The 108492-nt window shown below is 63.1% G+C and carries 96 protein-coding genes, 1 other RNA gene and 1 pseudogene; 26 read left to right on the top strand and 72 right to left on the bottom strand.

Features of this window, described 5'->3' with window-relative positions:
- Nucleotides 1–119: 119 nt before the first annotated feature.
- The 21 genes from NKI73_RS17245 to mraZ all read right to left on the bottom strand — a co-directional run bounded on the left by NKI73_RS17245 (nucleotide 120) and on the right by mraZ (nucleotide 26373).
- On the bottom strand, nucleotides 120–824 hold the full coding sequence (locus NKI73_RS17245; RefSeq protein ID WP_352631687.1) for a DUF2461 domain-containing protein: 705 nt from the start codon (nucleotides 822–824) through the stop codon (nucleotides 120–122).
- On the bottom strand, nucleotides 821–3025 hold the full coding sequence (ligA, locus tag NKI73_RS17240) for an NAD-dependent DNA ligase LigA (protein ID WP_352631686.1): 2205 nt from the start codon (nucleotides 3023–3025) through the stop codon (nucleotides 821–823). The genes NKI73_RS17245 and ligA overlap by 4 nt, the downstream gene beginning before the upstream one ends.
- A gap of 169 nt (nucleotides 3026–3194) precedes the next feature.
- The gene (gene recN, locus NKI73_RS17235) at nucleotides 3195–4868 is read right to left on the bottom strand and encodes a DNA repair protein RecN (protein ID WP_352631685.1); all 1674 of its coding nucleotides are present in this window, start codon (nucleotides 4866–4868) and stop codon (nucleotides 3195–3197) included.
- A 223-nt stretch (nucleotides 4869–5091) separates the two neighbouring features.
- Nucleotides 5092–5961, bottom strand: coding sequence for an outer membrane protein assembly factor BamD (locus NKI73_RS17230; protein ID WP_023757017.1), 870 nt, complete (start codon nucleotides 5959–5961; stop codon nucleotides 5092–5094).
- Nucleotides 5962–6224: 263 nt separating this feature from the next.
- Nucleotides 6225–7175, bottom strand: coding sequence for a UDP-3-O-acyl-N-acetylglucosamine deacetylase (lpxC, locus tag NKI73_RS17225; protein ID WP_352631683.1), 951 nt, complete (start codon nucleotides 7173–7175; stop codon nucleotides 6225–6227).
- A gap of 281 nt (nucleotides 7176–7456) precedes the next feature.
- Entirely contained in the window at nucleotides 7457–9136 is a 1680-nt protein-coding gene (ftsZ, locus tag NKI73_RS17220) for a cell division protein FtsZ (RefSeq protein ID WP_352631681.1), read from the bottom strand.
- 66 nt (nucleotides 9137–9202) lie between these two features.
- The gene (gene ftsA / locus NKI73_RS17215; RefSeq protein WP_352631679.1) at nucleotides 9203–10510 is read right to left on the bottom strand and encodes a cell division protein FtsA; all 1308 of its coding nucleotides are present in this window, start codon (nucleotides 10508–10510) and stop codon (nucleotides 9203–9205) included.
- The gene (locus NKI73_RS17210; RefSeq protein ID WP_352631678.1) at nucleotides 10507–11448 is read right to left on the bottom strand and encodes a cell division protein FtsQ/DivIB; all 942 of its coding nucleotides are present in this window, start codon (nucleotides 11446–11448) and stop codon (nucleotides 10507–10509) included. The genes ftsA and NKI73_RS17210 overlap by 4 nt, the downstream gene beginning before the upstream one ends.
- A complete protein-coding gene (locus NKI73_RS17205) occupies nucleotides 11436–12362 on the bottom strand; it encodes a D-alanine--D-alanine ligase (protein ID WP_352631677.1) in 927 nt (308 codons plus the stop codon). Before NKI73_RS17205 ends, NKI73_RS17210 begins: the two co-directional genes overlap by 13 nt.
- A 300-nt stretch (nucleotides 12363–12662) precedes the next feature.
- Nucleotides 12663–13628, bottom strand: a complete 966-nt coding sequence (gene murB / locus NKI73_RS17200) for a UDP-N-acetylmuramate dehydrogenase (RefSeq protein WP_352631676.1) — start codon at nucleotides 13626–13628, stop codon at nucleotides 12663–12665.
- Entirely contained in the window at nucleotides 13625–15031 is a 1407-nt protein-coding gene (gene murC, locus NKI73_RS17195) for a UDP-N-acetylmuramate--L-alanine ligase (protein WP_352631674.1), read from the bottom strand. The genes murB and murC overlap by 4 nt, the downstream gene beginning before the upstream one ends.
- A complete protein-coding gene (gene murG / locus NKI73_RS17190) occupies nucleotides 15028–16155 on the bottom strand; it encodes an undecaprenyldiphospho-muramoylpentapeptide beta-N-acetylglucosaminyltransferase (protein ID WP_352631672.1) in 1128 nt (375 codons plus the stop codon). The genes murC and murG overlap by 4 nt, the downstream gene beginning before the upstream one ends.
- 1 nt (nucleotide 16156) lies before the next feature.
- Nucleotides 16157–17308, bottom strand: a complete 1152-nt coding sequence (ftsW, locus tag NKI73_RS17185) for a putative lipid II flippase FtsW (protein ID WP_292189153.1) — start codon at nucleotides 17306–17308, stop codon at nucleotides 16157–16159.
- The gene (murD, locus tag NKI73_RS17180) at nucleotides 17308–18708 is read right to left on the bottom strand and encodes a UDP-N-acetylmuramoyl-L-alanine--D-glutamate ligase (protein ID WP_352631670.1); all 1401 of its coding nucleotides are present in this window, start codon (nucleotides 18706–18708) and stop codon (nucleotides 17308–17310) included. Before murD ends, ftsW begins: the two co-directional genes overlap by 1 nt.
- Before the next feature lie 8 nt (nucleotides 18709–18716).
- Nucleotides 18717–19799 carry a phospho-N-acetylmuramoyl-pentapeptide-transferase gene (mraY, locus tag NKI73_RS17175; RefSeq protein WP_352631668.1) on the bottom strand — a complete coding sequence of 361 codons (1083 nt, stop codon included), beginning with the start codon at nucleotides 19797–19799 and terminating at the stop codon, nucleotides 18717–18719.
- 18 nt (nucleotides 19800–19817) lie between these two features.
- Entirely contained in the window at nucleotides 19818–21275 is a 1458-nt protein-coding gene (locus tag NKI73_RS17170; protein ID WP_352631667.1) for a UDP-N-acetylmuramoylalanyl-D-glutamyl-2,6-diaminopimelate--D-alanyl-D-alanine ligase, read from the bottom strand.
- The gene (locus NKI73_RS17165; RefSeq protein ID WP_352631665.1) at nucleotides 21272–22726 is read right to left on the bottom strand and encodes a UDP-N-acetylmuramoyl-L-alanyl-D-glutamate--2,6-diaminopimelate ligase; all 1455 of its coding nucleotides are present in this window, start codon (nucleotides 22724–22726) and stop codon (nucleotides 21272–21274) included. The genes NKI73_RS17170 and NKI73_RS17165 overlap by 4 nt, the downstream gene beginning before the upstream one ends.
- A gap of 54 nt (nucleotides 22727–22780) precedes the next feature.
- Nucleotides 22781–24490 (bottom strand): peptidoglycan D,D-transpeptidase FtsI family protein, encoded by a 1710-nt coding sequence (locus tag NKI73_RS17160; RefSeq protein ID WP_352631663.1) that lies wholly within the window; start codon nucleotides 24488–24490, stop codon nucleotides 22781–22783.
- Nucleotides 24487–24882 carry a cell division protein FtsL gene (ftsL, locus tag NKI73_RS17155; RefSeq protein WP_352631661.1) on the bottom strand — a complete coding sequence of 132 codons (396 nt, stop codon included), beginning with the start codon at nucleotides 24880–24882 and terminating at the stop codon, nucleotides 24487–24489. Before ftsL ends, NKI73_RS17160 begins: the two co-directional genes overlap by 4 nt.
- Before the next feature lie 4 nt (nucleotides 24883–24886).
- Nucleotides 24887–25918, bottom strand: a complete 1032-nt coding sequence (gene rsmH, locus NKI73_RS17150; protein WP_352631659.1) for a 16S rRNA (cytosine(1402)-N(4))-methyltransferase RsmH — start codon at nucleotides 25916–25918, stop codon at nucleotides 24887–24889.
- Nucleotides 25915–26373 (bottom strand): division/cell wall cluster transcriptional repressor MraZ, encoded by a 459-nt coding sequence (mraZ, locus tag NKI73_RS17145; protein WP_352631657.1) that lies wholly within the window; start codon nucleotides 26371–26373, stop codon nucleotides 25915–25917. Before mraZ ends, rsmH begins: the two co-directional genes overlap by 4 nt.
- A gap of 408 nt (nucleotides 26374–26781) precedes the next feature.
- Between mraZ and NKI73_RS17140 the strand changes: the two genes are divergently transcribed.
- Nucleotides 26782–27894 carry a cystathionine gamma-lyase gene (locus NKI73_RS17140; RefSeq protein WP_352631655.1) on the top strand — a complete coding sequence of 371 codons (1113 nt, stop codon included), beginning with the start codon at nucleotides 26782–26784 and terminating at the stop codon, nucleotides 27892–27894.
- Nucleotides 27895–27902: 8 nt separating this feature from the next.
- Here NKI73_RS17140 and NKI73_RS17135 read toward each other — a convergent pair whose 3' ends face one another.
- From NKI73_RS17135 to NKI73_RS17110, 6 genes are all read right to left on the bottom strand, one after another.
- Nucleotides 27903–28136, bottom strand: a complete 234-nt coding sequence (locus tag NKI73_RS17135) for a type II toxin-antitoxin system ParD family antitoxin (protein WP_352631693.1) — start codon at nucleotides 28134–28136, stop codon at nucleotides 27903–27905.
- A gap of 85 nt (nucleotides 28137–28221) precedes the next feature.
- Nucleotides 28222–28632: RNase P RNA component class A (gene rnpB, locus NKI73_RS17130), an RNA gene on the bottom strand.
- Between the two features lie 50 nt (nucleotides 28633–28682).
- Entirely contained in the window at nucleotides 28683–29411 is a 729-nt protein-coding gene (locus NKI73_RS17125; RefSeq protein ID WP_352631653.1) for a lytic transglycosylase domain-containing protein, read from the bottom strand.
- Nucleotides 29412–29620: 209 nt separating this feature from the next.
- Nucleotides 29621–30376: an N-acetylmuramoyl-L-alanine amidase gene (locus NKI73_RS17120; RefSeq protein ID WP_352631651.1), complete on the bottom strand. Its 756-nt coding sequence runs from the start codon at nucleotides 30374–30376 to the stop codon at nucleotides 29621–29623.
- Nucleotides 30373–31092: a TerB family tellurite resistance protein gene (locus tag NKI73_RS17115; protein WP_352631649.1), complete on the bottom strand. Its 720-nt coding sequence runs from the start codon at nucleotides 31090–31092 to the stop codon at nucleotides 30373–30375. The genes NKI73_RS17120 and NKI73_RS17115 overlap by 4 nt, the downstream gene beginning before the upstream one ends.
- A 176-nt stretch (nucleotides 31093–31268) precedes the next feature.
- Nucleotides 31269–31529, bottom strand: coding sequence for a hypothetical protein (locus NKI73_RS17110; RefSeq protein WP_109668284.1), 261 nt, complete (start codon nucleotides 31527–31529; stop codon nucleotides 31269–31271).
- Between the two features lie 179 nt (nucleotides 31530–31708).
- Here NKI73_RS17110 and NKI73_RS17105 point away from each other — a divergent pair, with 179 nt between their 5' ends.
- The 4 genes from NKI73_RS17105 (at nucleotide 31709) to NKI73_RS17090 (ending at nucleotide 37819) form a co-directional block, all read left to right on the top strand.
- A complete protein-coding gene (locus NKI73_RS17105) occupies nucleotides 31709–35455 on the top strand; it encodes a hydantoinase B/oxoprolinase family protein (protein ID WP_352631647.1) in 3747 nt (1248 codons plus the stop codon).
- 31 nt (nucleotides 35456–35486) lie between these two features.
- Nucleotides 35487–36785 carry a BtaA family protein gene (locus tag NKI73_RS17100; protein ID WP_352631645.1) on the top strand — a complete coding sequence of 433 codons (1299 nt, stop codon included), beginning with the start codon at nucleotides 35487–35489 and terminating at the stop codon, nucleotides 36783–36785.
- Nucleotides 36782–37447, top strand: a complete 666-nt coding sequence (locus tag NKI73_RS17095) for a class I SAM-dependent methyltransferase (RefSeq protein ID WP_352631644.1) — start codon at nucleotides 36782–36784, stop codon at nucleotides 37445–37447. Before NKI73_RS17100 ends, NKI73_RS17095 begins: the two co-directional genes overlap by 4 nt.
- A gap of 63 nt (nucleotides 37448–37510) precedes the next feature.
- Nucleotides 37511–37819 carry a HigA family addiction module antitoxin gene (locus NKI73_RS17090; RefSeq protein ID WP_352631691.1) on the top strand — a complete coding sequence of 103 codons (309 nt, stop codon included), beginning with the start codon at nucleotides 37511–37513 and terminating at the stop codon, nucleotides 37817–37819.
- A 21-nt stretch (nucleotides 37820–37840) separates the two neighbouring features.
- Here NKI73_RS17090 and NKI73_RS17085 read toward each other — a convergent pair whose 3' ends face one another.
- A complete protein-coding gene (locus tag NKI73_RS17085; protein WP_352631642.1) occupies nucleotides 37841–39220 on the bottom strand; it encodes a serine hydrolase domain-containing protein in 1380 nt (459 codons plus the stop codon).
- A 281-nt stretch (nucleotides 39221–39501) separates the two neighbouring features.
- Between NKI73_RS17085 and NKI73_RS17080 the strand changes: the two genes are divergently transcribed.
- Both NKI73_RS17080 and NKI73_RS17075 read left to right on the top strand, forming a co-directional pair.
- A complete protein-coding gene (locus tag NKI73_RS17080; protein ID WP_352631640.1) occupies nucleotides 39502–40302 on the top strand; it encodes a glycoside hydrolase family 25 protein in 801 nt (266 codons plus the stop codon).
- A 186-nt stretch (nucleotides 40303–40488) separates the two neighbouring features.
- Nucleotides 40489–41676: a lytic murein transglycosylase gene (locus NKI73_RS17075; RefSeq protein WP_352631639.1), complete on the top strand. Its 1188-nt coding sequence runs from the start codon at nucleotides 40489–40491 to the stop codon at nucleotides 41674–41676.
- Between the two features lie 102 nt (nucleotides 41677–41778).
- Here NKI73_RS17075 and NKI73_RS17070 read toward each other — a convergent pair whose 3' ends face one another.
- Complete coding sequence (locus NKI73_RS17070; RefSeq protein ID WP_352631637.1) at nucleotides 41779–42999, bottom strand: alanine racemase; 1221 nt, start codon at nucleotides 42997–42999, stop codon at nucleotides 41779–41781.
- 206 nt (nucleotides 43000–43205) lie between these two features.
- Here NKI73_RS17070 and NKI73_RS17065 point away from each other — a divergent pair, with 206 nt between their 5' ends.
- Nucleotides 43206–44123, top strand: coding sequence for a DMT family transporter (locus tag NKI73_RS17065; protein ID WP_352631635.1), 918 nt, complete (start codon nucleotides 43206–43208; stop codon nucleotides 44121–44123).
- Nucleotides 44124–44562: 439 nt separating this feature from the next.
- Here the strand turns inward: NKI73_RS17065 and metF are convergent, their stop codons facing one another.
- Together metF and NKI73_RS17055 are read right to left on the bottom strand one after the other, a co-directional pair.
- Nucleotides 44563–45480, bottom strand: a complete 918-nt coding sequence (metF, locus tag NKI73_RS17060) for a methylenetetrahydrofolate reductase [NAD(P)H] (RefSeq protein ID WP_352631633.1) — start codon at nucleotides 45478–45480, stop codon at nucleotides 44563–44565.
- On the bottom strand, nucleotides 45480–46502 hold the full coding sequence (locus NKI73_RS17055; RefSeq protein WP_352631631.1) for an ArsR/SmtB family transcription factor: 1023 nt from the start codon (nucleotides 46500–46502) through the stop codon (nucleotides 45480–45482). Before NKI73_RS17055 ends, metF begins: the two co-directional genes overlap by 1 nt.
- A gap of 186 nt (nucleotides 46503–46688) precedes the next feature.
- Between NKI73_RS17055 and tsaA the strand changes: the two genes are divergently transcribed.
- Complete coding sequence (gene tsaA / locus NKI73_RS17050; protein WP_352631629.1) at nucleotides 46689–47228, top strand: tRNA (N6-threonylcarbamoyladenosine(37)-N6)-methyltransferase TrmO; 540 nt, start codon at nucleotides 46689–46691, stop codon at nucleotides 47226–47228.
- Nucleotides 47225–47539, top strand: coding sequence for a DUF2293 domain-containing protein (locus tag NKI73_RS17045; RefSeq protein WP_352631627.1), 315 nt, complete (start codon nucleotides 47225–47227; stop codon nucleotides 47537–47539). The genes tsaA and NKI73_RS17045 overlap by 4 nt, the downstream gene beginning before the upstream one ends.
- A gap of 64 nt (nucleotides 47540–47603) precedes the next feature.
- On the opposite strand, the gene NKI73_RS17040 is transcribed toward NKI73_RS17045, so the two are convergent.
- Complete coding sequence (locus NKI73_RS17040; RefSeq protein ID WP_352631626.1) at nucleotides 47604–48101, bottom strand: hypothetical protein; 498 nt, start codon at nucleotides 48099–48101, stop codon at nucleotides 47604–47606.
- A gap of 157 nt (nucleotides 48102–48258) precedes the next feature.
- Here NKI73_RS17040 and NKI73_RS17035 point away from each other — a divergent pair, with 157 nt between their 5' ends.
- Nucleotides 48259–49221: a D-amino acid aminotransferase gene (locus NKI73_RS17035; protein WP_352631624.1), complete on the top strand. Its 963-nt coding sequence runs from the start codon at nucleotides 48259–48261 to the stop codon at nucleotides 49219–49221.
- 133 nt (nucleotides 49222–49354) lie between these two features.
- Nucleotides 49355–50200 carry an SDR family oxidoreductase gene (locus tag NKI73_RS17030; protein WP_352631623.1) on the top strand — a complete coding sequence of 282 codons (846 nt, stop codon included), beginning with the start codon at nucleotides 49355–49357 and terminating at the stop codon, nucleotides 50198–50200.
- 56 nt (nucleotides 50201–50256) lie between these two features.
- Here the strand turns inward: NKI73_RS17030 and NKI73_RS17025 are convergent, their stop codons facing one another.
- Both NKI73_RS17025 and NKI73_RS17020 read right to left on the bottom strand, forming a co-directional pair.
- Entirely contained in the window at nucleotides 50257–50874 is a 618-nt protein-coding gene (locus NKI73_RS17025; RefSeq protein WP_352631621.1) for an MOSC domain-containing protein, read from the bottom strand.
- Between the two features lie 4 nt (nucleotides 50875–50878).
- Nucleotides 50879–51619 carry a TetR/AcrR family transcriptional regulator gene (locus NKI73_RS17020; RefSeq protein WP_352631619.1) on the bottom strand — a complete coding sequence of 247 codons (741 nt, stop codon included), beginning with the start codon at nucleotides 51617–51619 and terminating at the stop codon, nucleotides 50879–50881.
- Nucleotides 51620–51645: 26 nt separating this feature from the next.
- Here NKI73_RS17020 and NKI73_RS17015 point away from each other — a divergent pair, with 26 nt between their 5' ends.
- From NKI73_RS17015 to NKI73_RS17005, 3 genes are all read left to right on the top strand, one after another.
- On the top strand, nucleotides 51646–52068 hold the full coding sequence (locus NKI73_RS17015) for a hypothetical protein (protein WP_352631617.1): 423 nt from the start codon (nucleotides 51646–51648) through the stop codon (nucleotides 52066–52068).
- A gap of 31 nt (nucleotides 52069–52099) precedes the next feature.
- On the top strand, nucleotides 52100–52498 hold the full coding sequence (locus tag NKI73_RS17010; protein WP_352631689.1) for a VOC family protein: 399 nt from the start codon (nucleotides 52100–52102) through the stop codon (nucleotides 52496–52498).
- A 159-nt stretch (nucleotides 52499–52657) separates the two neighbouring features.
- Complete coding sequence (locus tag NKI73_RS17005) at nucleotides 52658–53182, top strand: methyltransferase family protein (protein WP_352631615.1); 525 nt, start codon at nucleotides 52658–52660, stop codon at nucleotides 53180–53182.
- Nucleotides 53183–53195: 13 nt separating this feature from the next.
- Here NKI73_RS17005 and NKI73_RS17000 read toward each other — a convergent pair whose 3' ends face one another.
- The 5 genes from NKI73_RS17000 to NKI73_RS16980 form a co-directional block, all read right to left on the bottom strand.
- Entirely contained in the window at nucleotides 53196–54317 is a 1122-nt protein-coding gene (locus tag NKI73_RS17000; RefSeq protein WP_352631613.1) for a beta-ketoacyl-ACP synthase III, read from the bottom strand.
- Between the two features lie 155 nt (nucleotides 54318–54472).
- Nucleotides 54473–54811 carry a hypothetical protein gene (locus NKI73_RS16995; protein WP_352631611.1) on the bottom strand — a complete coding sequence of 113 codons (339 nt, stop codon included), beginning with the start codon at nucleotides 54809–54811 and terminating at the stop codon, nucleotides 54473–54475.
- A 137-nt stretch (nucleotides 54812–54948) separates the two neighbouring features.
- Nucleotides 54949–55716, bottom strand: a complete 768-nt coding sequence (gene tam, locus NKI73_RS16990; protein ID WP_352631609.1) for a trans-aconitate 2-methyltransferase — start codon at nucleotides 55714–55716, stop codon at nucleotides 54949–54951.
- Between the two features lie 47 nt (nucleotides 55717–55763).
- Nucleotides 55764–57413 (bottom strand): energy-dependent translational throttle protein EttA, encoded by a 1650-nt coding sequence (gene ettA / locus NKI73_RS16985; RefSeq protein WP_013530923.1) that lies wholly within the window; start codon nucleotides 57411–57413, stop codon nucleotides 55764–55766.
- Nucleotides 57414–57670: 257 nt separating this feature from the next.
- Nucleotides 57671–58678 (bottom strand): ribonuclease T2 family protein, encoded by a 1008-nt coding sequence (locus tag NKI73_RS16980; protein WP_352631607.1) that lies wholly within the window; start codon nucleotides 58676–58678, stop codon nucleotides 57671–57673.
- 184 nt (nucleotides 58679–58862) lie between these two features.
- Here NKI73_RS16980 and NKI73_RS16975 point away from each other — a divergent pair, with 184 nt between their 5' ends.
- The 3 genes from NKI73_RS16975 to NKI73_RS16965 all read left to right on the top strand — a co-directional run bounded on the left by NKI73_RS16975 (nucleotide 58863) and on the right by NKI73_RS16965 (nucleotide 62716).
- Complete coding sequence (locus NKI73_RS16975) at nucleotides 58863–59795, top strand: alpha/beta fold hydrolase (RefSeq protein WP_352631605.1); 933 nt, start codon at nucleotides 58863–58865, stop codon at nucleotides 59793–59795.
- A gap of 99 nt (nucleotides 59796–59894) precedes the next feature.
- A complete protein-coding gene (locus tag NKI73_RS16970; RefSeq protein WP_352631604.1) occupies nucleotides 59895–61070 on the top strand; it encodes a CaiB/BaiF CoA transferase family protein in 1176 nt (391 codons plus the stop codon).
- Nucleotides 61067–62716: a thiamine pyrophosphate-binding protein gene (locus NKI73_RS16965; protein WP_352631602.1), complete on the top strand. Its 1650-nt coding sequence runs from the start codon at nucleotides 61067–61069 to the stop codon at nucleotides 62714–62716. The genes NKI73_RS16970 and NKI73_RS16965 overlap by 4 nt, the downstream gene beginning before the upstream one ends.
- 45 nt (nucleotides 62717–62761) lie before the next feature.
- Here NKI73_RS16965 and NKI73_RS16960 read toward each other — a convergent pair whose 3' ends face one another.
- Both NKI73_RS16960 and NKI73_RS16955 read right to left on the bottom strand, forming a co-directional pair.
- On the bottom strand, nucleotides 62762–63202 hold the full coding sequence (locus NKI73_RS16960) for a CHRD domain-containing protein (protein WP_352631600.1): 441 nt from the start codon (nucleotides 63200–63202) through the stop codon (nucleotides 62762–62764).
- Nucleotides 63203–63364: 162 nt separating this feature from the next.
- Nucleotides 63365–64648, bottom strand: coding sequence for a cystathionine gamma-synthase family protein (locus NKI73_RS16955; protein ID WP_352631599.1), 1284 nt, complete (start codon nucleotides 64646–64648; stop codon nucleotides 63365–63367).
- 121 nt (nucleotides 64649–64769) lie between these two features.
- Between NKI73_RS16955 and NKI73_RS16950 the strand changes: the two genes are divergently transcribed.
- The gene (locus NKI73_RS16950; RefSeq protein ID WP_352631597.1) at nucleotides 64770–65228 is read left to right on the top strand and encodes an Lrp/AsnC family transcriptional regulator; all 459 of its coding nucleotides are present in this window, start codon (nucleotides 64770–64772) and stop codon (nucleotides 65226–65228) included.
- Between the two features lie 41 nt (nucleotides 65229–65269).
- On the opposite strand, the gene NKI73_RS16945 is transcribed toward NKI73_RS16950, so the two are convergent.
- From NKI73_RS16945 to NKI73_RS16930, 4 genes are all read right to left on the bottom strand, one after another.
- Nucleotides 65270–66241 carry an ABC transporter substrate-binding protein gene (locus NKI73_RS16945; RefSeq protein WP_013894623.1) on the bottom strand — a complete coding sequence of 324 codons (972 nt, stop codon included), beginning with the start codon at nucleotides 66239–66241 and terminating at the stop codon, nucleotides 65270–65272.
- A 40-nt stretch (nucleotides 66242–66281) separates the two neighbouring features.
- Nucleotides 66282–67436 carry an ABC transporter permease gene (locus NKI73_RS16940; protein WP_352631594.1) on the bottom strand — a complete coding sequence of 385 codons (1155 nt, stop codon included), beginning with the start codon at nucleotides 67434–67436 and terminating at the stop codon, nucleotides 66282–66284.
- Nucleotides 67433–68311, bottom strand: coding sequence for an ABC transporter permease (locus NKI73_RS16935; RefSeq protein ID WP_352631592.1), 879 nt, complete (start codon nucleotides 68309–68311; stop codon nucleotides 67433–67435). Before NKI73_RS16935 ends, NKI73_RS16940 begins: the two co-directional genes overlap by 4 nt.
- Nucleotides 68312–68648: 337 nt before the next feature.
- On the bottom strand, nucleotides 68649–69440 hold the full coding sequence (locus NKI73_RS16930; RefSeq protein ID WP_352631590.1) for an ABC transporter ATP-binding protein: 792 nt from the start codon (nucleotides 69438–69440) through the stop codon (nucleotides 68649–68651).
- A gap of 129 nt (nucleotides 69441–69569) precedes the next feature.
- Here NKI73_RS16930 and NKI73_RS16925 point away from each other — a divergent pair, with 129 nt between their 5' ends.
- Nucleotides 69570–69974 (top strand): cupin domain-containing protein, encoded by a 405-nt coding sequence (locus NKI73_RS16925; RefSeq protein WP_352631588.1) that lies wholly within the window; start codon nucleotides 69570–69572, stop codon nucleotides 69972–69974.
- A 29-nt stretch (nucleotides 69975–70003) separates the two neighbouring features.
- Here NKI73_RS16925 and NKI73_RS16920 read toward each other — a convergent pair whose 3' ends face one another.
- From NKI73_RS16920 to aptA, 6 genes are all read right to left on the bottom strand, one after another.
- Nucleotides 70004–70381, bottom strand: a complete 378-nt coding sequence (locus NKI73_RS16920) for a hypothetical protein (RefSeq protein WP_352631586.1) — start codon at nucleotides 70379–70381, stop codon at nucleotides 70004–70006.
- A gap of 16 nt (nucleotides 70382–70397) precedes the next feature.
- Entirely contained in the window at nucleotides 70398–70769 is a 372-nt protein-coding gene (locus tag NKI73_RS16915; RefSeq protein ID WP_352631584.1) for a hypothetical protein, read from the bottom strand.
- A 2-nt stretch (nucleotides 70770–70771) separates the two neighbouring features.
- Nucleotides 70772–72223 (bottom strand): dihydropyrimidinase, encoded by a 1452-nt coding sequence (gene hydA, locus NKI73_RS16910; protein WP_352631582.1) that lies wholly within the window; start codon nucleotides 72221–72223, stop codon nucleotides 70772–70774.
- A 64-nt stretch (nucleotides 72224–72287) separates the two neighbouring features.
- Nucleotides 72288–73538 (bottom strand): Zn-dependent hydrolase, encoded by a 1251-nt coding sequence (locus tag NKI73_RS16905; protein ID WP_352631580.1) that lies wholly within the window; start codon nucleotides 73536–73538, stop codon nucleotides 72288–72290.
- Between the two features lie 3 nt (nucleotides 73539–73541).
- Nucleotides 73542–73961 carry an endonuclease domain-containing protein gene (locus NKI73_RS16900; RefSeq protein ID WP_352631578.1) on the bottom strand — a complete coding sequence of 140 codons (420 nt, stop codon included), beginning with the start codon at nucleotides 73959–73961 and terminating at the stop codon, nucleotides 73542–73544.
- 139 nt (nucleotides 73962–74100) lie between these two features.
- Nucleotides 74101–75429 (bottom strand): omega-aminotransferase AptA, encoded by a 1329-nt coding sequence (aptA, locus tag NKI73_RS16895; RefSeq protein ID WP_352631576.1) that lies wholly within the window; start codon nucleotides 75427–75429, stop codon nucleotides 74101–74103.
- Between the two features lie 227 nt (nucleotides 75430–75656).
- On the opposite strand from aptA, the gene NKI73_RS16890 reads away from it, so the two are divergent.
- Complete coding sequence (locus NKI73_RS16890) at nucleotides 75657–76292, top strand: TetR family transcriptional regulator C-terminal domain-containing protein (protein WP_352631575.1); 636 nt, start codon at nucleotides 75657–75659, stop codon at nucleotides 76290–76292.
- A gap of 4 nt (nucleotides 76293–76296) precedes the next feature.
- Here the strand turns inward: NKI73_RS16890 and NKI73_RS16885 are convergent, their stop codons facing one another.
- Nucleotides 76297–77178 (bottom strand): helix-turn-helix transcriptional regulator, encoded by an 882-nt coding sequence (locus NKI73_RS16885; protein WP_352631573.1) that lies wholly within the window; start codon nucleotides 77176–77178, stop codon nucleotides 76297–76299.
- A 103-nt stretch (nucleotides 77179–77281) separates the two neighbouring features.
- Here NKI73_RS16885 and NKI73_RS16880 point away from each other — a divergent pair, with 103 nt between their 5' ends.
- Complete coding sequence (locus NKI73_RS16880; RefSeq protein WP_352631571.1) at nucleotides 77282–78127, top strand: SDR family NAD(P)-dependent oxidoreductase; 846 nt, start codon at nucleotides 77282–77284, stop codon at nucleotides 78125–78127.
- Nucleotides 78124–78846, top strand: coding sequence for an SDR family oxidoreductase (locus NKI73_RS16875; RefSeq protein ID WP_352631569.1), 723 nt, complete (start codon nucleotides 78124–78126; stop codon nucleotides 78844–78846). The genes NKI73_RS16880 and NKI73_RS16875 overlap by 4 nt, the downstream gene beginning before the upstream one ends.
- 30 nt (nucleotides 78847–78876) lie before the next feature.
- On the opposite strand, the gene NKI73_RS16870 is transcribed toward NKI73_RS16875, so the two are convergent.
- From NKI73_RS16870 to NKI73_RS16820, 11 genes are all read right to left on the bottom strand, one after another.
- Nucleotides 78877–79170 carry a hypothetical protein gene (locus NKI73_RS16870; RefSeq protein WP_352631567.1) on the bottom strand — a complete coding sequence of 98 codons (294 nt, stop codon included), beginning with the start codon at nucleotides 79168–79170 and terminating at the stop codon, nucleotides 78877–78879.
- Between the two features lie 27 nt (nucleotides 79171–79197).
- On the bottom strand, nucleotides 79198–79962 hold the full coding sequence (gene otsB / locus NKI73_RS16865) for a trehalose-phosphatase (protein WP_352631565.1): 765 nt from the start codon (nucleotides 79960–79962) through the stop codon (nucleotides 79198–79200).
- Entirely contained in the window at nucleotides 79959–81737 is a 1779-nt protein-coding gene (locus NKI73_RS16860; RefSeq protein ID WP_352631563.1) for an alpha,alpha-trehalose-phosphate synthase (UDP-forming), read from the bottom strand. The genes otsB and NKI73_RS16860 overlap by 4 nt, the downstream gene beginning before the upstream one ends.
- 149 nt (nucleotides 81738–81886) lie before the next feature.
- Entirely contained in the window at nucleotides 81887–84049 is a 2163-nt protein-coding gene (locus NKI73_RS16855) for an amylo-alpha-1,6-glucosidase (protein WP_352631561.1), read from the bottom strand.
- Between the two features lie 35 nt (nucleotides 84050–84084).
- The gene (locus tag NKI73_RS16850; protein ID WP_352631560.1) at nucleotides 84085–85146 is read right to left on the bottom strand and encodes a glycosyltransferase family 4 protein; all 1062 of its coding nucleotides are present in this window, start codon (nucleotides 85144–85146) and stop codon (nucleotides 84085–84087) included.
- Nucleotides 85147–85256: 110 nt separating this feature from the next.
- Nucleotides 85257–85634 (bottom strand): DoxX family protein, encoded by a 378-nt coding sequence (locus NKI73_RS16845; protein ID WP_352631558.1) that lies wholly within the window; start codon nucleotides 85632–85634, stop codon nucleotides 85257–85259.
- 69 nt (nucleotides 85635–85703) lie between these two features.
- Complete coding sequence (locus tag NKI73_RS16840) at nucleotides 85704–86162, bottom strand: carboxymuconolactone decarboxylase family protein (RefSeq protein WP_352631556.1); 459 nt, start codon at nucleotides 86160–86162, stop codon at nucleotides 85704–85706.
- Nucleotides 86163–86182: 20 nt separating this feature from the next.
- Nucleotides 86183–86692 (bottom strand): RrF2 family transcriptional regulator, encoded by a 510-nt coding sequence (locus tag NKI73_RS16835; protein WP_352631555.1) that lies wholly within the window; start codon nucleotides 86690–86692, stop codon nucleotides 86183–86185.
- A gap of 107 nt (nucleotides 86693–86799) precedes the next feature.
- Entirely contained in the window at nucleotides 86800–88113 is a 1314-nt protein-coding gene (gene preA / locus NKI73_RS16830) for an NAD-dependent dihydropyrimidine dehydrogenase subunit PreA (RefSeq protein WP_352604281.1), read from the bottom strand.
- Between the two features lie 2 nt (nucleotides 88114–88115).
- On the bottom strand, nucleotides 88116–89480 hold the full coding sequence (locus NKI73_RS16825) for an NAD(P)-dependent oxidoreductase (protein ID WP_352631553.1): 1365 nt from the start codon (nucleotides 89478–89480) through the stop codon (nucleotides 88116–88118).
- A 122-nt stretch (nucleotides 89481–89602) separates the two neighbouring features.
- The gene (locus NKI73_RS16820; protein WP_352631551.1) at nucleotides 89603–90328 is read right to left on the bottom strand and encodes a gamma-glutamylcyclotransferase; all 726 of its coding nucleotides are present in this window, start codon (nucleotides 90326–90328) and stop codon (nucleotides 89603–89605) included.
- Between the two features lie 172 nt (nucleotides 90329–90500).
- On the opposite strand from NKI73_RS16820, the gene NKI73_RS16815 reads away from it, so the two are divergent.
- Nucleotides 90501–91277, top strand: coding sequence for a VOC family protein (locus NKI73_RS16815; protein ID WP_352631549.1), 777 nt, complete (start codon nucleotides 90501–90503; stop codon nucleotides 91275–91277).
- 82 nt (nucleotides 91278–91359) lie between these two features.
- Here NKI73_RS16815 and NKI73_RS16810 read toward each other — a convergent pair whose 3' ends face one another.
- Complete coding sequence (locus NKI73_RS16810; RefSeq protein ID WP_352631547.1) at nucleotides 91360–91848, bottom strand: hypothetical protein; 489 nt, start codon at nucleotides 91846–91848, stop codon at nucleotides 91360–91362.
- A gap of 204 nt (nucleotides 91849–92052) precedes the next feature.
- Here NKI73_RS16810 and NKI73_RS16805 point away from each other — a divergent pair, with 204 nt between their 5' ends.
- Nucleotides 92053–92445 (top strand): DoxX family protein, encoded by a 393-nt coding sequence (locus NKI73_RS16805; RefSeq protein WP_352631546.1) that lies wholly within the window; start codon nucleotides 92053–92055, stop codon nucleotides 92443–92445.
- A gap of 27 nt (nucleotides 92446–92472) precedes the next feature.
- On the opposite strand, the gene NKI73_RS16800 is transcribed toward NKI73_RS16805, so the two are convergent.
- Nucleotides 92473–94899, bottom strand: a complete 2427-nt coding sequence (locus NKI73_RS16800; RefSeq protein WP_352631544.1) for a GcvT family protein — start codon at nucleotides 94897–94899, stop codon at nucleotides 92473–92475.
- Nucleotides 94900–94956: 57 nt separating this feature from the next.
- Nucleotides 94957–96495 (bottom strand): trimethylamine methyltransferase family protein, encoded by a 1539-nt coding sequence (locus NKI73_RS16795; RefSeq protein ID WP_352631542.1) that lies wholly within the window; start codon nucleotides 96493–96495, stop codon nucleotides 94957–94959.
- A gap of 217 nt (nucleotides 96496–96712) precedes the next feature.
- On the opposite strand from NKI73_RS16795, the gene NKI73_RS16790 reads away from it, so the two are divergent.
- Complete coding sequence (locus NKI73_RS16790) at nucleotides 96713–97303, top strand: transglycosylase SLT domain-containing protein (protein WP_352631541.1); 591 nt, start codon at nucleotides 96713–96715, stop codon at nucleotides 97301–97303.
- A 16-nt stretch (nucleotides 97304–97319) separates the two neighbouring features.
- Here the strand turns inward: NKI73_RS16790 and NKI73_RS33665 are convergent, their stop codons facing one another.
- From NKI73_RS33665 to NKI73_RS16765, 6 genes and pseudogenes are all read right to left on the bottom strand, one after another.
- Nucleotides 97320–97706 carry a helix-hairpin-helix domain-containing protein gene (locus NKI73_RS33665; RefSeq protein WP_502905579.1) on the bottom strand — a complete coding sequence of 129 codons (387 nt, stop codon included), beginning with the start codon at nucleotides 97704–97706 and terminating at the stop codon, nucleotides 97320–97322.
- An 84-nt stretch (nucleotides 97707–97790) separates the two neighbouring features.
- Nucleotides 97791–100094 (bottom strand): annotated as a pseudogene (locus NKI73_RS16785) (dipeptide ABC transporter ATP-binding protein); the annotation flags it as partial.
- A 66-nt stretch (nucleotides 100095–100160) separates the two neighbouring features.
- Nucleotides 100161–101318 (bottom strand): ABC transporter permease, encoded by a 1158-nt coding sequence (locus NKI73_RS16780; RefSeq protein WP_352631539.1) that lies wholly within the window; start codon nucleotides 101316–101318, stop codon nucleotides 100161–100163.
- A 12-nt stretch (nucleotides 101319–101330) separates the two neighbouring features.
- Nucleotides 101331–102365 (bottom strand): ABC transporter permease, encoded by a 1035-nt coding sequence (locus NKI73_RS16775; protein WP_352631538.1) that lies wholly within the window; start codon nucleotides 102363–102365, stop codon nucleotides 101331–101333.
- A 233-nt stretch (nucleotides 102366–102598) separates the two neighbouring features.
- Nucleotides 102599–104251 (bottom strand): ABC transporter substrate-binding protein, encoded by a 1653-nt coding sequence (locus NKI73_RS16770; RefSeq protein ID WP_352631536.1) that lies wholly within the window; start codon nucleotides 104249–104251, stop codon nucleotides 102599–102601.
- Between the two features lie 266 nt (nucleotides 104252–104517).
- On the bottom strand, nucleotides 104518–108492 hold a 3975-nt coding region (locus tag NKI73_RS16765; RefSeq protein WP_352631534.1), incomplete at its 5' end, for a translocation/assembly module TamB domain-containing protein.

Here is a 108492-nt window from a genome sequence, read left to right as displayed (position 1 = left end):
ACGAAAACTCGCCAATCTCAACGCCGATTATCTCGAAAATCTCATCCGTCAAAAATCAACGTTAACCTGAAGCGATTCCCCTGGCATCGGCCAGCGCTTCGACTTGAAATTCGAAACGGCTACGGGTTGGCCAAATGCTCCGAAACCTTGGCCTCGATCGCCCTGCCCCAGTCGAGCAGCGGCTTGGCGCGCAAGGTGAAATCGACGAGTTCGTCGACCAGCGCAGCCGTATGGATTCCGGCCGGATCGATGACATGCTGGACGACAAAATGCCGGTTGCGGATGGCGGCGATCAGATCAGCATCGCTGATATGCTCGAAGCCGCGTGGCGTACGCTTCATGCGGCCTTCCGTCTCGAGTTCAAGACAGTTCTTCTTCAACGCCGCCACCAGGGCACGAAACCTGTCCGGCTTTGCCTCGATGGCTTTGCGCATCGCCAGCAGCAGCGCCGGCTCCGGCTGCCACCAGGCAATGTCGGCAAAGCAGCGCTCGAGCCCGATATGCACGTAGAACACGCCCTGCTCCATCTTGGTGCCGTCGGGCGATAGGATGGCCGACAAATGCCTGTTGTAGGGCCGCTTGTCCTTGGCGAAGCGCACGTCGCGATTGATCCGGAACAGCGACTTCTTGCGGTCGCCGCGCAGGCCGAGCCCTGCCTTCGCGAAGCGCTCGGTCAGCGTCTCGACCAGATCGCCGAAGGGATCGCGCAAATCCTTTTCGAAGAGGTCGCGATTCTCCAGGAACCACTCGCGGCTCTGGTGGAAATCCAGCGCCTTCAGGAACGGAATGGCTTTGGGGCCGAAGCCGCTGAACGGTCCGGTCATGCCTTGCCGATCCGCACCAGCCAGGCGTCCTCGTCGATCACCTCGATGCCGAGTTCGCTCGCGAGCTTCAGCTTGGAGCCGGCCCCCGGCCCGGCCACCACCAGATCCGTCTTCGCCGAAACCGAGCCTGCGACCTTGGCGCCGAGGCGCTCCGCCATCGCCTTGGCTTCGGAGCGTGTCATCTTCTCCAGCGAGCCTGTGAACACGACCGTCTTGCCGGCGACCTCGCTGTCGGCCGAGACGTTGACGATATAGGGCTTCGGCTTGACCTGCTTGAGCAGCGCGTCGAGCACGTCGTCATTGCGTTCATTGCCGAAGAAATCGCGCAGTGCATCGATCACCGTGTCGCCGATGCCGTTGACCGACGGGAAAACGCTGTGCGGATCGGCAGCGGCCGCTGTTTCCTTGCCGACGCGGATTAGCTCCTCGATGGTCGAGAAGGTCCGGGCAAGCACCGCGGCCGTCGTTTCGCCGATATGGCGGATGCCGAGCGCGAAGATGAAACGGTCGAGCTCCGGCTCGCGGCGCGAATCGATCGCGGCGAACAGCTTGTCGAGTCCTTCGTAGTTGCGATCCTCGACGCTGCGCACATTCTTGCGCGTCTTGCCCGACGCGGCCTCGCGCTGCCTCGCCTGCTCTTCGCGCCGCTCGGCCAGCGCCCTGGTGACGGCCGGACGACGATCCCTGAGCGTAAAGATATCGGCGGCCGTCTTGATCAGGCCAGCATTGAAGAAGGTGTCGATGTTTTCAGCACCCAGGCCTTCGATGTCCAGGGCGCCGCGTGACACGAAGTGGCGCAATCCTTCCACCGCCTGGGCAGGGCAGATCAGTTCGCCGGTGCAGCGGCGGCGGGAATCTTCCTTGCCGGTTTTCTCGTTGATCTCGCGCGTTGCCGGCGAGCCGCAGATTGGGCAAGTATGCGGGAACTCGTACGGCACCGCATCAGCAGGCCGCTTGTCGATGACGACGCTGACGATCTGCGGAATGACGTCGCCTGCCCGCTGGATCACCACCGTATCGCCGATGCGCACGTCGATGCCGTCGCGGATCGGCTGGCCGCTACTGTCCAGGCCCTTGATGTAGTCCTCATTGTGCAACGTCACGTTCTCGACCACCACGCCGCCAACCGTGACCGGCGCCAATCGTGCCACCGGCGCCAGCGTGCCGGTGCGGCCAACCTGGATGTCGATCTTGAGCAGGGTCGTCATCGCCTGTTCGGCCGGAAATTTGTGCGCGACGGCCCAGCGCGGTTCGCCGGTGACGAACCCCCATCTGCGCTGCAGCTCCAATTGGTCGACCTTGTAGACGACGCCGTCGATGTCGTAGCCAAGCGCCGAGCGCTGCTCTTCGATCCGGTGATAATGCGCGATCAAATCATCGGCCGATTTCGCCCGCACCATCAGCGGACTGACCTTGAATCCCCACTCCGCGAACTTCTGCACCGAATCATACTGGGTCGGAGCAGGATCCGCTGTCGTGTAACCCCAGGCATAGGCGAAGAATTTGAGGTTGCGGCTGGCGGTGACGGACGGATCCTTCTGGCGCAGCGACCCGGCCGCCGTGTTGCGCGGATTGACGTAGTCCTGGCCGCCGACCGCCGCCGAGCGTTGCTTCAGCGCCTCGAATTCCGCATAGGTCATGTAGACCTCGCCGCGTATCTCGATAATCTCGGGCCAGCCCGAGCCTTTCAGCTTCGAAGGAATGTCGGCAATGGTCCTCAAATTGGCGGTGATGTCCTCGCCGACGGCACCGTTGCCCCGCGTCGCACCCTGCACGAACACGCCCTTCTCGTAGCGCAGCGAAGCCGATAGCCCGTCGATCTTCGGCTCGGCCGTGAAGGCGATGTCGAGATCCTTGTCGCGATCGAAGAACCGCCGGCCGCGTTCGATGAAATCGGTGACGTCCTGGTCGGTATAGGCCTTGGCGAGGCTGAGCATCGGCACCGCATGGCGCACCTTGGCAAAGCCTTCCGCCGGGGCTGCACCAACCCTGAGCGACGGCGAATCCTCGCGCACCAGCGCCGGAAAGCGCTCCTCGATGGCAAGGTTGCGCCGCGCCAGCGCATCATACTGCGCGTCGGTGATAACAGGCGCGTCTTCGGTATGGTAGCGCCGGTCGTGCTCGGCGATCTCTTCCGCCAGACGCTTCAGCTCGGCTTCGGCCTCGCTTTCGGTCAGGGCATCGACTGGTTTTTCGGACATGGTTTTGCACCTGGCTGCTGTTGGCCCGGGACAATAGATCAGGATTCGGATGGAAGGGAGCTGAATTCTGACAAAACCACGCTGAAACAGCGGGATGGAGCCATATGCTGACTCTGTTCGGACGCCGAATTTCACCGACCAGAAGCGGCCCGATCGAGAAGTAGCGCCGTCAGGAAGCGCCGGTATTCTCGCGCAGCAGCCGCTCCGCTGCCGCACGTGCCTCGTCGGTGATTGTGGCGCCGGCCAGCATGCGCGCGATCTCTTCCTGCCGCGCCGGCCGGTCCATCTCGGCAATGCCGGTGGCGACACGGTCGGTGGTGCCGGACTTGGAGATCAGGAAATGCGTCGCCGCGCGCGCCGCCACCTGTGGCGCGTGCGTGACCGACAGCACCTGGACGCGCTTCGAAAGCCGGGCCAGCCGCTGGCCGATGGCGTCCGCGACGGCGCCGCCCACGCCGGTGTCGATTTCATCGAAAACGAGCGTCGGCGCCGAGCCACGGTCGGCAAGCGCCACCTTCAGCGCCAAAAGGAAGCGCGAAAGCTCGCCACCGGACGCGACCTTCATCATCGGCCCGGGCCGCGTGCCTGGATTGGTGCGCACCCAGAATTCGATCTGGTCGATGCCCTCTTCCATGCGGCTCTCGGCCTCGCTTTTCATTTCCACAATAAAGGCGGCGCGTTCGAGCTTCAGTGCCGGCAATTCCGCCATGACCGCCTTCGCCAAGCCGATGGCCGCCGCATGACGAAGCGAGGACAGCTGTGCGGCGGCGATGTCGTAGGTCTCGCGCGCCGCCGCGGCCAGCTTTTCCAGCCCGTGCAGGCGCTCCTCGCCGGCATCGAGATCGGCGAGATCGGCGACCATCGTGTCGCGCAGCTGCGCCAGGTCGTCGACGGCGACGCTGTGCTTGCGCGAGGCCGCGCGCAGCGCAAACAGCCGCTCCTCCGCCTTCTCCAGCCGCTGCGGATCATATTCGGTGGCGCGCAGTGCGGCCTCGACACCCGACTGCGCCGCGTCGAGCGACAGCATCGCCTCGTCGAGCGACTTGACCACGTCGTCGAGCAGGCCCGGCGCCTCCGTCACCTTACGTTGCAGCCGTCTCAGCAGGCTGGCCAGCTGCGGCAGGGGCGAGGACGGGCCGGACAGCACATCCTGCGCATCATGGATTTCGGAGGCGATCTTCTCCACCCGCATCATCGACGCGCGCAATTCGGCTAGATCGGTCTCCTCACCCGGCTGCGGATCGAGCTTCGTCAGTTCCGCGACCGCGGCGCGCAGATAGTCGGCCTCGCGCGCGGCCGCCGCCACCTTGGCGCGGTGTCGCGACAGTTCCTGCTCGCAGGCGCGCCAGTGCCGCCATGCCTCGCCCGTCGAGCGGACGGCGCCAAGATGGCCACCGAAGGCGTCGAGCACCTCGCGGTGCGCGCCGGGATCGACCAAAGCGCGTTCATCGTGCTGGCCATGGATCTCGACCAGCGCCCGCCCGACATCGCGCATCAAGGTGACGCTTGAAGGCTGATCGTTGACGAAGACGCGGGTGCGGCCATCCGCCGTCTGCAAGCGGCGCAGGATGATGTCGCCGTCATCCTCGATGGCGTTGTCGGCAAGCAAGGTGCGGGCCGGATGGTTGCGTGGCACGTCGAAGACGGCGATGACCTGGCCTTGCGCCGCACCATGGCGCACCAGCGACGCGTCACCGCGCGCGCCAAGCGCCAGCGACAAGGCATCGAGCAGGATGGATTTGCCGGCGCCGGTTTCGCCGGTCAGCACGGAAAGGCCCGGCTGGAAGTCTATATCCAGCTTCTCGATCAGGACGATATCGCGGATCGACAGTCTGGAAAGCATCAGAACCCGAATCTAGAACGGCACGCGAAATTTGTAGTCGCAGCGCCGCACTATCTTTTTGTTTGAGCACCGGATCAATCCGAAAAAGCGCTACACACGCTCGGTCCGAATGGCTCCAAGCAGGTTCCGCAAAAGTATCGTGCGGTTTTTCGACAAGAACCTGCGACAAACCAGGAGACCAAGCAGACGGCGCGTAGGCGAAGTCCGCGAAGTCTGCTTGGGATCAGGCGCCGGTGATCATCTTTCCGGCCTTGGATATCCACGACCCGGCATTTTCGCGCGGTGCAAGCCCATTGCTCTGCAAGAGCTTGTAGGAATCCTTGTACCACGAGCTATCGGGGTAGTTGGTACCGAGCACCGCAGCGGCAGTCTGCGCCTCGGAGGTCAGGCCCATCGCGTAATAGCTTTCGGTCAGGCGAGCGAGCGCCTCCTCGACATGGCGCGTGTTGGAATAGTTCTCGACGACGGTGCGGAAGCGCTTGACGGCGGCGATGTATTCGCGGCGCTCGAGATAGTAGCGGCCGATCTGCATTTCCTTGCCGGCCAGCTGATCGTTGGCGAAGCGGATCTTTTCCTTGGCGTCGTCGACATATTCCGAGGTCGGCCAGCGCGTCACCAGATCCTGCATCGTCTGCACGGTCTGGCGCGCTTCCTTCTGGTCCTGCGTCACGTCCTTGATCTGGCGGTAGTAGCTCAAGCCGATGATGTACTGCGCATAAGCAGCGTCATCGGTCGACGGATAGAGCGTCAGATAGCGCTTGGCTGAGCCGATCGCCTCGTCATAATTGCCCTGGCGATAATCGGCGAAAGCGCCCATCACCATCGATTTGCGGGCCCACTCCGAATAGGGGTGCTGGCGGTCGACCGCGTCGAACTTGCGGCTCGCCTCCTGCAGGCGTCCGGCGTTGAGATTGGCAAGGCCCTGATTATAGAGAACATCGGCCGGTTCGGTCTGGTCGACATAGGTCGACAGGTCGATATCTTTTTCCGACGACATGCAGGCCGACAGGAACAGCGATGGAACAACCACCGAAAGCGCCAGGAAAACAGCCCTCTGCGGCGCTTTCGATTGACCGACTCGCTTGAAGAACATGATTGGATTCCGCCCTTTCGGCGTTATTTTAAAGTCCGCTGCACGCCGTTGTCTCAAAACTGGTCCCCACTTTTGAGCGCCATGCACTAATCGACGGCAGCAGCCATAAACCATTACCGCCTTGCCCGGCAACGCTATCTCCGGCCAATCGCGCATTTTTGTGGCGGCGGGACACAGCTTCAATATCCATGCAATTTCATTGACAGGTGATGCATCTCTGCAACACGCGTCATACCTCATGGAACCCTAGAAAAATTAAAAAATCAGATCATCCAGGGCGCGTAGAGCGGCGCGTTGACAGCGTTCATCTCGGCGCTGCGGCCACGCTCCCGGCGTGTCGTCTCGACGATTTCGAACGCGGTGCGATCCGACAGCAGGCGGCGCAGTGCCGCTGCATTCATCCTGTGGCCGCCGCGATAGGAACGGAAGCAGCCGATGAAGCGGGCGCCGGCCAAGGCCAGGTCGCCCATGGCGTCCAGCGTCTTGTGGCGCACGAATTCATTGGGATAGCGCAGGCCGCCCATGTTGATCACGCGGTTGTCGTCACCGATCACCAGCGAATTCTCCAGCGAGGAGCCGAGCGCGTAGCCGGCGGCCCACAACCGCTCGACGTCCTTCATGAAACCGAAGGTGCGGGCGCGCGCAATGTCGCGGCGGAAAATATCGGCATTGAGGTCGGACGCGAACAGCTGACGGCCGATTGCCGGGCTTTCGAAGTCGATCTCGATCTCGAAACGGGTGCCGTCATAGGGCCTGAACTCTGCCCACGAGGCGCCATTCTCGATGCGGACCGGCTTGATGACCCTGATATAGCGCCGTTTGACCAACAGCGTCTCGATGCCCGCCTGGTCGATGGCTTCGACGAACGCCATGGCGCTGCCATCGAAGATCGGAACCTCGGAACCATCGATCTCGATTGCGACATTGTCGATACCGAGCCCGAGCAACGCAGCCATGATGTGCTCGACTGTGGCGATGTGCTCGCCGGCGGGATCACCAAGCATGGTGCACAAGTCGGTGGCGCCGACTTCCGAGACCAAGGCCCGGAACTCGCGGCCCTGCTCCGCACCGCTGAAAAGCTGAAAAACGATGCCGGTGTCGGCATCCGCCGGCATGAAGCTGATGGAAACTTCCTTGCCGCTGTGGACGCCGGTGCCGGTAAGCGACGCGCGCGTCTTCAATGTCGTCTGATAGTCGTGCAAGACAATCCCCATAAGCCCGTAATGCCTAGGTCCGCTTCTCCAGCCCGAGGGCGCGGCTCTTGTGTGAATCGGCAAGCAGGGCGACTTCCCCCGAAATCCTAGCAAACCGACGATGGTAGGCGGCGAAGATAATGTCCCGTCAGGGAGACTCCAAATCACGGTTTCTTACTCTGTGTAACCGCAAACTGGAATGGGCACGACTTAGTAAGTGCTTGAAATTACACCCCTTAAAACGTTAACAGGCAAGCGATCCCTCGCTTGCCTGTTAACAAATGTTACAGTCCGTTTACCAATCAGTTGGCCTGGCGGCGCAGGAACGCCGGAATCTCCAGCTGATCGTCTTCCTGAGTCGCCCTCACCTGCGGTGTCAGGCGGCCCTGATCGTCGAGCTGACCACGGCGCGGCGCGTAGAGCTGCGCATCCTGGCTGGCGAGACGGCGCACTTCGGGTGCGGCCTGGCGCAGCTTGGGTTCGCGCGGCTGCGCCGGCTGGAGCCGTGCAGGCTCTTCTTCGCGACGGGTCAGGCCGTTGGTCAGGCGCTTCAGCAGGCCCATCGGCCCGCTGTTGTTTTCGTGGTCGGTCGGGCGGCTCTTGGCATCCACCTCGGCCTTGACGACGGGCGGAAAGTCCTCGACACGCGGCATACGCTGCGGCGCCATGGCAACCGGCTGCGGGGCTTCGCGCAGCATCTCGCGCGGCTGCGGAGCCGGCTGCATCTGCTGGACCACCGGCTGCGGCATCGGCTGTGCTGGCGGCGCCTGGAAGATCTTGCTCTGCGGGCGGAAATCTTCAGCGTGAGCAACCGGAGCCGGGCGCGCCTGAGCCATGGCTGCGGCATTGGCTTCGGCCAGTTGGATGGCTTCGGCAACCGGGTCAGCGGCGCGCGGTTCGTACATGGTCTGCTGGACCGGCACTGGGCGGCTTTCCACCGCGGCAACGGCCGGGCGGCTGACCGGCTTCTGCGGTGCCGTGCGGATCGAGATCGGCGCAGCAGCGATTTCAGCCGCCGACTTGTCGATGCCGGTGGCAACCACCGAGACGCGGATGACACCTTCGAGTTCCTCGTCGAAGGTAGCGCCCAGGATGATGTTGGCGTCCTGGTCGACTTCCTCGCGGATACGGGTCGCCGCTTCGTCGACTTCGAACAGCGTCAGGTCGCGGCCGCCCGTGATCGAGATCAGCAGGCCCTTGGCGCCCTTCATCGAGGTCTCGTCGAGCAGCGGGTTGGCAATCGCCGCTTCGGCGGCGGCCATCGCACGGCCCTCTCCAGAAGCTTCGCCGGTGCCCATCATCGCCTTGCCCATCTCGCGCATGACGGAGCGCACGTCGGCGAAGTCGAGATTGATCAGGCCTTCCTTGACCATCAGGTCGGTGATGCAGGCAACACCGGAATAGAGCACCTGGTCGGCCATGGCGAAGGCGTCGGCGAAGGTGGTCTTGTCATTGGCCAGCCGGAACAGGTTCTGGTTGGGGATGACGATCAGCGTATCGACGCACTTCTGCAGTTCCTCGATGCCGAAGTCCGCTGTCTTCATGCGGCGCTGGCCTTCGAAATGGAACGGCTTGGTGACGACGCCGACGGTGAGGATGCCCTTTTCGCGCGCTGCGCGGGCAACGACCGGAGCAGCACCGGTGCCGGTGCCGCCGCCCATGCCGGCGGTGACGAAGCACATATGGGTGTTGGTCAGGTGATCGAGGATCTCATCGATGCACTCTTCCGCCGCCGCACGGCCGACTTCCGGCTGCGAGCCGGCGCCTAGGCCCTCGGTGACATGCGCGCCGAGTTGGATCAGGCGGCCTGCCTTCGACATGGTCAGCGCCTGCGCGTCGGTGTTGGCCACCACGAACTCGACACCGCGCAAACCGGCGGTAATCATGTTGTTGACGGCATTGCCGCCGCCGCCGCCGACACCGAACACGGTGATGCGCGGCTTAAGCTCGGTGATGTCCGGCTTTTGCAGATTGATGGTCATTGTCTCCGTCCTTTGCCTTTCACGCCGCTTCGCCGCCGCGGCCGCCTATGGGGCTGTCCCCGTCAATTAGAAACTGTCTCTCAACCACTGACTCATGCGATGCAGTTTTCCGCCCGTTCCGGTCATTCTGAGTCCGGAAATTCCTTTCGCCGGATGGCTCTCGAAACTCGCCATCTGCGGATAGATCAGAAGCCCCACCGCGGCCGAGAAGGCCGGCCCCTTCGCCGCTTCCGGCAGGCCGGCCACGCCGAGCGGACGGCCGATACGCACATTACGTCCCAGGATGCGTCGCGCTGCCTCCGGCAGGCCGGCAAGCTGGCTGGCGCCACCAGTGAGCACCACACGCTTGCCCACCGCATTGCCGTAGCCGGACTTGTTCAGCCGGTCGCGCAGCAGTTCCAGCGTCTCATCGATGCGGGCGCGCACGATGCGCGTCATCACCGAGCGCGGAATCTGCAAAGGCACGTCGCCATCGTCGCCGATCGGCTGGATCGAGACCAGGTCGCGGTCGTCGGCGCTGCCCGGCAGTGCCGAGCCATGCATCACCTTCAGCCGTTCGGCGGCATCGAGCGAGGTCGAAAGTCCCTTGGCCATATCCAGCGTGACATGGTTGCCGCCGATGGCGATGGCATCGCCATGGACGAACTTGCCTTCCGAAAACACCGAGATCGTGGTCGTGCCGCCACCCATGTCGATGCAGGCCGCGCCCATTTCCAGTTCGTCGTCGACCAGCGCCGCCAACCCGCTGGCATAGGGCGTCGCCACCATGCGCTCGACCGACAGATGCGAACGGTTGATGGAAAGCTCCAGGTTGCGCATCGGAGCGGCGTCGCCGGTCAGCACATGCATGTCGACGCCGAGTGCGTCGCCGACCATGCCGCGCGGATCGCGCACGCCGCGTTCCGCATCCAGCGAGAAGCCGACGGGTAGCGAATGGATCACCTCGCGCTCGGCCTTCAGCGCCTGCTTGGCGCCAGCGCCGAGAACGCGCTTGATGTCGGCCTCGTCTGCCTCGTGGCCGCCAAGGTTGATAGTCGCCGAGAAGGCTTCGCTCTTCAGCCGGCCGGCGGTCATGTTGACGATCAGCGAATCAACCGTCAGCCCAGCCATACGCTCGGCCGCATCGACGGAAAGGCGGATGGCATGCTCGGCGCGGTCCAGATCGACGACGACGCCCGACTTCACGCCTTGCGATTTCTGATGGCCGATGCCGATCACCTGGATCCGGTGCGAGCGGCCACGCAGCAGCTTGCCGTCATCGCTCGGCTTCAGCCTGGCCACCATGCAGCAGACCTTGCTCGAACCGACATCCAGCACCGTCAGGGTGCCGGACCGGCGCGACGAGGCATCGCCATGACCGCCAAGCCAGCTCATATCTTCGTCTCCGGCTTGCGCTTCAGGCTCTTGGGTTTTTCGTTGAGTGCGGCTTCGCGCTGCGTCACGGCCTCGGGCGTCAACTGCACGACCAGCCGGTCGGTCAGGCGCATGTCGACGGCGGCGATATCGCGCGACAACAGGCCCTTTTCGTGGTCCATCTTGACGAGTTCGGCGAGCGCCTGATCCTCATCGTCCTCGGGGAGCTTGACCGTGATGCCATTGTCCAGCTTCAGGTCCCAGCGCCGCTCACCGACACGGATGTAGCCTTTGATCCGGTTCGCCAGCTCGGGATATTTTTCGATCTTGGCCAGGAAGTCGGGCGCGCTCGCCGGCGCGCCGGTACCGATCAGCAGCGGCAAAAGCACCTGCTTGCCGCCTGAGAACGGCGCGATCACGGCGCCATCCTTCTCGATGACAGACAGCTCGTCGCCCTGCTGCCAGAGCGCGAAGGGCGCGCGCTCCTCGACACGCACTTCCAGAGTGTGCGGATAAACCTTGCGCACCGCCGCGACCTCGATCCACGGCAAGGTGTCGATACGCTCCCGCGCGGCCTCGGCGTCGAAGCCGATCAGCGATGTCCAGCCGTCGAGTTCGAGCCTGTCGAGGATATCGATCTCCGAGGTCTGGCGATTGCCGACCACCTTGACCTGATCGACGGCAAAGCCGGTGCGGGCGGTGATGCTCTGTACGATGCCGTCGACATGGCCGCCGAGATAAGCGCCATAGGCGCTGCTCGAGGCGATCAGCACGGCCGACATCATGGCTGCGGAAAAGCGTGGCGCCTGGAATTCACCGACACCGAGGCGCGCCAGAATGCGCACCGGGCGGCGAAGCATACGCGGCAGCACGAAATGGCCTGACGACAACGGCAGGCCGAACAGCGTCGGTTCGGCCGCGCCGCTCTCCCTACCTTGTCCCCATTTCAACGCAGACACGAAGCGTCCTCCACCATCCAACTCAACAGATCGCCAAACGAGTGCCCGGCCTGGGCGGCGATTTCAGGCACCAAAGACGTCGGCGTCATACCCGGCTGGGTGTTGACCTCGAGCCAGACAATCTCGCCGTTTTCGGAATGCCGATCGTCATAACGGAAGTCCGATCGGGAAACGCCCCGACAGCCGATCGCTTGGTGAGCCTTGAGCGCCAGTGTTTGTATTTTTTGGTAAATATTCGGTGAAACTTTTGCGGGGCATTCGTGCTTTGATCCCCCGGCGACATATTTTGAATCATAGTCGTAGAAGGAATGGCCGGTCGGGATGATCTCGCAGACCCCCAGCGCCACATCGCCCATTACCGCGCAGGTCAGCTCACGACCGTGGATATAGCGCTCGACCATGACGGTATCGCCATATTTCCATTCGGACGAACCGATCACCTGCGGCGGATGCGACTGGCCTTCATGCACGATGACGACGCCGAAGCTCGAACCCTCATTGACCGGCTTGACCACATAGGGCGGCTTCATCGGATGCTTGCTCTGAATGGCGAAGCGGCTGGCGACCTTCGATTCGGCGACCGGGACGCCGACCGATTTGGCAACCCGCTTGGCCTGCTCCTTGTTCATGGCCAGAGCCGAGGCGAGCACGCCGGAATGGGTGTAGGGAATGCCGAGATACTCGAGAATGCCCTGGACGGTACCATCCTCACCAAAAGGGCCATGCAGCGCGTTGAAGACGACATCGGGCTTGAGTTCGGCAAGCACGGAGCCGACATCGCGCCCGACATCGACGCGCGTGACATGATAGCCTTCCTTCTCGAGCTCATCGGAACAAGCCTTTCCCGAAGACAGAGACACGGGCCGCTCGGACGAAAACCCACCCAGCAGGACGGCCACATGCTTGCTCTTCATTCCCCGGTATCCCCTCTCACGGCGGACCAAAAACCAAGATTTTCCGCAACATTGAGTCCGAGTCTCCCAGCAGGTTGCCCCCCAGACGGAAAACGCGGGTAACGCGTCGAACGACTCAAATCAGAAAACGCTTTCGAACAGAGAATCAGAGAGTTGATTCACTGGCAAGTGCTTACGATTCCGAGAGATTCACTTTCTGAGAAAATGGATGCGAAAAGCGTGTCGTTGAGTCTTCGGGGCAACGGTTGGGGCCGTTTTGGCACCGTCGAACTTCATGTGTCACATGAAGTTCGAAGCGGGCTAAAGAAGCTGCCCGAGAAACTCCTGCACGGCATGTCCCGGCCGGAAATTGCCGATGCGCTTGATTTCCCATTGCAGCCGGATACCGGAATTCTCCAGCACCCGCGTGCGCACCGTCTCGCCGAGATATTCAAGGTCGTAGCCGGTCGCGGTTCCCGTGTTGATCATGAAGTTGCAATGCATCGGCGACATCTGCGCGCCGCCGATCATCAGGCCGCGGCAGCCTGCCTTGTCGATCTCCTTCCAGGCTGACGTGCCTTCGGGATTCTTGAAGGTCGAGCCACCTGTCTTCTCGCGGATCGGCTGCACGGTCTCGCGATGGTTCTGCACGGCATCCATCGCCGCCTTGATCGCGGCCTTGTCCTCGGCAAAGCCTTCGAACACGGCCGAGGTGAAGATAAGCCCGGCAGGTGCTGCTGAATGACGATAGGCATAACCCATATCGGCATTGCTCAGCGTCCGCACATTGCCCTTGCGGTCGAGCGCGCGCACCTCGACGACGCGCTCGCGCGTCTCGACGCCATTGGCACCGGCATTCATCCGCAGTGCGCCGCCGATGGCGCCGGGAATGCCGTGATAGAAATGAAAGCCGCCAATGCCGGCATCGAGCGCCACCGCAGCGACGCGCTTGTCGGGCGTGGCCGTGCCAGCCTTGATCCTGATTGGCGAAATGACTTCCGCTTCGCCAAACCCCTTGGCCGAAAGCCTGATGACAAAGCCCGAAATGCCGCCGTCACGGACCAGAAGGTTCGAGCCGACGCCGACGATGGTCAGCGGTATTTCCTCCGGAACGGCTTTGAGGAACGCGGCGAGGTCCTCCTCGTCCGCCGGCTGGAACAGAGCTTCCGCCAGGCCACCCGCACGGAACCAGGTGATCTTGTCCATCTCGGCATTCGGCGTGATGCGGCCGCGCAGGCCGGCAAGCCGGTCGCCAAGTCTGTCGATCAGGGCCTGGCCGTGCATCATGAGACGGTCCCGCCAAGCTCCTTGGGCAATGCATAGGCCCATTGGGTGATGTTGCCGGCGCCCAGGAAGACGACGAAGTCGCCTGACTTGGCCAGATCGCGGATGATGGGCGCAATCGCTGCCGGTCCTTCGATGTAGCGCGCGTCGCGATGGCCGCCGGCGCGGATGCGCGACACCAATGCGTCCGAGCTGACGCCGTCGATCGGCTCCTCGCCGGCTGCGTAGACCGGCGCCACCATCACCGTGTCGGCGTCGTTGAAGCAGGCGGAAAACTCGTTGAACAGATCATGCAGCCGGGTGAAGCGATGCGGCTGCGCAATGGCGATGACGCGACCCTTGGTGGCGCTGCGCGCCGCTTTCAGCACCGCCGAGATCTCGACCGGGTGGTGGCCGTAATCGTCGAACACGTCGACGCCGTTCCACGAGCCGGTATGGGTGAAGCGGCGCTTGACGCCGGCGAAAGACGACAGGCCCTTCTTGATCGCCTCGGCCGACAGGCCAAGCTCATGCGCGACGGCGATCGCGGCCGTCGCGTTGGACACGTTGTGACGGCCGGGCATCGGCAGGCGCAGGCCTGATATGGTCGTCTGGCCGCCGGTTTTGCGATCGCGGATTACCACGTCGAATTCCGAAATGGCGCCCGCCATGCGGTGGTTGGTGAAGCGCACATCGGCCTGCGCGTTCTCGCCGTAGGTGACGATGCGGCGGTCCTCGATACGGCTGACCAGCGCCTGCACTTCCGGATGATCGGTGCACATCACGCCAAAACCGTAGAACGGCACGTTCTCGACGAACTGGCGGAACGCTTCGCGCACCTTGTCGAAGCTGCCATAGTGATCGAGATGCTCGGGATCGATGTTGGTGACGACGGCGATCTCGGCCGGCAGCTTGAGGAACGTGCCGTCGCTCTCGTCGGCTTCGACCACCATCCACTCGCCGTCGCCCATGCGCGCATTGGTGCCATAGGCATTGATGATGCCGCCATTGATGACGGTCGGATCGAGCCCACCGGCATCGAGCAAGGTCGCCACCATCGAAGTCGTCGTCGTCTTGCCATGCGTGCCGCCGATCGCCACCGCCTGGCGGAAGCGCATCAGTTCGGCCAGCATCTCTGCCCGGCGCACGATCGGCAGCAGCTTTTCTCGCGCGGCCTTGAGTTCCGGATTCGATTTCTTGATCGCCGTCGAGACGACCACCACCTCGGCATCGCCGAGATTTTCGGCCTTGTGGCCGACGAAGCATTCGATGCCCTTGTCGCGAAGCCGCTGCACATTGGCGCTTTCGGCCTGGTCGGACCCTTGCACCTTGTAGCCGAGATTGTGCAGCACTTCGGCAATGCCGCTCATGCCGATGCCGCCAATGCCGATGAAATGTACAAGGCCGATGGTCTGCGGCATCTTCATGCGTGCGTCCCCTTCCTGAAATCCGAAACGGTTTTTTTGGACGCAATAGCCTCTGTGAGATCGGCGAGCAACCGTGCCGCGTTCGGCCGGCCGGCCGATTTCGCGCCCGCCGCCATCGCCACAAGCCGCTCAGGCTGGTCCATCAGCCCGCCGAGGAGCGCTGCGATGCGTTCGGGTGAAAGCGAGGATTGCGGGTGCACTTCGCCGCCGCCGCCGGCGGCAAGGGCCGCCGCGTTCGCCGCCTGGTCGTGATCGAGCGCGTAGGGGTAAGGCACCAGCAGCGCCGGCCGGCCGATGACGGCGATCTCCGAGACGGTCGAAGCGCCGGAGCGCGAGATCACCAGATGCGCGGCCGCCATGCGCTGCGCCATATCGGTGAAGAAGGGCGAGACCTCGGCGGCGACGCCGAGTGCCGCATAGGCCGCCTTGACCCGCGCCACGTCGTCCGCGCGCGCCTGCTGCGTGATTACCAGCCGCTTGCGCTGGGTATCGGAAAGCAGCGCGATCGCCCCCGGCACGGCGTCGGAAAAGAATTGGGCGCCCTGGCTACCGCCGAACACCAGCAGTCGGAACGGCTGTTCCCCGGCCGACGCCGCATAAGCCGTCTTGGCCGCTTCCAGCACGGCAGGCCTGACCGGATTGCCCGTCGTCACCGTCTTGGTGCCGGCGGCACTGGTGTCCTGCGGCAGGAAGCCGCCGGCGATCGCATCGACACGACCGGCCAGCGCCCGGTTGGCGCGCCCCATCACCGCGTTCTGCTCGTGGATCAGCGTCGGCACCTTGCGCCGTGTCGCCGCGTAGAGCGGCGGCAAGGTCGGATAACCGCCGAAGCCAACGACGGCATCCGGCTTGATCCTGGCGATGATGGCGGAAGCCTGGCGCACGCCGCGCCAGATTTTCCAGAAGGCGCCAAGCACGGCAAAAGGATTTTTCGAACCCATCGTCGCCGACTGGATCGGATGGATGGCGGCGGCCGGAAAATGGCCGGCGAACCGCTCGGCACGGTCGTCGGTCGCCAGATGCACCGACCAGCCGCGCTCGTTCAGCTCATGCGCCAGCGCCTCGGCAGGGAAAAGATGCCCACCGGTTCCGCCCGCCGCGAGAAGGATGACGCCTCTGGCCATATCACTCCGCCGGGACGGCGCGCTGCGACAGGCCAAAGCCCATCTGCTTGCGCTTTTCCGGCCGCTTGCGTGTCAGCGCCAGCACCATTCCCATCGAGATGGCGATGGCGATCTGCGAGGAGCCGCCATAGGAGATGAACGGCAGCGTCATGCCTTTGGCCGGCACAAGTTGCAGGTTGACGCACATGTTGATGACGGCCTGCAGGCCGAAGACGGTGACGAGACCGCCGACCGCATAGCGGGTGAAATCGTCATGCTCCTTCAGCGCCGTGTTGAGGCCGCGCAGCACGATGAAGGCAAAGATCGACATGATGAAGAAGCACATGATCAGCCCGAACTCTTCGCCGGCGACCGAGAAGACGAAGTCGGCATGGCTGTCGGGAATGACCCGCTTGACGGTGCCCTCGCCCGGCCCGACGCCGAACCAGCCGCCATTGATCAGCGCCTCGCGTCCCATGTCGACCTGGAACGTGTCGCCTTCGCCGGTAAGGAACTTGTCGATGCGCAAGGCAACGTGCGGAAACACCGTATAGGCGGCAAAGACGCCGCCGACACCGGCGGCACCCAGCGCCACGATCCACAGCCATGGCAGCCCAGCCATGAAGAACATGATACCCCAGGTGCCGGTCGTCAGCATGGTCTGGCCGAGGTCCGGTTGCGCCACCAGCAACGACACGACCAGCACTAGCAACAGCATGGCGAACAGATTGCCGGGAATGTCGGGCTGGCGCTTGTGCTCGGCAAACAGCCAGGCGCACATGATGACGAAGGCGGGTTTCAGAAATTCCGAAGGCTGGATCGACAGGCCGGCAAGCGACACCCAGCGGCGCGCGCCCTTCACCTCGACGCCGATGTAGAGCACCGCCACCATCAGCACCAGCATCAGGCACAGCATGATCAATGCCATGCGCCGGATTTCCCTGGAATCGAGGAAGGAAACGGCCAGCATGACGCCTAGCGCCGGCACGGTGAAGATGATCTGCCTTGTGGCGAAGTGGAAACTGTCGAGACCGATGCGTTCGGCCACCGCCGGGCTGGCGGCGAAGGATAGCACGATGCCAAGCCCCATCAGCGACAGGAACGCCGCCAGGAACCAGCGATCGATCGTCCACCACCAGGTCGCAACCGGGCTTTTGTCGAGACGGCTTTGCATTATCGTGCCCCTCCGATGGGTTTCACGCCCTCGATAGCATTCGCAGCTTGCCTGAAGGCTTCGCCGCGGACTTCGAAATTCTTGAACTGGTCGAAACTGGCGCAGGCCGGCGACAACAGCACCACCGCCTCGCCGCTGTCGTCCTCGGCCGCATCATGCGCGGCGTGCGCGACCGCCGCGGCCAGCGTCCCTGAAATCTCGTAGGGCACGGCCTCACCCAGCGTCGCGGAAAAGGCAGGCGCGGCCTCGCCAATCAGATAGGCCTTGGCGATGCGCGGGAAGAAACCGCGCAAAGGCTCGATGCCGCCTTCCTTGGGCAGGCCGCCGGCAATCCAGTAGATGCGCGCAAAGCTCGACAGCGCCGGTGCCGCCGCATCGGCATTGGTCGCCTTGGAATCGTTGATGAACAGCACATGGTGCTTGCGGCCGACCTGCTCCATGCGGTGCGCGAGGCCGGGAAAACTTTCCAGCCCGGACTGGACCTCGCCAAGCTCCAATCCGACCTTGAGGCAGGCGGCGACCGCTGCCAGCGCATTTTGCGCATTGTGCTGGCCACGAAGCGAGCCGATGCCCTCGAGGAAGGCGACACGGCTGTAGCGGCCGTGCACCGCTTCCATCAGATCGCTGCCGTCGGCGAAATAGCCGTCGGTCAGCGGCAGCCGCTTGGAAATGCGGATGACATGCCGCCCCGCCCGCTCCAGCCGCTCGGCGATCTGCGCGCACCAGGAATCATCGATGCCGACGATCGCGGTCTCACTGCCGGCCACCAGCCGCTCCTTGATCGCGGCGTAGTGCTGCATGGTGCCGTGACGGTCGAGATGGTCTGGCGTCAGATTGAGCAGGATGCCGGCCGTCGGGTCGATCGAGGGCGCGAGGTCGATCTGGTAGGATGAGCACTCGACGACATAATGCCGATCGGGCTGCGGCGGATCGAGCGTCATCACCGCGCGGCCGATGTTGCCGCCCATCTGCGTGTCGCGGCCTGCAGCTTTCAGGATGTGCGCGGTCAGCGCGGTCGTCGTCGACTTGCCGTTGGTGCCGGTGATGGCAATGAAAGGCGCCGTTGGCGCGCTCAGCATTCGCTCCCGGCAGAAAAGCTCGATGTCGCCGATGATCTCGACGCCGGAGCCGCGCGCCAGCTCCACCGTCCAATGCGGTTTGGGATGCGTCAGCGGCACGCCGGGCGACAGCACGAAAGCCGAGAATTTCGCCCAGTCGGCGCGGCGCAAATCGCCGGTTGCGATACCGGCGGCGGCCGCCTTGGCGACGCTGTCAGGATTGTCGTCCCAGGCCAGCACGTCTGCCCCGCCGGCGATCAGCGCGCGCGCGGTCGCGATCCCCGAGCCACCGAGCCCGAAGAGCGAAACGCGCTTGCCTGAAAAGGATGCGGCGGGGATCAAACGACCTCCTATCTCAGCTTCAGGGTCGACAGGCCGACCAGCGCCAGGATGACGGCGATGATCCAGAAGCGGATCACCACCTGGCTTTCGGTCCAGCCGAGCTTTTCGAAATGATGGTGGATCGGCGCCATCAGGAACACCCGCTTGCCGGTCATCTTGAAATAGCCGACCTGGATGATGACGGACAGGATTTCGACCACGAACAATCCACCGACGATGACTAGCACGATCTCATGCTTGGTGGCGACCGCGACGGTGCCGATCAGGCCGCCCATGGCCAGCGAGCCGGTGTCGCCCATGAAGATCGCCGCCGGCGGCGCGTTGAACCAGAGAAAGCCGAGGCCGGCACCGATGACCGCGCCGAGCACGACAGCCAGTTCGCCGGTGCCTGGCACGAAATGGATCTGCAGATATTCGGCGAACACCGCGTTGCCGGAGAGATAGGCGATGACGCCGAAGGAGGCCGCCGCGATCATGATCGGCACTATCGCCAGCCCGTCCAGGCCGTCGGTCAGGTTCACCGCATTGCCGGCACCAACGATGACGAAGCAGGAGAACGGAATGAAGAACCAGCCGAGATTGACGATGAATTCCTTGGCGAAGGGAAATGTCAGCGACGACGAGAACGGCGCCTGGCCGTTATGCATGATCACCCATGCGGCGATGCCGGCGATGACGAATTCAAGCGCCAGCCGTGCCTTGCCGGAAAAGCCGAGATGCGACTGCTTGGTCACCTTGAGATAGTCGTCGTAAAAGCCGATCGAGCCGAAGCCCAGCGTCACCAACAGCACCACCCAGACATAGATGCTCGACAGGTTCGCCCACAAAAGCGAAGAGCCGATGATGCCCGATAGAATCATCAGACCGCCCATGGTCGGCGTACCGGCCTTCTTGAAATGCGTCTGCGGCCCGTCGGCGCGGATCGGCTGGCCTTTGCCTTGCCGCAGCCGCAGTGAATTGATGATGGCCGGCCCGAAGATGAAGACGATCAGCGCCGACGTGATCAGCGCTCCGCCGGTGCGGAAGGTGATATAGCGGAAGACATTGAAGACCGAGACCTTGTCCGCAAAATCGACGAGCAGTGTAAACATGCGCTTTTCGTCCCCGACCTAGGTCTGTTTTCTGGTTGTCGATTCAGCCGGGAATTTGCCCAGCAGCGCATCGACCAGTTTTGCAAAACCGATGCCTTTCGACGATTTGATCATCACTACATCGCCCGGTTTCAGTGCGGCAAGCAGCACCGGCTTCAGCTCCTCGACGCCGGCGCGGTATTCCGTCTTGACCTCGCCGGGCAATATCTCGGCCAGCGCCCGCATTTCCGGGCCACCGAGAAAGACGGTCTGCGTCCCCGTGCCGACGATGAGATCGGCAAGTGCGGCATGCAGCTTGGCCGAGTGGTCGCCGAGTTCGAGCATGTCGCCGAGCACGGCGATGCGGCGGCCGTCGCCGGTCACCGGCGTCGCGTTGAGCAATGCCATCGCAGCAGCCATCGACGCAGGATTGGCGTTGTAACTCTCGTCGATCAGCGTGATCGGTCCTCCCGGGTGGCCCGAAGTCGGGCCACCGGGATGGCGCAGCACATGGCGCTTCCCGCGCCCGCGCTCGGCCGAGAGATCGGCCAGTGCGAGTGCCACTCTATCGAGATCGGCGCCGACCAGATGCGCCGCCCCCAGCACCGCCAGCACGTTCTGCACCATGTGGCGGCCCGGCGCACCGATCCGCGCGGTCACCTCATGGCCGCTGATTCTGGCGGTGATGTCGGAATGATCCGCATGCAGCTCGCATTGGACTAGCTTGAAGGTCGAGCGCGCATTCTCGCCGAAGCCGTAGACGTGCTCGACACCGGCGGCATGCGCCATCTTGTCGAGAAGCTTGAAGCGCGCATCGTCGCGGTTGAGGATAGCGGCGCCCTCAGGCTCCAGCCCTTCGAAAATCTCGGCCTTGGCCTTGGCGATCTCGTCGAGATTGCGGAAAAAGCCAAGGTGCGCGGCCGCGATCATGGTGACGATGGCGACATGCGGCCTCACCATCTTCACCAGCGGCCGTATCTCGTCAGGATGGTTCATGCCGATCTCGAACACGGCGTAATCGCAATCGGCGGGCATCCGCGCCAATGTAAGCGGCACGCCCCAGTGATTGTTGAACGATTGCGCCGAGGCATGCACCTTGCCGACGGCTTGCAGCACATGGCGCAACGCTTCCTTGGTGGTGGTCTTGCCGGCAGAACCGGTCACCGCGATGATTTTCGCGCTCGAGCGGGCGCGCGACGCGACCCCGAGCTTTTCCAGCGCGACCAGCACATCCTCGACGACGATGATCGGCGCCGTCAGCCGGCCAAGCGACGGCAGCTTGCCTTCGGCCACCACCAGCACCCCGGCGCCGGCCTTGATGGCTGCCGTGGCGAAGTCATGGCCATCCATCGCCTCGCCCTTGATGGCGAAGAAGGCGTCGCCCGGCTGCAGGCTGCGGCTGTCGATCGAAATGCCCGATATGCCGTCCGGCATTGGCCCGAGCGGCCGCCCGTCCATGGCGGCAACCAGCATCTCGGAGGTCCACAGCAAACTCATGCCGCACGCTCCACGAGTGCCGCGCGAACTTCCTCGTGATCGGAAAAATGCAGGGTCTCGGAGCCGACCGTCTGGCCTTCCTCGTGGCCCTTGCCGGCCACGATCAGCGTGTCGCCGGCATGCAGCATGGCGACCGCCTCGTGGATCGCCTGGCGCCGGTCGCCGATTTCTATGGCGCCGGGTGCGGCGGCAAGAATGGCCGCGCGGATCGTTTCCGGCACTTCCGAACGCGGATTGTCGTCGGTGACGATGACGACGTCCGAAAGCCGCGTCGCGATCTCGCCCATGATCGGCCTTTTTCCCCGGTCGCGGTCGCCGCCGCAGCCGAACACGACGATGACGCGCCCGGTGGTGAACGGGCGCACCGAAGCCAGCACGTTTTCCAGCGCATCGGGCTTGTGGGCATAATCGACATAGACGGGTGCGCCATTGGCGGTGGTGCCGACGAGGTCGAGCCGGCCCGGCGCGCCCTTCAGTTTCTCCAACGCCATCAAGGCCTTGGCGACAGGCGTTCCCGTGGAAATGGCAAGCCCCGCCGAAACCAGCGCGTTCGATATCTGGAAATCGCCGGCCAGCGGCAGGTCGACCTCATAGAGCACGCCGTCGGCCTCGACCTCGGCGCGCTGGCGGTGGCGTTCGTGCTCGACCCGCTTCAGCCTGAGGAAATCGCCATGACGGCCGACCGTCAGCACGTTGAGCCCGGCAGCCCGCGCCGCCTCGATCGTCGGCGCCGACCACGGATCGTCGGCGAAGACAACGGCCGGCGCGCCTTTCGGCAACAACGTGTCGAACAAACGCAATTTGGCGCGGTGATAGTCCTCGATGGTCGGATGATAGTCCATATGGTCGCGGCCGAGATTGGTGAAGCCGCCGGCCGCCAGCTTCACACCATCGAGACGGCGCTGATCGAGCCCATGACTGGAGGCTTCCATCGAGGCGTGGGTCACGCCGGCATCCGCCAATTCCCGCAGCAACTGGTGCAGGGCGATCGGATCGGGCGTCGTCAGCGAGCCATAGTCGTTGCGCCCAGGCGCCACCACGCCGGTGGTGCCTATCGAAGCGGAGGCATAACCCGCCTGCTCCCAGACCTGCCTGGTGAAGGCGGCGACCGATGTCTTGCCGCTGGTGCCGGTCACCGCGACCATCGTTTGCGGCTGCTTGCCGAAATAGCGGGCCGCACTCAGCGCCAGCGCCAGACGCGGATCACCGACCGCCAATACCGGAACCGACAGCCCGGCAATGGCGCTGCCCTTGCCCGCCACGATTGCGGCTGCACCGCGCGCGGCGGCGTCGGCGGCATAAACGGCACCATCGGCCTTGGTTCCGGCGAGCGCAAAAAAGACAACGCCCGGTTTTACCTGGCGGGAATCCGAAGAAATCCCTGTAACCTCCAGATCGACGGAAGCTATTCCCTCGACGGGCAGGATACCGGCTAGATCTCTGAGCTTCATCGAGTCCCGTTCACCGCAACAAAATAGCGCGCAGTTACCGGCGCGCCCTAAGAATCACTGATAGGAAACCAGCGTTGCACCATTTTCATGGCTGAAATCTGGCTTCACGCCAAGCATGGCAGCTGAACGCCTGATGATGTTTCCCGCCATAACCCCCGCATTCGAGGCTGCGGTGTTACCCATACCGGGCTTTTCCGGCTTCGGTTCATCGGCAATCGTCAGCACGATGTACTGCGGATCGTCCATCGGAAAGGCGGCGACGAAGGCATTAAAATTCTTTTCCTTGGAGTAACGGCCGTTGACGACCTTCTCCGCCGTTCCGGTCTTGCCGCCGACGCGGTAGCCGGGAACCCTGGCGCTCTTGCCCGAGCCCTTCTCGGCGTTGAGCGAATAGAGATAGCGCATGCCCTCGACGGTCTTTTCGCTGACCACCCTCTTGGCCACAGCCATCGCTTCTGCCTGCGTACGCATCAGGAAGGTAGGGTTCATCAGGAAGCCACCATTCATCAGAGCGGCGCAGCCGACCGCCGTCTGCAACGGCGTCGTCGAAACGCCATGGCCGAAGGCGATGGTGATCGAATTGACCTGTTTCCAGACCTTGGGTTCGGTCGGGCGGGCAACCTCCGGCAGTTCGGTCTGCATCTTCTCCAGCACGCCGAGGCGGTGCAGGAATTCGCGATGCCCCTCGATGCCGACCGCTTCAGCTTCCTTGGCCGAACCGATGTTGGAGGAGTAGATGAACACTTCCGGCACCGACAGAACGCGGCCCTTGCCGTGGAAGTCGTGAATGGTCTGGCGGCCGATCCGGATCGGACGTGAGGCGTCGAAGCGGCTCTCCAGCGTGATCTTGCCGGAATCGAGCGCCATGGCGGTGGTAAAGCTCTTGAAGGTCGAACCCATTTCGTAGAGGCCCGCCGACATGCGGTTCAACCGATCCTTGTCCTGTGCATTGTAAGGGTTGTTCGGGTCGAAATCCGGCACCGAGGCCATGGCCACCACTTCGCCGGTCTTGACGTTGAGCACAACGGCGCCAGCGCCCACGGCGCGATAGCGCTCCAGGCCGGCGGCGATCTCGTCACGGACGATGTGCTGAACACGCAGATCGATCGAAAGCTTCACCGGCTTGAGATCCTTGGCCATCGCGAGGCCCGATGCCTGCAGGTCGCTCAAACCCTGCTCATCGACATATTTCTCCATGCCGGAGATGCCCTGGTTGTCGATGTTGGTAAGCCCGACAATATAGGACGAGGTCTCACCGCTCGGATAGAAGCGGCGCTTCTCGGTGCGGAAGCCAAAGCCGGGGATGCCGAGCTGCATGATGTCGGACTGCTGCTTGGGGGTCAGCTGCCGCTGCAGCCAGACGAAACCGGCGCCGCTCTTCAGCTTATGGTAGGTCTGCTCATAGTCGATGTCCGGAAGCACCGTCGACAGCCTCTCGATCGCCTCGTCGGCGTCGACGATGCGGCGCGGCTCGGCAAACAACGACGCCGTCTTGATATCCGTCGCCAGCACTTCGCCGTTGCGATCGACAATGTCGGGCCGCGATGCCGTTACCCGGCTTTGCGGACCGCCCGACATGTCGGGGGTCTGGAAGCCGAGATAGACCAGGCGCCCGGAAATGGTCGAGAAAATACCGAAGAACACCGCCATCGTCATCACGATGCGCGTCCTGCCCTTGCCGCCGGTCGCCTTGCGGGCGCCCTCGACCACGATCGATCCGTCTCCACCAGTCTTGACGCGACGCTTCAGCAGTTTGCCGATCATTGGGCGATGCCTCCGGTCACCACGGGATCCCTGCTGCCCGGCGGCGCTTGGTCGGAATTGTCGGCCATACCACCCTGGCGCCCGTTCAGGATGTCCTGAATGTCCAGAGCTTTGGCAGGCAGATCACCGATGCCGACGATCTGGCGAGCGCTGACCGGCTGGAGCTCGAGCTGCGACTTGTAGAGCTCGGCCAGCTTCTGCAGCCGCGACGGCTGGGTGAGCAGGCTCCAGTCCGCCTTGAGCAGGTCGATCGTGTCCTCCTCATAGCGGATCTGTGCATGGATCTTCTGCACCGAAGCCAATTGTTCCTCGGCCTCGCGCTTGGCCTTGTAGGTAAGGGCCGCCGCTGCAACCATGACGGCAATCAGGACAATGTCGCTGGTACGAAACACGTGCTTACCTCTCCCCCGGCCGGTCTGTGCCGGGAAGCTTTGGGCCGGGAAGTTTTGGAAGGCCGAAAATCGAAAAGTCGCTGCTGCGCGCCGGCGCCTCGGTGCGGACTGCCGCGCGCAGCCTGGCCGAACGGGCGCGCGGATTGGCCGCCACCTCGGCATCGCCGGCAGTCACGCCGCCGCCCGCCTTGCGGAAGGTCGCGGTGCGCGCCTGTGCCTCGGGCAAGTGACGCGATCCGGTGGCGACGTCGGAGCGGTCGGCGATGAAACGCTTCACGATACGGTCTTCCAGCGAATGGAACGTCACCACGGCGAGCCGTCCGCCCGGCTTCAGCGCGCGTTCGGCCGCGAACAGCGCCTTGGCCAGTTCGCCAAGCTCATCATTGACGAAGATGCGCAGCGCCTGGAAGACGCGCGTCGCCGGATGGATCTTGTCCTTCGGCGCGCGGCCGATATGCGTCTCGATCGCATCGGCCAGTTCCAGCGTGCGCTCGAACGGACGCTTTTCGCGGCGAGCCTCGATCATGCGGGCGATGCGCCCGGCATGACGCTCCTCGCCGAGGAAGCCGAAGATGCGGGCAAGGTCGCCCGGCTTGAAGCTGTTGACGACGTCGGCAGCGCTCAAACCCGCCTGCGCCATGCGCATGTCGAGCGGCCCGTCGGCGCGGAACGAAAACCCGCGCTCGGCCTGGTCGAGCTGCATCGAGGACACACCGATGTCGAGCACGACGCCGTCGGCACTCTCGACATGTTCGTCCAGCGTGGAGAACGGCGCCTGCACCAGCCTCAGCCTGCCGTGCGACTGCACTTCCAGATCGCGCCCGGCAGCGATCGCATCTGGATCGCGGTCGATCGCCACCACGGAAGCGCCTGTCGCCAGAATGGCCCTGGTGTAGCCGCCGGCGCCGAACGTGCCGTCGATGATGGTGTCGCCCTCCGCCGGCGTCAGTGCTTCCAGCACTTCGGCGAGGAGGACCGGAATGTGGCGGGCCGATCCGCCAACGGCGTGAAGATCATCGCCGTGACCCACCGTCATTCCGGTCGCTCCCCAGGCTTCGTCCCCTGCCGAAGCTGCAAAAGCCGGGCTCGCGCCTGCGCCCCATAAGCAGCAAGCCGTCCCGGCTCCCAGATCTGAAAGAAATTGCCGCGTCCGACAAAGGCCGCGTCCGACGAAATGCCAGTATGTTCGCGAATGAAGTCGCTCATCGTGATGCGGCCGTCCTGGTCGAGCTTCAAGAATGTTCCGTCGCCATGGCAGAAGAACGACATATCGTCCGCCGTCTGCAGGAAGGGATCTTCGAGTGCGATGCGCTGCTCGTAGCGGTCGAGCAGGTCGAGCCCGCCGACATCCATCGCCGGCAGATCGAGGCAGCGCAGTGCATAGAGTTCCGAATAGCCGCGCTTCTGCACAACGGCACGGAAATGCGCCGGAACGGATACCCGTCCCTTCGCATCGATCCTGCTCACCGTGTTCGAGAGAAACCGGTCCATTAAACGCTACAGCCGCTTGCGCCGCCGCACCCCTCTTCATCGTGTCGCACGCGCCGCCGCGGCGCGTTCCCTGCCCCGTATCAACCCCGTTCGCTCGGGCAAAAATCGGCAAACGCGCAGCCGCCGCGGCTGCCCGATTGGCGTACGCTTTACCCTGACGCGGAACGAAGGCTTTGATGTCAAATGGGATATCATGGGGCACTATGGGCGTCAACGGGAATAGGCTTCACAAACACGCGCGCCGCAACCATTGAGAGCAGCCTTGACGGCACGTCTCGTCTTTATGGTCTATTAAGCCTAACGAAGCGTTTAGAGCCGTCTGGCCCAAACGGACGCGCCTTGCCGCGAGGCGCTACCCGGCATAGCGTCTCGCCGCATCCGGTCGGTCACCAAAGGGTTTGAAAATCGATGTCTGAAACAGCGAACAGTCGCGCTGCAGCACTGTCCCATCTGCGCAGCAGCGGGCTTGCCACGGGCGATTCCATCCCTCTGCCCCTGACCATGGCCGCCATTTTTCACGCGCCCGGCGACGCCACCGGTTTCAACCAGTACGGCCGCTTCAGCAACCCGACCTGGGATGCGGTCGAACATATGCTGGCCCATCTGGAGGACGCGCCCTGCGTCGCCTTTCCTTCGGGAATGGCGGCGATCTCGGCAGCATTTTTTGCCGTGCTCAAGGCCGGCGACCGTGTCCTGCTGCCTTCGGACGGCTACCACACGACAAGGGCTTTGGCCGATCGCTTCCTCAAGCCGCTCGGCATCACCTACGATGTCAGGCCGACCTCGACCTTCCTCGATGGCGGCTTCGAAGGGTATCGCCTTGCCTTTGTCGAAACCCCTGCCAATCCGGGGCTGGATATCTGCGATATCGCGGCGGTCGCCGACGCCGTTCACAAAGCCGGCGCGATCCTTGTGGTCGACAACACGACCATGACGCCCTTCGGCCAGCGGCCGCTCGACCATGGCGCCGATATCGTCATTGCCGCCGACACCAAGGCGCCCAATGGCCATTCCGATGTGCTGTTCGGCCATGTCGGCAGCCGCAATGCCGATATCATCGCCGCCGTGACCGGCTGGCGCGAGGTTTCCGGCAGCATTCCCGGTCCGTTCGAAGCCTGGCTGGTGCATCGCGGCCTGGAGACACTGGACGTGCGCTTCGATCGCATGTGCTCCTCGGCGGAAGTCATCGCGCGGCGGCTGAAAGGCCACAGGGCAATCAGCGGCCTGCGTTTCCCCGGGCTGGAGAGCGATCCGTCGCACAACCTTGCCCGCGCCCAGATGGAGCGCTTCGGCTTTCTCATTTCTTTCGAACTTGCCTCGGAGGACAAGGCCGAGAATTTCATCAACAACTGCGAACTGATGCAGGCCGCGACATCCTTCGGCGGCGTCCACACCTCCGCCGAACGGCGCTTGAAGCGAGGCGATGCGGTTTCCGCCGGTTTCGTGCGCCTCTCGGTCGGCTGCGAGCCGGTGGAAGAGCTCTGGAAGGCGATCGAGACGTCGCTAGACAAGATCAGCTGACAAATCGGCTAAGAGCTTTTTGCCTCTGCCATTTTGAGATATCTGGCGCGCGCTCGTTCGATAATCGGCGGCCCCTCAAGAGCGGGCCCGCTGTCGATCCCCTCCTGCACCAGTCTGCGCAATTCCTCGACCGTATAGCCGTGCAGATCGCGCCGGTCTTTCCATTGCCTCAGCGCGTCGCGGATCACCTCGCTCGCCGACGCATATTCGCCGGCGGCGACCACATCATCCACCGCCTGCAGCTGAACAAGCTTGAATCAACAGGCGCGCCCGAGGGCGCAACCTGCTGATCTCAAGAGACTTCTCTTTGATATCGCGGGAGAAAAAATTGCCAGCTGGCCTATAAGCCGGGTTTTGTATGGCCCTCGCCCCTTGCGGTGCGAGAACGTGGCGGCCATTCATCTTGGGCGTATGTTGCCATGCGCCTCACGCAACCTACCCGGACGGTGGGCCGGAAACAGCCCTCGAGGGTTTCCCCTCGCACCGCCCCTATTCGGTCTTGCTCCCGGTGGGGTTTACCGTGCCGCTCCTGTTGCCAGTCGCGCGGTGGGCTCTTACCCCACCCTTTCACCCTTGCCCCGAATCCGGCAAAGCCGAACCGTGGCGGTTTGCTTTCTGTGGCACTTTCCCTGGGGTCGCCCCCGCCGGCCATTAACCGGCACCGTATTTCCATGGAGCCCGGACTTTCCTCACCCGCGGCCTTTCGGCGTTTGCTGGTGCGGCCGCCCGGCCAGCTGGCAAGGCGTATAAAGGGGTTCACGCTCGAAAACGCAAACGAAAAAGCAGACTTATGCCGGCGATCCAAGCGCGGCCATCTGCACCTTGACCTTGCCGCAATACGCAGCCGACACCGGGTTCATTCGGGTTGCGGCGTGCCCGGCATTGTATTTCAGAATCGTGCCGCAGGTCGTGCCGCCGCCGAGATTCCGCGCCATGGCAAGGTATTTCATGCCGTATTTGATGTTGGTGTCGGGATCGAACAGGCCCTTGGCGGAACCGCTATAGCCCATCATCCGCGCTGTTGCCGGCTTGATCTGCATCAGGCCGATCTCGCCGGCGCTGCCGACGATGTTGGGCCGGTAGTTGCTCTCGATCTTGATGACCGCGGTGGCTAGCGACACCGGAACGCCTTCGATCGCCGCATAGCGGGCAACGATTGCGGAATACTGGCCGCTGCTGGCCACCGCGGCCGTCGATGCCGCCACGTTCCTCAGACCAACCGACGCCGTTGTCGTCATGTCGACGGTCTTGCGGCCGCGCTTCGTCTGCCTTTTGGCGGTAGACTTCTTCGGCTTGGACCAGCTTGCCTTTTCCACTTTGGCGGAAGCCCGCTTCGTCGCCTTGGCGTCGTGGCTTGCCTTACCGCTTCTGGCCAACGTGGCCTTGCCGCCTTTCGCGGATACCACGACAAGCCCTTGATCGGCCCGTGGGCTGAGTGGTGCGGCATGCGCCGCGCTGAAGGCAAAAGTCATTACGCCGGCAGCAAGAGCTGCCGTTAAAACGGTCAATTTCTGCATGTGATCCTGTTCTGTCTGAACCGCGTGAAGAAGTTCACGCAGCAACGCTTAATCAATATCGGAACATCCGGGGGCTGTGGGTCCGACAACTTGCACGTCAGCCGTTTGACGCTCGAATTGGTGTCAAACAAGGCCAGGCAAGTCACTTTAAGTGACAGCTTGTAATTTAAGGATTTGAAGAGGACTGCGAAGAGAGGTCTTTCCTGGGATCAGGGCCTTACGGAAGCAAGCAGCCTTTGCAGCGTCCGCAGCGTCGAGCCATCGGCAACGCCATCCACCTTGCGCGGCCGGAAATGCCGCTGGAAGGCTTCGACGACGATTTCCGTCTGCCGGTCGAAAATGCCCGAAATCTCGACGCCATAGCCGTAGAGAGCCAGCATCGATTGCAACGCCTCGACATCGCCGCCGGTGTCGCCAACCTTGAGCTTGGCCCCTTGTCTGACGGGGGCGGCCGTCACGAGATGCCCGACACCGGCCTCGAAAAGCGTCCGCCACGGAAACTTCTCGCCCGGATCGATCTTGCGCCCCGGCGCTACGTCGGAATGCGCGAGCACCCGCTCGGCGGCAATCGAATGCCGCCCGGCGATCCCCCTGCACAGCCCAATCACCGCATCGATCTGCCGCCTTGGGAAACCGGGATAGCCCAGCGAATGTCCCGGATTGACGATCTCGATGCCGACCGAACAGGAATTGATGTCGGCGCGCCCGAACCACGAACTCTTGCCGGCGTGCCAGGCGCGGTCGCTTTCCCTGACCATCTGCACGATGTGGCCGTTTTCGTGGACGAGATAATGCGACGAGACCTCGCTGGCCGGATCGCACAGCCACGCCTCGGCCCCGGTGCCGGTCGCCATGCCGGTGTAGTGCAGCACGATCATGTCAGGCTTGAGTGTCTCGCGCCGCGGGCCGAAATTCGGCGATACCCTGACCTCGGCACGTGGCTCGTCGGGCAGGAAACCGCTCATGCGTGGCGCAGACCCCGCTCGATCATCTCATAGGCGGCATTGATCGCCGCCACCCTGGTGGTTGCGATCTCGATGAATTCCTGCGGCAGGCCGCGCGCGATCAGCCTGTCCGGATGATTGTCGGAAACCAGCTTTCGATAGCGCTTCCTGACCTCTTCGAACGGCTTGCCGCGCTCAATGCCGAGCACGACATAGGGATCCCCGGCGCCCAGATTGACGTGCCGCGCCATGATGCTTTCGTAATGTGCCTCGTCGATGCGGAAAATCTCGGCGATGCGGTGCAGAAAGTGGCCTTCGCGCTCATGCACCAGACCATCGGCCTTGGCGATATGGAACAGGCCGTCGAGTATGTCTTCCAGCATCACGCAGTTGGAATGCCCCGAGCCGCATAGCTGCGCCATCCGCTCGGCATAGGTCTCGAAACCGGCCACGTCGCGCTGGGCGAGATCGAACAGCCGCGCCACATTGCGCGTCTCCTTCGGCGGCACATCGAAGATTTCCTGGAAGGCGCGCACCTCGTCTTGGGTGACGATGCCATCGGCCTTGGCCATCTTGGCCGACAGCGCGATCATCGCCACCGAAAAGGCGACACGCCGGCGCAGATCCGCATCGCCGGAGAAAACCGTGCGCACGGCCTCGACGACGTCGGCGACACCCGACGAGGCTGAAGATGAAACGCGGTTGATGAACTCGCCGAGGCGATCCCAAATCGACATGGCCTGCTTCTTAGAGCCACCGTCCCCTGCTATCAAGCCGGGACAGTGCCGCAGGCTTCAGCACGACAAACTGGTCCGACGTTGACGCGGGATGTGCCCGCGGCGCTCGGACAGAATGAGAAAGGCCGACGTGAGCCGGCCTTTCTCATTCATCACACGAAGTACTGCGTTACTGACTACTGCGCGGGCGCAGGAGCTGGTGTTGCCGGAGCCGGCTCGGCAGGCTTCTCGGGTGTGATGCTCTTCGTGGTCGAATTATCGGTAGCCGGAGGCGTTGCCGCCGGTGGTGTTGCTTCCGGCGTAGCCGGCTTCATCGGCTGTTCGGCGGCCGGCGGGTTGGTGCTCTGGGTGGTGGTGTTATCCGTACCACTGTCGCTGCAGGCGGCAACGCCAAGCAAAGCCAACGCGGAAACGGACGCGAGAATGAGCTTTTTCATAGTTTCTCTCCTTCAACACACGTTCACGTTGCGGTGAACGGTCGAAGGGAAAATGCATCAGACAGCCATCAGTTTCGTAACGTTGCATGTCCGCATGTAACATCATGCGCATGGCCGTTGCCGGCCAAGCCATTGCGAATTAACAGATTGCATCGACAAAATTGCCGGGAGCATGCCGCATGACCGCGAAGTGGGATTTCTGGATCGACCGCGGCGGTACATTCACCGACGTTATCGGCAAAGATCCGGAAGGCGGGCTGCATCCCCGCAAGCTACTTTCCGAAAATCCCGGAGCCTATACCGATGCCGCTATCCAGGGCATTCGCGATCTTCTCGGCCTGTCCTCCGGCGACGCGATCCCGCCCGGCCTGATCGGCGACATCAAGATGGGCACCACGGTCGCCACCAATGCGCTGCTGGAGCGCAAGGGCGACCGCGTGCTTTTGCTCATCACCAAGGGCTTTCGCGATGCGCTGAAGATCGCCTATCAGGCGCGCCCGGACATCTTCGCCAAGGAGATCATCCTTCCCGAACAGCTTTACGAGCGCGTCATCGAGGTCAACGAGCGTGTGCGCGCCGATGGCCGCGTCGAACAATTGCTCGACATCGCCGCCTGCTGGCCGGCGATCGAACAGGCGAAAGCCGATGGCATCGATGCCGTGGCCATCGTCTTCATGCATGCCTGGAAATATCCCGATCATGAGAAGGCGGTGGCAAAAGTCTGCCGCAAACTTGGTTTCGCCCAAGTCTCGGTCAGCCATGAGGTCTCGCCGCTGATCAAGCTGGTCGGCCGCGGCGACACCACGGTGGTCGACGCTTATCTGTCGCCGATCTTGTCGAGATATGTGCAAAGGGTGGCGGGAGAGTTGGGCGCGGCGCCAATCTCCCCCCTTGTGGGGGAGATGTCGGCGAAGCCGACAGAGGGGGGCGCTGTCCCGCCGACGCCTCATTCTGCCACGCCCCCCTCTGCCCTGCCGGGCATCTCCCCCACAAGGGGGGAGATCAGCCAATCTCCTCATCTCATGTTCATGATGTCGTCCGGCGGACTGACCGCCGCCGACATGTTCCAGGGCAAGGACGCGCTGCTCTCCGGTCCGGCCGGCGGCGTCGTCGGCATGGTCGAGACGGCCAGCCTCGCCGGCTTCGACAAGGTCATCGGCTTCGACATGGGCGGCACATCCACCGACGTCGCCCATTATGACGGCGAGTATGAGCGCGCCTTCGACACCGAGGTCGCCGGCGTGCGCATCCGCGCGCCGATGATGCGCATCCACACCGTCGCCGCTGGCGGCGGCTCGATCCTGCATTACGAGGCCGGCCGCTTCCGGGCCGGACCCGACTCGGCTGGCGCCAATCCCGGCCCGGCCGCCTACCGGCGCGGCGGCCCGCTCGCCGTCACCGACGCCAATGTCATGCTGGGCAAGCTGCAGCCCGATTTCTTCCCGGCCATTTTCGGACCCGGCCAGGACCAGCCGCTCGATGTCGGGACGGTGCGGGCAAAATTCGCCGAACTGGCGGCTGAAATCGGCGATGGCCGCACGCCCGAGGCTGTTGCCGAAGGGTTCGTCACCATCGCCGTTGAGAACATGGCCAACGCCATCAAGAAGATCTCCGTCCAGCGTGGCTATGACGTCACCGAATATCTCTTGAACTGCTTCGGTGGCGCCGGCGGCCAGCACGCGTGCCTGGTTGCCGACGCGCTCGGCATGGAGGCCGTGCTGATCCATCCCTTCTCCGGCCTGCTCTCGGCCTATGGCATCGGCCTGTCCTCGGTCTTTGCCTCGCGCCAGCAGGCGCTTCTGAAACCGCTTGCCGAAGAGTCCAGGACGGAGATCGGCAACCTCATTGCCACCTTGAAAAAAGCCGTCATCGCCGAACTCGCAGTACAAGGCATCGCCGAGGATGCGGTTGCCGCGAAGCCGGTGCTGCACATTCGTTATGACGGCACCGACACGACACTGCCGGTGAATTTCGAGGAAGACTCGATTTTCCAGGCCAGGCGCGATTTCGAAATCGCCCACAAAGCACAGTTCGGTTTCGTCTACGACGACAAGCCGATGATCGTCGAGACCGTCGGCGTCGAAGGCACCGACACCGGCGGCACCGGCCGCGACGAAAGTGAATCGCAAATCGAAGACCTTGCCGTAAGCCCTTCGCAAACCCGCGAAATCTTCACCGAGGGCGAGTGGCGTGCTTCAGGCATCTTCCGGCGCGAGGCGCTGAAGCCGGGAAACAGGGTTGCAGGTCCAGCCTTGATCATCGAGCCGAACCAGACGATTGTCGTCGAGCCGGGCTGGCAGGCCGAAATCACCGCCAGGAACCATGTGCTCCTGCGCCGCGTCGAGAAAAAGCGCCGGCAGGCAGCGCTCGGCACCGAGGCCGATCCGGTCATGCTGGAGGTCTTCAACAACCTGTTCATGTCGATTGCCGAACAGATGGGCGTGACACTGCAGAACACCGCCTATTCGGTCAACATCAAGGAAAGGCTGGATTTCTCCTGTGCCGTCTTCGACCGCACCGGCGCACTGGTTGCCAATGCGCCGCACATGCCGGTGCATCTGGGCTCGATGGACCGTTCGGTCGAAACCATCATCCGGTTGAATTCCGGCGACATCCACCCCGGCGACGTCTTTGCCCTGAACGCCCCCTACAATGGCGGCACGCATTTGCCCGACATCACGGTGGTGACGCCGGTGTTCGACGACGCCCAACACGAAATCCTCTTCTGGGCCGCCTCGCGCGGCCATCATGCGGATATTGGCGGCACGGCACCCGGTTCGATGACGCCGCTTGCCACCACCGTCGACGAAGAAGGCGTGCTGTTCGATAATTTCCGCATCGTCGATCGTGGCCGCTTCCGCGAGAAGGAGCTGGAAACGCTGCTCACTGACCACCGCTACCCGGCCCGCAACCCGCACCAGAACATCGCCGACCTCAAGGCGCAGATCGCCGCCAACGAGAAGGGCGTCGCCGAACTGCGCAAGATGGTGGCGCATTTCGGCCTCGATGTCGTCGAGGCTTATATGGGCCATGTCCAGGACAATGCCGCCGAAAGCGTGCGCCGTGTGCTGGAGCGGTTGCCCGACAGTTCGCAGTATGAATATCCGACCGACACCGGCCAGGTCATCAAGGTGAAGATCACGGTCGACCGGCAGAAACGCGAGGCGACCGTCGACTTCACCGGGACGTCACCGGTCATGAACAACAATTTCAACGCGCCCGAACCGGTCGCCCGCGCGGCCGTGCTCTATGCCTTCCGCGTCATGGTCGAGGACATGATCCCGATGAATGCCGGTTGCCTGCGGCCCATCAACATCATCATTCCCGACGGCTGCATGCTGAAACCCGCCTACCCCGCAGCCGTCGTCGCTGGCAATGTCGAGACCTCGCAGCACGTCACCAACGCGCTGTTCGGCGCCATGGGCGCCATGGCCAACGCGCAAGGCACGATGAACAACCTCACCTTCGGCAACAAGCAATATCAATATTACGAGACGATCTGTTCCGGCTCGCCCGCCGGCCAGATGAACTCCGGCCGCGGCTTTGCCGGCACCTCCGGGGTCCACACCCACATGACCAATTCGCGCCTCACCGATCCGGAAGTGCTGGAGTTGCGCTTTCCTGTGCTGCTCGAGGATTTCCACATTCGGGAAGGTTCCGGTGGCAAGGGCAAATGGAGCGCCGGCGACGGCACCAAGCGCACCATCCGCTTCCTCGAAAAGATGGAATGCGCGATCCTGTCCTCGCACCGCAACCGCCCGCCGCGAGGGCTGGATGGCGGCGGCGATGGCGAGGTCGGCTCGACCAAGATCCGCCGCAAGGACGGCACTATCGAGGTGCTGAAAGCCTGCGATCAGACCGTGCTTCAGAGCGGCGACGCCGTCATCCTGACGACGCCGACGCCGGGCGGATTCGGCAAGCTGTAAGGAGGCGTCAACAGGCTGTCACCGGCTTGTCATGACCCTGGGCTACCCGCTTGCGGCAAAGCAAATGGGGAATCATCTTGCCATGACGGACGTCTCCGCAGATCTGGTTTTTCGCCGCGGCAAGGAAGTTGGGAAGGCTGTCTACCAGAACCGTCCGCTGTCGAAGGCCGGCATTTCGGAGCGGTTGTTCGCCTTCCTGTTTTCCGGCCTCGTCTATCCGCAGATCTGGGAAGACCCCGATGTCGACATGGAGGCGATGCAGCTTGGCCAGGGTCACCGCGTCGTCACCATCGCCTCGGGCGGCTGCAACATCCTGGCCTACCTCACCCGCTCGCCGGCACGGGTCGACGCCGTCGACCTCAACGCCGCGCACATCGCGCTGAACCGCATGAAGCTGGAGGCGGTGCGCCACCTGCCTTCGCAGGGCGATCTGTTCCGCTTCTTCGGCGCGGCCGACACCAGCCACAATTCGGAAGCCTACGACCGTTTCATCGCGCCGCATCTCGACCCGGTCAGCCGTCACTACTGGGAGCGCCGCAACTGGCGCGGTATCAGGCGCATCGCCGTCTTCGACCGCAATTTTTACCAGACCGGCCTGCTTGGCCTGTTCATCGCCATGGGCCATCGCACGGCAAAGTTCTTCGGCGTCGACCCAGCCGGTATCATGCAGGCTCGCAGCCTAGGCGAGCAGCGCCGTTTCTTCCATGAGGAGCTGGCGCCGGTCTTCGACAAGAAGCTTTTGAAATGGGCGACGTCGCGCAAGGCCTCGCTGTTTGGCCTTGGCATTCCGCCGGCGCAGTACGATTCGCTGATCACCTCGGGCGACGGCACCATGGCCAGCGTGCTGAAGGCCCGGCTGGAAAAGCTCGCTTGCGATTTTCCGTTGCAGAATAACTACTTCGCCTGGCAGGCCTTCGCCCGGCGCTATCCGAACCCCGGCGAGGCCGCCCTGCCCGCCTATCTGGAAAAGCAGAACTACGAGACCATTCGCGGCAATGTCGACCGCGTCGCCATCCACCATGCCAATTTGATCGAATTCCTCGCCGGCAAGGATGCCGGCGCGGTCGACCGCTTCGTCCTGCTCGACGCACAGGACTGGATGACCGATGACCAGCTCAACGCACTGTGGGCGGAAATCACCCGCACCGCGTCGGCCGGCGCCCGCGTCATCTTCCGCACCGCCGCTGAGCCCAGCCTGTTGCCGGGCCGGGTCTCCAGCTCGCTGCTCGACCAGTGGGCCTATCAGGACGAGGCGTCGCGCGAATTCTCGGCCCGCGACCGCTCGGCCATCTATGGCGGCTTCCACCTCTATGTGAAGCGTGCGGCATGAGCACGAGCGAGCTGCCGACCAGCCATGCCGAGCTGATGGACGGCGTCTACCGCTGGCAGCGCCACATCTATGACCTGACCCGCAAATACTACCTGCTCGGCCGCGACCGTCTGATATCAGGGCTCGACGTCCGGGCCGGCGGCACCGTGCTGGAACTCGGCTGCGGCACCGGCCGCAACGTCATCCTGGCCGCGCGCCGCTATCCCGACGCGCACTTCTTCGGCCTCGACATTTCGGCCGAAATGCTGGAGACAGCCGGCGCCGCGATTGCCCGCGAAAACCTGTCGGGCCGTGTCATGCTGGCAAGGGGCGACGCCACCGACTTCGATGCAAAGGCACTCTTCGGCATAGAACGGTTCGACCGCATCTTCGTGTCCTATTCGCTGTCGATGATCCCCGGCTGGGAAAAAACAGTATCGGCGGCACTTGCCGCGCTGTCACCGAACGGCTCGCTGCACATTGTCGATTTCGGCCAGCAGGAGGGCCTGCCGCGCTGGTTCCGCGCATTGCTGCGCGGCTGGCTGAAAAAATTCCACGTCGCGCCACGTGATTCGCTACGCGAGGTCCTGGAATCGGAATCTCGGCGAACCGGTGCAAGCTTCCGTTTCCGCACGCTTTATCGGGGCTATGCCTGGCGGGCGGTAATCAAGATCGCTTCCTGAATATTGCAATTGGGAAGGCACGGTGCTCCAATTCCTCAATGAGGCGGAGCAGTTGTGAGGAAGATGTTGATGACCGCACGAAAGCCAGCAACGGTTGGCGAAATTCTCACAGAAGAATTCATGCAACCGCTTGGCCTTACGCAGGCAGCTTTGGCCGAGGCGATGGGGGTCCAGCGCAAACATGTCAACGAATTGTGCAACGACCGCCGCAACGTGACGGCGGCGACCGCGCTTATTCTGGCACGAGTGTTCGGCAACAGCCCGGATTTCTGGTTGAACGTCCAGCGCCGCGGCGACCTCTGGCAGGTCATGAACTCGCCCGACGAGCGGGCGCGGATTGATCGCGCCAAGCCTTTGGCGACAGCAGCATAGCAAGAGTTGCGGCGCGCTAATCTAATGCAGCGCCTTCACCAGCGCTCCGACCATCGTCTGCGGCCGGTAGCCGAGCTTGGCCGGCGTCAGGCCCAGCCGCACCACCACCAACTGCTCCGAAGGAATGATGGCGACCGTCTGCCCGTCATGGCCTTCCATCCAATAGGTGTCCTTGGGCAGTCCGGCGGCAACGCCGGCGCCGGGGTTTTCCTCATCGCCCGGGGCCTCGATCCACAGCTGGCCCTTGCCGTAGACTTTCGACGCCGATGCCGGCTCTCGCATCCAGTCGACGAAGCCGGCCGGCAGGATTTGGTTGCCGTTCCACACCCCGCTTTGCAGCAGGAACTGACCGAAGCGCGCCCAGTCATGCGCCGTGGCGTAGAGATAGGACGAGCCGACGAAAGTGCCCTGCTCGTCGGTCTCCAGCACCGCGCTGTGCATGCCGAGCGGCTCGAACAGCGCCGTGCGCGGCCACATCAGCGCCTTGGCCTTGTCGCCGATCGCGTCCTGCCAGAGGCGCGACAGCATCACCGCCGTGCCGCTCGAATAGGAAAACATCTTGCCGACCTCGGCCGCCAGCGGCTTGGCCTCGGCGAAGCCCGCCATGTCGGGTTCGAGATAGAGCATGCGCGTGACGTCGGCGACGTCGCCATAATCCTCGTTGAACTCCAGCCCGCTCGACATCGCCATCATGTCGGCAAGGCTGATGGCAGTGCGGCCGTCCGCCTTCCACGGCCCGAACAGTCCCTTGTCGGTAAAGGCCATCTTGCCGTCCTTGACCAGCGTGCCGACGATGGCTGCGTTCACCGTCTTGGTCATCGACCAGCCGAGCAGCGGCGTCTTGGCGGAAAAGCCGTCGCCATAGCGCTCGGCGACGACGCGGCCATTCTTGACCACCACCACGGCGCGCATGCCGCTGCCGTTCAGCGCCGCATCGTCAAGCAGCTTGGCAATCACCGGATGCTGTGATGCCTCGACCCGCTCGCCTTCCGGCCACAGCGCATCCTGACTGATCGCCGACGGCTCGGCATGGATTGCCGTGTGCCGCGCCTTGCCGACATCGCCGTCGGGAACCGAAGCGCAGCCCAGCCCGTCGCGGGCTACGGCGACGCTCTTGCCGAGGAAGCCGAACAGGCCGGCAGACACCGTTCCCCGGTTCTTGTCCACCGAGACCCGCATCAACCGCAGCAACGGGTGCCCAGGCGCCTGCACGTCGACGGCGAGCACCTCATTGGCGTCACGACCGGCGATGAAGACGTTCGAACAGACGATCTTGGCCGAGTAACCCGAGCCGACGCGGATCAATTCGGGCGGCGCGATATAAAGCCATGCAAAAAGTGCCGCGATCGCCAGCACGAACAGGCCAAGCAGCCATTTGACGATCTTGACGACGATCCGCATTTCTTTACTCCGGGGCCCGCCCGACCTTATGTCATCGATTTGCCGCCATTGCTTCCGCAAATCATGGTGCTTGTCGAGCGCCGTCAACGGTTTATCAACCATGATCGGCGATCACAGAGATGCATGTCGCCCAAAAGTGCGCAGCGGTTTTGGGACAACGACATGCACAAAAAATGGATAGGTTGGGCGATGCTGTGGGGCGATCGCTCGAAGAGGCCAGTCGAGGGGCCACCCGCAACAAAACCCATCAGCGACCGGCTGAATCCGGCTCGGGAATTGCGATGCGCCGTCTTGCGGGCCTCATCATGCTGACGCTGCTTGGCGCCTGCTCGACTATGGACGATCTCTCGCCGCTGTCGCCGTCCGCGTCGAGCAGCCCGACGGTCGCCGTGCATGCGCCGCGCTTTGCCGATTCCAAGCCGCATGAATGGGAAAGCGGCGCGCCGTGGAGCTACGCCGTCCACGGAACCGATGTCTCCAAATACCAGACCTCGGTCGATTGGCCGGCAGCCAGGGCCGGCGGCATCTCCTTCGCCTTCATCAAGGCGACCGAGGGCGGCGACCGTTTCGACGAGTATTTCAACGAGCATTGGGCGCGCACGAAGGCTAACGGGATTCCGCGAGCCGCCTATCATTTCTACTATTTCTGCACGCCGGCTGCCGTGCAGGCGCGCTGGTTCATCCGCAACGTCCCTGTCGATCGCTCTGCGATGCCACCGGTCCTCGACATGGAATGGAACCCGCAATCGCCGACCTGCAGGCTGCGTCCCGACGCGGCCACGGTGCGCGCGGAGATGACCACCTTCCTCGAAATCGTCGAACGGCACTACGGCAAGAAGCCGATCATCTATACCTCGGTCGACTTCTTCGACGATAACGAGTTGTCGAACTTCCGTGGCTACCCCTACTGGCTGCGCTCCGTCGCCGGCCATCCGCGCGAGAAGTATGGCAGCCACCCTTTCACCTTCTGGCAGTACACTGGAACGGGCATCGTTCCGGGTATGACCGGCAAGTCCGACATCAACGTCTTCAACGGCAGCGAAACCGCCTGGAATAAGTGGCTGCGGCAGAACACCCGCTGACACCGGGAAACGGCAGCGAAGCCGCCCGCAACAAGGGACTGCCGCACAACACCCGTTGACACCGGGCCTGCCGCCTGCTTTTCGACACAGCCAGCGGTAAAGTCTGCAACCGCCGGTACTCCAGAGCTCCGCGCCCAGATGGACGCGCAAGGACGCCCCGGAATTCTGAATGTCGAAAGGAAGCTGATGCGACTGCGTTCCAAAGTCCTCGCGGCTGCGCTCACCCTGTGCGCCACGGCCTTGCCGGCGATGGCGCAGGAATGCGGCGGTGACTTCGAAGCCTGGAAGCAGGGCGTGGCGGTGGAAGCCAAGGCGGCTGGCGTTGGCCCCGTCGGTCTCGACGCGCTGGAGGACGCCACAATCGACGAGAAGGTTCTGGCACGTGACCGCGCCCAGGGCGTCTTCACCCAGACCTTCATCGAATTCTCCAACCGCATGATCTCGGCCTATCGGCTGAAGCAAGGTGCGGCGAACCTGACGAAATACGCCGATGTCTTCGCCCACGCCGACCAGCAGTTCGGCGTCCAGGCGCCGATCATCGCCGCCTTCTGGGCGCTGGAGACCGATTTCGGCGCCGTGCAGGGCGATTTCCACACGCTGAGCGCTTTGGTGACGCTTTCCCATGATTGCCGCCGCCCGCAACTGTTCCGGCCACAGCTGGTGCCGCTTCTGGAACTGATCGATCGCGGCGTGGTGCCGGCCGATGTCAGGGGCGCCTGGGCCGGCGAGATCGGCCAAACGCAGGTCCTGCCTTCCGACTATCTGGCGCGCGGCGTCGATGGCGATGGCGATGGCAAGGTCGACCTGCGCGGCAGCGTGCCGGACGTGATCATGACCACCGCCAACAAGGTGCTGTCGCGCGGCTGGAAACGCGACGAGCCCTGGATCCAGGAAGTCCGCGTGCCCGAAGACATGCCGTGGGACCAGACCGGCCGCACCAACAAGCTGCCGCTGTCGCAATGGGCCCAATGGGGCGTCACCAACCCCGACGGCACGCCGCTCATCGACAACGGCCTCAAGGCCGGCCTGGCGCTGCCCATGGGCCGCAAGGGCCCCGCCTTCCTCGCCTATGACAATTTCGACGTCTATCTCGAATGGAACCAGTCCTTCACCTACGCGCTGACCGCGGCAAACCTCGCCGCACGGCTGGGCGGGGCAAAGCAGTTCGACCCGCGCAATCCCGAGACCGGTCTCGACAGCGAGCAGATGAAGGCGCTGCAGACCAAGCTTGAAGCCAGGGGCTACGATGTCGGCACCGTCGACGGCATTTTGGGCACCAACACCCGCGAAGCGATCCGCAAGGAACAGATGCGGCTTGGGTTGCCCGTGGATGGCTGGCCGACGCCGGAGCTGTTGGCAAAGCTTGGCGAATAGCGAATAGCGAATAGCGAATAGCGAATAGCGAATAGAAGGTAATCCTTCCTTGCTGCTGTCTCAGCAAATCTTCCCTATTCGCTACTAGCTATTCCCTATTCGCTAATCCGCCATCGTCTCCAAACTCGCAAACCCCTGCGGTGCGTCGCCCTCGTCGAAGGGCGTCGTCACCTCGACGAAGGTGTCGGGATAAAAGCCGTTGAAGCGGGTCCTCAGCGACAGCGAATAGGCGCCGATATGGCCGATCTCGATCCAGTCACCAGTGTCGACCGTTTCCGGCAGCCAGAACGGCCGCGACAGGATGTCGACGGAATCGCAGGTTGCGCCGCAGACCTTGAACGGCACGATGTTCTTTTCCTCGCCATTGCGCGAGCGGATCGCCGGATCGGGAATGAAACGGGCTGGCAGGGTGATCTTGCCGGTCCATGAATCCGACAGCGACGCCCAGATGCCGTCGTTGATGTAGAGCCGCTTGCCCTTGCGCAGCAGCACCCGCACGATCAGCGACAGGCAGCGCGCCACGATCACCCGGCCGGGCTCCGCCACCAGCGGCATCTGGTCGAACTGATACTCCTTCAGATCGCCCGACAGCCGCGACATGATCTGGCCGAGCGACGGCATTTCGATCTGCTTACGGTTGGGATCATGGCCGTATTCGGCGGGAAAGCCGCCGCCGACGTCGAGCCCGGCAATGTCGAAGGTCAGCCGGTTGCGCACCCAGTCGGCCGAGGCAAGCGCCCGCTCGTACGTGTCGGGATCCTCGATCTGACTGCCGACATGGAAGCACAGGCCAACCTTGTAGCCGGTGCGGTTCAGACGCTCGGCCAGTTCCACCGCATAGGCCGGACCTGCACCGAACTTCTTCGACAGCTCGTAGGCGGCATGCCCCTTGGTCTGCACCCGCACGAACACGCTGATCGAGCCCGGATCGATGTCGAGTGCCCGCACCACCCGTGTCAGCTTTGTGATCTCGTCCTCATGGTCGAGTGAAATGACACGGATGGCGTATTTCTCCAGCGCCAGCTTGATGTCCGACTGCGCCTTGACCGGATGCATGTAGAGCATCTCGGCATCGGGAGAGACCGCGCGCACGGCGGCGAACTCGCCCGGCGAAGCAACGTCGAAAGCAGCAACGCCAGCTTCGACCAGGGTCTGCAGCACGATCTGCTCGCCATTGGTCTTGACCGCATAGGCGGTCTTGCCGGGGAACATGCCCATGAACTGCCTGGCGTCGGCCATCAGCACCTGCGGGCGAAAACAATAGACCGGATCGTCCGGACGAAGCGCCAGTGCCGCCTCGCGGGCATTTTCGAATCGCTGCATCGACGAATCCTTGACCTAGCCTGCGCACAATTAATCCAAGCTAGCGGCTAATGAAAACAATTCTGTGTCTCGCGGCGCTGACGCTACGGCGTTAGGTCTTGGCGTGAAGGTTTGCCATCATCAGGTTTCGGGTGGCCCTTGTGGCGGAACCCGATATGCGTTGTGCCTGACCGGTTGGCATTCAGGCCGTCTGGGGGACGTTTCACATGGCGATAGCAACGACATCAACATTACGCGGGCCGATGGTGCTCAAGGACTGGGGGCAACTCCTGCTGCTCGGTGCGATCTGGGGCGGCTCGTTCTTCTTTGCCCGCATCGCGGTGGCGGAACTTCATCCGCTGGTGCTGGTGCTGTTTCGCGTCGCCATCGCGGCAGTCGCACTGCATATCTATCTCGGCCTGCGTGGCCCTTCCTTCCGCCTCGCGCTACCACATGCCGGCCTGTTCTTCCTGCTGGCATTCACGAACAACGTCGTGCCCTTCTCGCTGATCTTTGCCGGCCAGACGGAGCTTGGCGCCGGTGTCGCCTCGGTGCTCAACGCGACGACGCCGTTCTGGACGCTGATCCTCGCCAACGCGCTGACATCGGACGAGAAGCTCTCCTGGAACAAGCTCGCCGGCATTGCGCTCGGCATCGCCGGCACGGCCGTCATGATCGGCCCCAGCCTGCTTGCCGGGCTCGGCGGCCCGGTCTGGGCCAAATTCGCGCTGATCGGCGCTTCACTGTCCTATGGCATCGCCCTGATGGTCGCCCGCCGCTTCAAGGGCGTGCCGTCGCCGGTCATCGCCACCGGACAATTGACCGCCTCGACCATCATCATGATCCCGATCGTGCTCTTCACCTATGGCCCATCAGGCCTGTTCCTGGCCTCGCCGCCGGTCTGGGCTGCGGTGCTGGCGCTGGCGCTTTTGTCCACCGCCTTCGCCTACATCCTCTATTTCAATCTCGTTGCCTCGGCCGGCGCCACCAACGCTTCGCTGGTCACGCTCATCGTGCCGGCCAGCGCCATGCTGCTCGGTTTCCTGTTCCTTGGCGAGCGGCTCGAACTGTTCGAAATCGGCGGTGTGGTGCTGATCGCGCTCGGCCTCGTCACCATCGACGGGCGACTGTTCGCAAGACGTTAGCCGTGTGTCCAACTGGACGCGCCGTACCGCGAAAGTCGAATTCGACTTTCGCGGTAGCGCTGCCATGACACGACAGAGACACATCACCGCCATAATTTATTCACAGGCCTGAAGCCGGCTTTTGCCTAGGAGTTTCAACGTCTAACGGCAAAAAGCGGGTCGCGAATTCCACAATCACGTCGCAATGCAGCACATTTTCTGCTTGCCTGTGGCATAAATGAACCTAGACTCCTAGGCATAGCTCTTTAAGAGGAGGCTATGTCATGGGACTTACGAGGCCTATCAACGCATTGATGATCTGTGCTGCGTTCGCCTTTATCGGAGCCCTCATTATGGGCTTCCTTCCCTGAACCGCCAAAGCGGGGAAGACCAGCACCCAAATAGGTCCAACCAATTCAAAAGGCCGGGTTTTTCCCGGCCTTTTGTTGTCGGGTCGACCTCATGCAGCGGCTGATCCGGCGACCTCCGCCTCATGCGAGCGGATGCCGATCATGTGGCAGACGGCGAAGACGAGGTCGGCGCGGTTCATGGTGTAGAAGTGGAAGTCGCCGACCCCACGCTCGACCAGGTCCATGACCTGTTCGGCCGCCACCGCCGACGCCACCAGCGCATGCGTCTGCGGGTCCCGGTCAAGGCCCTCGAACCGTTCCGCCAGCCAGCCGGGCACATGCGCGCCCGCCCTCGCGGAAAAGTTCGCGACCTGCTTGAAACTGTGAACCGGCTGGATGCCCGGCACGATGGGTATGTAGATGCCGGCGCGGCGGACGCGCTCGACATAGCGCTCGTAGAGATCATTGTCGAAAAAGAACTGGGTGATGGCGCGCGTCGCGCCATTGTCGACCTTGCGTTTCAGCATCTCGATGTCGGTAGCGAAATCGGGGCTTTGCGGATGCTTTTCCGGATAAGCCGCGACGGAGATGTCGAAATCCGCGATCGTCTTAAGCCCGGCGACCAGCTCCGCGCCATTCTCGTAGCCACCGGGATGCGGGCGATAGGGTTCGCCGACGCCGGAGGCCGGGTCGCCGCGCAGCGCCACGAATCGGTTGATGCCGATCGACTTGTAATCCTGGATGACCGCGTTGACCTCGTCGCGCGTTGCACCGACGCAGGTCAGATGCGCCGCGGCAGGAATATCGGTTTCCGTCAGGATGCGCTTTACAGTGCGCGCGGTGCGCTCGCGTGTCGAGCCGCCGGCGCCGTAGGTTACCGAGACGAATTTCGGCTTCAGCGGCTCCAGCCTTGTGACCGTGTCCCACAGCTTGGCCTCCATCTCGTCGGTCTTCGGCGGGAAGAATTCAAAGGAAACCCTGACCTTCTCGCCAATGTCGGGGCGGCGGGAAAAACGGAACTGGTTCATCAGGCGATTTCCCCTATCGAGTTCATTTTGGCTTGCCGGGCATCGTTGGGAGGATCGGCGATCAGCAGGCGCCGGTCGCGGCCAAGCCAGAGCTTTACAGTGAGCCTGGCCTCGTTGCCGCCGCGCGGCTCGAACTCTTGGGCTTCTTCGAGATCGAGCCCGGCTTCCGCAAACCAGTCGACGATTTGCCGGTCGGAAAAGCCGAGCCGCATATGCGCATGCTCGTCGCGCAGGAATTCCAGCGTGTGCGGCGCGAAGTCGACGATGACCAGGCGCCCGGCCGGACGCAAAAGCCGCGCCGCCTCGTGGATGGCGCGGGCGGGATCGTCGAGATAGTGCAGCACCTGATGGATGGTGACGAGATCGAAGGCATCGCGCTCGACCGGCGGCGCGAAGATGTCGCCCTGCCGCACCTGCGCGTTCGAAACGCCGGCCTTGTCGAGATTGGCGCGCGCCACGGTCAGCATTTCGCGCGACATGTCGATGCCGACACCGCGCCGGTAGAGCGGCGAGAAGATTTCAAGCAGCCGACCGGTGCCGGTGCCGAGATCCAGCATCGACTGGAACGGCCGTTTGCCGACTAGCTTCAACATTGCGGCTTCAACGGCGCGGTCCGGCACATGCAACGAACGGATATGGTCCCAGCTCGCCGCATTCACGGAAAAATACTCGACCGCGCGATCCTGCCGCTTGCGCTTGACCGAGGCCAGCCGCTCGAGATCGCGCTCGACCTGCGGATCGGCACCGCGAATGCCGGAAACCAGCCCCATGACGAAGTCCCGCGCGGAATCCGCGTCCGACAGGCGGAAGAAGGCCCAAGACCCTTCCTGGTAGCGGCCGATCAGCCCGGCCTCCAGCAAGAGCTTCAGGTGCCGTGAAACGCGCGGCTGCGACTGGCCGAGAATTTCGGTAAGATCGGAAACGGTGAGGTCGCCGCGCGACAACAGTGCCAGTATGCGAAGCCGGCTGGATTCGGCCGCCGCCTTCAATGTATCCACCATGGTGTCGAGCGAGACATGCATCAGCGTATTCTCTTTGAAAAGATATAAACATATGTTTATGTCGATTTTCGAAACCTTGCAAGCGCTATGTCGCTTCCGGACAAGAAAATGGCGCTTGCGTGGCCGCTCGGTGCCTGTTCCCCAAAAGTGCGTTGCGATTTTGGGACAACGACATGCACGAACAAAAAGATGCGAGATGAGAGCGAGATGACCGGAACGCGTAAGATGTTCGAGGAGCGCGAAGGCGAGCAGAGGCTGGAGAACGATCCAGCATCGATGCCGCCGGATGGCGGCATCGTCTTCATCGGCCGCATCGCCTCGCCTTGGATAACGCGGGAGACCTGCCCGAAGAACATGCGTGCCGCGCGCGAAACCGGACAGCCTGCGGTGCTGACCATCGACGCGCCCTATCGCGATGGCCTGCAGGGCCTGGAGCGCGCCAGCCACGTCATCATCCTGTCCTGGCTGCATCACGCGCCGCGGGACCTGATTGTGCAGAAACCGCGCCATGCGGCTGAAGCGAAAGGCGTATTTTCGCTGCGCTCCCCGGCCCGCCCTAACCCAATCGGGCTGCATGTGGCCAGGCTGGTGGGGCTCGACCAAAACACCGGCCGCATCGATCTCGACGCCATCGACGTGCTCGACGGTACGCCGGTCATCGACCTGAAACCCTATTTCGCCTCGACCGACGCCATACCAGAAGCGACCATCGAAGGGCGCGACGAGCCCAATCGGAGCCGGCCATGACAGCGCCCACCGGCCGCCGCCGCGCCATCGCCAAGGCACTGACCGCACTTCTGCCGCTGGCGCCCTATGCCGACATGGAGAAGATCCGCACTGATGCCGGCGCGGTCCACATGAAGACCTTACCGCCGGGCATCGCCGTATGGCTGGCGACCATTGCCCATATCCGCCACATGCACACCGATTACGAAAAACTGCTGGCCGAAGGTTACGATCGCGACTCGGCGCGTTTCTTCGTCATCGAGCACACCAATATCGTGCTCACCCGCTGGCGCGCGACACGCCTGCTCGACGCCGATGACGAGGATGAATGAGGCGGTACGGAAGCGCAGAAAACGCCATCAGATGGCCGACAGAGTAGAATTTCCAAACAGTCTCTTATTTCCGCGCGAGCACGGCGACAGCATTATAGGGCTGGCCGTCGGCCTGGCCGACCCAGATCCAGGACAGATTTCCCTTGAAAAACCTGATGGTGATGTTGCCGCCGTCGATGCACTTGTCCTGACCGTAGGTGATGCTCTCGTGGTATTCCGCCGATATGTCGTCCCTGGACGTCTGGGACAGGGAGCCGCCGCAGCCGAGCGACGGATAGTCGATCGACGCACCGCCATCGTCGATCGTCATGGCGATCGACCAGTCGGCACCGGCATCGCCGGCAGGGCTCTGGTGGCCGCTGCCGACCCAGGTGCCGCTCAGCGACGGCACCGCGCAAGGCACGTTCTGGAAGATCGGCGTCAATTCGCTGCCGGTTTTCTCGCAGCGATAGCTCTGGCCGCTCTGGCAGAGTTCCTCGCCTTCTTTCACACATCGCGCGCTGGCTTCGCCCGCGGCGGCGAACATCATCATCGCTGCTATCACGGCCCCAAGCTTGCCCATCTTCCCCTCCCGTTCAGAACCAGAATGGTAGGGCAATTGCAATCCAATGTATCGTTCAGACCATCGTGGAGGCCGAACGGCGCCGAGCGGGTGGCTCTATGCCTTCTGCCCAGCACCGCTAGCCTGCCGATCTCGCCTTGCGCGACAGGAGGCCCCGATGAGCCAGACGACGGCAACACAGGACGAGAAGCAACTGCCCGTGGTTGGCGATCGCCATGTCGACCCGCACTCCTACCCCGAGGGCGTCGCTTTCCTCGACGGCCAATATCTGCCGATGTCGCAAGCCAAGGTCTCGGTGCTGGACTGGGGCTTTCTGCATTCCGACGCCACCTACGACACCGTGCATGTCTGGAACGGTCGCTTCTTCCGCCTCGATTTGCATCTGGACCGCTTCTTCGGCGGGCTGGAAAAGCTGCGCATGACCATCCCCTTCGACCGCGACGGGGTGACCGAAATCCTGCACAATTGCGTGGCGCTGTCCGGCCATCGCGCCGCCTATGTCGAAATGCTGTGCACGCGCGGCGCCTCGCCGACCTTCAGCCGTGATCCGCGCCAGGCGGTCAACCGCTTCATGGCGTTCGCGGTGCCGTTCGGCTCGGTCGCCAATGCGGAGCAGCTGCAGCGCGGCCTGCGTGTCGCCATCAGCGACAAGGTGCGCATTCCGCCGGCCTCGATCGACCCGGCGATCAAGAACTACCATTGGCTCGATCTGGTGCGCGGTCTCTACGACGCCTATGACCGCGGCGCCGAGACCGCGCTGATCCTCGACTTCAACGGCAACGTCGCCGAAGGCCCGGGCTTCAACGTCTTCTGCGTCAAGGATGGGCGCCTATCGACGCCTTCCATCGGCGTGCTGCCCGGTATTACAAGGCGCACCGTCTTCGATCTCTGCGCCGAGGAAGGCCTCGCCGCCACAGCGATCGATCTCAGCGTAGCCGCATTGCGCGAGGCAGACGAGGTTTTCATCACCTCGACCGCAGGTGGCATCATGCCGGTAACGGAGGTCGATGGCGCGGGGATCGCCGACGGCAAGGTCGGCGCGATCACCAGCCGGCTGATGGCACTCTATTGGGAGAAGCACGACGACCCGGCATGGTCGTCTCAGGTGCATTATCCCTGATCAACCGGGCGGCTTCTTCAAAAAGATTTCCCCTCACCTCTGGAAAAGTGCGGGATAGATCGTATATGCCCTAAAACGGAGAAGCCTCCGTTTTCACCCGAAATCACGCCCGCAGGGGCAAGGACTCCACATCATGACAAATAAGGTTTGGTTCATCACCGGATCGTCGAAAGGTTTTGGCCGCGTCTGGGCCGAGGCGGCGCTCGCCCGTGGCGACCGCGTCGCGGCGACCGCCCGCGATGCCGGCACGCTCGCCGATCTCGTCGGGACGTACGGCGACAGGATTGCCGCGATAAAGCTCGACGTCACCGACAAGAAAGCCGTCGATGCCGCTGTCGCCGAGGCGCACAAGCGCTTTGGCCGGCTCGACATCGTCATCAACAATGCCGGCTACGGCCATTTTGGGGCCATTGAGGAGGTCAGCGAACAGGAAGCCCGCGACCAGATCGAAGCCAATGTCTTCGGCGCCCTCTGGGTCACCCAGGCCGCGCTGCCGATCATGCGGGCGCAGCGGTCCGGCCACATCATCCAGATCTCGTCGATCGGCGGCGTCAATGCCTTTGCCTCGCTCGGCCTCTACCACGCTTCGAAATGGGCGCTGGAAGCCTTCAGCCAGTCGCTGAGCATCGAGGTCGCGGAATTCGGCATCCTTGTGACGCTGGTCGAACCCGGCGGTTTCTCCACCGACTGGGCCGGCCCGTCGGCAAAGGTCTCCCAACCGATCGAGGCCTATGCGCCCGCCCGCGCCAAGATGGCAGAACGCCGCGCCAATTCGGTCGCCGGCGATCCCGAGGCCACCGGGCCGGCCATGCTGGCCATTGTCGACGCCGCCGAGCCGCCGCTCAGGGTGTTCTTCGGCGACGGCGGCCTGCCGATGATCAAACAGGAATACGCCAACCGCATCGCTACCTGGGAAAAGTGGGATGACGTTTCCATCATGGCGCAAGGCGCCAAAAAGAACCGCAAAGCTAACGCCTAGTGGGCTTTGGCTACGCCGCCCGGCGGCGTAGCCCTGCCCTTTGGGTTGCCGCATAGCTATGCCGAATAAATCCACTGTTCCGGCACACGCACCGAAATCTCTTCGCCGGCCTTGACCGTTCCCGGCTTCTCAACCCAGGCGACGACGCCACGCAGCCGCTTCGCCATCTTCGGGAACAACAACGCGCCGGCTTCGACGTCGGCCATTCCGGCATTTTCGGCGATGGATCGGCCGGCGATGCGGCAAGGGCCGTTCTGCGCGTCGACCTTGATGGTCACGCCGCCCTTGAAGAACAGCAGCGTGCCGGACGGCAGCATGGAGAGGTTCGGCACGCCTTCGATCACCAGATTGGCGCCGATCCACTCCGGCTTGATTTCGGTGAGATCCATCCGTTGGGCGACGATGGCGAGTTCATCCGCCGCCACGATCGATATCTGCCGTTCGTTGCGCATTTCGGTGCCGCGCGGATACCAGGGTTCGCGCCCGCCCGAACGCCGTGTCGGCCCGGCATGGAAATCGCCTGATATACCGTCGAAACCCAGCCGCAGTTCGTCCACTAGGTGGGTCTGGAAATGATCCGATGGCGCCACGTAAAGCGCTGCCGCCTTTGCGACCAGCTTACGCGCGGGGACGATTTCAATCGGCTTTTCAGCTGCGGGGAATAGATCCAGCATGGCTTCATTCCTTGGATGATGCCGCCTGGTTTTGCCCTTCGGCCGGCAAGGCCGCAAGAGCGGTTTGGGCCAAAACGCACAACTCTTCGACCGAAGCCCCGTCCCGCGCCTGGATCGACATGCCGTTCATGACGCCAGCCAGGTATTTGGCGAACCCTTCGACCGACAAGCCCGCCGGGAGGTCGCCCACTGCCTTGCCCCTGGCCAGGCGTTCTGCGATCGCCGCTTCACTCGCCTTGCGATAGGTCTTGAGCTCATCAGCAATGGACTGCGCCTGCGGCGAGGCTGCCAGCGCGCCTCTGACGAACAGGCAGCCACCGGGCTTGCCGGGTCTGGAATACGCCTGCGCCGCGCCGAGCAGCAACCGCCGTATCGCCTCCCGCGTCGATATCGGCGCACTCAGCGCTTCCAGCGCAAACCCAATCTCGGTTTCGTGGTAGCGCGTCAGCGCTTTGCGGAACAAGGTCTCCTTGTCGGTGAACGCGTTGTAGATCTGCGGCGGCGTCAGCCCCATAGCTTCGCGCAGCATGGCCAGCGACGTCGCCTCATAGCCATGCTCCCAGAACAGATGCATCGCCGCATCCAGCGCCCGGTCGGGATCGAAAGCGCGCGGCCGTCCGCCACGGGACTTCTCCACATTATCCATAGTGATCGATACGAAACCTGTTGACTCATCTTCCTCATGTAACGTACCAATCGATACGAAACATGGCAAGCGGGAAGACATGTCAGCCGGAAGGCCCATGGAAAACCAGCAAAGAGGAGAGCCAAATGCCAATCACCGTGACCGCGCCGGAAGGCGTACTGACCCCCGCGGGAGAGCGCGAGATCCTGCCGCGTCTCAGCGCCGCCCTCATCGAAGCCTCGGGTGCCACCGGCAATTCGTTCTTCACCGCGATCGTCGGCGGCACGGTCCATATCCTGCCGCTTCATCGCATCTATGCCGGCGGCGCCAATCGACCTGTCGTCATGGTCGAGTTGAAACTGCCGAACATCGGCCTCGGCTCGGTCGAAGCCCGCAAGGACTTTATCATCGCTGCCGCCGCGATTGTCGCTGATCTCTGCGTGCCGGAGCACCGGCCCGAAAACACCTGGATCAACATCGTCAACGCACCCGACGGCGGCTGGGGTATCGGTAGCAGGCAATATTCCGGCGAGGCGCTTATCGCTGCCGCCACTGCCGTCGCGCACTAATCTGACCGTTGTGATGAACAGGCGCAAATCGATGCGGCTGTCCCCTTCGCTGTTCTTCACCACCAATTGCGAGCCGGCATTGGCCTTCTACGAACAGTGCGGCCTTGGCCGGGGGACGATCCTGCTGCGCTGGGGCGACAACGACATGCCGGTGCGAACCGAAGCCATGCGCGGAAAGATCCTGCATGCACGCTTCGAAGGTCCGGGCGTCTTGTTCCACGCTTCGGACAATGACGATGCGGAGCCGATGAAGGGCTCCGCCCTTTGTCTGGAATTCGTCGACCTGCTTGCGATGCGGGAGCTTTTCGTCCGTATGGCCACCGGTGGCCGGATCACCGTGCCTCTGGCGCGGCAATATTGGGGAACCAGCTTCGGCATGCTGGTCGACCTCTTCGGCGTGCAGTGGATGTTCAGTTGTCGCAACGAATGAGATCCCCTGCAGGTCACGATCTTCTTACCTGAATCGAACCACTCCCACACAGCGCCGCATTGCTGCCGCGCTGTGCCGGCCACATGATGCCTCCGAACCAAGTCCGCGGAGGGTTTCATGCGTCCCGGGACGGCAATCACACTTCTTTGGCTGATCTGAGTGGTATCATGGGCCGCTGCCGCCTTCTGGGCCGACAAAGCCGAGAAGCGCGCCGGCTTCCGGGCCGAGGCGCCCTACCGCGCGGTCCTGATGATCGGTACGATCCTGCTCTTCATTCCGGCGCACAACTATGTCGGCGGGCTTCGCCTGTGGTTCCCCAACGTTGCCGAGGCCTGGATTTGCGTCGCACTGATCGCCATCGGCTTCGCCTTCTGCTGGTGGGCGCGCCTGCATCTCGGCCGCTTGTGGTCGGGCACTGTCACCGCCAAGGCCGGGCACCGTGTCGTCGACACCGGCCCGTACGGCCTTGTCCGCCATCCGATCTACACAGGACTGCTTTTGGCAATCCTTGCCACCATGGCGGCGAAAGGCACTGTCTGGGGTGTTGCCGGCGCCATGCTGCTGACCATCGGCATGGTCATGAAGGCAAAACTCGAAGAACGCTTCCTGCGCGAGGAACTGGGCAGCGCCTATGACGACTACATCAGGCGGGTACCGATGCTGGTGCCGTTCGCACCGGTCTGACACGAATAGCTCTCTACAGCATCCTGAGAAGCGCGCCGCCTATCGAATAGCCCGCGCCAAAGGCGCAGATCAGGCCGAAATCGCCGGGTTTCATGTCGGCGTGGTTCTCCGAAAGTGCAACGATGGCGCCGGCGCCCGCCGTGTTGCCCAGCCGTTCCAGCACCATCGGCGCGCGGTCATGATCGACCTCGTGCCCGAATGACAGTTTCAGGATCATCGCATTCATGCGCGCATTGGCCTGATGCAGCCAGAAGCGCCGGATCGCCTGCGGCGTCAGCCCGTGCTCGGCGAGGAATTCGACAATGAATTTCTGCCCGGCGACGGTGACTTCCTTGAACACCTTGTTGCCGACCTGCTTGATCAGATTGCCTTCCAGATTGATCATGTAGGGATCATCCTGGGCGGTGCGGGTGTGGTAGCCCAGATTGGTGCGGATGTTGTTCGACATCTGCGTCCAGATACGCGTGTCGAGCACCTCGAAACGTCCCGGCCGCTTGTCGCCCTGCGCCAGCCCCTCGACCACCATCGACACCGAAGCGTCGCCGAAGATGAAATGCGTCTGCCGGTCGCGGAAATTGAGATGACCGGTAATGATCTCCGGCGTCGTCACCAGAATGCGCTTGTGCGCGCCCGACCGAACCAGGTTGACGGCAATGTGCAGGGCGGCGGCGGCCGAGGAGCAGCCAAGCCCCATATCGAAGCCGGCGCCCTTGGTTCCCAGCGCCTCCTGCATTTCGATGGCGATGGCCGGATAGGGCCGCTGGTGATGCGAGGCCGAACAGATCACCAAGTCGATATCGGATGGCTTCAACCCGGCATGGTCGAGAGCTTTTTTGGCCGAGGCGATGCCGAACTCGGCTTCGAGCGACAGCGTATCATCGGGCCGTGCCGGAATGCGCGGCGCCATGCGGGTCGGATCGAGAATGCCTTCGCGCTCGATCACATGACGGGTGCGCACGCCTGAGGCGTGGACGATGAAGTCGCTGTCCGATTTCGACAGCGGCGGCTCGTCGGTGCCCAGGCGGCGCGCATTCTCCGTGTCGACCCAGGCATTGAAGCTGGCAACCAGCTCTTCATTGGTGATCTTGGCTTCAGGGATTTCTACGCCGATGCCGCTGATGATGACGCGATGCATATATCCAGTCCGTCCCATCCGCAGGCGTTGCGGGCTTCATGTGGGCGCCGGAATGCTCCGGCGCAACAGTTTTCTCACCGAGGCGGTTTACGCCGACTTAAACCAAAGGTTTAGGCCGACTTAAACCAAAGGTTTAGGCCGACTTAAACCTGGTTTCACCAAGCGCAGAGCTTGGTGTTGGTCTGCGGGTTGTTCCAGCAGGCGCCGTCGTCGCGGCTGCGCACGAACTGCCCCGGCAGCGGCACATTGCGGCGGCCGAGATTGACATAGCCATAGGCAAAGCCTGGCCCGTCGATCTCCAGGACATAGGTCGGATAGCCCGGCGCCGAGATGCGGAAACTGCCGGTATCATCGATCGCGCGATAGCTGCACGGAAAATAGCCGTCGTCGCTGGTGAAACAGCGCGCTCGCTTGGCCTCCGCCGAGATCGAGAACGCCAGAAGTGCCGCCGCGCACACGCCGCCGCCGAAAAGCATCTTGTTCAGTGTCATCATTCACCCCCTGCCACCGAGCCACCCCTGCCACACGGGCCCATCCCTGCCACACGGCATTGTGATCCCAAGGTGATGAAATGCGCATGGCGACGAAACCCGGTCAAGCGGCGGCAGTGAGCGTCGTGCAACGTGGATAATCAGGCCCGTTTGGCGACGATGAAAATGCGCGGAAAGCGCAAAAGCACCTTGCCGCTCGCCGTCTTCGGATAGGCCTTGGCGATCTTGGCCGTGTAGCTGTCGAGGAACATCGTCCGCTCGTCGGCGTCCAGCGGATCGAGGAACGGTTTCAGTCCTGTCGATTTCACCCATTCGACGATCGCCTGAGCATCGGCAAGCGGGTGGTTGTAGATGGTGTGCCAGATGTCCAGCCGATCGCTGAGCGGCGACAGGAGGTCATAATAGGACGACACCGGCGGCAACGGCGCGCGCGCCGCGCCCTTCATCTTTTCGGCAAACGGCATTTCGGCGGCGGTCTCCCGCATCAGGCGGTGGGAGTCTTCGCCCATATTGTCGGGCATCTGAACGGCGAGCGCGCCGCCTGGGGCCAGGAAACCCATCAGCCGCTGGAACACTGTGGGATGCTCGGGCAGCCACTGGAACACCGCATTGGCGAAGATCACGTCGACCGGCTCACCCGGCTGCCACTTCGATGCATCGGCCAGGTCAAAGGCGACGTCGGGCAGGCGTGCCCTCGCCTTCTCGATCATATCGGCTGAGGTGTCGAAGCCGCTCACCTCAGCATTCGGCCAGCGCCCGACCAGCAGTTCGGTCGAGTTGCCCGGCCCGCAGCCGATGTCGACGACCCGGCGCGGGAAGTCCACCGGCACCTGCGCCACCAGATCCCGAGCGGGTCGCGTGCGCTCGTCCTCGAATTTCAAATATTGGGCGGCGGACCAATCAGCCATGTGAACTCCTCATGTCTTCTTGAGAATTCGCCGCCCGGAAAACCCCTCTACCGCGTCAGCCTCTTGTAGGTCATCCGGTGCGGATTGACGGCATCGGGGCCGAGGCGGCGGATCTTGTCCTGCTCGTAATCCTCGAAATTGCCCTCGAACCATTCGACATGGCTGTCGCCCTCGAAGGCCAGGATGTGCGTCGCCAAGCGATCGAGGAACATGCGATCGTGCGAGATGATGACGGCGCAGCCGCCGAAATTTTCCAGCGCGTCTTCAAGCGCCGCCAACGTTTCCGTATCGAGATCGTTGGTCGGTTCGTCGAGCAGCAGCACGTTGCCGCCAGTCTTCAGCATCTTGGCCAGATGCACGCGGTTGCGCTGGCCGCCGGAGAGATTGCCGACCTTCTGCTGCTGGTCGCCGCCGCGGAAATTGAACGAGGCGCAATAAGCACGTGTGTTGGCCTCGAACTTGCCGAGCTTGACCACTTCGGCGCCACCGGAAATCTCTTCCCACACCGTCTTCGATGGATCGAGCGCATCACGGCTCTGGTCGACATAGCCGAGCTTCACCGTTTCGCCGACGCGCACGGAGCCCGCATCCGGCTTTTCCTGACCGGTGATCATGCGAAACAGCGTCGTCTTGCCGGCGCCGTTCGGGCCGATGACGCCGACGATGCCGCCGGGCGGCAGCTTGAATTCCAGGCCGTCGATTAGCAGCGTGTCGCCAAAGCCCTTCGACAGGCCTTCCGCCTCGATCACCACATTGCCGAGCCGCTCGCCATGCGGAATGACGATCTGCGTATCGCTCGGACGCCGCTTGTCGGCTGCATCCAGAAGATCCTGGAACGCCTGGATGCGCGCCTTGGATTTGGTCTGGCGGGCCTTGGGACTCGACTGGATCCACTCGCGCTCGCGGCCGATGGCGCGCTGGCGGGCGTCGTCCTCGCGGCCTTCCTGCTTGAGGCGCTTGGCTTTGGCTTCGAGATATTTGGTGTAGTTGCCCTCATAGGGAATGCCACGGCCACGGTCGAGTTCGAGGATCCAGCCGGTGACATTGTCGAGGAAGTAGCGATCGTGAGTGATGATCATCACGGCGCCCGGATAGGCCCGCAGATGCTTTTCCAGCCACGCCGTGGTTTCGGCGTCGAGATGGTTGGTCGGTTCGTCGAGCAGCAAAAGGTCGGGCTGGCGCAGCAAGAGCTGGCAAAGTGCTACGCGGCGGCGCTCGCCACCCGAAAGCTTGGTGACTTCCGAATCCTTGGGCGGGCAGCCCAGCGCTTCCATTGCCATCTCGACCTGCTGTTCGAGATCCCACAGGTTGAGCCGGTCCATCTCGTCCTGGAGCTTGGCCGACTCGTCGGCCGTCTCGTCGGAATAGTTCATCATCAATTCGTTGTAGCGCTCGATGATGGCGGTCTTGGCGGCTACGCCTTCCATGATGTTTTCGAACACGGTCTTGTCCGGATCGAGCGCCGGCTCCTGCGCCAGGTAGCCGACGGTGGCGCCTTCAGCCAGCCAGGCTTCGCCGTTCCACTCCTTGTCGAGCCCGGCCATGATCTTGAGGATCGTCGACTTGCCCGACCCGTTGGGGCCGAGAATGCCGATCTTGGCGTCGGGATAGAAGGAGAGATGGACATTCTCGAGCACCTTCTTGGTGCCATAGGCCTTGTTGAGGCCGGCCATGTGATAGATGAACTGGCGTGCCACGCGCGCTTTCCCTGAAAAAACTGACTGGCCCAGAAAACTGACTGGATTTGTCGAATTGGGTGGAGGTTGGCCGCTATGTAGGCGATGCGGCGGCGAACGGCAATCGCTTTTGCCATATCTGGCCGGTCACACGCGGAAGTGTCCGCCGAACCGGAACGTTTTCCGTCGGTCCTGCGCTCTTGAGACCTATCTCGCCAGCGTCTTTTACGTCGCCTTGCCGTTCGGCATGGTCTCGCCGGGCTCGACCCGCCCCGTCCTTACTGGAACCCGATCGCATCGACGGTGCCTGTCGGGCAGCCGGCCTTGTTGGTCGGCACAGACGCCAGCAACAGGTCCTTGAGCGAGCTGTTGGGTTCGATCGGGCCGGCGAGACCGAGCGTCAGTTCGCCGATCAGCCGCCTGCCGCTCGACGGATCGATGACGCAGGAAACGCGCACCCGGTCCCCTGCTCCCGCCCCGAAGGCAGTATCGAAAGCGCCACGGATCTGGTCCGCCGTCAGCTTGCCGCCGATGTTCTTGGCAAAGAGATCGCGCACCGGCGAGCTGTTCACCGCGCGCATCAGGTTGAGCGCATCGGAAAAGTAGTCCTGCTGGCTCTTGCCGTAGCAGGTGCCGTGCTTGATCCATTCATGCCGTTCGAGCTTCGAAGCTGTCCCCGGCATCACCTGATCGAGTTCCGTGCGGGTGCTGGCGTCCAAATTGACCGGCGGCAGGTCCTTCCAGTGAGCCGGATTGTCGTTGGCCTTGTCGCTCGCTGTCGCCTGGCAATAGAAATTGCCGTTCGGCTGCGGCCACAGCCCGTGCAAGGTGAAATGCGTCGCGTCGAAATCACCGGAACTCTGCGCTTTGCATTCGGTCTTGCTCGACTTGGTCTCGCAGAAGGCCGGCTGCCAGCTCAGCGCGAAGACGTATTCGGGTTTTCCCGACGCCGCCGGCTTGGCTTGCCCGCCAGGTGCTGCCGGCACAGTCGCGGCGCTGCTGCCGGAGATATGGCCGCAGCTGACCTTCACCCAACGGCGCTCCGGATCGGCGCCCGGCACCAGGATGAGGTAATGCGTCGGCGCATCCTTGTTACCGGCCAGCAGCTGGTAGCTCTGCCCGGCGTCGGTCGAGACATTGCCGGGGTTCTTGCCGTTCTTGATGGCTTGCGTCGCCGGACAGGCGGCGTCGGCAACGAAGCTGCCGCTCATCTTGACGTCGGCACGCGCCGCACCAGCTAGCGACGCCGCCAATACGGCCAATCCGAAAACGACACCAATGCGCATGGAAAATCCCCGGCTGAAGAAGTGGACGACAGACTGAAGCTGTCTCCATGTCAGAATTGCGATATTTTACTGGCCAAACGCAAGAAACATCATCGCGGAAAAGCAGGCACGGCGGATTGACGCAAAACCGGCACCGGCGCAAACAAAGCCAACAACAATAGAGCAAAGGCGGAGACCAGGCGGCATGTCATTCAGCCAGCAGCGCGTGGTTGCCTCGCCGACCGGTGCCGATCTCAATCTTTACGTCAAGCAGGCCGATGGCCGGGCACGTGCCGTCGTCCAGATCAATCACGGCCTGGCCGAGCACGCCGCGCGCTATGCCCGCTTCGCCGATTTTCTCTCTGCGCGCGGCTTCCACGTCTATGTCCATGATCATCGCGGCCACGGTGCGACCAAGGCCCCCGACGCGCCGCTCGGCAGGTTCGCCGGCAAGGACGGTCCGGCCAAGGCGATCGCCGACGTCGATGCCATTCACGATGTCATCGCCAGCGAATGCCCGAACCGGCCGGTCATCCTGTTTGGTCATTCGATGGGTGCGTCCATGGCGCTGAACTACCTGCTGCGCCATTCGCCGCGAGTTCATGCCGCCGCGATCTGGAACGGCAATTTCTCAGCTGGCCTGCTCGGCCAGGTAGCGCTCGGCATTCTTGCCTGGGAGCGGATGCGGCTCGGCTCCGACGTGCCGTCGCGGCTGCTGCCGAAACTCACCTTCCAGGCCTGGGGCAAGGCGGTGCCCAATCACCGCACATTGTTCGACTGGCTGTCGCGCGACGAGGCTGAGGTGGCAAAATACATCGCCGACCCGCTGTGCGGTTGGGATGCCTCGGTGTCGATGTGGCGCGACGTCGTCGGCATGGCGCTCAACGGTGGCAAGGATGCCGGTTTTGCCGGCATCCGGCGCGACCTCCCCGTCAGCATCGTTGGCGGCGAAAAGGATCCCGCTTCCGACTACGGCAAAGGGATTACCCAACTCGCGAAACGCATGCGTTCGATGGGCTTTTCGAATCTCGTTTCAAAGGTTTACGCCGACACCCGCCACGAAAGCCTGAACGAGGTGAATCGCGACATCATCATGGACGATTTCGCCGCCTGGGCCGATGGTATCCTGAAAGCGTGACGGATTGGCCCATCGCAAGAGCCGTGACAGCCGTTGCAGGGCTTGATAGAGGCTCTGCTTTCGCAGCAATCAAGGTGATTGCAGCAACCATGGTGATCTATGGCTGAGCCCCCGCTGAAAGGCGTCTGCGTCGTCGAGCTCGCGCGCATCCTTGCCGGGCCATGGGCCGGGCAATTGCTTGCCGATCTCGGCGCCGATGTCATCAAGGTCGAGAGCCCCGATGGCGGCGACGACACCCGCAAATGGGGTCCCCCCTTCGTCATGGGCAAGGACGGCGAGAACCTGTCGGCCGCCTATTACCATTCCTGCAATCGCGGCAAGCGCTCCATCGCCATCGATTTCTCGACACCCGAAGGCGCCGAGACCGTGCGCCGGCTGGTCGCGACGTCGGATGTGCTGATCGAGAACTTCAAGCTCGGCGGCCTGAAGAAGTACGGGCTCGACTATGACAGCCTGCGCAAGATCAACCCCCGCCTCGTCTATTGCTCGATCACCGGCTTCGGTCAGGATGGCCCGTATGCACCCCGCGCCGGCTACGACTTCATCATCCAGGCCATGGCCGGCATGATGTCGATCACCGGCGAGGTAGGCCGTGAGCCGCAAAAGGCCGGCGTTGCCATCTCGGACATCTTCACCGGCCTCTATTCGGTCATCGCCATCCAGGCCGCACTGCGCCATGCCGAACGAACTGGCGAAGGCCAGCACATCGACATGGCGCTGTTCGACACCCAGATCTCGGCACTCGGCAACCAGAACCTCAACTATCTCGTCTCCGGCAAATCGCCGGTGCAGATGGGCAATGCGCATATGAACATCGCCCCTTACGAAGTGGTGCCAGTCCGAGATGGCCACATCATCCTGGCGGTCGGCAATGACGGCCAGTTCGCGAAATTCTGCGCTGCCGTCGGACTGGACGATTTGCCTGTCGATCCAGACTTTGCGACCAATCCGGCCCGGGTCGCCAACCGGGTAAAGCTGCGCGAGCACATGATCGAGGCGCTGAAGATTTTTGACCGCGATCCGCTGCTGGCAAAGCTGGAAGCGGCAGGCGTGCCGGCGAGCCCGATCAATACGATCGGCCAGATGTTCGCCGACCCGCAGACGATCGCGCGCGGCATGCGGCTCGACCTCGACGACGGCCATGGCAATCTTCTGCCTTCGGTGCGTGCGCCGATGGTGATGTCAGGCACGCCGCTCGTCTATGAGCGCCCCTCGCCGCGCCTGGGCGAACACACGCAAGAAATCCTTGCCGAATTGGAGAAGTCTGGACAATGAAGACCGGCGGACAACTGATCGTCGACGCGCTCGAAGCCAACGGCACCGACCGCATCTATTGCGTGCCCGGTGAATCCTATCTGGCGGTGCTCGACGCGCTGCACGATTCAGCGATCCGCACCATCGTCTGCCGCCAGGAAGGCGGTGCCGCCATGATGGCCGATTGCCACGGCCGCCTGACCGGCAAGCCCGGCATCTGCTTCGTCACCCGCGGCCCCGGCGCCACCAACGCCTCGGCCGGCATCCACATCGCCATGCAGGATTCGGTTCCCGTCATCCTGTTCATCGGCCAGGTCGCCAGCCACGCCAAGGAACGCGAGGCTTTTCAGGAAGTGGACTACAAGAGGTTCTTCGGTGACATCGCCAAATGGGTGGTCGAGATCGACGATGCCTCGCGCATCCCGGAATTCGTCACCCGCGCCTTCGCGGTGGCAACATCGGGCCGTCCCGGCCCAGTCGTCATCTCGCTGCCGGAAGACATGCTGACCAGTGTCGTCGAAGCGCCCGTCGCCTTGCCGCACACACCGGTCGAAACCCGGCCGGGCGAAGCCGAGCTCGATGCGCTGGAAAAGCTGCTGGCCAAGGCCAAGCGGCCGTTCGTCATTCTTGGCGGCACGCGTTGGGATGCCGAGGCGGTGGCGCGGATGCGCACGATCGCCGAGGCGTGGTCGCTGCCGGTCGGCTGCTCCTTCCGCCGCCAGATGCTGTTCGACCATCTGCATCCGAACTATGCCGGCGATGTCGGCATCGGCATCAATCCAAAGCTGGCGACAGCGATCAAGCAAGCCGATCTCGTGCTGCTCATCGGCGGCCGCATGGGCGAAATGCCGTCATCCGACTACACGCTGCTGAAAAGCCCCTACCCCGATCAGGCGCTGGTCCATGTCCATGCCGACGCCGGCGAACTCGGCCGCGTCTACCGGCCGACACTGGCGATCAACGCCTCGCCTGCCGCCTTCGTCGAAGCCTTCGCCAACCGCAAGCCGGCTTCCGCACCCGTCTGGGCAGCCGAGACGCCAAAGCTGCATGCCGCCTATCTCGACTGGTCGACGCCGCCGGAAAGCGGCCCCGGCCCGGTCCAGATGGGGCCGATCATGAACTACCTGGAAAAGATGCTGCCCGACGACGCCATCCTGACCAACGGTGCCGGCAATTACGCCACCTGGGTGCATCGCTTCCACCGCTTCCGCCGCTTCGCCACTCAAGGCGCACCGACCTCAGGCTCGATGGGCTATGGCACCCCTGCGGCTGTCGCCGCCAAGGAACTGTTTCCGGACCGCACCGTGGTTGCCTTTGCCGGCGACGGCTGCTTCCTGATGAACGGGCAGGAATTCGCCACCGCCGTGCAATATAACCTGCCGATCGTCGTCGTCGTCGTCAACAACGGCATCTACGGCACCATCCGCATGCATCAAGAGCGGGAATATCCCGGCCGCGTGGTGGCCACGGATCTCAGGAATCCCGACTTCGCGGCCCTTGCCCGTGCCTATGGCGGTCATGGCGAAACGGTCGAGAAGACCACCGATTTCGCCCCGGCCTTCGAGCGTGCCCGCGCCAGCGGCAAGCCGGCGATCGTCGAAATCAGGCTCGACCCGGAGGCGATCACGCCGACGCGGACGATGAGCCAGATCCGCGACAAGGCGTGACAAAAAAGGGGCGGTCGCCCGCCCCTCTTTCGGAACAGCCTGTACCTACTTCGCCTTTTCGATCTGGCCGCGGATCTCACCGTCCTGGTTGGCTGATGTATGGATGTTGACGTAATACTTGCCTGCCTCCAGGTCAGCCGCCTGGGCATCCGTCAGCGTTTCAGATCCCCTGATCGGGCTCTTGAGCTTTTTGAATGGGATGACCGGGTCGGCGTTTGCACCCATCGCCGCCGGGCCGTGAATGTGCGCGCCCGTTGCTGGTCCGCTGAGGCCTGAATATTTGACGTTCCAGCTGAGCTTCTTCTTGGCCGTGTCGAACGTGAGAGTGGCCGTGCCCTTGCCCTTCGTGGTGACTGGCGGGTTTTGCTGGCCGCCGTCGAGCGTCGCCTTGAACTTTTCCGTGGCGGCCAGAGCCGGCGATGCGAACAGGAACGCGGTCGAAATGGCCAGCGCCGAAAGCGCCGGGAAGAAGGATAGGTTGCGCATGAAGCACCTCCGATTGGGATGTCGCATCCGTCGCGCCTCCCGGCGCGCGCATGCGGAAATGCAACGGCTGAGCACCGAAATGTATCCCACCACACGCTTTTGTGATGGCTGATCAAAGCATTCGATCGCTCGCCCTTCCCAGATTCGAAGGAAGGTGATCCGTCAGACCGCAGCCAGCGCCTGCGTCAGATCGGCGATCAGATCGTCCGGGTGCTCGACGCCGATCGACAGCCTGACCGTGGTCTCCAGCACGCCGATGCGCTGGCGCACGTTGAAGGGAATGCCCGAATGGGTCATGGCCGCCGGGTGACTGGCCAAGGATTCCGTTCCGCCGAGGCTTACCGCCAGCTTGAAGATCTGCAGCCCGTTGAGAAACGCGAAAGCAGCCTTCTCCCCGCCCTTGATGTCGAAAGAGAAGGTCGAGCCGGCGCCGCTGCATTGCGCCTTGTAGGTACGCCCCGCCGGCGTATCCTCGCCCACGAACGGCAGATAATGCACCTTCTCGACCTTGGCGTGGTCGCGCAGGAATTCGGCGACCAGGCGCGCATTGTCGTTGGCCCGCTCCATGCGGATGGACAGCGTCTCCAGCGAGCGGCCGAGCATCCAGCAGGAATGCGGGTCGAGCTGCGTGCCGATCGCGCCGCGCAGCGCCTTGATCGGCTTCGTCACCGCCTTGCTGCCCATGGCGGCGCCCGCGATGAGGTCGGAATGGCCGCCGACATATTTGGTCAGCGAATAGACGGAGACATCGGCGCCGTGTTCGATCGGCCGCTGGAACACCGGGCCGAGCAGCGTGTTGTCGCAGATGACGATCGGCGTCGACCCTTGGCTCGCGCCGATCTCGTCGGCGATCGTCCGCATCAGCGCGATATCGACCAGGCTGTTGGTCGGATTTGACGGCGTCTCGATCAGGATGACCGACACTCGGCCCTTCGCGGCTGCAGCTTCGGCGGCGGCACGCACAGCCGTCTCGTCGACGCCGTCCGCGAAGCCGACAGCGCCGATGCCGAAACCGGAAAGCGTGCGCGTCAAAAGCGTCTCGGTGCCGCCATAGAGCGGCTGCGAATGCAGGATGACATCGCCCGGACGGGCATAGGCCAGCAGCGTCGTCGCGATCGCCGACATGCCTGACGAAAACAGGATGCAGGCATCCGTTCCCTCATAGACCGCCAGCCGGTCCTCGACGATCTCGCTGTTGGGATGGTTGAAGCGCGAATAGACCAGGCCCGACGCCGTGCCGCTCGGCGGCTCCTTGCGGCCGGACGTGTAGTCGAAGAAGTCTCGTCCCTCTTCCGCCGACTTGAAGACGAAGGTCGAGGTCAGGAACACCGGCGGCTTGACCGCGCCCTCCGAAAGCTGCGGATCGAAGCCATAGCTCAGCATCAGCGTTTCCGGATGGAGCTTGTGGTTGCCGATATGGGTTTTCGACGGGCGTGGCGCGGTCATGATTTTTCCTGCCTTTTTCGAGGGGTGTCGCGGCAATTTATGCGATCCCGATCCGCCAGTCCTTGCTCTTCTGCGGCTCGCATGGGCGCATGCCGCAACAAATTGCCTGGAGAGACCGAAAGTGCAGCAGAAGATAGCTGATGATTTCGACCGCAAGATCCTGCGCGAGCTGCAGGCCGACGCCCGCATCACCAACAACGAGCTTGCCGAACGGATTGGCCTGTCGCCCTCGCCCTGCCTGCGGCGGGTGCGGCGGCTGGAGGAAACCGGCGTCATCAGGGGCTACACCACGCTGGTCGATCCCTCAGCCTTCGGCTGGAGCATGGTCGCCATCGCCACAATCCGGCTCAGCCGCCAGAACGAGGACGAGATCGTCATGTTCGAGGACGCAATCCGCGGCTGGGAAGAGGTGCTGGAATGCCACCTCGTCACCGGTTCGCGCGACTATGTGCTGAAGGTGGTGACCGGAAGCCTCGAGCAGTACGAGCGCTTCATCAAGGAAAAGATCGCGCGACTGAAATGCGTCGCCTCGATCGAGACCAGCTTCGTCATGAACACCATAAAGGAACGGCGCCTCTAGCAAGAGGCGCCGTTCCTAGATCGATATGTTGCCGGATAGACTTACTTGACCGCCTTGTCGGTGATGGCGGTGGTGTAGGCGCCGGTCGGCTCCTTGGTGATGATCTTCTGGTCGAGCAGCGCCTTAGCGGTGCGCTCGTAGGTCGCCGGATCGAGCTTGCCGTCGGCATTGTCGATCAGCTTGGCGACTTCGCTCATCATCCGCTTCTGGTGGTTTTCGTCCTGGCCGCCGCCGTCCATGACGATGCCTGCTGCTTCGTCATTGTTGTCGATGGCGTATTTCCAGCCCTTCATCGAAGCGCGCACGAAACGCACCATCTTGTCCTCGAAGGCCGGATCCTTGAGCTTGTCTTCGGACGCATAAAGCCCGTCTTCGAGCAGGTCGTTGCCCATCGCAGAGTAGTTGAATACGGTCAGCTGTTCCGGCTTGTAGCCGGCGTCGATCAGCTGCCAGTACTCGTTGTAAGTCATGACCGAGATGCAATCCGCCTGCTTCTGGATCAGCGGCTGCACGTCGAAGCTCTGCTTCAGGACGGTGACACCGTCCGGACCGCCATCGGTCTTGAGGCCAAGCTTGTTCATCCAGGCGTAGAACGGATATTCGTTGCCGAAGAACCAGACGCCGAGCGTGTGGCCCTTGAAGTCGGCTTCGGTCTTGATCGGGCCGTCCTTGGGGCAGACCAGCTCCATGCCGGCCTTCTTGAACGGCTGGGCGATGTTGACCAGCGGCACGCCCTTCTCGCGGGCGGCCAGCGCACCGCCCATCCAGTCGACGATGACGTCGGCGCCGCCACCGGCGATCACCTGCTCGGGGGCAATATCCGGACCGCCCGGCTTGATGTCGACGTCGAGGCCTTCGGCCTCATAGAAGCCCTTGGCCTTGGCAACATAGTAGCCGGCAAACTGGGCCTGCGTGACCCATTTCAGCTGCAACGTCACCTTGTCGGCGGCCATTGCCTGGAAAGCGGCAAGCGACATCGCGCCGGCCAGAACGGGAATAATCAGTCTTTTCATTTTATTACCCTCTGAAGTTAGTGCCCTAAACCCACCGCCCCTATCCACCACGGACAGAGGGATGCCAAAACGTGACGGCTCTTTCGACAAGAGCGACCACGCCATAAAAGACCGAACCCGCAAGTGCTGCAACTGCGATTTCGGCCCAGACCATGTCGATGTTCATCCGCCCAACCTCGGTCGAGATGCGGAAGCCCATGCCGACGACAGGCGTGCCGAAGAACTCGGCGACGATGGCGCCGATCAGCGCCAGCGTCGAGTTGATCTTCAGCGCGTTGAAGATGAAGGGCGCGGCTGCCGGCAGCCTGAGCTTCAGCAGCGTCTGCCAGTAGCCCGACGCATAGGTGCGCATCAGGTCGCGTTCCATGTGGCCCGAGGCGGCAAGCCCGGCAACCGTGTTCACCAGCATTGGGAAGAAGGTCATGATGATGACCACCGCTGCCTTGGACTGCCAGTCGAAGCCGAACCACATGACCATGATCGGTGCGACGCCAATGATCGGCAGCGCCGAGACCATATTGCCGATCGGCAGCAGTCCGCGCCGCAGGAACGGCACACGGTCGGCGAGCACCGCGGCGATGAAGCCGGCGCCACTGCCCACGACATAGCCGAAGACAACCGCCTTGAAGATGGTCTGTCGGACATCGGCGCCGAGCACAGGCAGCGAACCGGCGATGCGCACGCCGATGGCGCTAGGCGGCGGCAACAGGATGAAGGGGATGCCCGCGCCTCGCGTCACCGCTTCCCAGATGATCAGGATCCAGGCGCCGAAAATGGCCGGGATGATCAGGCGCAAGCCCGTCCATGCCCAACTGGCGAAAGGACGCAATGACGACAGCACCGCCACGCAGCGCCAGCCAAGCAGCCATGCGGCCGCGAGCAGCAGGAAATACGGCGCCAGTGCGGTGCCCTCAAAACCTGTAATGCCTGAGATCAGCAGCCAGGCCACGAGATGGGCGCCTATGAACAGCGCCACCGCTTCCGCAAGGGGCGGAATCCTGATCATGGAGATCAGCGCCGCCAGCATGGCCAGGCCGAACATCAAGCTTTTGGTTCCGAGATAGGGATAGTTGATGCTGACCGTTGGGTCCGCAAGCGCAGCCGCCTCCGGCTTCGACATCGCACCAAGCGCGACCGCGATCAGGCACAGCACAATGGCCAGCACCGCTTGCCAGGAAGGTTTCAGCCAGTTCATGCCGGCCTCCCGCCCATGGCGCGATCGACGATGCGCCCGGCAATGCCGACCACCATGACCAGAAGCGCGGCCACCACCGAGCCGGCGACCAGCGCCGACCAGATGTCGATGGACTGGCTGTAGTAAGCGCCGGCCAACAGCTTGGCGCCGATGCCGGCGACAGCGCCGGTCGGCAGTTCGCCGACGATGGCGCCGACCAGGCTTGCCGCCACCGCCACCTTCATCGAGGTGAACAGGAACGGCACCGAGGCCGGCACGCGCAATTTCCAGAAGGTCTGCGCGGCGCTGGCATTGTAGGTGTGCATCAGGTCGAGATGCATGATCTCAGGCGAACGCAGCCCTTTCACCATGCCCACGGTCACCGGGAAGAACGACAGATAGGTCGAGATCATCGCCTTCGGGACCAGGCCGGTGATGCCGACCGCCGCCAGCACGACGATGATCATCGGCGCCACCGCCAGGATGGGAATCGTCTGCGAGGCAATGATCCACGGCATCAGACTGCGATCGAGCGTCGCCACATGCACGATACCGACAGCAATGATGATGCCGAGCGCCGTGCCGAAGGCAAAGCCAAGCAGCGTCGACGACAGTGTCACCCAGGCATTGTAGACGAGGCTGCGGTTCGAGGTGATGGGCCGCAGAAAGGTGTTTTCGAAGAAGTTCACCGCCACCTGATGCGGCGCCGGCAGCGTCGGCTTCGGCTGCGACAGCGTCTTGCCGATGAACTCGCTCAAGGCAGGTGTTTCACCGGCGCGGCGATCGAGATCACGCTGGAACGGCGTGTTGAGGATGACGGCGAAGATATACCAGAGCATGACCACTCCAGCGAGGATCGAGGTCACGGGAATGAGCTTGTCGCGGAAGGTGTCCATCTAGCCGGCCTCGCCAGGTACGCGCCCTCCTCTCCCCGACGGGGAGAGGGTGGCCGGAGCGAAGCGGAGGTCGGGTGCCTTTCTCTTCGTCATCCTAGGGCGAAGCAAGGAGCAGAGCGACGCGGTGCAGATCTTAGGATCCATGCCGTTACCTACCCGCTCCGCAGCGGTGCGGAACATGGTTCCCTGTCCCGCGCCCTGCTTGGCGGCTATTCTCCGCCGCTTGCGCCCTTCGGCGGACGTCACAGCATGGATCCTAGGGTCTGCGCTCGCCGCTTCGCGCTTGCTTCGCCCTAGGATGACGAAGGCGAGGTTGGCCTCTCGCTTTTCGAAGCGCTCAATCATCATAGCTGTGCCCTGCCCGCAACCCGTCGCGGACGCGCGCTGCGATCGCCAGAAACTCCGGCGTCTCGCGGATGTCGAGCGGCCGCTCTTTCGGCAGCGTCGATTCGATGACATCGCTGACGCGGCCTGGGCGCGGCGACATGACCACGATGCGCGTCGACAGATAGACGGCTTCGGGAATGGAGTGGGTGACGAAGCAGATGGTCTTGTTGGTCCGTCCCCACAGCTCCAGCAATTGCTCGTTGAGGTGGTCGCGCACGATCTCATCCAGCGCGCCGAACGGCTCGTCCATCAGTAGAAGGTCGGCATCGAAGGCCAGCGCGCGAGCGATCGAGGCGCGCTGTTGCATGCCGCCCGAGAGCTGCCAGGGATATTTCTTCTCGAATCCCGAGAGGTTGACGAGATCGAGCGTGCGCTTGATGCGCTCCGCTTGTTCCGCCTTGGACAGGCCCATGATCTCCAAGGGCAGTCCGACATTGCGCTCGATGGTGCGCCACGCAAACAACGCGGCGGCCTGGAAGACGTAGCCATAAGCGCGTTTCTCGCGCGCCTGTTCTGCTGTCATGCCGTTGACCGAAATCGTCCCCGAGGTCGGCTTCTCCAGATCAGCGATAACGCGCAGCAGCGTGGTCTTGCCGCAGCCGGAAGGCCCGATGAAGGAGACGAATTCTCCCTTGCCGATGGTGAGATCGACATTGGACAGCGCCTGCACCGGCCCGTCATTGGTCTGGAAGGTCAGTCCGAGTTTGCTTGCCGCGACGACGGCTGGCGAAGTCCCTGTCATCGGCTGCCGCCCGCCTGTTCCCGTCCCTGCGGCTCCGGCCGGAATCCGATTGCTTTTATTGCGATGTTGTTTTCCACTCGCCCTGTCCCATTGGTCTTGTCCCACTCAATCGACGCCCGGAGTTTCCCGATGTCGCCCAAACCCACTTGTCATCTTATCCGCCCTGAAAGCACTTATGAAGGCAAGCAGGGATTGACCTATTTCGCCGGCATCGCCACAGAGACCGTCGGCTCTTCCGGCATCTGCATGCACGTCCTCACCATGCCGCCCGGCGCTCGTGCCAAGGCACATATGCACGAGAGCCATGAAACGGCGATCTATGTGCTCTCCGGCGAAGTCCATACCTGGTATGGCGACCGGCTCGAGCATCATATCGTCGTCAAGGCCGGCGATCTCTTCTACATTCCCGCCGGCGTGCCGCATCTGCCGGCCAATCTGAGCGGCGCCCCGTCTTCGGCCGTCATTGCCCGCACCGATCCCAACGAACAGGAAAGCGTCGTCCTGTTGCCGGAACTGGATGCGCTGGTCGCCTGAATCCGACTGCATCGATAGGAACTTGCGCGTCATCGGCACCGGGAAACTTCCCCGTACACAGTGCCATCCTCATCCGCGATTACCAGCTTCTTGGCGTTCTTGGGACTGCGCTTGATGGTGAACTGTATCGGCGACTGACCATCCCCGCCGTCTGCCTCGCACATTGACTTCACCACCATCGAACCGTCAGCCTGCGTCTTCTTGTCGGTAAAGGTGCAGGCGTTGGTCGCGGTGATGAATTCCGTAGCGTTCAGCAGCAGCATGTCTTCCGCATAGACTTTCTGGCCGTTCTTGTTGATGCAGCCGGACTTGTTGCCATAGGGCTTGGATAGATCGATGCCCGCCGCCGAGGCTTGGCCCGCAGCCAGCACGAGAACCATCGCGACAGATAGACCAAAACCACGCATGCTCACCCCCAAAACGTCACAAACATGATTGCAGCGGCCCCATTTCCTCAAGGCCGGGGATGGTGACAAAGAAACCATCCTCTCCCTTGTTGGTGACCACGACGGTTTCGACCGTCGTTCCTGCCTCGCCTTCGGCGGAGCAGGTCGAACTGAGCGATTGCGTGCCCAGCATCGGCGTCAGTTGCTGCGCGAACCGGCAGCCGCTGCCATAGGTCTCGATGCCTTCGGCGGTCAGAACGATATAGGCGTCGCTGTCCTGATAACCGGCCTTGACGCCGGCACAGCCGACATCATTGCCCCAGGAGCCGGCCAGCACGCCGCCTGCTGCTGCCGGACCAGCGACACTTGCCGCCAAGACCAACAAAATGAGCGCGGCCGAACGCGCCAAGCTCAAACCCCGGTCGCCGGAATACCGGTGCGTTCCACCTTGCGCGGCGCGGAAATCTCCTTCCACGTCGACAGCGCCCGGTTGATCGCCGCATTCGGCTCGCGGGCGACGAATTCGCCATGGCCGGGCTTGGCCTTGACCTCCGCCTCCTGGATCGACAGTTCGCCACGCGAGAACACGAAGCGCGGCAGGCCGGTCACCTCGAACCCTTCGAAGACGTTGTAGTCGATGACGGACTGCTGCTTCTTTGAGGAAATCTTCTTCTTTCGCTTCGGATCCCAGACGACGATGTCGGCATCCGCGCCTTCGACGATGGCGCCCTTTTTCGGATACATGTTGAGGATCTTGGCGATGTTGGTCGAGGTCACCGCGACGAACTCGTTCATCGTCAGGCGGCCAGTGTTGACGCCAGTCGTCCACAGCACCGGCATACGATCTTCCAGTCCGCCGGTGCCGTTCGGGATCTTGGTGAAATCGCCGACGCCGTTGCGCTTCTGCTTGGTGGTGAAGGCGCAATGGTCGGTCGCCACCACCTGCAGCGAGCCTGCCTGCAGTCCGGCCCACAGCGAGTCCTGGTGCAATTTGTTGCGGAAAGGCGGGCTCATCACCCGGCGCGCCGCATGGTCCCAGTCCTTGTCGAAATACTCGCTCTCGTCGAGCGTCAGGTGCTGGATCAGCGGCTCGCCGAACACCCGCATGCCCTTCTGCCGCGCGCGGCGGATCGCCTCATGGCTCTGCTCGCAGGAGACATGCACGACATAGAGCGGCACGCCGGCCATGTCGGCGATCATGATGGCGCGGTTGGTCGCCTCGCCTTCCACCTCCGGTGGACGCGAATAGGCGTGGCCCTCGGGCCCATTGTTGCCGGCGGCAAGCAGCTTCTGCGACAGGGCCGCAACCACGTCGCCATTTTCGGCATGCACCAGCGGCAGCGCGCCAAGGTCGGCACAGCGCTGGAACGACGCATACATCTCGTCGTCGTCGACCATCAGCGCGCCCTTGTAGGCCATGAAATGCTTGAACGAGGTGATGCCCTTGTCGACGACATCAGCCATCTCGTCGAACACCTGCTTGCCCCACCAGGTGATCGCCATGTGGAAGGAGTAGTCGCAGGACGCCTTGGAGGTCTTGTTGTCCCACATCTGCAAGGCTTCGAGCAGCGACTGCTTCGGCGCCGGCAGGCAGAAATCGACCACCATCGTCGTGCCGCCGGCAAGGGCTGCCCGCGTGCCGGATTCGAAGTCATCGGCCGAATAGGTGCCCATGAACGGCATTTCGAGATGGGTATGCGGGTCGATGCCGCCCGGCATGATGTAGCAGCCGGTGGCGTCGAACTCGTGGTCGCCATGCAGGTCCGAACCGATGGCGACGATCTTGCCGTGGCTGAACAGCACATCGGCCTTCCAGGTGCGGTCGGCGGTGACGATGGTGCCGTTCTTGATGACTTTGGTCATTTTCTGTTCCCTTGTTCTCTTCGCGCTTCTTTGCGAGCGGCGTTTGGAAGGTAGATTTCTGAGTTCACTCCACGATGACAGCCGTCTCCACCACCGCGTGGAACAAAACATCGGCGCCGGCCGAGGCCCACTCCTTGGAGATTTCCTCGGCCTCGTTATGGCTCAGCCCGTCGACGCAGGGGCACATCACCATGGCGGTCGGCGCAACGCGGTTGATCCAGCAGGCGTCATGGCCGGCGCCGGAAACGATGTTGCGGTGGGAATAGCCGAGGCGTTCGGCGGCATCGCGGATCGCCTTGACGCAACCGGCATCGAAGGTGACCGGATCGAAAGCGCCGACCTGTTCGATCTCGTAGCGGATGTCGAGCGCATCGCAGATCGTATCGATGCCCTCGCGGATGCGGCCGTCCATGGCATCCAGCACTTCCTTTTCCGGCGAGCGGATGTCGATGGTGAAGACGGTGCGCCCGGCAATGATGTTGCGCGAGTTGGGATAGACCTCCATGTGGCCGACCGCGCCGACGGCGTCGGGCTGGTAGTCCATGGCGATCTCGTGCACCAATTCGATCACCCGCGCCATGCCGAGCCCGGCATTGCGGCGCTTGGGCATCGGCGTCGAACCGGTATGCGCTTCCTTGCCGGTCAGCGTCACCTGCAGCCACTTCAAACCTTGCCCGTGGGTGACGACACCGATGTCGATGCCCTCGTCCTCGAGGATCGGTCCCTGCTCGATATGCAATTCGAAGAAGGCGTGGATCTTGCGGTCACCGACTTTCTCCGTGCCCTTCCAGCCGATGCGTTCGAGCTCCTCGCCGAATTTTTTCCCCTGCTTGTCGGTGTGCCCGTAGACATCGGCCTGGTCGAGCACGCCGGCGAAGACGCCCGACGCCATCATCGCCGGAGCGAAGCGCGCGCCTTCTTCATTCGTCCAGTTGGTGACGACGATCGGATGTTTGGTCTTGATGCCTAGATCATTGAGCGAGCGCACCACTTCAAGCCCGCCCAGCACGCCAAGCACGCCGTCATACTTGCCGCCGGTCGGCTGCGTATCGAGATGGCTGCCGACATAGACCGGCGGCAGGCTGGGGTCGGTGCCTTCGCGGCGGGCAAACATCGTGCCCATTTCGTCGACGCTCATTTCGAGCCCGGCCGCATCGCACCAGCGCTTGAATAGATGCCGGCCCTCGCCGTCCTCGTCGGTCACGGTCTGGCGATTGTTGCCGCCGGCAATGCCTGGGCCAATCTTCGCCATTTCCATGATGGAATCCCACAAACGGTCTGAATTAATTCGCAGATTCTCACCGGGTGCGGCCATGCTCTAAAACCTCATCGATTGCGATTCGCCGGCGTCCCCCTCCCCCTCGAGGGGAGGGTGGCCGCGAAGCGGTCGGGTGGGGTCGGCTGACATATGCTCAACCTTCCCCTTGACCACCTGCGCGACATGCCAAGCGCTGTTTATGACATCGGGCTCGTCAACACGGAAGACATCGAACCCGAGTGAGCGCAGATAGGCATCACGAACAGCATCGTGCCGCTTGCCGTTCTCGTGTTCGTGCAGATCACCGTCGACCTCAACGATTAGCTTCACCGCGAGGCAAGCGAAGTCGACGATGTAAGGCCCAATCGGGCACTGACGGCGAAACTTGATGCCGCTCGACTTCAGCTCCCGCAGTTCATACCACAGCAGGGATTCGCCCTTGGTCGCGTGAACTCGAAGCGCACGCGCCTTCTGGCGCATTTCGAAGCTCACGCGGGTACGGGGCATCACGAGCGACCTCGCAGCAAAAGATCAGGTCGGCGCACTGTCGCACCGACCCCACCCGACCGCTTCGCGGCCACCCTCCCCTCGAGGGGGAGGGATATCCGCGCCCAGTTCTTCAATCGATCGACCTCAGCACATCGCGCACATGGTCGATCAATTCATTGATCTGGCCCTTGGTGATGATCAGCGGCGGCGACAGCGCGATGATGTCGCCGGTGGTGCGGATCAGCGCGCCGCGCTCGAACGCCTTGACGAAGGCCGAGAAGGCACGCTTGGTCGGCTGGCCGGCGATCGGCGCCAGCTCGATCGCACCGATCAGGCCGATGTTCCTGATGTCGATGACGTTCGGCTCGCCCTTCAGCGAATGCAGTGCGTCTTCCCAGTACGGCGCCAACTCCTCGCCGCGAGTCAAAAGGCCCTCTTCCTTGTAGGTGTCGAGCGTGCCGAGTGCCGCGGCACAGGCAATCGGGTTGCCCGAATAGGTGTAGCCGTGGAAGAACTCGATCATGTGCTCGGGGCCGGTCATGAAGGCGTCGTGGATTTCTTTCTTCACGAACACCGCGCCCATCGGGACGACGCCGTTGGAGACGCCCTTGGCGGTGGTCATGATGTCGGGCGTGACGCCGAAATAGTCGGCGGCGAACGGCGTGCCGAGGCGGCCGAAACCGGTGATGACCTCGTCGAAGATCAACAGGATGCCGTGCTTGGTGCAGATCTCGCGCAGCTTCTCAAGATAGCCCTTCGGCGGCAGGATAACACCGGTGGAGCCGGCGACCGGCTCGACAATGACAGCGGCGATGGTCGAGGCGTCATGCAGGGCGACGATGCGCTCCAGCTCGTTAGCGAGTTCCGCGCCATGTTCCGGCACGCCCTTGGTGAAGGCGTTCTTTTCCGGCAGATGCGTGTGCGGCATGTGGTCGACGCCGCCGAGCAGCGTGCCGAACATCTTGCGGTTGGTGACGATGCCGCCGACAGAAATGCCGCCGAAATTGACGCCGTGATAGCCACGCTCGCGGCCGATCAGACGGGTGCGCGAACCCTCGCCTTTAACGCGGTGATAGGCGATCGCCATTTTCAGCGCTGTCTCGACCGATTCCGAACCGGAATTGGTGAAGAAGACATGATCCATGCCCTTGGGCGCGAGGTCGACCAGGCGGTTGGCCAGTTCGAACACGATCGGATGGCCCATCTGGAAGGCGGGCGCATAGTCGAGCTCGGCGGCCTGGTGCTGGATCGCTTCGGTGATCTTCGGCCGGCAATGGCCGGCATTGACGCACCACAGGCCAGCGGTGCCGTCGAGCACCTTGCGGCCGTCGCTGGTCGTGTAATGCATGTCCTTGGCGGACACCATCATGCGCGGCGCCTGCTTGAACTGCCGGTTTGCCGTGAACGGCATCCAGAATGCGCTGAGATCGTTCGGCGTGACTTTCAGCCGGTTGGACATGACCAAGACTTCCCCTTGTAACCTGTTTCGGTGCGCCCAACGCTTGGTCTTTGCTGCGTTTTCATGCTACGCAAATTTTTGACCGATTGGACAAACGTTAGCACCGCCCTGTCGGCGGTCAAGGGATTACTAGCGGAAATGCGGCACCTGAAGTGCGTTCCACAGGCTAGGGAAAAACTGGTCCAGAGAATTGGTCCAGATGACCCTCAACACGAGGGCTTGCAACGGTGACCACCGGCACGGACGCCCCTCGCCGCACCCGCATCCAGCAGGAAAAGCGCGAACTCATCCTGGAGGCGGCGCTCGAAGTGTTCTCCACCAACGGTTTCCGTGGCTCGACCATCGACCAGATCGCCGAAGCCGCCGGCATGTCGAAGCCGAACCTGCTCTATTATTTCCGCCGCAAGGAAGACATCCACGAGACGCTGATGCAGCGCCTGCTCGACACCTGGCTGGCGCCGCTGCGCGAACTCGACGACATCGGCGATCCGCTGACCGAATTGCGCAGCTATATCAGACGCAAGCTGGAGATGGCGCGCGATTTCCCGCGCGAGAGCCGGCTGTTCGCCAACGAGATTCTGCAAGGCGCGCCGCGCATCATGCCGCTGCTGGCCGGCGAACTGAAGACGCTGGTCGACGAGAAGGCCGCCGTCATGAAGGGCTGGATGCGCGCCGGCAAGATCGCCCGCACCGACCCCTGGCACCTGATCTTTTCGATCTGGGCAACGACGCAGCATTATGCCGATTTCGACGTCCAGGTCCGCGCCGTGCTCGGCCCGAACCGCGACGGCGACGGCCGCTTCGAGGACGCGGCAAGATTTCTCGAGCAGTTGTTCTTGGATGGGCTGAAGCCGAAAGGCTGACGCCTCAGGCGCTGCGCCGCTCAGCTGGCAGCGCGTCCAGCAGTGTCTGCAGCTTGGCGACCGAATTCTGCTCGGCAAGCGGCGTGTAGACGATCAGCTTCATGTCCGAGCCGTCGCCGATCGACAGGCTCATATGCTCGAAGGTCATGGCGCCCGCGCTCGGGTGCCGGACATGCTTTACTCCCGACAGTCGGTGCGCGACGTCGCGCTGCGGCCACCAGGCGCGAAATTCGGGGCTCGAGCGCGTCATCAACTCGATCAGCCGCTCGAAATCCGGATCGCCGACATACCGGGCGCTCGCCGCCCGGAACGAGGCCAGCACGGTGCGCGCCAATTCCTCCCAGTCGACCAGCAGGCGCCGGTGGTGCGGGCTGGTGAACACCATGTGGACGATATTGCGGGCGTCACCCTCCAGCAGGCCATAATCACCGAACACCGCGACGGCCGCCGGGTTCCAGGCCAGCACGTCCCAGCGCCGCCCGACCACATAGGCCGGCTGCAGCACCAGGCTTTGCAGCATGTGCAGCAACGGACCATCGACCTTTTCCGGCGCCGCGGCACGGCGCTCCGGCTGCTGGCGGTCGGCAAGGATGAACAAATGCTGTCTTTCGGCCGCGTCGAGGCGCAGTGCCTCGGCGAGCGCGGTCAGCACCTCAACCGAGGGCCTGACCTCGCGCCCCTGCTCCAGCCATGTGTACCAGGTCGTGCCGACGCCGGCGATCATCGCCACCTCCTCGCGGCGCAAGCCCGGCGTGCGCCGCCTGAGACCAGTCGCGATGCCGGTGGCCGAGGGCGTCAGCCTTTCGCGTCGCGAGCGCAGGAAGGCGCCGAGTTCGCGCCGGCGGCTGTCTTCAGCGGAGTGTGTGGGAGCAGCGTGGGACTCCATGTGCCTATTATAGCAGTATTGATACCAGGATAAAGTTTGAACTGTTTGACGCGCGCCAACTGTCCCATCTTCCGTTCAGAGCAACAGAACGGAGGCTCCGAACATGGAACTCAAAGACAAGACAATCCTCATCACCGGCTCAACTGACGGCGTTGGCCGCGTCGTCGCGCAACGGCTCGGCGCCGCTGGCGCCCGGGTGCTGGTTCACGGCCGCGATGCGACGCGCGGCAAGGTTGTTATCACTGAGATCGAAGCCGCCGGCGGCAAGGCCGAGCTGCTGGTCGCCGACCTCTCTTCTCTGGCCGAGGTCCGCCGCCTTGCCGAGGCGGTGCGTGCCAGGACCGACCGGCTCGACATCCTCATCAACAATGCCGGCATCGGCACGGCGGGCCAAGGCGCCAAAAGGCAAGTCAGCGCAGACGGTTACGAACTGCGCTTCGCAGTCAATTATCTCGCCGGTTTCCTGCTCACCAGCGAGCTCCTTCCATTGCTGAAGGCGAGCGCTCCGGCACGCATCGTCAACGTCGCCTCGGCCGGGCAGCAAGCGATCGACTTCGGCGATGTCATGCTGACCCGCTCGTATGACGGCGTGCGTGCCTATTGCCAGAGCAAGCTGGCGCAGATCCTGTTTACCGTCGACCTGGCTCAGGGGCTGAAAGGCACCGGCGTCACCGTCAACGCACTGCATCCGGCGAGCTACATGAACACCACCATGGTTCGGCAGGCAGGCGTGACGCCTTGGAACTCGGTCGAAACCGGCGCCGACGCCATCCTCAACCTCGCCACGTCACCCGCGCTCGACGGCAAAAGCGGCCTCTATTTCGACGGCCTGCGGGAATCCCGTGCCGACGCCCAGGCCTATGACGCCAAGGCAAGACAACAGTTGCGAGCCTTGAGCCTCGACCTCATCGGCCCGGCCTCACCAACATCGAAGGAACAGCGTTCATGACCAAGGCAATCCAGCACACCGTTATCATCGGCGGCTCGTCCGGCATCGGCTTGGCGACGGCGCGCAAACTGCTTGGCCCCGGCATGAAGGTGACCATCACCGGGCGCAACGAAGAGAAGCTGAGGAGCGCGTGGAAAAGCCTTGGCGGCGCTGCCGACAAGGCTGCTTTCGATGCCGCGAAGCCGGACGAGGTCAGCGGGTTCTTCGAGCGCCTTGGCCCTTTCGACCATCTGGTACTGGCCGCCAGCGGCGGCAAGGGTCTTGGCCCCTTCCCCACGCTTGACCTGACCGACATCGGCAGCGGCGTCGACGAGAAAGTCCGCCCGCAGCTGTCTTGCTTGCAGGCCGCTTTGCCGACTCTGAACAAGGCCGGATCTGTCACCTTCATCTCAGCGGTATCGGCCCAACTCGCAACGCCCGGCGTCGCCGGCATCGCCGCCATCAATGGCATGCTGTTGACCGTGGTGCCGATCCTGGCGATGGAACTGAAGCCCTTGCGCGTCAATGTCGTTGCGCCCGGCGTCATCGACACGCCCTGGTGGGATTTTCTGGCCGAGGAGCAGAGGCAGGCGCTGTTTGCCGACTATGCCGGCAAGACCCCGGTCGGTCGCGTCGGCCGCGCCGAAGACGTCGCCAGCGCAATCGCCTTTCTCGTCTCCAACGGCTTCATGACCGGTCAGGTGCTGACCTGCGACGGCGGCCTGCGGTTTGCGGCGTAGCGATCGTCCGCCGCCGAAAGGCTTTCACCCTCAATTGGCTTTCCTTGGACCGCGCTGCATGTCCTCCTCGTCCATGGAGCTGTCGCCGGCCGGTCTTGCGGCATCTGAAGTGGGCTTTCCCGGAACATAGGAATAATCAGCCGTGTCGGCTCCATACATCTTGTTGTCGATCGCCTCTTGCCAGTTGTAGTCCGCATCGGACGGTGAAACGTCGGCGGTCCCATGGCGGGAGGAGCGAGAATGAAGCCAACTCGGCGTGATCTCTCGAACCAATTCTGCAAAGCGTCCCATCGAAGCCGTTCCTTTCCTTGCCGTTTCCAGCATGCGCGATCGCGGTTGCGCCGGCTGGACCTAAAGTTGACCTCTCAGCCAGGCGAGCGTCTCGGTAACGCCGGCAAGCCCGTACCGCGCGGCGGTATACGCTGGTGGCTTCACCCGTATCGATATGCCGCCGGCATCGTTGATGGCTTCGAAGCCGTTTTCGTCCGACGTGTCGTCGCCCAGGAAGACCGGGCGGCGGCCTGTGAATGGCGCGATGTCCATGAAACGCCGGATCGCGGCGCCCTTGGCTGCCTCGAGCGGCAGCAACTCCACACCGGCATTGCCGGCAACCACCCGGTAGCCCTTCGGCAGGACGGCCAGCGCTTGCTCGACAAGCTGCGTGGCGCGGGGGAGCAGGTGCGGGGCGGCGCGCGTGTGGATGGCCAGCACCCGACCTTTGCGCTCGATATAGACCTGCCCACGACCGAACTCGGCCTCGATCTCCTCGGCAAGAGCGGCAATATCCGCCGGCTCGTCCGCGATTTCGACGTCGTCGTCCGGCAGGAGCCTGTGTTCCAGGCCATAAAGCCCGGCTGCGCGCAGCTTCAAAGGCTGAAACAACTGGTCAACGACCGCAACGGAGCGGCCTGTGATGAAGGCCAATGCCCCGTTCAACTTGTGATCCAGGCCTTGCAGCAAAGAGCGAAGCTCGGCGCTGACCGAAACGGCGTCCGGATGTTCGGCATGCTCCAGCAGGGTGCCATCGATGTCGAGGAACAGCGCCCATTCGCCAGTCAGCAAGGGCTGCGGCTTTTGCAGGGTCTCGCTCACAGCCTTTTGCAGGATTTCGCTCATGATAGTGCCACCCGTTTGCGCTCGAACATGGAGACGACATTGTCGATGCCTGACGGCCGGTCGCCAGCACCGGTTACCCGATCTAGGTCGCCGCGCTTGCGCAAGCGTGCCGCGTCCAGAAGCATGCTGCCGGCCCAGCGATAGACATTGTTGTCGCGGACTATCTGCCGCATGGGCCGCATGCGTTCGCGCTGTTCGTCTGAAGTCATGGTCAGCGCCTGCAGCAGCGCTTCGCTCATCATGGCGGCGTCGTAGGGGTTGACGATCAGCGCTTCCAGCAATTCGCGCGAGGCACCGGCGAATGTGCTGAGCATCAAGACGCCCTGTTCGTCGTCGCGCGCCGCGACGAATTCCTTGGCGACCAGGTTCATGCCGTCATGCAGGCTGGTGACCATGCAAATGTCGGCGGCCCGATAGATCTCATAGACCCGTTCCTGCGAATGGTGTTCGGCCACCATGATCACCGGACTGTAGCCTTCGCTGCCATAACGCTGGTTGAGTTCTTCGGCATAGCGGCGGCATTCGTCATGGAGCAGCTTGTAGGCCGGGAGCGTGCCGCGGCTGGGGGCCGCGATCTGGAGGAAAACCAGTTTTCCGATCCATTCAGGGTATCGCTTGAACAATTCGTCCAGCGCGTGAAAACGATCCAGAATGCCCTTGGTATAGTCGAGACGCTCGACCCCGACGGCCAGCTTCACATCCGCTTTCAGTCCGAACCTGTCGCGCAGGCGGGCGCGGCAGTCGTCGACGTCTGGCAATTTTGCCAGAAGGTCCGCCGGCCATTCTATGGAAATGGGATAGGCGTGCACCAGCGTCGTCTGCCCACCATAGGAGATGGCCGCATCGGCACGCTCGATGCGGCTTTCCAGGAAGCGATCGACGCTTTCGGTGAAATTGTTGGCATGGAACTGGGTGTGGAAGCCGATGATCGAGCTGCCGAGCAGTCCCTCGAGAATGCGTTCACGCCACGGACAGATGCTGTACACTTCCGAGTTCGGCCACGGGATGTGCCAGAAGGTGATGACGATCGCTTCGGGCAGGCGCTCCCGGATCATGCGCGGCAGCAGCGCGAAGTGGTAATCCTGGACCAGCACGATCGGCCGCTCGTTGCGGGCTTCGGCCACCACCGTGTCGGCGAACTTCCGGTTGGCGGCTTCGTATGCCTCCCAGTCCGAGGCGCGAAAAATCGGCCGTGTGAAGGCTATATGGCAGAGCGGCCAGAGGCCCTCATTGGCGAAGCCGAGGTAGTAGCCCTGATATTCTTCCTCCGTCAGCCAGACCCGGCGCAGCGTGTAGGACGGATTGCTGGGCGGCACCTGTATCCGGTCGTCCTCGTCGACCATCAGCCGGTCCGCCGTGCCGCCGCCATAGGCGATCCAGGTGCCGGCACAAGCGCGGGTGATCGGCTCAAGCGCCGACACCAGTCCGCTGGCCGGCACGAGCAACTCGACGCCATTGTCCTTTGCGTTGTGGATGTACGGTTCGCGGTTGGAGACCACGATGACCTGCGCATCGGGCAAATCATCGGCCAGGATCTTGCGCAATGTTTCGGGCGACCATGTTACAAGGGCCGCATCGGCCGATTGGCCGTTCTTTTCGAACTCCCGTATCACCTTGCGCGCCGCTTCCGCAGCCACGTCCTCGCCGGCCGGATGTGCGACCGCCGGGGGGGGACTGCGACGCTGGCGCGATATGGAGAAGAAAACGGCAAGAGCGGAAAGACCGAGGCTCGCAAGGATCAGAACCCAGAGCAGGTCCGCACCGTAGTTTGTCATTGGAATGTCAACTCGCCTCCGGCCGTTCGGCGGCCTTTTTTGTTCGTGTTTCCGATTTAAAACTGTCCGGTGGCGACATGGTCGCCGTCCGATCATGTGCTTTTGCAACGCACAAAGCCGGGATCGGTTCCCGGCCAATTTGGCTCAGATCATGTTCTGACTACGAGCGGCACCAGTCCTTCATGGCGATCGGCGAGGAAAGCGACGACCCTGTCGCCGACGCGCTGGAAACTGAGATCGACCACTCTTTCGCCGACGCCCAGGTGCCGCAGCGTGAGCGTATCGATGCCGATCGGCAGCCTGGGACGGGTAACGCGGATTTCGCCATCCCAACCGTCTATCTCCAGGCCAAGGCAGGCTTGCATCAGCATGAAGGCGGAGCCCGCCGACCAGGCTTGCGGCAGGCAGGCGACGGGATAGGCGATCGGTGCTTCGCCCGGTGCGCGGGTAAAACCGCAGAACAGTTCGGGCAACCGCATATTGAAATGGACCGCGGATTCGAACGTGCCGCTCATCAGGCGGACCACACTTTCACGCTCGCCATAGCGCGCCAGGCCGGCACCGCACATGGCGGTGTCATGCGGCCAGATCGAGCCATTGTGGTACGACATCGGGTTGAAGAACACGGCATCGTCGGCGAGCGTCCTCAGCCCCCAGCCGGAATGGAAGGAGGCCGAAACCAGCTGATTGGCGACCATCTGCGCCCGCTCCAGCTCGGGCAATCCGACAAAGAGGAGATGGCCCGCATTCGAGGTCCGCACTTTGCAGGGCTCTCCGGCACCATCGATCGCCAGGGCATAGAAGCCGAGATCGTCGAGCCAGAAATCGCGTTCCACCGCGACCCGCATGGCCTCGGCGCGGTCCTCCCAGTGAGCGGCCTTGTCGTCCTCGCCGCGGCGACGGGCAAGTGCGGCCAGCCCCCGGAAGGCGGCAAAGACATAGCCTTGCACCTCGACGAGCGCGATCGGGCCCTTGGGAATGCGGCCATCGGCATGAAAGACGGAATCGAAACTGTCCTTCCATCCCTGGTTGGCGAGGCCGGACTCGGCGGCCCGCTGATAGGTGACGAATCCGGTCTCGCGGCCCGCCTCCTCCGTCCATTCGGCCGCAGCGCACAGCGACGGCCACAGGCTGTCGATGAACGCCATGTCACCGGTACGATCGGCATAGGCACAGGCGAGATGGATGTAGAGCGGCGTCGTGTCGACGCCGCCATAGTAGCGGCCGAAAGGAAGCTCGCGCAGCGCCGCCATCTCGCCCTTGCGCGTCTCGTGCATGATCTTGCCCGGCTGCGAATCGCTGAACGGCGACGTCTCCGTCGCCTGGTGCTGGGCAAGGAAGGCCAGCACGCCCCGCGCCAGGCCTGGATTGAGCCAGAGCATCTGCAGCGCTGAAATGACGCCGTCGCGGCCGAACGCCGTCGAGAACCAGGGGATGCCGGCATAGGGATAGGGTCCGGTCGCCAGTTCGGTGGTCAGCAGCGCGACATCGGCGCGGGCGCGCTCGACCCAGTCGTTGAAGACGCGACCGGAACTGTGCACCGTGGCGCCGTGGCGGCGCTTGGCCCGCATGCCAAAGCGGGCCCTGGCGGCGGCGGCGCGGAAACGGTCGCGATCGGGCGGATCCGTCATCTCGGGGCCGATCTCGATATACAGCACATTGCTGCTGCGCTTGGTTACGGCGATCAGGAAATCCGCGCGCTCGGCTGTCAGTTGATCCGGTGCTTGCGAGAACGATATCGCCGATGTGCGCACCAGCCCGTCCAACCCGTCGTAGCGCAACAGGACGGATGTGGCATCCATCTCGGCCACATGGGCCAGTCCGCGCTTCAGCCGCGTCGAGCCGCGCACTTCGAACATATCGCGGAAATCGGCGGCAAAGTGCAGGGAAACGCCGATTGTCGAAGTTTCCCGACTGTAGTTGGAAAGGGTGATGCGTTCGAACAGCCTGTCCTGCCAAAGCAGCCTGGTGCGTTCGATATGAATCGCGCCCTGCGGAATGTCGCGACCGCTGGCGCTCAGTATCGGCAGATTGGTCAGGTTGGCGGTGAACAAGACATTGTCCTGGCTGAGCGAGGCGCCAAGCAGCGATGTCGGCCTGCCGCCGACGGTCAGCCGGAATTCGGAGAGCACCCGTGTGTCGTCGCGGAAGAAACCGTCGCCGGCGCCGCGTATGTCGCCATAGGCATCGGCAACCGCAAAGCAGTCGGCCTGCTTGAGCGCAAACAGCCGGTGCGGCTCACGAGGTGCGGTCGCGTCGAGCGATGCAAGCGCTACGGCGGGATCGAGCTGGCGCTCATCGAGTTGGGTCATCCGTTACAGATCCTGTCGTTCGTTCCCGTCGCTGTTCACGACGCCTTCGCTTCGCCCGGGAGACCGATCAGCCGCGCATAGGCGGCCAGGTAGTCGCCGGCCATTCTTCTGACGGAAAACCGTTTTTCGAAGACGGTTCTCACGGTCCGCCTGTCGAGCCGCAGCAAGTCCGGCACCGCGGCGACGGCGCCATCCATTGTGTCGGCAATAAAGCCGGTGACGCCTTGATCGATGATCTCAGGCAGTGCGCCGCAATTCCAGGCGATCACCGGCGTGCCGCAGGCCATCGCCTCGATGGCCGCAAGGCCGAACGGCTCCGGCCAGTCGATAGGGAACAGCAGGCCGGCTGCGTTGCCGAGAAATTCCGCCTTCTCACCCTCCTCGATCTCGCCGACAAAGTCGATCCGATCGCCGTCGATCAAAGGCTCGATCGCTTCGTGGAAAAAAGCGCGGTCATCGTCGCCGATCTTCGCCGCAAGTTTCAGCCTGAGCCCCGAGCGCAAGGCGATCTCGATGGCGCGATCCGCGCGCTTGTCGCGTGAAAACCGGCCAAGGAAGGCAAGATAAGGTTCTTCCGCCGTCGTCTCGAAAGTCGGTTCGTAGATGCCGGTCGGCAGTCCGTGATGGATTGTTGCCAACCAGTTGGCGCGGGCAAGGCCGGTTTTCTGGCTGTGCGAAATGGAAATCATCGGGAAGCGTGGGAAACGCTCATAGGCCGGCGCCAGGTCGACATAATCCAGCCTGCCATGCGGCGTCGTCACCGTCCGCTCCGCCATGTCCTCGAAGAAGGAAAAATGCAGGAAGTGGCTGAGGTGGAAATGGATGACGTCGAACTCTCGCGCCCGTTTCCGCACCTGCGCAAGCATCGAAAGATGCGCCGCGATCTCGGATTTGAGCGGACGCGGATCGAGGCGTAGCGCGCATTCCCGGCCAGCCACCAGCTTTGCGGAGGTCTGGCTATCCCCGCTCGCAAATAGCGTCACCTCATGGCCCAGGTCGACCAGCGCTTCGGTCAGATACGAGACGATGCGTTCGGTGCCGCCATAAAGCCTGGGTGGCACCGATTCATACAGCGGCGCGACATGGGCAATTTTCATATTTCATCCCGGGATGCTCGGCATACAGGTGCGAAATGCGTCAACCGCTCGATTGGTTCCGATTTAATGATCGATACTGGCGGCGCCACAGTGCCGCAGTCGCTATGGCGTCAAACAGATTGCGCGATCAGCGACAGGAAACCGCCACTCAGCGCGACATTGCCGACAAAGCCATTGATGCGCGACGCGCGATCCGGGCCCTGATGATCCCAGAAATTGTGGAACATCGGCGTGGCGACGATGAGGAATACCAGCAGTACCGCCGCAGCGATTGCCGTCCACAGGCCCGCGATCACCAGCATGCCGGCAGCGACCTGAAGCACGATGCCGAGCCACAACACCAACCGCGCCTGTGGCACGCCGCGCGCGGCCATCAACTGGGTCAGGAAGGCCGCGTTCTGGATGTTGCGCAGGCCGGCGAAAACGAAGGCGCCGCCGAGCAACAGGCGGCCCAGGAACAACAGGGTCGAAGGCAAATCGGCAGGCATCAAACGCTCCCTTTGAAAAGCAGTGGGAGCGCCGCCTCTCGACGGCACTCCAAAACCAAATCCGGACAATCAGGCAGCCTTGGCCGCCGGCATCGGATGGAGGGCCTGAAACGGGACGCAGAGCCGGTTCCAGGTGTTGATCATGCCGAGCGCGACAGACAGCTTGACCAATTCTTCTTCCGAGAAATGCTCAAGTGTCCTTGCATAGAGTTCGTCCGGCACGCCGTTGTTGGCGATCAGGGTCACCGCCTCGGTCCAGGCCAAAGCGGCGCGTTCACGCTCGGAAAACAGCGGCGATTCCTTCCACGCCGAGACGAGGTAGAGCCGCTGCTCGGTCTCGCCGTCACGCCTCACCTCGCGGCTGTGCATCTCGACGCAGAACGAGCAGCCATTGATCTGCGACGCCCGCAATTTGATCAGGTGCAGCAGGCTTTCCTCGAGCCCACATTCGTCCACCGCCTTGTTGAGCGCCGACACCGCCTTCATGATCTCCGGCGCCTTGGCGAAAAATTGCAGCCTCTGCTTCATCTTGATGTCCTTTACGCTTGCTAGGTTGAACTGGGTTTCTGCGGCCGCTGATGGCGCGCCACGAAGGCGCAGCCGGCTGCCACCGAACGCGGATCGGCATCGGTCATGTATTCCGAAACGATGTCGGACAGCTTCGCCTCGGCGAGTGCCGCGCGATAGGCCTTCTCGGCCTTCAGCATCGCGGCATTGATGCCACAGGGTTTGACATAGGCAGAAGCGTCGAGCCTGACCGGACCGTTGCGGCGGATCTCGCCGCAACGGAAAGCCGGTTCGCGCCCTTCGACCGCCAGCACGATATCGAGCAGCGAAATCCGCTCGGCCGGCCGCGCCAGCCGGTAGCCGCCAGCCGGCCCCGAGACCGATTCCAGGATGCGCGCCGCGCTCAGCATGTTGAGATGCTTCAGGAGATAGCTCGGCGACAGGCCAAAGGCCTCCGCCATGGCAGATGCCGCCATGGTGCTGTTGCCTTCGACACCGGCCAGCATGGCAGCGCAGTGGATGGCTGCCTCAACGCCCTCGCCCAGCTTCATTGGGTGGATCTCCTAATCATGGATATATATTATCGTGGATAATTTTTATCTGCAATAGGAAAATGAAAAAACGGCGTCCGAAGGCGCCGTTTTTGTCGAACGGCTCGCTACTCCGCGGCCACCTTGGCCATCGGATTGTTCGGGTGCGTCGTCCAGTTGGCGTAGATCGGCGACACCGGCTTGCCGGTGCGCTGATCCATCACACCGACGGCCAGCGGCTCCATGGTGATGCAGTTCTCGACCGGGCAGACATTGACGCAGAGGTTGCAGCCAACGCATTCGGCCTCAATCACCTCGAAATGCCTGACGCCGTCGACCATGCTGGTGATCGCCTGGTGCGAGGTGTCCTCGCAGGCGATGTGGCAGCGGCCGCATTTGATGCAGGCGTCCTGGTCGATATGCGCCTTGGCGACGTAGTTGAGGTTGAGATACTGCCAGTCGGTGACATTGGGCGTGGCGCGGCCGACGATGTCGTCGAGCGAGGCATGGCCCTTCTCGTCCATCCAGTTTTCGAGGCCGGCGATCATCTCCTGCACGATCTTGAAGCCGTAGGTCATCGCCGCCGTGCAGACCTGCACATTGCCGGCGCCGAGCGCCATGAACTCGGCCGCATCGCGCCAGGTGGTTATGCCGCCGATGCCGGAGATCGGCAGGCCGTGGGTTTCGGGATCGCGCGCGATCTCGGCCACCATGTTCATGGCGATCGGCTTCACCGCCGGGCCGCAATAGCCGCCATGCGAGCCCTTGCCGTCGATGGTCGGCTGCGGCGCGAAGCTGTCGAGATCGACGCCGGTGATCGAGTTGATGGTATTGATCAACGACACCGCGTCGGTGCCGCCCGCGTGTGCCGCGCGCGCTGGCTTGCGCACATCGGTGATGTTGGGCGTCAGCTTGGTGATGACAGGCATGCGGGTGTTCTGCTTGCACCAGCGCACCACCATTTCGATATATTCCGGCACCTGGCCGACGGCGGCACCCATGCCGCGCTCCGACATGCCGTGCGGGCAACCGAAATTGAGCTCGATGCCGTCGGCTTCGGTCTCCTCGACCACCGGCAGGATCGCCTTCCAGGCCTCCTCAACGCAAGGCACCATCAGCGAGACGACGATGGCGCGGTCGGGCCAGTCCTTCTTGACCTGCTTGATCTCGCGCAGATTAACCTGCAGGTCGCGGTCGGTGATCAGCTCGATGTTGTTGAGGCCGAGCAGGCGCCGGTCGGCGCCCCAGATCGCGCCGTAGCGCGGACCGTTGACGTTGACCACCGGCGGGCCTTCCTCGCCCAGCGTCTTCCACACCACACCGCCCCAGCCCGCCTTGAAGGCGCGGATAACGTTATAGGCCTTGTCGGTCGGCGGCGCCGAGGCCAGCCAGAACGGATTGGGCGATTTGATGCCGACGAAATTGTTGCGGATATCTGCCATGCTCATGCCCTCCCGTTCGAGGTCAGTGCCCGATTGATGCTCTCCGCTGCGTCGCGGCCTTGCGCCACGGCAGAGACGGTCAGGTCGTCGCCACCGAAGATGCAGTCGCCACCGGCCCAGACATGGGCGAGCGAAGTGCGCCCTTCCGCATCGACCTTGATGCGGCCGGCCTCGAGGTCGATCGACGCGCCGCTGCCGTTGAGTGCTGCCGGCACAAAGCTCTGGCCAATCGCCTTGAACACCTGGTCGGCAACAAGCGTAAGCCGCTCGCCGGTGCCGGCAAGCTTGTCGCCGTTCATGGCGGTGTATTCGAGTTCGACGCCCGACACCTTGCCGCCTTCGACAATGACCCGCTTCGGCTGCAGCCAGTGGCGGATGGTGACGCCATTGGCGGCCGCCAGATCCTGTTCGAACTCGGAAGCGTTCATGTGCTCCTGGCCGCGCCGGTAGCAGATGGTCACCTCCTCGGCGCCGAGCAGCTTCGACTGCACGGCCGCGTCGATCGCCGTCATGCCGCCGCCGATGACGACGACGCGGCGGCCGACCGGCAGGCCGGAAAGGTCACTTGCCTGGCGCAGCTCGGCAATGAACTCGACCGCATTGATGACGCCGTCCGCGTCCTCGCCATCGGCGCGCAACGCATTGACACCGCCGAGCCCCATGCCGAGAAACACCGCGTCGTAATTGCGGATCAGGTCGGAGAGTTGGTAGTCGCGGCCGAGCGCCTTGCCGTTCTGGATATCGATGCCGCCGATCGCGGTCACATAGTCAACTTCCGCCTGGGCGAAATTATCGACGCTCTTGTAGGCGGCGATACCGTATTCGTTGAGACCGCCGGCCTTCGGGCGCGCCTCCAGTATGGTCACATCATGGCCACGGCGTGCGAGCCGATGCGCGGCGGCAAGGCCGGCCGGCCCGGCGCCAACCACGGCGACCGACTTGCCGGTCGGCTCGGCACGCGGATAAAACTGCTTGTTCTCGCTCATGGCGACATCGGTGGCGTAGCGCTGCAGGCGGCCGATCTGCACCGGCTTGCCTTCCGCGATCTCACGCACGCAGACTTCCTCGCACAGCGTCTCTGTCGGGCAGACGCGGGCGCACATGCCGCCCAGAATGTTCTGGTCGAAAATGGTCTTGGCCGAACCGATCGGATTGCCGGTCGAGATCTGGCGGATGAACAGGGGAATGTCGATCGAAGTCGGGCATGCATTCATGCACGGCGCGTCGTAGCAGAAATAGCAGCGGTCGGATTCGACTAGCGCCTCATGGTGGTCGAGCGGCGGGTGCAGGTCGGAAAAATTGTCCGCATACTGGTCGGCCGAGAGCCTGCCGCCTGCAATGCCTTCCCTAAACTGGCCTTCTGGCATCGTCAGTTCCCTTATGTTTTCGTTTTGGGAAAGGCTAGCACGTTTTATTTTTTTATCAATTGGTCAATTTTTGGCGCAAGTCGCTGAAAAGGCTGGATATTAACATGAATTTTTTACTCATGTTATTGCGGTTGCAGCGCGAGCGAATGGTCGGGCTCAAGTCCACAGCCATGAATAACCCTGACCTCGTTCGCGACCAGTTGCTGCAACCGCCACAGGTTGCGATCGTGGATGCCGAATGCTTCGAGATGGCTGACCGTGTTGTAGAGATATTCGGCGCCGGACCCGATATGACCGCAAGCTCTGGCCAGCACGCTCGCCACTTTGTCCAGCGGCTGGTTCAGCGACGTTCCCCTGCCCTTCACGCCGACCCAGAAGCCAAGCGCGCGCAGCGCGCCTTGCGACGTATGCACCGGCAGCCACCTGACCGTGTCGATGCTTTCGTGGTCGCTGATCTCGCGCCGCAGCAGCCTTTCGATCTGCGCCGGTTTTTCGCCCTCCGGCATACGATAGATCACCCCATTGCACCGGCCGCCCCGCTCGAGCGCCATCATCAAACCCGGCTGCTCGGCGCTGCCGCGCCAGCGCACCATGTCGAGGCAGAAAGAGCGGTGCCAGCCAAAGGCGGTGGCGAGCTGTTGCTCGACCGACTCGAATTCCGGCTTCCAGATCAGCGACCCGTAGGCGAACACCCAAAGCGGCCCCTCGTCGGCTTCACCGGACAGCCGCAGGGCAAGGGCCCGGAAATCCTCGTCGTTCAACTCCGTCCAGCTTGGATCCGGACCGGGATCGGCCTCTTCCCGATGGCACAGTGCGACAAGCTCCGGCGTGAGCGACATCAAGCGCATGGACGACAACCCCTCATGACCACAGAAAAATCGAAAACCGACGGGCGCGCAACCGGGGAACGCTTGGCATGCAGAGACATTGTTGTTCGGGCGGCTGTCGGATTTCGGTCGTGAGGATCGTCCTAGGATGGATCGGACGACGATCGATGCATGAAAGGTGAGGAGACCGAAAATGCCAAAAACCCCGATGCCCTTCTTCTGGTACGAATTGATGACCACAGATCTCGACGCCGCCGAGGCGTTCTACCCCAAGGTGGTCGGCTGGACGGCGCAGCCTTTCGACAAGGCTCCCGGCATGCCACGCTATGTCGTCATGAATGTCGGCGAGCGCGGCGTCGCTGGCCTGATGACGATGCCCGAGGATGCCGCCAAGATGGGTATGCCGCCCGCCTGGCTCGGCTATATCCACACCAGCGATGTCGATGCCTCGACGGCATCGCTGGAAAAAGCCGGCGGCACCATTCACCGCCAGCCCGACGACATTCCGGGCGTCGGCCGCTTTGCCGTCGTCGCCGACCCGCAGGGTGCTACCTTCATGTTCCTGCAGCCGAACGGCCCCGAACAGCCTGTTGTGCCGGCCAGCACGCCCGGCCATATCGGCTGGCACGAGCTTTACACGTCGGACTGGAAGGCCGCGTTCGATTTCTATTCAGGCCAGTTCGGCTGGGTCGATGCCGGCGATTTCGACATGGGCCCGATGGGCATCTACCAGACCTTCACGGCCGGCCCCGAATCCGGTGGCGGCATCATGAACAAGCCGGAGCAAATCCCGGTCCCGGTCTGGCAGTTCTATTTCAATGTTCCGGCCATCGACGCTGCCGCCAAACGCGTGACCGACAATGGCGGCAAGATCCTGATGGGTCCGATGGAGGTCCCAGGCGGCAGCTGGGTTGTCCAGTGCCAGGATCCGCAAGACGCTCATTTCGCATTGATGGCGCCCGTACGCTGACGGCGATAAACACCGCAGGAACAAAGCGCCGGCCCTTCATCGCAGCACTGAGGAAGGGCCGCATTCCTTAGGTTGGCGCCAACTATTCCGGCGCCAGCACCGCGACTTTCAGGTCAGCCTTTTTCGCGCCGCTGAACTGGACGGTGGCCGGGCCGGCGGCAAGCTTGAAACGCACACTCTTGCGGATGCCGGGGCAGGTTTTCACGCCGCTATAGCCCGCCGACTTGACGGCGTTGCCGTCCTGAATGACATCGATCCAGGCGTCGCCCGAGAGGCTGATCTGGATTGCTCCTTCAGGCGGCACCTCCACGGTGGCCACAGCACCGAATGTGCCAGATGCCGGGGCACGTTCGGGCGGCACCTCGAAACCAGCCTTCTCGACCGGAACCAGCGCAAGGTCCGCGGCGGCACCCACCGCCAGCGTCGCTCCGGAAGGCGTTGCGGATGCTGCGGCAAACAGCGCCTGTTCCCGTGTCACCGGCCACCTGAACGCCTCACAGCCGGCGTCCTCGGCCATGGCGAGGCTGGAGCTTGCAAGGATTGCGAATAGGCCGATGACGATTTTTTTCATGGCAAAGGAAACCCACATGTTTCGAAATAGCCGCATATCAATACAACCATAGCGATACAAATGCAACCCTGGCGAGAAAAATATGAGGTGAGACCGGGGAACAATTCTAGTCACCGATTGTTGATGGCGGAGCAAGGGAAGTGAGTGGTCCAACGCCGGGAGATAATTTATGGCCGGTCCGGGAAGGCTAAGATGGAGTTTTAGATGAAGCTTTTTGAAAGCCTCGCCAAATACCAGCCGCAAGCTCTGGGCGTGTTGCGTATCATCACGGCGCTGCAGTTCATCGAACACGGCAGCCAGAAATTGTTCAATTTTCCCGTCGGCGACCAGCCCCATGCGCTCACTGGGCTGACGCTCGCCGCTGGCGTCCTCGAATTCGCCGGCGGCATCCTGCTGGCGCTGGGGCTGTTGACCCGGCCGATCGCGTTCCTTCTGGCCGGCGAAATGGCGATCGCCTATTTCATGGCGCACATGCCGCGCGACTTCTTCCCCGTCAACAATGGCGGCGATTCAGCGATCTCGTTCTGCTTCATCTTTCTTTATCTGGTGTTTGCAGGCGCCGGCGCCTTCGCGCTGGACAATCGCCGTAGCACCTGACTCCAAAAGAAGGATGCGTGCCTGATTTCAAGCGCGCATCCGTTCGAAATTGGCGTCGAACAGCGCCGCCGGCTGCATGCGCGCCGCATGGCGTTTGCCCAGCAACTCGATCTCGAACCCGTCGCTCTCATCGGCGATCTCTTTCGGCACATAGCCGACGGCGACGGATTTTTTCGAGTGATGCGCGTAGCCGCCCGAGGTCACCCAGCCGCGCACGGCGCCGCCGAACCAGATCGGCTCGTCGCCGATGACGTCGGCGTCGTCGGCATCGACGATGAAGGCACGCAGGCGCAGCTTACCGCCCTGCTTGCGCTCGGCGAGCGCCGCGGCCTTGCCGATGAAGTCGGCCTCCTTGCCATAGGCGACGAAACGGTCGAGCCCGGCCTCGAGCGGCCCGTAGATCGGTCGGTATTCGCGCGCCCATGAGCCGTAGTTCTTTTCCAGCCGCAGCGCGTTGAGCGCGCGCGAGCCGAACAGGCCGATGCCGAATTCCTCGCCGGCGGTCATCAGGGCCTGGAACGCGGCGCGCTGATACTCCGGCGCCACCCACATCTCGTAGCCGAGATCGCCGGTATAGCTGACGCGGCCGACCAGGCACGGCGCCATACCGATGTCCATCCTGCCGATGGCCATGAATGGAAACGCCGCATTGGACACATCGGAGCGCGTGGCTTTTGCCAGCACATCCCGCGCCTTCGGCCCGGCGATCGATAGGCCGGTCAGCTTGGCGCCCAGCGCCTCGATACGAACCGAGCCGTCGTCAGGCAGGTGCTTCTCGAACCAGCGCATATGGTATTGCTCGGCGATGCCGGAGCCGGCGAGGAACCAGCCGTCCTTCCCCAGATTGGCCAGCGTGAAATCGCCGATCAGCCTGCCATCCTCCTTCAGCATCGGCGCCAGCGTCATGCGGCCGGGCTTCGGCAGCTTGCAGGCAAGCATCCGGTCGAGCCAGGCGGCCGCACCCTCGCCCGTCACCTTGTATTTGGCGAAACTCGAAATCTCGGACAGGCCGACACCGTCGCGAACGGTCGCGACCTCCTTGGCCACCTGCGTGAAATCGCTCGAGCGGCGCCACGAGAACTCGTCCTTGACGCCCTCCGGCGCGTACCAGAGCGGCACCTCCAGCCCATAGGCGACGCCCCATTGCGCGCCTTTGGCCGACAACAAATCATAGATCGGCGTCGTCTTCAGTGGCCGCCCGGCCGGCAGTTCCTCATTGGGAAAGCGGATCGAGAACCGCCTGGAATAGTTCTCGCGCACCTTGGCGTTGGTGTAGGCCATCGTCGCCCAGTCACCATAGCGCGCGACATCCATCGCCCATATGTCGGCGCCGGGATCGCCTTCGATCATCCAGTTGGACAGTGCCAGCCCGACGCCGCCGCCCTGTGAAAAGCCGGCCATGACGCCGCAGGCAACCCAGAAGCCCGGCAGCCCGCGCACCGGCCCAACCAGCGGGTTGCCGTCCGGCGCGAAGGTGAAAGGCCCGTTGATGATCTGCTTGATGCCGGTGTTCTGGAAGGCCGGGAAATGCCGGAACCCGACCTCCAGCGACGGTGCGATGCGGTCGATATCGGGCGCCAGCAGTTCGTGGCCGAAATTCCACGGCGTCTGGTATTCGGACCACGGCTTGTTGGCCTTCTCATAGGTGCCCATCAGCATGCCGCCGCGCTCCTGGCGCAGATAGAGTTCGCCGTCAAAGTCGACCGCGTGGATGATTTCGGTGCCGGTCTTGGCGTTCCAGGCAGCGACCTCCGGCATGTCCTCGGTGATCAGGTACATGTGCTCCATCGCCAGCACCGGAAGCTCCAGTCCAACCATCCGGCCGACCTCGCGCGCCCACAGGCCGCCGGCATTGACGACATGCTCGGCCACCACCTCGCCCTTGTTAGTGATGACGCGCCACATCCCGTCAGGACGCCGCACAATGTCCTCGACCTTGGTGAAGCGTTCGACCTCGGCGCCCAGTTTCCGCGCCGCCTTGGCATAGGCATGGGTGACGCCGGAGGGATCGAGGTGGCCGTCCTCCTTGTTCCTGACGGCGCCGACGAATTGCTTGGGGTCGAGCAGCGGCATCAACTCGGCCGCCTCGTTGGCGGAGATTTCCTCAAGCTCGATGCCGAGATAGCGACCCTTGGCGACGACGCCGCGCAGCCAGTCCAGCCGCGCCTCGGTCGCCGCCAGAAGCACGCCACCGGTTAGATGCACGCCGGTCGCCTGGCCGGAAAGCTCCTCGATCTCCTTGTAAAGATTGATCGTATATTTCTGGAGCTTGGCGACGTTGGGGTCGCCGTTGATGGTGTGCATGCCGCCGGCGGCGTGCCAGGTCGAGCCCGAGGTCAGCTCGTCTCGCTCCAAAAGGACGACATCGGTCCAGCCGTGGCGGGCCAGATGGAACAGCACGGAGCACCCGACGACACCGCCGCCAATGACCACGACCTTTGCATGCGATTTCATGGATTTTTCTCTGATATCAGTGAGTTGGATGGGTGAATGGATTCGAGGAGGGAAGCATCACGGCTCGCCCTGCCCGATCGCTTCCTTGCGCCTGGCCATGTAAGCCTCCAGCGCCTCGCGCACGGCGATGTCTATCACCGGCTCGACATAGTCCTCCAGCGCCTTCTTCCACAGCCGCGTCGCGCGTGCCGTGGCGTCGAGCCCGCCGGCCTCTTGCCAGGCCTCGTAGTTCTGCCAGTTGGACAGCATCGGCTGGTAGAAGGCGGTGGCATAGCGCTCCAGCGTGTGCGGCTCGCCGAAGAAATGGCCGCCGGTCGGCACCGCACCCAGCGCCTCGACGGCAAGCTCGGCCTCGTTGACCTCGATCGGGCGAAGGAACTCCATCATGTGCTGGATCATCTCGACATCGATGATGAGCTTCTCGAACGACGCCGTCAGCCCGCCCTCCTGCCAGCCGGCGGCATGATAGACGAGATTGCCGTGGCCGAGCACCGCGCCCCACAGCGCCATCAGCGTCTCATAAGCGCCTTGCGCGTCGGCGGCGTTGGAGGCCGAGCCCGGCGTCGTGCGATACGGCAGCCCGTAGCGCCGCGCCAGTTGCCCCGATGCGATGTTGGCCTTGGTGTTCTCCGGCGTGCCGAAGGCCGGCGCGCCGGACTTCATGTCGACATTGGAGGTGAAGGCGCCATACATGACTGGCGCGCCTGGACGCACAAGCTGCGTCAGCACGACGCCGAACAGTGCCTCGGCGTTCTGCTGCGCCAGCGCGCCGGCCAGCGTCACCGGGCTCATCGCCCCCATCAGCGTGAACGGCGTCACCGCCACCGACTGGCCGAACTCGGCCATGGTCATCAGCCCCTCGGCCATCATCTCGTCGAAGCGGCGCGGCGAGTTGACCGAGATGATGGTGGTGATGCCGGGATCGTCGCGCATCTGGTCGAGCGTCAACCCGCGCGAAATCGCCATCATCTCGATGCCGTCCAGCGCCCTGCCCCGGCCGATCGCCGAGACATGGAAACTCTTGTCGGTCAGCGTCAGATTGGTGAAGTAGGTGTCGAGATGGCGGGAGTTTGCCGGCAACTCCACCGGTGCGCAGACCTGGTTGCCGAGCATGTGGATGCAGTTGAAATGCTGCGCCAGCCGGGTCAGATCCGAATAATCGCGCAGATTGCCGGCGCGGCGGCCGCGCTCCATGTCGTGCACGTTGGGCGGCCCGGCAACGAGGGTGAAATTGATGGTGTTGCCGCCGAGATGAACCGCGCTGGCCGGGTTGCGCGGCGTCAACACATAGCTGGACTGCGTGGTCTTCAGCGCTTCTTCGACCAGGCCGCGATCGATGCGGACATTCGCTGAGGCATGATCGACTTTTGCACCGGCCTTCTCGAACAACGACAGCGCGCGCGGGCTCATCACCTCGATGCCGAAATTCTCCAATATATGCATCGACGCCTGGTGGATCGCCTCGATGTGATCCGGCGACAGCATGGCCATTGGCGGATAGGGATTTGTCACCCGCCTAAGCGGCAGTTGCGGAATGGCCGATGGCCCTCTGTTGCTGGTGCGCTCGGCGCCGCGTTTGCGTCTCGGTTCGTTCATGCCTGGCATCAAAGCTCCGGCGAACCAGGCAAGCTGTCAGAAATACGCCATTTGCGGGCGTGATTTTAGCCAAGGCGGCATTTCTGCAGCATCTGTTTAGAAAAAGCGACAAAACACGTCGATTTACTGGTATTGGATTTTTTCAAGGGACCGCGCCGGCGAGGCATTAACGAACGCTGCAAGATTCCCTTTATGATTTCGGCCTATTGCTCTGCCAATGCGTAGTTCGAGTTTTAGTAAAATTGGTGCGGTTTGCGTGCTGCTGGCACTTTCTGCCTGCGCGACGCCGCCCAACCACATCAACAATGTCTGTGCCGTCTTCGACCAGAATGACGGTTGGTTCGACAACTGGCAGTCGGCCGCCGAACGCACCCAGCAGAAATACGGCATCCCTGTTCCCGTGCTGATGGCAACGGTGCGCAAGGAGTCCGGCTTCAAGAGCAACGCCCGGCCGCCACGCACCAAGCTGCTCGGCTTCATCCCGTGGAAGCATGTCTCATCAGCCACCGGCTTCTCGCAGGCGCTGGACGGCACCTGGTCGCAATATCAGCGCGAGACCGGCAACTGGGCGGCACGGCGCACGAAATTCGCCGATGCCGTCGATTTCGTCGGCTGGTATCACTCCAAGACCGCAGACAGCTATGGCGTCGCGCGCAACGACACCTACAATCTCTACCTCGCCTATTATCTCGGCTGGACCGCCTATGGTCGCGGCAACCGGGGCGATGCCGGCGTGCAGGGCTACGCCCGGGCCACCGACAAGATGGCGCGGGACTATGCGCAGCAACTGAGCGAGTGCGGCAATTAAATAGCGCCCGTTCCGATCAGCGCGGCTTCTTGCCGAACACCTTGATGTATTCCGCCTCGCCGCCCTTGGCGAGCGCCTTGGCCTGCTTGACCCAGTCGTCGCGCTCTATGCGGCCGTGGAACTTCAGATGGTCGTCGACCCATTCGCGCTCGGCCTTCTTCCACGCCGCGACCTGCGCATAGGTGAAGATGCCGAGACCGTTCAGGGTGCGCTCGATCTTCGGGCCAACACCGGCGATCAGCTTCAAGTCGTCCGGCTTGGCAGGCCTGGCGATGCCATCCGGGCGGTTCTTGTCGACGGCACTTGCGCCGGTCAGCCGGGCTGGCTCGACCGTCCCGCTCGTCTTTGTCGCATCCTGGCTTGGCCTGGCCCGCCTTGCGGCGCGCTCGCCAAGTGGCGCCACGCGTGCACTCTCCGCCTGACGGCCGTCGCCAAGCGTTCTTGGCGTGAACGGCGCCGAGGTGGCGTTGGCATCCGTCGCGGGTGCACCGGTTTCCGAGAACTCGTCACGGACCTCGTGACGGCGGGCTTTCGAAACGGCTTCGGTCTCCTCGGCAGCCTGCCCCACCGCATCGGCTTCCGCGCTGCCCGTCTTGCCATGCGGCCGCTTGGGTGGCGTGCCGACAAAACCGGGACCATCGCCATGCGGCGCGTCTTCCGGCACGCCCTCTTGCGCGGCATGCTCCTTGTCGAACCTGATCACCGGTTCCATCTTGGCCAGCACGTCGTCGGCGAGCCAGCACAGGCTCATATGGCCGTCGCCGAGATGCTTGACCGGCGGCACCTTGGTCTCGCAGAGATTGTCGGGCACCAGCTTCTTGTAGCCGCAGCGTGTCTGGAACGGGCAACCTGTGGGGGGGTTCATCGCCGACGGAATATCGCCCTCGAGCACGATGTGCTTCTTCACCACGCTGGTGTCGGCGATCGGGATCGCCGACAGCAGCGCCTCGGTATAGGGATGATAGGGCGGCGCGAAGATCTGATCGGTCGTGCCTTGCTCGACGATATAGCCGAGATACATGACGACCACGCGGTCGGCGATGTAGCGCACGACGGACAGATCGTGGCTGATGAACAGCATCGTCGTCTTGTTCTTGCGCTGGATGTCCATCAGCAACTCGGTCACCGCCGCCTGCACCGACACATCGAGTGCCGAGACCGGCTCGTCGGCCACCACCACCTTGGCGTCGCCGGCAAAGGCACGCGCCACGCCGATGCGCTGCTTCTGGCCGCCCGAAAGCTGGCGTGGCTTGCGGGTCTCGAAGGCCCGCGGCAGCTTCACCAGGTCCAGCAATTCCAGCATGCGCTTGCGGCGGTCGGCAACCGTCTTGCCGACATTGAACTTCTCCAGCGTGCGGATGATCTGCGAACCCACCGAATGGCTGGGATTGAGCGTGTCGAACGGGTTCTGGAACACCATCTGGATCGACGATACGGTTTCGACGCTGCGGCTCTCGATGCCGGTCGACTGGATTTCCTTGTTGCCCAGCGTCACCTTGCCGGCACTTGCCGTCTCCAGCCCGAGCAGCACCTTGGCCAGCGTCGACTTTCCGCAGCCGGATTCGCCGACGATGGCAACGGTCTCGGATTCGCGCGCCATGAACGAGATCGTTTCGTTGGCCTTGACGACACGGCCTTCGCTCGAACCGAACACCTCGCTGCCGCCGACCTTGTAGTATTTCCGCAGGTCCTCGATCTTGAGCACCGGCGCGCCGGGCACGACACGCTCATTGACCTTCTTGGCGCCGGGCGGCAGCGCTTCCCAGTCGATCTCGTTGAAGCGCACGCAGCGCGAGAAATGGCCTTCATGTCCCGCGACCTCGATCATCGGGATCTCGGCGGCGTTGCAGACGCCCTCGACGAAATGGTGGCAGCGCGGGCCGAAATTGCACCCCTTGGGGCGCTCGTGTGGCAGCGGCAATTGCCCTGGGATGGAAATCAACGGCCGTGAATTCTTGTCGGCGCCGGGCAGCGGGATCGAGCGGAACAGCCCTTGCGTATAGGGATGGCGCATCCGGTCGAACACATCCTTGATCTTGCCGGTCTCAACCGCTTCGCCCGAATACATCACCGTGATGCGGTCGCAGGTTTCCAGGATCAGGCCGAGATTGTGCGAGACGAAGATCATCGAAGTGCCGAACTTTTCGCCGAGCCCCTTGACCAGGTCGACGATGCCCGCCTCCACCGTCACGTCGAGCGCCGTCGTCGGCTCGTCGAGTAACAGCAGCGCCGGCTTCGACAGCAGCGCCATGGCGATGACGATACGCTGCTGCTGGCCGCCGGAAAGCTGGTGCGGATAGGAGCGCATCATGCGCTCGGGATCGGGTAGCTTGACCGAGCGCACCATTTCGAGCGCGCGCTTATATGCCTCTTCCTTCGATACCTTGTCGTGGATCAGCGGCACTTCCATCAACTGCTGGCCGACCTTCATTGCCGGATTGAGGCTGGCCATCGGCTCCTGGTAGATCATGGCGATCTTATTGCCGCGGATGGCACGCAGCTCCTCGACGGAGAGCTCGCCCATGTCCTTGCCCTGGAATTTGATCTTGCCGCCGACGATCTTACCGATGTTGGAGAGGTCGCGCATGATGCCGAGCGACACTGTCGACTTGCCGCAGCCGGATTCTCCGACGATGCCCATCGCCTCGCCCGGCATGACCGTGCAGGAAAAATCCATGACCGCAGGGATTTCGCCCTTGCGGGTGAAGAAGGAGATCGACAGGTTCTCGATCTCGATAATCGGCCCTTTGGTTGGGGTCGGCTTGGCGGGATTTCGAACTGCCTCATTCATGGGTCGCTCCAATCCTGGTTCTTTCGGGCCTGGTTCTTCCAGGCGCATCGGGTCGAAACCCGCAGATCAGTCTTTCATCGATTGTTCGCGCAACGAGTCGGCGAGCAGGTTCAAGCCCAGCACGAACGACATCAGCGCGATCGTCGGCGGCAGCGCCGGGTGGATGAAGGAGCGCAGCAGCCGGCTGGCGTCCTTGATCGCGGTGCCCCAGTCGGGGCTTTCCGGCGCCAGGCCAAGGCCGAAGTAACCCAGCGTGCCGAGCAGGATCGTGGTGTAGCCGATGCGCAGGCAGGCATCAACGATCAGCGGCCCGCGCGCATTGGGCAGGATCTCCCACAGCATGATGTACCACGGCGATTCACCACGCGTCTGCGCCGCCGCCACATAGTCGCGCGTCTTGATGTCCATCACAAGGCCGCGCACGATGCGGAACACGCCGGGGCTGGAGGCGAACACCACCGCCACGAAGATGTTGAGCTGGTTGGGATCGATGTGCACGATCTTCAACGGATCGGCGTCGAAGACCAGGCCGGCATAGATCCAGCCGCCGAGGATCAGGGTGATGCCGAGAAGGATGTAGAGCCGATCGGGCCGGTTCTTGTAGCGCGTCCAGAACAGCACGCTGAAGAAGATGATCGGAAACAGGAAGAACACGCCGGCCATGCCATAGGGGATCGGCGTGTCCATGATGCCCGGCGTCACCAGCAGGTAGAACAGCAGGATCACCGGGAAGGCGAGCACCAAATTGGCCAGGAACGATAGCACGGTGTCGATCTTGCCGCCGTAGTAGCCCGCGGGCAGGCCCAGCGTGATGCCGACCATCAGCGCGAAGCCGGTTGCGGCAGGCGCGATGATCAGCACGATCTGGCTGCCATAGACCATGCGCGAGAACACGTCGCGCGCCAGCTTGTCGCCGCCGAACAGATAGGTCAGTCCCGATTGCGGTTCGATGGCGCCCGGCAGTACGTCCTTCATGATGGGGACCTGAGCCAGTGGATCGAACGGCGATACGGTCGCGGCGAAGATCGCCGTGAACAGCCAGAACAGGCAGATGCCGACGCCGACGATGCCGACGCCGCTATCGAACAGCTGGCCGTAGAGCGCCAGCTTCTTCTTGTAGGCGAAACTCGCACCCATGACGATGACGAGCGCGATCCAGACCGGCCAGAAGCGCGACAGCACTTCGAGAACGACGGTGAAGCCACTGATATATTGAACCGGCATCCGCTTCGCTCCCTACTGAACTCTGATACGCGGATTGAGAAACGCGTAGCCGACATCGGAAATGAGCTGCGTGATCAAGACGATGAACACCGAAACCAGCGAGCAGCCGAGCAAGAGGTCTATGTCGTTGTTGCCGGCCGCCTCGACCAGCGTGTAGCCAAAACCCTGGTAGCGGAACATCACCTCGACGATGACGACGCCGGTGAGCAGCCAGGGAAACTGCAGCATGATGACGGTGAACGGCGCGATCAGTGCGTTGCGCAACGCATGTTTGACCACCACGCTGCCGAAGGAGAGACCCTTCAACCGGGCGGTGCGGATATATTGCTGCGTCATCACCTCGACCATCGAAGCGCGCGTCATGCGGGCGATGTAGCCGATGCCGTAGATCGCCAGCGTCATCACCGGCAGCGTGAAATTATAGAAGGTGATGCCTTGGCTTGCCGAAGCCGCCGAGCCGTTCAGCCAGCCAAGCCATGAGGCGAAGATGACGGTGAAGATGACGCCCGACACATATTCGGGCGTCGCCGTCGAGGCGATGGAGGCCACCGAAAGCACGCGGTCGGTTCGCGAGCCCTCGCGCATGCCGGCGAGAATGCCGACCAGCAGCGAGATCGGCACCATCACCGCCAGCACCCAGAACATAAGGATGCCGGTGGCGCCGAGCGCCGGGAACAGTTTCGAAGCGACGGTTGCCTTGAACTTGGTCGAGCAGCCGAAATCGCCCTCGAAAACGCCTGCGAAGGTCGGCACAAGCGGATCGTTGCAGAAGGAGAAACGCTGCGCAGGCTTGCCAGTCGCCGGGTCGGTCACCGGCTGCTTGGGCACGACGCCCAGCCATTGGCCATAGCGCACGAAGAAGTTTTGCCGGTAGCCATGGTTGACCAGCCAACTCTCGAGCTGCTCGGCCGACGTGTGCATTTCGGTCTGGCTGATCGCCAGCTTCTTCAGATTGGGTTCGAGGTTGATCAGGAAGAAGACAACCATGGTCAGGCACAGCATCGTCAATGCCATGGTGCCAAGACGCCTGATAACGAAAGAAAGCATGGCGGCCCCCTGCCGATGGGTTGGGGTTTGAGCCGGCTATGAAAGCCAACCCTGCCGTGACCGGCGGGGCTGGCTATCAAACAGGCCTTCGGATGCGATCAACCCTGTTTTTGTTGCATGACCTTGCCTTGGAGTCCCGCAACTTTTTTGAGAAAGCGCGGACCAACAGGCATGGACGATGCAAACAGCAGGGGAAAGGGACGACGACGTCCCTCCCCCCCTTGTCGGTGCGATCAAGCCTGGTCGAGCCAGACCTTGCCGTAGTCGCGCTCGAAGGTCGGATGCATCTTATAGTTCTGCACCGCCTTGACCGAGTGGCTGTAGAGCTTGCGCCAGTATGGTTGGATTATGATGCCGGAATCCTGCAGGATCTGCTCGATGTCCTTCATCATTTCCTTGCGCTTGGCGGCGTCGGCAACGGCGAGCGCCGCATTGAGCTTGGCATCCCAGTCGGGATTCGCATAGGCCGTCTCGTTCCAGGCTTCGCCTGTACGATAGCCGATCGCAAGCACCTGGACGCCAAGCGGCCGCATGTTCCAGTTGGTCATGGACAGCGGATATTTGGTCCAATCGTTCCAGAACGTCGAGCCCGGCAGCACGGTGCGCTTCACCTTGAGGCCGGCGTCGCGCATCTGGGCGGCGATCGCATCGCCGGTGTTCTTGTGCCAGTCCTCGTCGACGGTGATCAGCTCGTGTTCGAAGTCGGCCTGGCCGGCTTCCGCCATCAGCGCCTTTGCCTTGGCTGGGTCGCGGGCGACCTTCGCAAGCTCATAATACTCCGGATGAATCTGACAGACATGGTGGTTTTCGGCGACCGTGCCGGCATTGCCGTAGCCAAGCTGAAGAACGACATTGTTGTCGACCGCGAGCTGCAGCGCGTTGCGCACCTTCTGGTCGCCATAAGGCTTGTTGTTGATGTTGGTGCGGCAGACGATGGTCGACGCCGTGACGATTTCCGACTTCACCAGGTCCATGCCGTCGAGGATCGACACGTAGTCGGCCGAAGTCTCGAAATTGGTGTGCACTTCACCGGCTTCGAAAGCACTGACCATGGCCGCCGGATCGGTGCCGTAGTCGATGAATTCCAGACCATCGAGGAACACTTCGCCGTCCCACCACTTGTCGTCGGTGCGGCGCTTGTAGACCACTTTCTGGCCGACATCGTAGGAGACGAGCTCGAACGGGCCGGTGCCGATCGGGCAGGCCTTGAAGTCGCCGCCCTTCTCGTCGAAGCTCTTGTGGACGATCAAGCCGGGATAGTCGCACATGTTGGGAATGAGCGCGATGTCAGGCTTGCCGAGCTTCAGCACGACCGTGTGGTCGTCAGGCATGGTCACGGCGCTTTCGTCGAGCTTGTCGTCCTTGACCAGCGAACCGAGACGACCGGGCATCGAATTGCCTTCGGCTTTCTTGTCGGCCCAACGCTTGAGGTTGAAGACGACGTCGGCGGCGGTGAAGGCATCGCCATTCGACCAGGTCACGCCCTTGCGCACATGCAGCGTGTACTGCGTGGCGTCGTCGTTCACGTCCCAGCTTTCCAGCAGATAGGGGCGGAATGTGTATTCGGGTGTGTACTTGACCAGCGGCTCGAGCGCCTGGCGCTCGGCATTGGCGATTTCCGACCAGTCGGCCTTGCGCGGATCCTTGGGATCCTTGATCCACTGGGCGATCTTCAGCGTGCCGCCCTTCTTGCCTTTTACCTCTTCGGCCTTCGCCGGCGTCGGGTCGGCGAGGCCGAGCAAGCCGTAAGCCATTGCCGTCGATGCACCGAAGACGCTGGCCATGGCCAGGAATTCGCGGCGATCCACCTTGCCTGCCTTGGCGTCTTCGGCCATGGCCAGGATGTGATCCGGAACGCGATCGCCATTACTCTTATAAATTGTCATGACTTAACTCCCATTGTTGGCTTTCCGCCTTTTAACATTCCGCATCCAGGCCATGATGTCAAAGACGGCGTGGATTGAGAACATGTTAGGGAATGTGCAACTTTGGAAAGGGAGCGGTTCGCGTGATAACGACAGTCTTGGCGCAAAATTGCTACTGCGCGACGGATTCCTCTGAAATCTCGATAGTCGATTAAACTGAGACATTTACTGGGGGCCGGACAGCGCCACCATCGAGCCGCCATGGGGCCAAAACTCCCGCCGAAGTATCAGTATTCCTTCTCGTAAAAGATGCCGCCCTTGGCTTCGCCGGCATCGTTGGCCTCGCCGCGCAGCTTGACACCGCGACCGACATTCAGGTCGATCGTCGCCTTGCCCGAGCCCGGCTTGTCGCCCTTCTGGATCGTCACATAGGTGCGGTCGTTGAGGTATTTGCCGGCCGAAACCGCCGTGCCGCCCTGGTCGTCCGTGGTGACGTCGAGATCGTCGACGCCGATGGCGCTGCGCAGGTTTTCCAGCAGCGACGTCGAGCCGCCGACACCGGCCAGTTGCCCGGCCGCCTCTGCGAGCTGGGCGATCTGCAGCGGCGACAGGTTCGACATCGAGCGGCCGAAGATCAATTGCGCCAGCACCTCGTCCTCGGGCAGCGCCGGCACCGAGGAGAAGGTGAATTTCGGATTGGTCGCCTCGCCCGACACCAGGATGGTGACGGTAGTGCTGGTCGTCGTGGTTGTCGCCGTCAGGTTGAGATAGGGCACCAGCGAGCCGGAGAAGCCGACCGTGCCTTCGGTGAAGGTCAGCCGCTTACCGAGAATCGACAGCCGGCCGCGCTGCAAGGTGAAGGTGCCGACCGCTTGCGGCGACGAGGCCGGGCCGGTCAGCTTGAGCGAGCCGCCGAGTTCGGCATCGACGCCCCTGCCCTGGATGAAGATCTGGTTCTGCGCATTGACCGTGACATCGAGGGCAAGGCCCGTGCCGCCGCCCTTGCCGCTTGTCGTCGGCGGCCGCAGCGCCTTGTCCTGCGCCCGTACCGCACCCGGCGCGTTCTTGTGCTTGACGTCGAGCGCCGCAAGCGAGCCCGGCAATTTGTCTGGAACCGTAATCACCGTCTTGGCGAGGTTGATGGTACCGGCAATTACCGGTGCGGAAGTCAGCGGTCCCCTGATCGTCAGGTCGCCGCCAAGATTGGCGGTCACCACCCTTCCGTCCGTATAGCGGCCGTCGACCAGCTTGATCGACAGGTCGGCCGGGAAACCCTGCGCCGGGGTGATGCCGACGGTGCCGCTGGCCGACAGGCTGCCGCGCGTCGACAGCGTTCCGGTCAGCCGGTTGATCCTGGCCACGCCGCCGGCAATCGAGACATCGGCGGCGAGATCGTTGACCGCGAGGCCCGAGCGCGCATCCACAAGGCGCGCGCCGGAGGTGCCGACGCTGCCGCCGATGACAGGCGATGTCGCGGGACCTCGCACCTGCACGTTGACATTGGCGGTTCCAGACAGCGACATGCCTTGCGCGGCGAGCTTCTGGCTGAGCAGGCCGAACGGCACGGCGCCATTGAAATCGAGCACCAGCGCCGGCGTACCGGCCGTCGTCACGGTGCCGCCGCCCTTGAGGCCAAGGCCGGCGCCATCGCTGACATTGGCGGTGAAGGCCAGCTTGTTGGCGGCAAAGGTGCCGGACGAGGAGACACTCACCGCCCCGAGACCAGCACCTCGGGTCTGCGATGTCTGCACACCCGCCGCGTCGATGTTGAAGGCGACCGCAGGGCTCGCCGGTGCACCCGTCACCTTCACCGTGCCCGAAATCGAGCCGGCGGCGTCGAGGCCGGCCGAGAAACTGTTCGCAAGCGACATCGGCACCCGCGCCAGCGTCGCATTGATGTCGAGCGCCGTGCCGACCTTGCCGGTCACCGTCGCCGTGCCGCCGCCAAGGTTGAGCACGAGACGGTCCAGCGTCGTCGCGCCATTGGCAATGCTGACGGTCGAGGCCTGGGCGATGGCCGCCTTGATGCCCTGGACTGTCGCCTGGCCGGACGCAAGCTCGATGGTCGTCGTGCCGTTGGCCACTTTCACCCGGCCAGCGGCCCGCGCCGGAATGCCCTTGACGGTTGCGCCGCCGGAAAAGCCGGTCCAGTCGCCGTCGCGCTTCAAGTCGACATCGATGCCGCTGATCACGGTGCCGCCTGACGTGACGGTGTCGGCGCGGATTTTTCCGGAGATCACGGGTACTGCCAGATAGTTGGCGACCAGGGCATCGATAGAGACAGCTTTCGCCTGAAGGTCGCCCCGCGTAACCGACGCTGTCGTCGCCTTGATCGCGACCTGCGGTGCGGTGCCGTTCTTCGAGAAAGCAATCGTGCCGCGCACGTCGCCTTCGGCCTTTTCCAGCGCCAGCGCCGCCAGCGGGCCGATATCGGGCAGGTCGAGCGCAATCGTGCCGGCCGGCACGAACTTCTCATCCAGCGCCAGATCGCCGGAAATCCTGTTCTTGCCGAGCGACAGCAGCAGGCCGTTGATGGCGCTTTTGCCGTCCGCCGTCGCCAGCACCGCGCTGCCTTGCAGTGCCTGGCCGGCGACATTGCCGGTCAATTGCACATTTGCCGCCGGGTTGGCGGCATCGGCCTTGCCGGTAGCGGTCAGCTTCAGCCCGGTGATCTCGCGCGCCGCCACCAGCAGCCGGTCGCTGTCGACCGTCAGCGACAGATCCGGCGCGGTCGCTGGTCCCTGTGCGTTCAACGCAAAAGCGATGGCGCCCTTGGCGTCTTTCGACAGCAGCGAGATGTCGCTCAGCGCGCCCTTGATGTCGGCGGCCACCTTATTGTCGGCAAGGCTGGCTTGCCCCTGCGCGGCCAGCGCGCCCGAGGTCAGCTTCAATCCGCCTATATCGATACTGCCATTGGGGTCGCGCTTCAGCGTGGCGCTGATCTGCGCGCGTTCACCAAGCATGCCGCGCACCGCCGCCGGCAAGGCCGATGATGGGGCATCCGCCGTCAGATTGAGGTCCATGGCGCCGTCGCGCAGCGACACTTGGCCCGCTACCTGGCTGTTCAGCGCATCGCTCTTGAGCGAGCCGCTGTCGATGGCGACCGCGTCGGCTGTCAAGCGGCCGCTGAGCGCTGCCGTGACCTTGCCGGCGATCAGAGGTGCGATCACGAGATTGTCGAGACCGACCTTGTCCACCGACACCGTGCCGGAAACCGGTCCTGCGCGGTTCTTGAGATCGAATGCATCCGAATGCAATGCCAAGACAAGCCCATCCACCTTCGCCGGGCTGGTGGTGATCGAGGGTAGGATCGCAGACACATCCAGACGGGCCCGCGTGCTCTCGCCCGCCACCTTTGCCGACAAGGACTGGATCTCGACCTTGACCGGGCTCTCGGCGCTGCCGACCGTCAGAGGCAGGCTGGGGCCGGATGAGATGAGATCCAACACGAAATCGCTGGCGCCGTTCGGGTTGAGGGTTCCGGCCGCCTTGCCGGAAATCTTGTCGCCGGAAAGCGTCGCATGATCGAGCACAACGCCGCCGGCCATGGTGTAGCTGCCGGCCGCATCGACAGCGAGCGGCCCGAGCCCGGCCTGGCGGGTCTGGCTGGTTTCGATGCCAGCCAGTTGCGCGTTGAAATGGACGTCGGGAGCGGCCGGCGATCCGCTCACTTGCGCCGTGCCGCCGAGCGTGCCCACCGCATCGAGGCCGGGCGAAAAATCATTGACCAGTGCTGCCGGCAGTGCCGAGAATTGCGCCGCGAGATTGAGCGTCTGGCCAGCGGTACCGGACAAGGTCACCGAGCCGCCACCGACATCGAGTGCCAGTCTTTCGATGCTGGTCGTGCCGTTGGCGATGCTCAACGTCGAAGCTTGAGCGATTGCCGCCTTGATGCCGTGAACCGTGGCCTCGCCTGAGGCGATCTCGATGCTGGTCGTGCCATCGGCGATCTTCACCCGGCCGGCAGCGGTTGCCGGAATGCCCGAAATGGTAGCGCCGCCGGTGAAATTGGTCCAGTCGCCATCGCGCTTCAGGTCGACGGCGATGCCGCCGATTTCCGTGGTTCCCGAGGTGACGCTGTCGGCCTTGATCGAACCTGCGATCGCCGGCGCCTTGAGATAGTTGGCGATCAGCGCATTGACGGCGATGGCCTTGGCCGTCACCTCGCCGCGCGCCCTAGCCGGGCTAATAGCGTCCAACGCGCCCGAGGGGGCCGCGCCATCCGTTGCAAAACCGAAGGTGGCCGAGCTGTCCGCCCGTAA

Source organism: Mesorhizobium sp. M0496, assembly GCF_040321205.1.
In the GTDB taxonomy this organism is placed as follows: domain Bacteria; phylum Pseudomonadota; class Alphaproteobacteria; order Rhizobiales; family Rhizobiaceae; genus Mesorhizobium.
Note: the sequence above shows the minus strand (reverse complement) of the source record. Positions and strands in the feature narration are given on the sequence as shown.

Bases quoted from the DNA above. Each gene is read 5' to 3' on its own strand.
- NKI73_RS17035 (WP_352631624.1), top strand. From the start codon at position 48,259: ATGAGCCAGACGACGGCAACACAGGACGAGAAGCAACTGCCCGTGGTT.
- NKI73_RS16780 (WP_352631539.1), bottom strand. From the start codon at position 101,318: ATGCCGGTTCAATATATCAGTGGCTTCACCGTCGTTCTCGAAGTGCTG.
- NKI73_RS16970 (WP_352631604.1), top strand. From the start codon at position 59,895: ATGGCTGAGCCCCCGCTGAAAGGCGTCTGCGTCGTCGAGCTCGCGCGC.
- NKI73_RS17110 (WP_109668284.1), bottom strand. From the start codon at position 31,529: ATGAAAAAGCTCATTCTCGCGTCCGTTTCCGCGTTGGCTTTGCTTGGC.
- NKI73_RS17000 (WP_352631613.1), bottom strand. From the start codon at position 54,317: ATGCATCGCGTCATCATCAGCGGCATCGGCGTAGAAATCCCTGAAGCC.
- NKI73_RS17085 (WP_352631642.1), bottom strand. From the start codon at position 39,220: ATGCGGATCGTCGTCAAGATCGTCAAATGGCTGCTTGGCCTGTTCGTG.
- NKI73_RS16770 (WP_352631536.1), bottom strand. From the start codon at position 104,251: ATGACAATTTATAAGAGTAATGGCGATCGCGTTCCGGATCACATCCTG.
- NKI73_RS16980 (WP_352631607.1), bottom strand. From the start codon at position 58,678: ATGCGCATTGGTGTCGTTTTCGGATTGGCCGTATTGGCGGCGTCGCTA.
- NKI73_RS17120 (WP_352631651.1), bottom strand. From the start codon at position 30,376: ATGAGCGGTTTCCTGCCCGACGAGCCACGTGCCGAGGTCAGGGTATCG.
- NKI73_RS17245 (WP_352631687.1), bottom strand. From the start codon at position 824: ATGACCGGACCGTTCAGCGGCTTCGGCCCCAAAGCCATTCCGTTCCTG.
- NKI73_RS16875 (WP_352631569.1), top strand. From the start codon at position 78,124: ATGACCAAGGCAATCCAGCACACCGTTATCATCGGCGGCTCGTCCGGC.
- NKI73_RS16850 (WP_352631560.1), bottom strand. From the start codon at position 85,146: ATGAAAATTGCCCATGTCGCGCCGCTGTATGAATCGGTGCCACCCAGG.
- NKI73_RS17115 (WP_352631649.1), bottom strand. From the start codon at position 31,092: ATGTCGATTTGGGATCGCCTCGGCGAGTTCATCAACCGCGTTTCATCT.
- NKI73_RS16880 (WP_352631571.1), top strand. From the start codon at position 77,282: ATGGAACTCAAAGACAAGACAATCCTCATCACCGGCTCAACTGACGGC.
- hydA (WP_352631582.1), bottom strand. From the start codon at position 72,223: ATGACCAAAGTCATCAAGAACGGCACCATCGTCACCGCCGACCGCACC.
- mraY (WP_352631668.1), bottom strand. From the start codon at position 19,799: ATGTTTACACTGCTCGTCGATTTTGCGGACAAGGTCTCGGTCTTCAAT.
- NKI73_RS16905 (WP_352631580.1), bottom strand. From the start codon at position 73,538: ATGGCCGCACCCGGTGAGAATCTGCGAATTAATTCAGACCGTTTGTGG.
- NKI73_RS16840 (WP_352631556.1), bottom strand. From the start codon at position 86,162: ATGAAGCAGAGGCTGCAATTTTTCGCCAAGGCGCCGGAGATCATGAAG.
- preA (WP_352604281.1), bottom strand. From the start codon at position 88,113: ATGGCAGATATCCGCAACAATTTCGTCGGCATCAAATCGCCCAATCCG.
- NKI73_RS16975 (WP_352631605.1), top strand. From the start codon at position 58,863: ATGTCATTCAGCCAGCAGCGCGTGGTTGCCTCGCCGACCGGTGCCGAT.
- NKI73_RS16815 (WP_352631549.1), top strand. From the start codon at position 90,501: ATGCCAAAAACCCCGATGCCCTTCTTCTGGTACGAATTGATGACCACA.
- NKI73_RS16820 (WP_352631551.1), bottom strand. From the start codon at position 90,328: ATGCGCTTGATGTCGCTCACGCCGGAGCTTGTCGCACTGTGCCATCGG.
- otsB (WP_352631565.1), bottom strand. From the start codon at position 79,962: ATGAGCGAAATCCTGCAAAAGGCTGTGAGCGAGACCCTGCAAAAGCCG.
- ligA (WP_352631686.1), bottom strand. From the start codon at position 3,025: ATGTCCGAAAAACCAGTCGATGCCCTGACCGAAAGCGAGGCCGAAGCC.
- NKI73_RS16965 (WP_352631602.1), top strand. From the start codon at position 61,067: ATGAAGACCGGCGGACAACTGATCGTCGACGCGCTCGAAGCCAACGGC.
- NKI73_RS17095 (WP_352631644.1), top strand. From the start codon at position 36,782: ATGAGCACGAGCGAGCTGCCGACCAGCCATGCCGAGCTGATGGACGGC.
- NKI73_RS17045 (WP_352631627.1), top strand. From the start codon at position 47,225: ATGACAGCGCCCACCGGCCGCCGCCGCGCCATCGCCAAGGCACTGACC.
- NKI73_RS16775 (WP_352631538.1), bottom strand. From the start codon at position 102,365: ATGCTTTCTTTCGTTATCAGGCGTCTTGGCACCATGGCATTGACGATG.
- NKI73_RS16995 (WP_352631611.1), bottom strand. From the start codon at position 54,811: ATGATGACACTGAACAAGATGCTTTTCGGCGGCGGCGTGTGCGCGGCG.
- NKI73_RS17080 (WP_352631640.1), top strand. From the start codon at position 39,502: ATGCGCCGTCTTGCGGGCCTCATCATGCTGACGCTGCTTGGCGCCTGC.
- NKI73_RS16885 (WP_352631573.1), bottom strand. From the start codon at position 77,178: ATGGAGTCCCACGCTGCTCCCACACACTCCGCTGAAGACAGCCGCCGG.
- NKI73_RS16810 (WP_352631547.1), bottom strand. From the start codon at position 91,848: ATGAAAAAAATCGTCATCGGCCTATTCGCAATCCTTGCAAGCTCCAGC.
- mraZ (WP_352631657.1), bottom strand. From the start codon at position 26,373: ATGGACCGGTTTCTCTCGAACACGGTGAGCAGGATCGATGCGAAGGGA.
- metF (WP_352631633.1), bottom strand. From the start codon at position 45,480: ATGAACCAGTTCCGTTTTTCCCGCCGCCCCGACATTGGCGAGAAGGTC.
- NKI73_RS16900 (WP_352631578.1), bottom strand. From the start codon at position 73,961: ATGCGCCAGAAGGCGCGTGCGCTTCGAGTTCACGCGACCAAGGGCGAA.
- NKI73_RS17100 (WP_352631645.1), top strand. From the start codon at position 35,487: ATGACCCTGGGCTACCCGCTTGCGGCAAAGCAAATGGGGAATCATCTT.
- NKI73_RS17040 (WP_352631626.1), bottom strand. From the start codon at position 48,101: ATGGGCAAGCTTGGGGCCGTGATAGCAGCGATGATGATGTTCGCCGCC.
- NKI73_RS16805 (WP_352631546.1), top strand. From the start codon at position 92,053: ATGAAGCTTTTTGAAAGCCTCGCCAAATACCAGCCGCAAGCTCTGGGC.
- recN (WP_352631685.1), bottom strand. From the start codon at position 4,868: ATGCTTTCCAGACTGTCGATCCGCGATATCGTCCTGATCGAGAAGCTG.
- ftsW (WP_292189153.1), bottom strand. From the start codon at position 17,308: ATGCAAAGCCGTCTCGACAAAAGCCCGGTTGCGACCTGGTGGTGGACG.
- NKI73_RS17125 (WP_352631653.1), bottom strand. From the start codon at position 29,411: ATGCAGAAATTGACCGTTTTAACGGCAGCTCTTGCTGCCGGCGTAATG.
- ftsZ (WP_352631681.1), bottom strand. From the start codon at position 9,136: ATGACCATCAATCTGCAAAAGCCGGACATCACCGAGCTTAAGCCGCGC.
- NKI73_RS16960 (WP_352631600.1), bottom strand. From the start codon at position 63,202: ATGCGCAACCTATCCTTCTTCCCGGCGCTTTCGGCGCTGGCCATTTCG.
- murG (WP_352631672.1), bottom strand. From the start codon at position 16,155: ATGGCCAGAGGCGTCATCCTTCTCGCGGCGGGCGGAACCGGTGGGCAT.
- rsmH (WP_352631659.1), bottom strand. From the start codon at position 25,918: ATGACGGTGGGTCACGGCGATGATCTTCACGCCGTTGGCGGATCGGCC.
- NKI73_RS16860 (WP_352631563.1), bottom strand. From the start codon at position 81,737: ATGACAAACTACGGTGCGGACCTGCTCTGGGTTCTGATCCTTGCGAGC.
- NKI73_RS16825 (WP_352631553.1), bottom strand. From the start codon at position 89,480: ATGCCAGAAGGCCAGTTTAGGGAAGGCATTGCAGGCGGCAGGCTCTCG.
- NKI73_RS16790 (WP_352631541.1), top strand. From the start codon at position 96,713: ATGCGTAGTTCGAGTTTTAGTAAAATTGGTGCGGTTTGCGTGCTGCTG.
- NKI73_RS17070 (WP_352631637.1), bottom strand. From the start codon at position 42,999: ATGCAGCGATTCGAAAATGCCCGCGAGGCGGCACTGGCGCTTCGTCCG.
- NKI73_RS17020 (WP_352631619.1), bottom strand. From the start codon at position 51,619: ATGGGCCTTCCGGCTGACATGTCTTCCCGCTTGCCATGTTTCGTATCG.
- NKI73_RS17025 (WP_352631621.1), bottom strand. From the start codon at position 50,874: ATGCTGGATCTATTCCCCGCAGCTGAAAAGCCGATTGAAATCGTCCCC.
- NKI73_RS16855 (WP_352631561.1), bottom strand. From the start codon at position 84,049: ATGACCCAACTCGATGAGCGCCAGCTCGATCCCGCCGTAGCGCTTGCA.
- NKI73_RS16835 (WP_352631555.1), bottom strand. From the start codon at position 86,692: ATGAAGCTGGGCGAGGGCGTTGAGGCAGCCATCCACTGCGCTGCCATG.
- NKI73_RS16795 (WP_352631542.1), bottom strand. From the start codon at position 96,495: ATGAACGAACCGAGACGCAAACGCGGCGCCGAGCGCACCAGCAACAGA.
- ftsA (WP_352631679.1), bottom strand. From the start codon at position 10,510: ATGAGCTGGCTTGGCGGTCATGGCGATGCCTCGTCGCGCCGGTCCGGC.
- NKI73_RS17010 (WP_352631689.1), top strand. From the start codon at position 52,100: ATGCGGCTGTCCCCTTCGCTGTTCTTCACCACCAATTGCGAGCCGGCA.
- tsaA (WP_352631629.1), top strand. From the start codon at position 46,689: ATGACCGGAACGCGTAAGATGTTCGAGGAGCGCGAAGGCGAGCAGAGG.
- NKI73_RS16845 (WP_352631558.1), bottom strand. From the start codon at position 85,634: ATGCCTGCCGATTTGCCTTCGACCCTGTTGTTCCTGGGCCGCCTGTTG.
- NKI73_RS17170 (WP_352631667.1), bottom strand. From the start codon at position 21,275: ATGAGTTTGCTGTGGACCTCCGAGATGCTGGTTGCCGCCATGGACGGG.
- tam (WP_352631609.1), bottom strand. From the start codon at position 55,716: ATGGCTGATTGGTCCGCCGCCCAATATTTGAAATTCGAGGACGAGCGC.
- NKI73_RS16930 (WP_352631590.1), bottom strand. From the start codon at position 69,440: ATGACAGGGACTTCGCCAGCCGTCGTCGCGGCAAGCAAACTCGGACTG.
- NKI73_RS17205 (WP_352631677.1), bottom strand. From the start codon at position 12,362: ATGAAGAGCAAGCATGTGGCCGTCCTGCTGGGTGGGTTTTCGTCCGAG.
- NKI73_RS16925 (WP_352631588.1), top strand. From the start codon at position 69,570: ATGTCGCCCAAACCCACTTGTCATCTTATCCGCCCTGAAAGCACTTAT.
- NKI73_RS16955 (WP_352631599.1), bottom strand. From the start codon at position 64,648: ATGACCGCGCCACGCCCGTCGAAAACCCATATCGGCAACCACAAGCTC.
- lpxC (WP_352631683.1), bottom strand. From the start codon at position 7,175: ATGGGGATTGTCTTGCACGACTATCAGACGACATTGAAGACGCGCGCG.
- NKI73_RS17015 (WP_352631617.1), top strand. From the start codon at position 51,646: ATGCCAATCACCGTGACCGCGCCGGAAGGCGTACTGACCCCCGCGGGA.
- NKI73_RS17105 (WP_352631647.1), top strand. From the start codon at position 31,709: ATGACCGCGAAGTGGGATTTCTGGATCGACCGCGGCGGTACATTCACC.
- NKI73_RS17090 (WP_352631691.1), top strand. From the start codon at position 37,511: ATGTTGATGACCGCACGAAAGCCAGCAACGGTTGGCGAAATTCTCACA.
- NKI73_RS16940 (WP_352631594.1), bottom strand. From the start codon at position 67,436: ATGAACTGGCTGAAACCTTCCTGGCAAGCGGTGCTGGCCATTGTGCTG.
- NKI73_RS16800 (WP_352631544.1), bottom strand. From the start codon at position 94,899: ATGAAATCGCATGCAAAGGTCGTGGTCATTGGCGGCGGTGTCGTCGGG.
- murB (WP_352631676.1), bottom strand. From the start codon at position 13,628: ATGATGCACGGCCAGGCCCTGATCGACAGACTTGGCGACCGGCTTGCC.
- NKI73_RS17140 (WP_352631655.1), top strand. From the start codon at position 26,782: ATGTCTGAAACAGCGAACAGTCGCGCTGCAGCACTGTCCCATCTGCGC.
- NKI73_RS17055 (WP_352631631.1), bottom strand. From the start codon at position 46,502: ATGCATGTCTCGCTCGACACCATGGTGGATACATTGAAGGCGGCGGCC.
- NKI73_RS16870 (WP_352631567.1), bottom strand. From the start codon at position 79,170: ATGCTGGAAACGGCAAGGAAAGGAACGGCTTCGATGGGACGCTTTGCA.
- NKI73_RS17075 (WP_352631639.1), top strand. From the start codon at position 40,489: ATGCGACTGCGTTCCAAAGTCCTCGCGGCTGCGCTCACCCTGTGCGCC.
- NKI73_RS17030 (WP_352631623.1), top strand. From the start codon at position 49,355: ATGACAAATAAGGTTTGGTTCATCACCGGATCGTCGAAAGGTTTTGGC.
- NKI73_RS17065 (WP_352631635.1), top strand. From the start codon at position 43,206: ATGGCGATAGCAACGACATCAACATTACGCGGGCCGATGGTGCTCAAG.
- NKI73_RS16945 (WP_013894623.1), bottom strand. From the start codon at position 66,241: ATGAAAAGACTGATTATTCCCGTTCTGGCCGGCGCGATGTCGCTTGCC.
- aptA (WP_352631576.1), bottom strand. From the start codon at position 75,429: ATGTCCAACCGGCTGAAAGTCACGCCGAACGATCTCAGCGCATTCTGG.
- NKI73_RS16935 (WP_352631592.1), bottom strand. From the start codon at position 68,311: ATGGACACCTTCCGCGACAAGCTCATTCCCGTGACCTCGATCCTCGCT.
- NKI73_RS17165 (WP_352631665.1), bottom strand. From the start codon at position 22,726: ATGAAGCTCAGAGATCTAGCCGGTATCCTGCCCGTCGAGGGAATAGCT.
- murC (WP_352631674.1), bottom strand. From the start codon at position 15,031: ATGAAGATGCCGCAGACCATCGGCCTTGTACATTTCATCGGCATTGGC.
- NKI73_RS16920 (WP_352631586.1), bottom strand. From the start codon at position 70,381: ATGCGTGGTTTTGGTCTATCTGTCGCGATGGTTCTCGTGCTGGCTGCG.
- NKI73_RS17230 (WP_023757017.1), bottom strand. From the start codon at position 5,961: ATGTTCTTCAAGCGAGTCGGTCAATCGAAAGCGCCGCAGAGGGCTGTT.
- NKI73_RS17160 (WP_352631663.1), bottom strand. From the start codon at position 24,490: ATGATCGGCAAACTGCTGAAGCGTCGCGTCAAGACTGGTGGAGACGGA.